The following is a 115,343-nucleotide window of genomic DNA, read 5'->3' as shown; positions in this document are numbered from 1 at the left end:
TGCCCGAGCTGATTGGCTTCCGGGTGCTGCAAGGCCTGGTGGCCGGTCCGTTGTACCCGATGACCCAGACGTTGCTGATCGCGGTCTATCCGCCAGCGAGGCGCGGCATGGCCCTGGCGTTGCTGGCGATGGTCACGGTGGTCGCGCCGATTGCAGGTCCCATCCTCGGCGGCTGGATTACCGACAGTTACAGCTGGCCGTGGATCTTCTTCATCAACGTGCCAATCGGCATCTTCGCGGTGATGGTGGTGCGCCAGCAACTCAAGGCGCGTCCGGTGGAAACCAGCCGTCAGCCGATGGATTACGTGGGCTTGATCACGCTGATCATCGGTGTCGGCGCGTTGCAGGTCATCCTCGACAAGGGCAACGACCTCGACTGGTTCGAATCGAACTTCATCCTCATCGGCGCAGCCATTTCAGTTGTCGCGCTGGCGGTGTTCGTGATCTGGGAAATGACCGACAAGCACCCGGTGGTCAACCTGCGGTTGTTCGCTTACCGAAACTTCCGCATCGGCACGATTGTGTTGGTGTTGGGTTATGCCGGGTTCTTCGGCATCAACCTGATCCTGCCGCAATGGCTGCAAACCCAGATGGGTTACACGGCGACGTGGGCGGGGCTGGCGGTGGCGCCGATCGGGATTCTGCCGGTGCTGATGTCACCGTTTGTCGGCAAGTACGCGCACAAATTCGACCTGCGGTTGCTGGCCGGCCTGGCGTTCCTGGCGATTGGCCTGAGCTGCTTCATGCGCGCCGGGTTCACCAATGAAGTGGACTTCCAGCACATCGCGTTGGTGCAGCTGTTTATGGGCATTGGCGTGGCGCTGTTCTTCATGCCGACTTTGAGCATCTTGATGTCGGACTTGCCGCCGAGCCAGATCGCCGACGGCGCGGGCCTGGCGACGTTTCTGCGGACCTTGGGCGGTAGTTTTGCGGCGTCGCTGACCACGTGGATCTGGATCCGCCGGGCGGATCAGCATCACGCCTACATGAGCGAAAGCATCAGCACGTATGAGCCTGCGACCCGCGAGGCACTGAATGCGCTGGGCGGTGCGAGCAACCCGGCGTATGCGCAGCTGGATCATGTGCTGACCAGCCAGGCGTACATGCTCTCTACCGTGGATTACTTCACGCTGCTGGGGTGGGCATTCATGGGCTTGATCGTGATTGTGTGGCTGGCGAAACCGCCGTTTGCGGCGAAGGCGGGGCCTGCCGCCTCCGGCCATTAAGCCAACCACAGTCCCTGTGGGAGCGGGCTTGCTCGCGAAAGCGGTGTGTCAGTTGATATAGATGCTGACTGACAGGTCGCCTTCGCGAGCAAGCCCGCTCCCACATGGGGTTTTGTGTTTGGCAGTTAGCTTGCAGGGGCTGCGAGTTGTGGCGGCGGGGTGAAGTCGAAGGGCGCAAGCGCAAACCCTTGCTCATCCACCTGCAACGCCCAGCCCTGACGATCCCAATCCCCCAACACAATGCGCTTGGCGGCCTGTTCGCCAATCTGCAACTTGTGAATGGCCGGGCGATGGGTGTGCCCATGGATCAAGGTTTTCACACCATAGGCCTGCATGATCCGCGGCACTTCGTCCGGCGTGACATCGACAATGTCATTGGCCTTCATCCGCGTCTGCGCACGGCTTTCGCTGCGCAGCTTGCGCGCCAGTTTATGGCGCGTGCGCAAGGGCAGATGCCGCAGGATGAACAGGGTGATCGGGTTTCGCAGGTAGCGACGCAGCTTCATATAAGCCTCGTCGCGGGTGCAGAGGCTGTCGCCGTGCATCAATAGCACCGGCTCGCCGTTGAACTGCACGACACTCGGATCCTTCAACAACGTGCAGTCGGCCTGTTTGCAAAAGGCCTGGCCGAGCATGAAGTCGCGATTGCCGTGCATCAGAAAAATTGCCGTGCCGCTGTCGCTAAGGGTGCGCAGGGCCTGGCAGATGGAACGCTGGAACGGCGTCATGGCATCGTCGCCAATCCACGCCTCGAAAAAGTCGCCCAGGATGTACAGCGCACTCGCCGAGCGGGCGCGTCCGGCGAGCAAATCCAGAAACGCCCGGGTAATGTCCGGGCGCTCCTCTTCCAGATGCAAGTCTGAAATCAGCAGTATCACGCTTCGATGATCTCGGCTTTCTCGATGATCACGTCTTCTGCTGGCACGTCCTGGTGGCCGGATTTCATGGTGGTGGAAACACCTTTGATCTTGTCGACAACGTCGGTGCCTGCAACGACTTTGGCGAACACGGCGTAGCCCCAGCCCTGAGTGGTCTTGGCGCTGTGGTTCAGGAAGCTGTTGTCAGCCACGTTGATGAAGAACTGGGCGGAAGCCGAATGCGGCTCCATGGTGCGAGCCATGGCCACGGTGTACTTCTCGTTCGGCAGGCCGTTGTCGGCTTCGTTCTGGATGCTTGGGCGCTTGTCTTTCTTTTCTTTCATGCCTGGCTCGAAACCGCCGCCCTGGATCATGAAGTTACCGATGACACGGTGGAAAACAGTGTTTTCGTAGTGACCGGCATTAACGTACTCGATGAAGTTGGCAACGGTCAGCGGTGCCTTTTCAGCGTTCAGTTCCAGGACGATGTCGCCATGGTTGGTGGTCAGTTTGACTTGGGTCATGATCGTGGACTCTTTTAGGAGATGCGTTTTATATGAATTCGTGGGTTTCGGGGCGTTGAAGCCCTCAACCGGTCCGGCCAAACTCGGCCAAGGTGCGCAGTTTAGCGTGCCGGGCGCGAATTTCGAGGCTGTTTTTCATTTGCATCCGATTAAATGCAGCCGTTTTCGGGCCTGTACTGTCAGCGACTTGACGGCATCGGCTATGATAAGCCCCTTTGTTTTAACAGCCGCTTTGATTTGGCCAACTGGCCGCGCACTTGTACGTTCAAGGATCCTATGAGCAAGCCCACTGTCGACCCTACCTCGAATTCCAAGACCGGCCCTGCCGTGCCGGTCAATTTCCTGCGCCCGATCATCCAGGCGGACCTGGACTCGGGTAAGCACACGCAGATCGTCACCCGTTTCCCGCCTGAGCCCAACGGCTACCTGCACATCGGTCACGCCAAGTCGATTTGTGTGAACTTCGGTCTGGCCCAGGAATTTGGTGGCGTCACGCACCTGCGTTTCGACGACACCAACCCGGCCAAGGAAGACCAGGAATACATCGACGCGATCGAAAGCGACGTCAAATGGCTGGGCTTCGAATGGTCCGGCGAAGTGCGCTATGCCTCGCAGTATTTCGACCAGTTGCACGACTGGGCCGTCGAACTGATCAAGGCCGGCAAGGCCTACGTTGACGACCTGAGCCCTGAACAGGCCAAGGAATACCGCGGCACCCTGACCGAGCCGGGCAAGAACAGCCCGTTCCGTGATCGTTCCGTGGAAGAAAACCTCGACTGGTTCGCCCGCATGCGTGCCGGTGAATTCCCGGACGGCGCACGCGTGCTGCGGGCCAAGATCGACATGGCCTCGCCGAACATGAACCTGCGCGACCCGATCATGTACCGCATCCGTCACGCGCATCACCACCAGACCGGCGACAAGTGGTGCATCTACCCGAACTATGACTTCACCCACGGTCAGTCCGACGCCATCGAAGGCATCACCCACTCGATCTGCACCCTGGAGTTCGAAAGCCACCGTCCGCTGTACGAGTGGTTCCTGGAGAACCTGCCGGTTCCGGCGAACCCGCGTCAGTACGAGTTCAGCCGCCTGAACCTGAACTACACCATCACCAGCAAGCGCAAGCTCAAGCAACTGGTCGATGAAAAGCACGTTTTCGGCTGGGACGATCCGCGCATGTCCACGCTGTCGGGCTTCCGCCGCCGTGGCTACACCCCGGCGTCAATCCGCAATTTCTGCGACATGGTCGGCACCAACCGTTCCGACGGCGTTGTTGACTTCGGCATGCTCGAATTCAGCATCCGTCAGGACCTCGACGCGAACGCCCCGCGCGCCATGTGCGTGCTGCGTCCGTTGAAAGTCGTGATCACCAACTACCCGGAAGACAAGGTCGACAACCTCGAGTTGCCGCGTCATCCGCAGAAAGAAGAACTCGGCGTGCGCAAGCTGCCGTTCGCCCGTGAAATCTACATCGACCGCGATGACTTCATGGAAGAGCCACCAAAAGGCTACAAGCGCCTGGAGCCGAACGGCGAAGTACGTCTGCGCGGCAGCTACGTGATCCGCGCCGACGAAGCGATCAAGGACGCCGATGGCAACATCGTCGAACTGCGTTGCTCCTACGACCCGGAAACCCTGGGCAAGAACCCTGAAGGCCGCAAGGTCAAAGGCGTGGTGCACTGGGTGCCGGCCGCGGCCAGCATCGAGTGCGAAGTGCGTTTGTACGATCGCCTGTTCCGCTCGCCGAACCCTGAGAAGGCCGAAGACAGCGCCAGTTTCCTGGACAACATCAACCCTGACTCGCTGCAAGTTCTCACTGGTTGTCGTGCCGAGCCTTCGCTGGCCAATGCACAGCCGGAAGACCGTTTCCAGTTCGAGCGCGAAGGTTACTTCTGCGCGGATATCAAGGACTCGAAACCCGGTGCTCCGGTATTCAACCGTACCGTGACCTTGCGTGATTCGTGGGGCCAGTGATTCAAGGAACCTCAAAAGTGCTTTCGATCTACAACACGCTCACCAAGAGCAAAGAAGTCTTCAAACCGCTGGATGGCAACAAGGTGCGCATGTACGTCTGCGGGATGACCGTGTACGACTACTGCCACCTGGGCCATGGCCGCAGCATGGTCGCGTTCGACCTGGTGACCCGCTGGTTGCGGTTCAGCGGCTACGACCTGACTTATGTGCGCAACATCACCGACATTGACGACAAGATCATCAATCGGGCCAAGGAGAACGGCGAATCGTTCGAAGCGTTGACCGAGCGCATGATCGCGGCGATGCACGAAGACGAAGCGCGCCTGAACATCCAGAAGCCGGACATGGAACCGCGCGCCACCGGGCATATCCCCGGCATGCACGCGATGATCCAGACCCTGATCGACAAGGGTTACGCCTACGCCCCGGGCAATGGCGACGTGTACTACCGCGTCGCCAAGTTCATGGGCTACGGCAAGCTGTCGCGCAAGAAGATTGAAGACCTGCGCATCGGGGCGCGGATCGAAGTCGACGAGTCGAAACAGGACCCGCTGGACTTCGTCCTGTGGAAAGGCGCCAAGCCGGGCGAGCCGAGCTGGGCTTCGCCATGGGGCGACGGTCGTCCGGGCTGGCACATCGAATGCTCGGTGATGTCGACCTGCTGCCTGGGCGAGACCTTCGATATTCATGGCGGCGGCAGCGACCTCGAGTTCCCGCACCATGAAAACGAAATCGCCCAGAGCGAAGCGGCCACCGGCAAGACCTACGCCAACGCGTGGATGCATTGCGGCATGATTCGCATCAATGGCGAGAAGATGTCCAAGTCCTTGAATAACTTCTTCACCATTCGCGACGTGCTGGAAAAGTACCACCCGGAAGTCGTGCGTTACCTGCTGGTGTCGAGCCACTACCGCAGCGCGATCAACTACTCGGAAGACAACCTCAAGGACGCCAAAGGCGCACTCGAGCGTTTCTACCACGCGTTGAAAGGCCTGCCGACCTTGGCGCCGGCGGGCGGCGAAGCCTTTGTCGAGCGGTTCACTCAGGTGATGAACGACGACTTCGGCACGCCGGAAGCCTGCGCGGTGCTGTTCGAGATGGTGCGCGAGATCAACCGTCTGCGTGAGAGCGATATCGATGCGGCGGCGGGACTGGCGGCGCGCTTGAAAGAACTGGCCAGCGTGCTGGGCGTGTTGCAGCTTGAGGCTGATGACTTCCTGCAGGCCGGTGCTGAAGGGCGGGTGGATGCGGCTGAGGTTGATGCGCTGATTGCTGCGCGTCTGGCGGCTCGTGCTGGTAAAGACTGGGCTGAGTCTGACCGTATCCGCGACCAGTTGACCGCGATGGGCGTGGTGCTGGAAGACGGGAAGGGCGGCACGACCTGGCGTTTGGCTGACTGATGCAGCGTTTGCTTTAAAACAAAACCCGCCTTGTGCGGGTTTTTGTTTTTGGACATGGCTTGAATGAAGCGGTGCCTCGGCTGATGCCTTCGCGAGCAAGCCCGCTCCCACATTTGATTTGTGTCGTACTCAAAGCTCAAGCACATCGCAGATCAAATGTGGGAGCGGGCTTGCTCGCGAAAGTCCCAAGCCGAACACCGCCGCTACGGCTCACGGGTCATTCGGACTGGCGCAGTCGCTTGTAGAGGGTATTGCGACTAACCCCGAGCCTGCGGGCCAAATGGGAGATATTCCCCCCAGCCGCCTGCAACTGCCGATTCAAATCCTCCACATCATTCAAATCCACTGCCAGCGGCTCCGGCGAATCCATCGGCTCTATCTCCAGATCGACAAAAAAATCATCCGGCAAGTGCTCCGGCCGCACCGGTTGTTCCTCGGCCATGGCCAGTGCCACCTGCATCACGCTGCTGACTTGCCTTAAATTCCCCGGCCAAGGATGGCGGTCGAACAACTCCATTACTTCCCGACTTAACCCGGCCCACTGCGATGGCTCGCGATGCTGTTCCCACAAGCGCTTGAACAGCGCCTGTTTGTCGCTGCGCTCCCTGAGCGGCGGCAATTCCAGGGTCAAACCGCCGATCCGGTAGTAAAGATCCTCGCGAAACCGACCGAGCTGGACTTGCTCGCGCAACGAGCGGTTGGTCGCCGAGATAATCCGGATGTCCACCGGAAACAACTCGCTACTGCCCACCGGTTGCACGCAACGTTCCTGCAAAACCCTTAACAGCCGAGCCTGAGTCGGCAACGGCATGTCACCGATTTCATCCAGGAACAGCGTGCCTTTGTCCGCCTTGCGGATCAGCCCGATGCTGCCTTTCTGGTTGGCGCCGGTGAATGCGCCTTTCTCATAGCCAAACAGCTCGGATTCCACCAGTTCGGCGGGGATCGCTGCACAGTTGACGGCGATGAACGGCTGTTTGCTGCGGGAGCTGGCCTGGTGCAGGGCTTTGACGAAGACTTCCTTGCCGACCCCGGTTTCCCCGTGGATTAACAGCGGTATGTCTTTTTCCAGCAAGCGTTCGGCCTGGCGCACGGCTTTTTCCACGCGACTGTCGCCGAAATGCAGGGTGTTGAGGCTGATCGCAGCGGGCGCGGCCACGGCCGGTTCCGCGCTTTTGGTTTCAGAAAACAGTCTAGCTTGAATCGGCACCTGTTTCGGCCGTTTCAACAGGCATTGAAAGCGGTTGCGCCCGGAGGCTTGCAGCGCGAAGGGCAGGCCCTCGGGCTGGTTCAGCAGTTCCAGCAACGACACCTTGAACAGGCTCTCGACACTGACCCGCGACAGGCTGATGCCCAGCAGATTGTCGGCCCGACGGTTAGCCGACAGCACCTGACCGGTCTCATCGAAGATCAGCAGGCCGGCCCATTGGCTGTCGAGGTTGTTCAGCCCGGTGTTGAAGGTCAGTTGGAAATGCTGGCCGTGAAACAGGTTGAGGATCAGCCGGTTTTCCACGGTCTGGCTCATCATCTTGACCATGCCGAGGGTGTGGGACGGCGGCAGGTAGCTGTCGCTGGACACGTCCAGCACCGCGATCACTTTGCGCTCGGCATCGAAAATCGGTGCGGCAGAACCGGTCATGAAACGGTTGGCCTTGAGGAAATGCTCATCGTGCTCGATGTGCACCGCTTGCTCGCAGGCCAGCGCGGTGCCGATCGCATTGGTGCCGCTGCAACGCTCCATCCAGCTGGCGCCGGCACTGAAACCGCGGGTCAGGCTCGGCTCGATAAAACGCTGGGTGCCCCAGGACGTCAGCACCTGGCCCTGATTGTCGGCGAGCATGATCAGGCAGTTGGAGTTGCTGAGGATGTTTTCGTAGTACGGCAGGACTTCCTGATGCGTGGTTTGCACCAGGGAATGCTGGCTTTCCAGCAACTGGGCGATACCTTCGGCCGGCAATTGGTCGAAGGCCGGGGCGCTTTGATGATTGAGGCCGAACGCACGGCAGCGGGACCAGGAGTCCTGGATGATGGCGTCGTGGGAGAGCGGCGAGGCAGGTACGGCCATGGCAGTCAATCTCTGAGCATTATTATTTTTGTTATGAGTAAACGCGTTGTTTGTTTTTACCTGACGCCAGTGTCTGACGCGATCTTTGTAGCAGCTGGCGAAGCCTGCGTTCGGCGACGCAGTCGTCGTGAAATCAGGCTCCGCGGTGTATCAGGATCACCGCGTGTACAGGTTTTACGACGACTGCGTCGCCGAACGCAGGCTGCGCCAGCTGCTACACGACCGCGGGGGATCAGAATAATCGTGTCGCAAAACCCTCCGTAGAGTGTTGTTCACTATTGTTCATTGTCAACGGCTGGATTGTTCAGTTGTTCAGTCGCGGTTGTTCATTTCTGTTCAGCAACGAACGCGGTTTTTCTTTCCTTTGAAGGATTTCCAAACCAGATCAACAGCTTGCAATTTCTGGCATGAAACTCGCTCTACTGCTCCGGTCGCTTGACTCCAAATAATAAAAAAGGCCGAGCCATGTCATTAACCCTGGAGCACGTCAGCCGCACCGTCGAGGGCCAGACCTGGATCGACGATGCGTGCCTGAGTTTCGAACCCGGATCCTTCAACGTTTTGCTCGGGCGCACGCTGTCCGGCAAAACCAGCCTCATGCGCCTGATGGCCGGCCTGGACAAGCCCGACAGCGGCCGCATCCTGATGAACGGTGTCGACGTCACGCAGCGCCCGGTGCGTTTGCGCAACGTGTCGATGGTCTATCAGCAGTTCATCAACTACCCGACCATGACGGTCTTCGACAACATCGCCTCGCCTCTGCGCCAGGGCGGTGTCTCCAATGAGCTGATCCAGAGCAAAGTGCTGGAAACCGCCAAAATGCTGCGCATCGAGAAATTCCTCCAGCGCTATCCGCTGGAGCTTTCGGGTGGCCAGCAACAGCGCACTGCGATGGCCCGCGCGCTGGTCAAGGATGCCGAGCTGATCCTGTTCGACGAGCCGCTGGTGAACCTCGACTACAAGTTGCGCGAAGAGCTGCGTCAGGAAATGCGCGAGCTGTTCAAGGCGCGGCACACCATCGCCATCTACGCCACCACCGAGCCCAACGAAGCGCTGGCTCTGGGCGGCACCACCACCATTCTTCACGAAGGCCGGGTGATACAGAGCGGCAAGTCCTCGGAGGTCTATCACCAGCCACAAACCGTGCTGGCCGCCGAATTGTTTTCCGAACCGCCGATCAACCTGATGCCGGGCCGCATCGCCGGTAACGAAGTGAGCTTCGCCAATTTCGTGCACTTTCCGTTGAACGTTGATTTGCGCCCGGTCGGCGAGGGCGAGTTCCGCTTTGGTGTGCGCCCGAGCCATATCTCGCTGGTGCCGAGCAACGACGATGACCTCGAACTCGCGGTGACCGTCGAGGTGGCCGAGATCAGCGGTTCGGAAACCTTCCTGCACGTGCGCAACGAGCATTTTCTGCTGGTGCTGCACTTGCCCGGCGTCCATGAATACGACGTCGATGCGCCGATCCGCATTTACATCCCGACCCATAAACTGTTTGTGTTCGATGCGCAGGGGCGGCTGGTCCAGGCGCCCGGTCGCCGCATCGCGAGGGTTGCCTGATGGCCGAAATCCGTTTGCAGAACCTCGCCCACAGCTACACCAGCACGCCGACCGGCCCCGAGGATTACGCGATCCGCGAGATGGACCACGTCTGGGAGCAGGGCGGTGCTTATGCCTTGCTCGGGCCTTCGGGCTGCGGCAAGTCGACGTTGCTCAACATCATTTCCGGGTTGCTCAGCCCGTCTCAGGGCCATGTCCTGTTCGATGGCAAAGCGGTCAACGACCTGACGCCGGAGAAGCGCAACATTGCCCAGGTTTTCCAGTTCCCGGTGGTCTACGACACCATGACGGTGTTCGACAACCTGGCCTTCCCTCTGCGCAATCAGGGTATGGCCGAGGCGAAAATTCACAGCAAGGTGCAGGAAATCGCCGAAGTCCTCGACCTTCAGGCGTTGCTGAGCAAAAAGGCGCGCAACCTCACCGCCGATGAAAAACAGAAAGTTTCCATGGGTCGTGGGCTGGTACGCGACGACGTCTCGGCGATCCTGTTTGATGAACCTTTGACCGTGATCGACCCACACCTGAAGTGGAAACTGCGCCGCAAGCTCAAGCAGATCCACGAGCAGTTCAACATCACCATGGTCTACGTCACCCACGATCAGCTGGAGGCTTCGACTTTCGCCGACAAGATTGCGGTGATGTACGGCGGGCAGATCGTGCAATTCGGCACCCCGCGCGAGTTGTTCGAGCGGCCTAGCCACACGTTTGTCGGCTATTTTATCGGCAGTCCGGGGATGAACCTGATCGAGGTGCAGCCGCAACCGGGCGGCGTCGGGTTTGCGTCGACGCACCTGCCTTTGTCCGACGCGCAACAGCAACGCATCGCCGAGTCGGAATGGAAAACCCTGAAGGTCGGCATCCGTCCCGAGTTCGTCCATGTGTGGGACGAGCCATTCGATGACGCGATGCAGGCAAAGGTCATACACGTCGAAGACCTCGGCACCTACAAGATCATGACCCTGAACCTCGACGGCGCCCCGTTGAAAGTTCGCCTGGCTGAAGACAAGCCGGTGCCTGAAGGAACTGCCTACATCAGCTTCCCGGCACAGTGGTTGATGGTCTATGCCGACGATTATCTGCTGGAAGCGCAAGCCAATAATGGGGTGCAGCCATGAACAAGGTGCAGAACAACAAGGCCTGGTGGCTGGTCCTGCCGGTGTTTCTGCTGGTGGCGTTCAGCGCGGTGATCCCGATGATGACCGTGGTTAACTACTCGGTGCAGGACATCTTCGACCAGTCCAGCCGCTATTTCGTCGGCGCCGACTGGTACAAGCAGGTGCTGCTCGATCCACGCCTGCACGACTCGCTGCTGCGGCAATTCATCTATTCCGCCTGTGTATTGCTGATCGAAATCCCGCTGGGTATCGCCATTGCGCTGACCATGCCGACCAAGGGTCGCTGGTCGTCGCTGGTGTTGATCATTCTGGCGATTCCGTTGCTGATCCCGTGGAACGTGGTCGGGACGATCTGGCAGATTTTCGGTCGGGCCGACATCGGCCTGCTCGGTGCCAGCCTCAAAGCCATGGGCATTAACTACAACTATGCGGCGAACACCATGGACGCCTGGGTCACCGTGCTGGTGATGGACGTCTGGCACTGGACGTCGCTGGTGGCGCTGTTGTGCTTCTCTGGATTACGGGCGATTCCAGACGTGTACTACCAGGCGGCGCGGATTGATCGGGCATCGGCCTGGGCGGTTTTCCGACATATCCAGCTGCCCAAGCTCAAGAGCGTGCTGCTGATCGCGGTGATGCTGCGGTTCATGGACAGTTTCATGATCTACACCGAGCCGTTCGTGCTCACGGGTGGGGGGCCGGGGAATGCCACGACTTTCCTCAGCCAGACCCTGACGCAAATGGCCATCGGGCAGTTCGACCTCGGCCCCGCGGCGGCTTTCTCGCTGGTGTACTTCCTGATCATCCTGTTGGTGTCCTGGCTGTTCTATACCGCCATGACTCACTCTGACGCCAACCGCTGAGGTCTGCCATGAGTAAAAGAAAGCTGATCCCGTTGCTGATCTACATCCTGTTCCTGCTGGTGCCGATCTACTGGCTGCTGAACATGTCCTTCAAAAGCAACACCGAAATCCTCAGCGGCCTGACGTTGTTCCCGCAAGATTTCACCTTCGCCAATTACAAAGTGATCTTCACCGATCCGGCCTGGTACACCGGTTACCTCAACTCGCTGTACTACGTGAGCCTGAACACGATCATTTCCCTGAGCGTGGCATTGCCGGCGGCGTACGCCTTCTCGCGCTACCGCTTTCTCGGTGACAAGCACCTGTTTTTCTGGCTGCTGACTAACCGCATGGCACCGCCGGCAGTGTTCCTGTTGCCGTTCTTCCAGCTGTATTCCTCGATTGGATTGTTCGACACGCACATCGCGGTGGCGCTGGCTCACTGTCTGTTTAACGTGCCGTTGGCGGTGTGGATTCTCGAAGGCTTCATGTCTGGCGTTCCAAAAGAAATCGACGAAACCGCCTACATTGACGGCTACAGTTTTCCCAAGTTCTTCGTGAAGATTTTTGTCCCGCTGATCGGCTCCGGGATCGGCGTCACGGCGTTCTTCTGCTTCATGTTTTCCTGGGTCGAACTGCTGCTGGCACGGACGCTGACATCGGTGAACGCCAAACCGATTGCGGCGGTAATGACCCGAACGGTCTCGGCGTCCGGCATCGACTGGGGCGTGCTGGCGGCGGCGGGGGTGTTGACCATCCTGCCAGGCATGCTGGTGATCTGGTTTGTTCGTAACCATGTGGCCAAGGGCTTTGCCCTGGGCCGGGTCTGAGGAGCTGATGATGGAATGGATGAGCTGGACTGTCCCCACGGCGGCGTTCTTCATCGCCATTGGCCTGATTCTGGCGGGCATGACGACCTGGGAATTACGTTCGCCGAGTGTCCCTCGGCGTGGTTTCTTGCCGATTGCCACCACCCGTGGCGATCGGCTGTTTATCGGTCTTCTCGGCAGCGCCTACCTGCATTTGCTGGTAATCGGCGTCACCGACTGGAGCATCTGGGTTGCGTTCGCGTTGTCCCTGGTGTGGCTGTTGGCTGTGATGCGTTGGGGCTAGTCGAAATCGATCGGCAATGTTGCTCCGAAAACCAAACAGGAGGTCTCTATGTTCGACAAAAACAATAAGCTGCGACATAGCATTTCATTGGCAGCCATGCTGGCACTCAGCGGTTTGAGCGCTTCGGCCTGGGCCGATGCCTATGAGGACGCCGCCAAGAAATGGATTGGCAGCGAGTTCAAACCATCCACCCTCACACCAGAGCAGCAGCTCGAAGAGCTGAAGTGGTTCATCAAGGCCGCCGAGCCGTTTCGCGGGATGAGCATCAAGGTGGTTTCGGAAACTATCGCGACCCACGAATATGAATCCAAAACGCTGGCCAAAGCCTTCACCGAAATCACCGGGATCAAGCTGACCCACGACTTGCTGCAGGAAGGCGACGTGGTGGAAAAGCTGCAAACCCAGATGCAATCGGACAAGAACATCTATGACGGCTGGGTCAACGACTCGGACCTGATCGGTACGCACTTTCGCTACGGCAAGACCGAATCGATCACCGACCTGATGGCCAACGAAGGCAAGAACTTCACCTCGCCGACCCTGGACCTCAAGGACTTCATCGGCATCTCGTTCACCACCGCGCCGGACGGCAAGATCTACCAATTGCCTGACCAGCAGTTCGCCAACTTGTACTGGTTCCGCGCCGACTGGTTCGAACGGCCTGAGCTCAAAGCCAAGTTCAAGGAAAAGTACGGCTACGAATTGGGCGTGCCGGTGAACTGGTCGGCCTATGAAGACATCGCCAAGTTCTTCAGTGAAGACGTCAAGGAGATCGACGGCAAGCGTGTCTACGGGCACATGGACTACGGCAAAAAAGACCCGTCCCTCGGCTGGCGCTTTACCGATGCCTGGTTCTCCATGGCCGGTGCCGGCGACAAAGGCATTCCCAACGGTTTGCCGGTGGACGAGTGGGGCATCCGTGTCGAGGATTGCCACCCGGTCGGTTCCAGCGTGACCCGTGGCGGCGACACCAACGGCCCGGCGGCGGTCTTCGCGACGCAGAAATACGTCGACTGGCTCAAGGCCTACGCGCCACCGGAAGCAGCGGGCATGACGTTCTCTGAATCGGGCCCGGTGCCGTCCCAGGGCAACATCGCCCAGCAGATCTTCTGGTACACCGCGTTCACCGCCGACATGACCAAACCGGGCCTGCCGGTAATGAATGCCGACGGCACGCCGAAATGGCGCATGGCGCCATCACCCCGCGGCCCGTATTGGGAGGAGGGCATGAAGCTGGGCTATCAGGACGTGGGTTCCTGGACGTTCATGAAGTCCACGCCTGAGAAGCAGAAACTGGCGGCCTGGCTCTATGCGCAATTCGTGACATCGAAAACCGTCTCGCTGAAGAAAACCATCGTCGGCCTGACGCCGATTCGTGAGTCGGACATCAACTCGCAAGCCATGACCGACCTGGCACCGAAACTCGGTGGCCTGGTCGAGTTCTATCGCAGCCCGGCCCGCGTGCAATGGACCCCGACCGGGACCAACGTGCCGGACTATCCACGGTTGGCACAACTGTGGTGGAGCCACATCGCGGAAGCGGCCAGCGGCGAGAAGACTCCGCAACAGGCGCTGGATGGCCTGGCCAAGGATCAGGACGCGATCATGGCGCGTCTGGAACGCTCGAAGGCGCAAGCCACCTGCGCACCGAAAATGAATCCGGAGCGGGATGCTCAGTACTGGTTTGATCAGCCGGGTGCACCGAAGCCAAAACTGGCGAACGAGAAGCCCAAGGGTGAAACCGTGAACTACAACGAGCTGTTGAAGTCGTGGGCGGACGCACGCAAGTAAGCTTCTGTACCGAGAAAGGCGAACGGCACCGAAAGGTGCCGTTTTTGTTTGTGCCTGATCCACTGCTATCGCGAGCAGGCTCACTCCCACAGGTTTCAGGGGTGCTTACACATTAATCGCTGGAAACCCCAACCGGAACACCGTCACCGCCCCTGGCAAGCTCTTGACCTCCGCTACCCCCTGATGCAGGCACATGATCGAGCGCACAATCGCCAGGCCCAGCCCGGTGCTGCCCTGCGAGCGCGAGCGGCTGCTGTCGACGCGATAGAAACGGTCGAACAGATACGGCAAGTGTTGCGCTTCAATCCCCGCGCCGGGATTGCTCACCAGCAGCGAAGCCTGATGTGCGCCTTGCTCAATCAACAACGTCACCGTTTTCCCGCTCGGGCAGTGGCGCAGTGCGTTGGACAGCAAATTCGAAATCGCCCGTTGAATCATCAACCGGTCGCCCAATACCTGCGCGTTCCCCAGCACCGTCAAATGGATCTGCTTGTCCTGTGCCGACAGTGAAAACAAATCCACGACTTTCAGCGCTTCCTCCTCCAGCGCAATCGACTCGAACGGCGCCAGGGCCGAAGGGTGGCTGACCTGGGCGAGAAACAGCATGTCCGAGACAATCCGTGCCACACGCTCCAGCTCTTCGGTGCACGACACCAGAACCTCTTTGTACTCCTCGGTCGTACGTTCGCGGGATAACGTCACCTGTGCCTTGCCCATGAGGTTATTGATCGGCGTGCGCAGCTCATGCGCCAGGTCATCGGAGAACTGCGACAACTGCTGCACCCCGGCATCAAGCCGATGCAGCATGAAGTTGATGCCGTGCGCCAGTTCGCTCAGTTCCTGCGGCATATTCACCACCGACAGCCGATGGTCGAGATCCTGGGTCGAGACCATCGCCGCCACTTTGCGAAACTCGCGCATCGGCGCCAGCCCGCGCTGCACCGCGCCCCAGGCACTGAGACCGATGAAGATCAGCAGCAACGGCAAGGCAATCAGCGTCGAGCGCAGGTAAGCGCTGAGCAGCGCCTGATCGTGGGCGTTATCCATCGATAGCAACACCGGCACGCTACTGCCGTCCTTGAGACGAATCGACTTCGAGGCCGTGAGGAATTTCTTGCCTTCAGCGTCGGTGTTGTCGGAGTAGCTCAACTGATCGTTGGTGGCTCGCACGGCTTTCAGTTCAACCCGTGTATCAGTCAGGCCCAAGCCGGATTTAAGCAGTGGCGAGCGCAGGTTCGAGCGGTCATAAATCGTCAGCGTCAGGTTGTCATGACCCATGACCTGATCGAGCAGGATGTGCGGCTTGCCACTGACTTCATTGGCATCGACGTACAGCGACAGGCTGTGCTCGACCTGGGCCATCTTCTTTTCCAGGCTGTCCCGGGACAGCGCATTCAGCTCATGGGTCAGGGCGAAATACGCAAGGATCGCCAGAAACACCACCAACAGTGCGCCGAGAATACTCACCGTCAGACCCAGGCGCATCGACAGGCTGGCCGGCTTCATTCCCGTGCCTCCAGCACATAGCCGACACCGCGCAGGGTGTGGATCAACTTGCTGTCGAACGGGTCGTCGATCTTCGCCCGCAATCGACGGATCGACACTTCGACCACGTTGGTGTCGCAGTCGAAATTCATGTCCCACACCAGCGAAATGATCTGCGTGCGGGTCAGCACCTCGCCGGACTGGCGCATCAGCAGATGCAGCAGGGCGAATTCCTTGGTGGTCAGGTCGATGCGCTGCTCGCCCCGAAAGGCGCGATGACGGCCGGGATCGAGTTCCAGGTCGGCGACTTTGAGTACCTGCGGCACCGGGATGTTTTCGCTGCGCCGCATCAACGTGCGCACTCGTGCCAACAACTCCGGGAACTCGAACGGCTTCACCAGATAGTCATCGGCACCCAGATCCAGGCCGCGAATCTTGTCGGCCAGACGCCCGCGTGCGGTGAGCATCATCACCCGTGTCGAGTGGGTGCGCCGCAGCTGTTCCAGCACGCCCCAGCCATCCAGTTCCGGCAGGTTGACGTCCAGAATCACCACGTCATACGCCTGCTGTTGCGCCAGATGCAAACCATCGGCACCGGTTGCCGCGTGGTCGACGATATAACCACTTTCCGTCAGACCCTGATGCAAGTATTCGGCAGTTTTAAGCTCGTCCTCGACGACAAGGATTCGCATGATTTATCACCACTTTTATTTAATGGATATTTAATTAAGGTGGTCGGGAAAGTTGTTGTTTTTGTAAGGGCTTCCGGACTGGATTCAATAACTGAGTGGCATGCACGGTAAAGGCTGAAGTAACTACAGAGTCAATGGATGAGGCCTTTAAATAGGCTGTCCGCGACAGCCTGTCGCAGCAGAAAGCTGAAATTCCCATGACTTTGATTCAGGCAAGTGCTGTTCAGCGGATAACTACCGTGTATTTGTTTCCATGTGTTGCGGTAATGCCATTTGCACTTGGCATCCTAGAGCAAAACAACTTCCGTCACCGTGGATAACGGATTTGTAATGTTCCAGTCACCTTGTCGATAAGTTCAAAACCCTACCGTGGCGGCATTATTTAAAAAGGAACTCCTCCCTTGCCCGGTTTAATAGAACTGACGGCGCGATCACGCCTGAAAAAGCGGTTTTTAATCGCCAGCAGCATGGCGTTGCTGGCCGGTGCGGGTCTTGCGCAAGCCTCGACCCTGACCCTCGACCAAGCCTTGCAAACAGCCTTCTCCGGCAACCCGGATCTGGCTGCCGCGCAGTGGGAAATCGGAATCGCCGAGGGTGATCGCAAACAGGCTGGTCTGATGCCAAACCCCGAAGTGTCGTGGGAGGCCGAAGACACCCGGCGCAACTCACGCACCACCACGGTGATGCTCAGCCAGCCGATAGAACTGGGCGGCAAACGCGGGGCGCGGATCGACGTCGCCAGCCGTGCGCAGGATGCCGCCGGGATCGAGCTGGAGCGCAAGCGCAATGCCTTGCGCGCCGATGTGATTCAGGCGTTCAACAGTGCCCAGACGGCGCAGCAACGCTTGCAGTTGTCCCGCCAATCTATAGCGCTGGCCGAACACGGTTTGCGGGTGGCGAAGGGGCGTATCGACGCCGGCAAATCGTCGCCGGTCGAAGGCACGCGAGCGCAGGTGCAACTTTCCGAAGTGCGCCTTGAACTGAGCCGTGCCGAGCGCGATCAGGCCAACGCCTACCAGCAATTGGCGCAGGTCATGGGCGCGCCGCTGCCAACCTCGACCACGGTGCAGACGGCCGCGCAAAACATGCCTGCCGTGCCGCCGCCCACGCGCTTGCTTGAACGCCTGAATGAGACCGCCGAGTTGCGTCTGGCCACGTTGCAGATCGACCAGCGCGAGGCATCTTTAGGGCTGGAAAAGTCCCAGCGTATTCCCGATCTCACCGTCAGCATCGGCAGCCAATACAGCGAAACCGAGCGCGAGCGGGTCAACGTGGTCGGCCTGTCGATGCCGATTCCGCTGTTCAACCGCAATCAGGGCAACGTGCTGGCGGCAGCGCGACGCAGCGATCAGGCGCGGGATCTGCGCAACGCCACCGAGCTGCGTTTGCGCACGGAAATCCAGACCACTGTGGCGCAGTGGCAGACCGCCAACGGCGAAGTCCAGGCGTTCGATCAGACCATTCTGCCCGCCGCGCAAAGCGCTGTGGACAGCGCCACGCGCGGCTTCGAAATGGGCAAGTTCGGTTTCCTCGACGTGCTCGACGCCCAGCGCACCCTCATCAGCGCCCGCAGCCAGTACATCCAGGCCGTCAGCGAAGCAACGGACGCCCGTGTACGCATCGAACGCATTTTCGGCGACCTCGCCGTCATCCCCTGAATTTCATCTTTTTGATCACTGCGCGATGGCCTGACGCAGAGGAGTTTCCATGGAAAAAAAACTGATCGTTGTTGCTGCGGCGACGTTGGCGCTGGGCATTGGAATTGGCTCGATGTGGCCGGGCAGTGCGTCCATCGACGCTCATGCCAATGAAGCGGCGGAACACGCCGATCACGCTGAAGAAGGCGCAGCAGCCGACGGTGAACATACAGAAGAAGGGCACTTGGAACTGAGCGCCGAACAGATCACCGCGGCGGGCATTCAACTGGCTGAAGCGCGGGCGCAGAACATAAGCCTCGGATTGCCGTTCCCCGGCGAAGTGCGCTTTGACGAAGACCGCACCGCGCACGTGGTGCCGCGCGTCCCCGGCGTGGTCGAGTCGGTGCCGGTCAATCTCGGGCAGTCGGTGAAGAAGGGCCAGTTGCTGGCGGTGATCGCCAGTCAGCAGATCTCCGATCAGCGCAGCGAACAGGCTGCCGCACAGCGTCGCCTGACCTTGGCGCGCACCACCTACGAACGCGAGAAGAAACTGTGGCAGGACAAAATCTCCGCCGAACAGGATTTCCTCCAGGCGCGTCAGGCACTGGAAGAGGCTGAAATCGCCCTGAACAATGCGCGACAGAAAATCAGCGTGCTCAGCGGCAGCATGGTTGCCACTGGCGGCAATCGTTATGAGTTGCGTGCACCGTTCGACGGCGTGGTGGTGGAAAAACACCTGACGCCGGGGGAGGTGGTCGACGAAACCAGCAACGCGTTTACGCTCTCGGATTTGTCCCGGGTGTGGGTGACATTCGGCGTTTCGCCCAAGGACCTGAACAAGGTGCAGGTGGGCAAACCGGTCACCGTCAGCGCGGCGGAACTGAACGCCGAAGTCGCCGGCACTGTGGCTTACGTCGGCAGTTTGCTCGGTGAACAAACGCGCACGGCAACCGTTCGCGTCACCCTGGAAAACCCGCAAGGTTCGTGGCGTCCGGGATTGTTCGTCACTGCGCTGGTCGCCACAGACAGCCGTGAGGCCAGCGTCGCCGTCCCGGAAACCGCAATCCAGACCGTCGAGGACAAACCCACGGTATTCGTGCGCACCGACGACGGCTTCAAGGCGCAAGCGGTGGAGCTGGGCAGTCGTGCCTCAGGCCAGGTGGAAATCACACAAGGGCTCGAACCTGGCGTGCAAGTCGCTGCGGCCGGCAGCTTCGTTCTCAAATCGGAACTGGGCAAGGCCTCAGCCGAGCACTCTCATTGATCCCGGAAGGTCCCCATGTTCGAACGCCTGATCCAGTTTGCCATCGAGCAGCGCATCATCGTGCTGCTCGCCGTTCTGCTCATGGCCGGCCTCGGCATCGCCAGTTATCAAAAGCTGCCGATCGACGCCGTGCCCGACATCACCAACGTCCAGGTACAAATCAACACCGGGGCTGCCGGGTTCTCGCCGCTGGAAACCGAGCAACGCATCACCTTCCCGATTGAAACCGCCATGGCCGGTTTACCGGCGCTGGAGCAGACCCGCTCTCTGTCGCGTTCGGGGCTGTCGCAGGTTACGGTGATCTTCAAGGACGGCACCGATCTGTTCTTCGCCCGGCAATTGGTCAACGAACGCTTGCAGATCGCCAAGGAGCAATTGCCCGAAGGCGCCGAAGCGGTCATGGGGCCGATTTCTACCGGGCTCGGGGAGATTTTCCTGTGGACGGTAGAGGCGAAGGAGGGCGCGCTGAAGGACGATGGCACGCCCTACACGCCGACCGATCTGCGAGTGATCCAGGACTGGATCATCAAGGCGCAATTGCGCAACGTGCCAGGTGTCGCCGAGATCAACACCATCGGTGGTTTTGCCAAGGAATATCAGATTGCGCCAGACCTGAAACGGCTGGCGGCGTACAAGCTGACCCTCACTGATCTGATCACTGCGCTGGAGCGCAACAACGCCAATGTCGGTGCCGGTTACATCGAGCGCAGCGGCGAGCAATTGCTGATCCGTGCGCCGGGTCAAGTGGCGAGCACCGACGACATAGCCAACATCGTCATGGCCAATGTCGATGGCACGCCGATCCGTATCAAGAACGTCGCTACCGTGGACATCGGCCGTGAACTGCGCAGCGGCGCGGCCACCGAAAACGGTCGCGAAGTGGTTCTTGGCACGGTGTTCATGCTGATCGGCGAGAACAGCCGCACCGTGTCCCAGGCCGTCGCCAGCAAACTTGAGCAGATCAACAAATCCTTGCCCGAGGGCGTGATTGCCGTGCCGGTTTACGACCGCACGCACCTGGTCGATAAAGCCATCGCCACGGTGAAGAAAAACCTCGTGGAAGGTGCGATTCTGGTGATCGCGATTTTGTTCCTGTTCCTCGGCAACATCCGTGCGGCGCTGATTACCGCGATGGTGATTCCGCTGTCGATGCTGTTCACTTTCACCGGCATGTTCAGCAACAAGGTCAGCGCCAACCTGATGAGCCTCGGCGCGCTCGACTTCGGCATCATCGTCGATGGCGCGGTGGTGATCGTCGAAAACACCCTGCGCCGATTGGCCCACGCGCAGCAGCATCACGGGCGCTTGCTGACCCGCTCCGAGCGCTTCCATGAAGTGTTTGCGGCGGCGAAAGAGGCGCGGCGGCCACTGATTTTCGGCCAGTTGATCATCATGGTCGTGTACCTGCCGATCTTCGCCCTGAGCGGTGTCGAAGGGAAAATGTTCCACCCGATGGCATTCACCGTGGTTATCGCATTGCTCGGTGCCATGCTGTTGTCGGTGACTTTTGTGCCCGCGGCGATTGCGCTGTTCGTCACCGGCAAGGTCAAGGAAGAAGAGGGCGTGGTCATGCGCGGTGCTCGCAAGGTCTACGCACCGGCGCTGACCTGGGTGATGTCCCATCGGGCGGTAGCCGTGGGCGCTGCGTTGGGCGTGATCGTGCTCAGTGGCGTGGTCACCAGCCGCTTGGGCCGCGAGTTTGTACCCAGCCTCAGTGAGGGTGATTTCGCCCTGCAAGCCTTGCGCGTGCCGGGTACCAGCCTCACGCAATCGGTGGACATGCAGCAGCGACTGGAAACCCTGATCCTCGCCAAAGTGCCGGAAGTCGAGCGTGTCTTCGCCCGCACCGGCACCGCCGAAATCGCTTCCGATCCGATGCCGCCAAACATCTCCGACAGCTACGTGATGCTTAAGCCCAAGGAGCAGTGGCCGGACCCGGGCAAGTCTCGTGAAACCCTGATGGCCGAACTGCAAGCCGCCGCCGCGACGCTGCCGGGCAGCAACTATGAACTCTCGCAGCCGATCCAGTTGCGCTTCAACGAACTGATCTCCGGCGTGCGCAGCGATGTGGCGGTCAAGGTGTTCGGCGATGACATGGACGTGCTAAACGCCACGGCGGCGAAGATTGCCGCCGCCATGCAGAAGGTCACCGGCGCCTCCGAAGTGAAGGTCGAGCAAACCACCGGGCTGCCGGTGCTGACCATCAACATCGATCGCGACAAGGCTGCGCGTTACGGGCTCAACGTCGGCGATGTGCAGGACACCATTGCCGTGGCGGTGGGCGGGCGTCAGGCCGGGACGTTGTATGAGGGTGACCGGCGTTTCGACATGGTCGTGCGTCTGTCCGATGCCATGCGCAAGGACATCGAAGGCTTGTCTGCGCTGTTGATTCCGGTGCCGGCGCCGCTGAATGGCGCTGCCGATCAGATTGGCTTCATTGCCCTCAAGGAGGTCGCCAGCCTTGATCTGGTACTCGGGCCGAATCAGGTCAGCCGTGAAAACGGCAAACGGCTGGTGATCGTCAGCGCCAACGTGCGTGGGCGGGATATTGGCTCTTTCGTTAAAGAGGCCGGTGAGGTGATCGAGCGCGATGTTCAGGTTCCGGCGGGTTACTGGACCAACTGGGGCGGGCAGTTCGAGCAATTGCAGTCGGCGGCCAAACGCTTGCAGATTGTGGTGCCGGTGGCTTTGTTGCTGGTGTTCGGGCTGCTGTTCATGATGTTCAACAACCTGAAGGACGGCTTGCTGGTATTCACCGGGATTCCGTTTGCGTTGACTGGCGGCGTCATGGCGTTGTGGTTGCGGGATATTCCGCTGTCGATTTCGGCGGGTGTCGGTTTTATCGCGCTGTCGGGGGTAGCGGTGCTCAACGGGTTGGTGATGATCGCGTTCATCCGCAATTTGCGGGAGGAGGGGCGTTCACTCAGTGATGCGATCAACGAAGGAGCGCTAACGCGATTGCGCCCGGTGTTGATGACGGCGCTGGTAGCATCGCTGGGCTTCATTCCCATGGCTTTGGCGACCGGCACGGGGGCGGAAGTGCAGCGGCCGTTGGCGACGGTGGTGATTGGCGGGATTCTGTCCTCGACGATTCTGACGCTGCTGATATTGCCTGCGCTGTATCAGTTGGCGCATCGCCGTGAAGAGGATGTAATACCCGCTACATAGTTCTCCAACAGGTTTTGTGCCACATAACGGATATGTAATTTCCCCGCCACCGTGGCGATAGGTTCGGATTGTTAACCTGATTCCGTTAGTTAATTAACCGAGGAATCAACAATGAAATTTGCACAATTGAGCATGTTTACAGCGGCGTTGCTGATGTCATCTCTGACCATGGCAGAAGGTGGCGGTGACAGAACCTTCAAAAAAATGATGGCGTCCAATGACCGTTCGGTGGAGCTGTTTGTCGCCAAGGAGCAGGCGCGTGATCCCGTCGTCGTGAATGAAAAAAAGGACGACAAAACCCAAGACTTGTAAGCGTGCCGCAGTTGAACAAGCCCGTCATCGAGTGCTGATGATGGGCTTTTTTATGAGTCTGTTTTGAGGGTAAAGGCTATGAAGTTGATCAAGTCGATGGTGTTCTGCGCAGTGATAACCCTGTCCCTGAACGTGCTTGCTGAAGGAGGCGGTGACAAGACGTTCGAGAGGATGCTGAGTGCCAACACCACAGCCATGGAGCAATACGCCGCCGACCGGGGCAAGCGCGCGCCAGTGGTTAAAGACTATGAATACGGGATGAAACTTGATGTGGTGAAGGTGGTGAGCGTTGTGCGCCCGGCAGTGGCATGTGCTGTGGTGCCCACCGCCATGACTTATGAGGATTCACAGGGGCAACTGAACACGATCAAGTACAGCGTGGCGGGGGATTGCCGTCAGCGCGGTGGTTGAGCAATGTGAGAGTCCATTAGCCCGGTTCATGTTGAATGAGTCGGGTTTTTTATTGGGGTTGTTTGGCGGGGTCATAAAAAAGGCGCCCCGAAGGACGCCAAAGGATTCACCTTTTACCAAAGGAGCAAGGAGCTTCTAAAGGTGAATGTGCATCAACAGCAAAGTCAGAGAATGGCCAGCGGGTATTCGACAATCACTCGCACTTCATCCAGGTCCGACTCGAACGCTGTGGCGCGGGTATTGGCCTGACGCAGGCGCAATGACAGATCTTTCAGAGAGCCGGTCTGGACCACGTATTTGACTTCGATGTCGCGCTCCCAGCGTTTCTGGTCGGTTAGCGGGTTGCCCTCGGCATCGCGGCGCATGTACACGGCGTTGGCGTTGGAATAGTCGGCGTCGGTGCCACGGGCGTAACGGGTCATGAACGATAATCCCGGCACGCCATAGGTCGTCATGTCGAGGTCGTAACGCACCATCCATGAACGTTCCTTGGGCGAGTTGAAGTCGCTGTACTGGATGGAGTTGTCGAGGAAGATCGAATCCGATTGGCGCAGATAATCGAAGTCGTCATTGCCGTTGTTGCGCTGGTGCGAGAGGGCCACGGAGTGCGCGCCGAGTTTCACCCCGACGCGGCCGCTCCAGATATTGTTGTCGAATTTGCCAAGCAACTGTTTGCCTTCGTCGACAGCCTTGTAGTAGTTCAGGCCCCCAAACAATGACAGGTCATCCGACAGCGGGTACGTCCACGCGCTGCCTGCGTAGTATTGATTCCAGGCATCCTTGAGGCGGCTGGAATACAGACTGAAGCTGAGGTTGTTGTTGAGTGCGTAGTCGCCACCGAAGTAGCCAATCCACGGCGAATTGACCGGGCCCGCGTAGAATGTCGCGAAGTTTTCGCGCATGTCGCTGGAAACCGGTTGGCTCATCGCATGCAGGCGACCGCCCTGTAGTGACAGACCTTCGACACTGGTATTGGTGGCCGTGACACCCCTGAAGCTTTCCGGCAGCAGCCTGGAGTCACCCGCCGCGACGACCGGATTGGAGGGAAAGACATCACCCACTTTAACTACCGTATCAAAGGCCCGCACTTTCGCGGCGCCCCCGACCTTGGTGTATTCGTCCCGTGCCTGACCTTCACTGTTGACCGGCAGTACGTCGAACGAACTGCGGCCTCCGTTGCGGCCGTCACCGGTATCAAGCTTCAACCCGATCATCGCAAACGCATCGACACCCACCCCGACTGTGCCTTGCGTAAACCCGGATTCAAACCTGCTGATGATGGCGTGCGCCCAGGCTTCGGAATAACCGTTGCCGGTGGGACTGGACTGACCGTCACGGTGATCACGATTGAAGTAGTAGTTGCGGTTGAGCAGCGTCAGGCTGCTGCCCTCGATAAACCCCTCGGCTTTTTCTTCCGCAAACACCAGGGTCGGCCCCGAACCGACCACCACGGCTAAAGCCGCCATCGACATTTTTGTATTGTTAACCATCAAACACTCCTTGGGATCGGCAGAACTGGAACGTTCTTCGGCGTGGGTTTTATTGTTCGGCGGGAGGGCAGAGCCCACCCGCGTGGTCGCCGGGTGACATCGTTGCAATCTGCGGATAACGCCAAGGTGATGGGGCTATTACAATTTCGTCATTTGTGGGGGTACAGCGCGCGGCGACTCAAGTCAGCGCCGCGAGCTGTTCGATGGTCTGCGGAAAACGCTCGACCAGACGGATCAGTGTCGTGGCCTGGGCATTGGGTATTGCCCGTCCCTGTTCCCAGTTCTCAAGGGTTCGGGTGTTGGTGCGCAGATACATGGCGAACACGGACCGGGAGAGGTTGAGTTGTTGGCGGATGGCTACCACTTCCTCGGCAGTGATGGGCACCAGTTTTGGCAACTGAACCTTATGGGTTCGCAAAGTGATTTTGCCTTGGCGCTCATCCGCCAGGGCTTCGAGGCCATCCATCAGTTCGGAAAAAATGTCACGTTTCATACGGCAATCTCGTATCGGTTGCTCTATTGGGTGCTGTCCGCGCGCTTCTTCGCGTTTCATTGTTCGCTCTTGCCTCGATTTTTCCATCCTGCGGATCATTCAAGACTAAACCCAATGACCGAATTCTGGCTGTAGGACGCACCTGACAATCCCGCGAGAGCTTTCGGGAATTACAGAAGGAGGGGGGAGGGCGGCAGTAACAAATCCCACAAACGCAAAAACGGCACCCGAAGGTGCCGTTTCTGTTTTCTACCGGATTTCGCTTCAGGCGATCAACCCGCCAACCCTGCCTGCTGAACCAGAACCAGTAACGGTTGTGGGTAGACGCCAAGGAAGAATGCCACCATTGCGATGGCCAGCAGCATCACGCCGCCTGCCTTCTGTTCCCAATGCAGTTGCGCATCGTGGCGACGCAGGTTCGGCTCGATCAGGTACAGGGTGACCATCACGCGCAGGTAGTAGAAGACGCCGATGGCGCTGCCCAGTACCAGGGAACCGACCAGCCACCATTGGTGCGACTCGACACCGGTAGCGATGATGTAGAACTTGCCGATGAAGCCCGCGGTCAGCGGGATACCGGCCAGGGACAGCATCATTACGGTCAGTACGGCGGTCAGGTACGGACGGCGCCAGAACAGGCCGCGGTATTCGTACAGGGCATCTGCGTCACGGCCGTTGTACGGCGAGGACATCAGGGTGATCACACCGAACGCGCCGAGGCTGGTGATCACGTAGGTGACCAGGTACACGCCGATGGCTTCCACGGCCAGACCCTTGCTCGCCACCAGGGCGATCAGCAGGTAACCGAAGTGAGCGATGGACGAGTAACCCAGCAGACGCTTGAGGTTGCTCTGGGTCAGGGCCAGCAGGTTACCGAACAGGATCGACGCAATGGCGATGATGGTCAGTACGTCGCTCAGGACACCGCTGCTTGCCGCCGGCGAAATCTGGAACAGACGCACCATCACTGCAAACACAGCCACTTTCGACGCGGTGGCCAGGAACGCCGCCACCGGTGCCGGAGCACCTTCGTAAACGTCCGGGGTCCAGAGGTGGAACGGTACCAGCGACAGCTTGAATGCCAGGCCGATCAGCATCATGCCCAGGCCCAGTTGCGCCAGGGAGCTTGGCAGACCCGTAGCCGCCAGTGCCTGGCCGATACCGACGAAGCTCAGGCTGCCGGAGTCGGCGTAGAGCAGGGCCATACCGAACAGCAGGAACGCGGAACCGGCGGCCGACAGCACCATGTACTTGATACCGGCTTCCAGCGAGCGCTTGTTGAAGAAGGCATAAGCCACCAGACCGTAGACCGGTACCGAGAGCAGTTCCAGACCGATGAACAACCCGGCCAGGTGCTGCGCGCTGACCAGTACCAGGCCACCGGCGGCGGCCATCAGGATCAGCAGGTAAAGTTCTTCACGGTTGCCCGGGTAACCCGAACCGCCATCGCCGAGGTAGGCGTGGGCGAGGGTGACACAGGCGAGGGTGGCGACCAGGATCAGCGCCATGTACAGACAGGCGAAGGTGTCGATCTGCAGCAACGGAGTCACGGCCAGAGGCGCGACTTTCAGGGCTGGCAGGATCGACAGCAACGCCAGGTTCAGACCCGCCACGGAAATCAGGAAGGTCTGCGAGTGGTTGCGGCGCCAGGCAATCGCCAGCATCACCACGATGATCGTGGCGCTGGTGATCAACAACGGCGCAAGCGCGATAAAGTGTTGAGTCGTGAATTCCATAGCGCTCTTACCGGGCCGAAGCGAGTTGAGTGAAGGCGGTACCGAGCCACTGCTGCACGCCATGCATCGTCGCGGCAGAGGTGTCGAGGAACGGTTGCGGGTACACGCCGATGTAAATCAGCAGTGCCGCCAGACCGACCACCATGATCAGTTCGCGACCATCCATGCCATGCAACACCGCGTCCGACTTGGACGGGCCGAAGTAGGCGCGGTGGATCATGATCAGCGAGTAGACCGAACCGAACACCAGGCCGGACGTCGCGATGATGGTGATCCATGGAGCGCTCGGGAACGAGCCGATCAGGATCAGGAACTCACCGACGAAGTTACCGGTGCCCGGCAAGCCCAGGGACGCGGCGGCAAAGAACAGGCTGATGGCCGGCAGGTAAGCGATCTTCGACCACAGGCCACCCATTTCACGCATGTCGCGGGTGTGGGTGCGCTCGTACAGCTGACCGCTGAGGATAAAGAGTGCCGCGGCCGACAGACCGTGCGCCAGCATTTGCATTACTGCACCCTGCAGCGCCAGCTGGCTGCCGGAGTAGATGCCGATCAACACGAAGCCCATGTGGGAAACGGAAGAGTAGGCAATCAGACGCTTGATGTCGGTTTGAGCAAAGGCCAGGAACGCACCGTAGAAGATCCCGATCAGACCCAGGGTCATGGCGATCGGCGCAAACTCGGCCGAGGCATTCGGGAACAGCGGCAGGGCGAAACGCAGCAGACCGTAAGCAGCAGTCTTCAACAAGATACCGGCCAGGTCGACCGAACCTGCTGTTGGCGCCTGGGCGTGAGCGTCAGGCAACCAGGAGTGGAACGGCACGACCGGCAGCTTCACCGCGAAAGCGATGAAGAAGCCGAGCATCAGGATGTACTCGGTAGTGAGCGACATCTTGGTTTTCAGCAGGTCGGCGTAGTTGAACGTGATCACGCCGGTGCTGTTGAAGTTGACCAGTACCAGGCCCAGGATCGCCACCAACATGATCAGGCCGGACGCCTGAGTGAAGATGAAGAACTTGGTCGCCGCGTAGATCCGGGTTTTCTTGCCGTCCGAAGAACTGTGACCCCAGAGCGCGATGAGGAAGTACATCGGCACCAGCATCATTTCCCAGAAGAAGAAGAACATGAACAGGTCGAGGGCGAGGAACACGCCGACGACACCGCCCAGGATCCACATCAGGTTCAAGTGGAAGAAGCCAACGTGACGCTGGATCTCTTTCCACGAGCAGAGTACCGAGAGGATACCCAGCAGACCGGTCAGCAGGATCATCAACAGCGACAGGCCGTCGAGGGCCAGGTGCACGCTGATGCCGAAGCGCTCGATCCAGATGTGCTTGAACTCAAGCGCCCAGGTCGGATCGGCGCCGGGCGCCGGAGCAAATGAATAATTACCGTGGGCCCACAGCCAGAGGCCGAGCGCGAGTTCCAGGGTCATGGTCAACAGCGCAATCCAGCGGGGGAGGGTGGCGCCGAAGCGCTCGCCCATCCAGCACAGCAGGCCGCCGATGAAGGGGATCAGGATTAGCCAAGGCAGAATCATGACGGGCTCAATTCCTTTCGCAAGTTCGCAAGGTTCATATTCAGACCGCTACCAGCACGATGGCGCCGATGACCAGCACGGAGCCGGCTGCCATCGAGGCCGCGTACCAACGCAGTTGACCGGTTTCGGTACGGCTCAGGGCGGTGTGGCCGCCTTTGGCCATACGCGGGATCAGACCGATGGTCTGGTCGAGCGGGTCTCTGCGCAGTGCGTGGCTGATCGCAAGGTATGGCTTGACGAACAGTTTGTCGTAGATCCAGTCGAAGCCCCAGGCAGCGAACCACCAGGCCGAAAGGAAGCGGCCGATGCCGCTGTTGGCGATTGCAGTGACGAAACGACGCTTGCCGAGGAACAGCAGCGCGGCCAGCAGGATACCGGCCAGGGCGATGGCGCCCGACGCGATTTCCAGACTGTGCTTGGCTTCGCCGCCGGCATGGCCGACGCTTTGTGGCAGTACACCGTGCAGCGGCGGAACGATCATCGCGCCGACGAAGGTCGACAGGACGATCAGCACCGACAGTGGCAGCCAGTGAGCGATACCGTGACCGGCGTGTGCTTCAGTCTTCGCTTCACCGTGGAACGCGATGAAGATCAGGCGGAAGGTGTACAGCGAAGTCATGAACGCGCCGACCAGACCTGCGTACAGCAGACCATGGTTGCCGCTGGCGAACGCTTCCCAGAGGATTTCGTCCTTGGAGTAGAAGCCTGCGGTCACCAGTGGCAGGGCAGACAAGGCCGCGCCGCCGACGATGAAGCTGGCGTAGGCCAGTGGCAGTTTCTTCCACAGGCCACCCATCTTGAAGATGTTCTGCTCGTGGTGGCAGGCAACGATCACCGCACCGGATGCAAGGAACAGCAGCGCCTTGAAGAAGGCGTGGGTCATCAGGTGGAAAATCGCGCCATTCCATGCACCAACGCCCAGCGCCAGGAACATGTAGCCGATCTGGCTCATGGTCGAGTAGGCGAGGATACGTTTGATGTCGGTCTGTACCAGTGCGGCAAAACCGGCCAGCACCAGGGTCACACCGCCAACAACGCCAACGAGGTGCAGGATGTCCGGCGCCAACGCAAACAGGCCGTGGGTACGGGCGATCAGGTAGACACCGGCGGTTACCATGGTCGCGGCGTGGATCAGTGCCGAAACCGGAGTAGGACCGGCCATCGCATCCGCCAGCCAGGTTTGCAGCGGCAGTTGCGCGGATTTACCGACAGCGCCGCCCAGCAGCATCAGGGTGGCCATGACCATCCAGAAGTCGCCAGCCTGGAATTTCTGTGGGGCCAGCACCAGCAGTTCCTGGATATTCAGGGTGCCCAGTTGAGCGAACAGGATGAACAGGCCGATGGCCATGAACACGTCACCGATACGGGTCACGACAAAGGCTTTGAGTGCCGCGTTACCGTTGTTGCGGTTGCTGTAGTAGAAACCGATCAACAGGTACGAGCACAGGCCCACGCCTTCCCAACCGAAGTACAGGAACAACAGGTTATCGCCCAGGACCAGGAACAGCATGCTGGCGATAAACAGGTTGGTGTAGGCGAAGAAGCGCGAGTAACCGGCTTCACCGCGCATGTACCAGGACGCGAACAGGTGGATCAGGAAACCGACGCCGACGACCACACCGAGCATGGTCAGGGACAGACCATCCAGGTACAGCGCGAAGTTCGGCGTGAAGCCTTCCACCGCCATCCACTGCCACAACACCAGGGTGTAATGGCCGCCTTCAGGTGGCGCGACGTTGAATTGCCAGATCACGTAAGCCGTGACGATGGCAGACAGGCCGATGGAACCGACGCCAATCAGCGCCGACAGGTTTTCCGAAAAGCGGCCGCGTGAGAACGACAGCAGCAGGAAACCTATGAGAGGGAATACGAAAGTCAGATAGAGAAGATTCATCCGCGCATCTCGCTGGCAGCGTCGATATCGAGAGTGTGGAAGCGGCGATACAGCTGCAACAGAATCGCCAGGCCAATACTGGCCTCGGCGGCTGCCAGGCTGATCACCAGGATGAACATGATCTGTCCATCCGGCTGACCCCAGCGGCTACCGGCGACGATGAAGGCCAAGGCGGAGGCATTCATCATGATCTCCAGGCTCATCAGCACGAAGAGAATGTTGCGGCGGACCATCAGGCCAACCAGACCGAGGCAGAACAGGATGCCGGCGACCGCCAGACCATGCTCCAGAGGGATAGCAGGCATCGTCATTGCTCCTTGGCTTCGTTGCGGCCCAGGTGGAACGCCGTGACGGCTGCGGCAAGCAGCAGCATCGAGGCGAGTTCGACCACCAGCAGATAAGGGCCGAACAGGCTGATGCCCACGGCCTTGGCGTCTACGGTGGTGTGGCCGATGGCCTGACCGCTGGAGTGGCTGAACAGCACGTACAGCAGTTCAACCAGCAGCAGGGCGCCGAGGGCGACCGGGCCGAGCCAGATGCCGGGCTTGAGCCAGACGCGCTCTTGCTGAACCGAGGCCGGGCCCAGGTTCAGCATCATCACCACGAACACGAACAGCACCATGATGGCGCCAGCGTAGGCGATCACTTCCAGAACACCGGCAAACGGTGCGCCGAGGGCGAAGAACGTCATGGCCACGGCGATCAGCGAAATGATCAGGTAGAGCAGGGCGTGCACAGGGTTGGTGTTGGTGATCACGCGAAGCGTGGACACAACAGCAATACCCGATGCGAAATAGAAAGCGAATTCCATCTTTCTTCCTTAAGGCAGCAAGCTCTTCACGTTGATCGGCTGGGCTTCATTCTGCGCGGAGCCTTTGGGCTTCCCGGCAATCGCCATACCTGCAACACGATAGAAGTTGTAATCAGGGTTTTTGCCGGGGCCGGAGATCAGCAGATCTTCTTTCTCGTAAACCAGGTCCTGACGTTTGAACTCGGCCATCTCGAAATCCGGTGTCAGCTGGATCGCGGTGGTCGGGCAGGCTTCCTCGCAGAGGCCGCAGAAAATGCAGCGCGAGAAGTTGATGCGGAAGAAGTCCGGGTACCAGCGACCGTCTTCGGTTTCAGCTTTCTGCAGCGAGATGCAGCCGACCGGGCACGCCACGGCGCACAGGTTGCAGGCTACACAGCGCTCTTCACCATCAGGGTCGCGGGTCAGGACGATACGCCCACGAAAACGCGGCGGCAGGTACACGGCTTCTTCCGGGTACTGCAGCGTGTCGCGCTTGCGGAAGGCATGGCCGAAGATCATCACCAGGCTGCGAAGCTGGGTGAAGAAGCCATGCACGATGTCAAAAATGTACTTCATGATTCTCTATCCTCACTGAGCCGCGACGGCGGGCGTGTTGAGCAACACGATCGCAGCGGTCACCAGCATGTTGATGAGGGTCAGCGGCAGGCAGAACTTCCAGCTGAAATCCATCACTTGGTCATACCGTGGGCGCGGAATCGAGGCGCGCAGCAGGATGAAGAACATGATGAAGAACGCGGTTTTCAGCGCAAACCAGATGAACGGGATCTGCGGCAGAATGCCGAACGGACCGTGCCAGCCACCGAAGAACAAGGTCACCAGCAGCGCCGAAATCAACACGATGCCGATGTACTCGCCGACGAAGAACATGCCCCATTTCATGCCGGCGTATTCAATGTGGTAACCGTCGGCCAGTTCCTGCTCCGCTTCCGGCTGGTCGAACGGGTGACGGTGAGTCACGGCGACGCCGGCAATGAAGAAGGTCAGGAAACCGAAGATTTGCGGAATCACAAACCACAGGTTCTGCGCTTGGTATTCAACGATGTCGCGCATGTTGAACGAGCCGACCTGGATCACGATGCCCATCAGCGACAGGCCCATGAACACTTCGTACGACACGGTTTGCGCCGAGGCCCGCAAGCTGCCCAACAGGGCGAACTTGTTGTTGCTCGACCAGCCAGCGAACAGCACCGCGTAGACCGACAGGCCCGCCATGGCGAAGAAGAACAGGATGCCGATGTTGATGTCCGCCACACCCCAGGTCGGGGTGATCGGGATGATCGCGAAGGCAATCAGCAAGGCGCTCATGGCCACGACCGGTGCGAGGGTGAAGATCACCTTGTCGGCAAACGGCGGGGTCCAGTCTTCCTTGAAGAACATCTTGATCATGTCGGCCGCGATCTGGAACGCGCCGAACGGGCCGACGCGGTTCGGACCATAACGGTCCTGCCAGAGGGCGAGCAGACGACGCTCGACCCAGCTCAGCAGCGCGCCGCACACCACCACGGCGAGCAGAATCACGATGGCCTTGAGGACCGCGATGATCACGTCAATCACTTCAGGCGTGAACCAGGTCATTGAGCTGCCTCCTGCAGACCGTCAACGGATTTGCCAAAGATCGCTGGCGGAATGCCGGCGATACCGGCCGGCAAGGCGACCAGGCCGGCACCCAGCTCTTCGTTGATGCGCAGCGGCAGACGCAGGGTCTGGCCGGCCACGTTCAAGCTGAGCATGGCGCCGTCATTGACACCCAGGCGATCGGCTTCGGATTTGGCCAAAGCGACGTAAGCGGCCGGGATGCGTTCCTGAACCGGTGCGGCTTTGGAAGAGTTCTCTTCGCTGCCGAACAGGTGGAAGAACGGCACAACCTGCCAGGTGCCCGGAGCCGGGTTGAACGCACGTGGAACAGCAGCGAACCAGTTCAGCGAGTCACCGGTGCTTTCGATCAGGCGGGTGCCCGGGTCGCCAGCGCGGATGTGACCACCGACTTCGTCCTGGAACTTGTTCCAGGCTTGCGGCGAGTTCCAGCCCGGGGACCAGGCGAATGGTACCTGCTGACGCGGTTCGACCGAGCCCGAGTAACCTTCCATGGAGAACGAGAACGCGGTGTCGTTATCCTGGGAAGTACGCGGTTCGTGCACGCTGATGTCGGCGCGCATGGCGGTACGACCGGAGTAACGCAGCGGTTCGCGCGCCAGTTTCAGGCCTTTGATGCGGAACGCGGCGGACGGCGCAGCGTCGACAATACGCGCCAGTTGCGGCGTGCTTGCGGCTACGGCTGCGGTGACGTGGTCCAGTTGGGTCCAGTCGATTGGCTGGTTCAACAGGGTTGCGCGCAGGGCATGCAGCCAGCGCCAGCCTTCATGAACCAGGATGCTCGCGTCGAGGTAAGTCGGGTCGAAGACCTGGAAGAAGCGCTGGGCGCGGCCTTCCTGGCTGACCAAAGTACCGTCGCCTTCAGCGAAGCTGGCGGCTGGCAGAACCAGGTGCGCACGATCGCTGGTAGCGGTTTTCTGATGGTCCGCCACGATCACCACTTTCGCGGCGTTCAGGGCAGCATCGACACGGGCTTTGTCGGTACGGGTGTACAGATCGTTTTCCAGCACGACGATGGCGTCGGCCTTGCCGTCGATCACGGCTTGCAGCGCGGCGTCGACCGAGTCACCACCGAGCATGGCCAGGCCAAGGCTGTTCGCCTCAGGCACGATCAGGCTGATGGAACCGTTCTTCTCGCGCAGCTTCAAGGCTTTGGCGATGTTGGCGGCGGCTTCGATCAGCGCCTTGGAACCCAACGAGGTGCCGGCGATGATCAGCGGACGCTTGGCCGCGAGCAGGGCGTCGGCAATGCGCTTGGCCAGTTCAAGAGCTTCAGCGTCCAGGCCTTCAACGGCCGGTGCGCTGGCGTCGAGGGCGTGAGCCACGGCGAAACCGATGCGGGCCAGATCGTCTGGAGCGGCGTGAACGCATTCTTCAGCGATGTCGTCGAGCTTGGTTTCAGCCAGGCTGGCGATGAACAGTGGGTTCAGCGCGTTTTGACCGATGTTCTTCACCGCAGCGTCGAGCCAGGGCTGAACGCGCATGGCGTCGGCCATGTCTTCGGCTTTGCCCTTGACCGATTGACGCAGGGACAGGGCCATGCGCGCAGCAGTCTGGGTCAGGTCTTCACCGAGGACGAAGATCGCATCGTGATCTTCGATGTCGCGCATGTTCGGGATCGGCAGCGGGCTGTCTTTCAACACCTGCATGACCAGACGAATGCGTTCCAGCTCAGCGGCTTCGATGCCAGAGTAGAAGTGCTCGGCGCCGACCAGTTCGCGCAACGCGTAGTTGCTTTCGAGGCTGGCACGGGGCGAACCGATACCGACGATGTTGCGACCGCGCAGCAGGTCGGCGGCTTTATCCAGTGCTTCGTCGAGTGTCAGCTTGGCGCCGTTGGCCAGCTTTGGCTGACGCGGGCGGTCTTCGCGGTTGACGTAGCCGTAGCCGAAACGGCCACGGTCGCACAGGAAGTACTGGTTTACCGAACCGTTGAAACGGTTTTCGATACGACGCAGTTCACCGTAGCGCTCGCCCGGGGAGATGTTGCAACCGCTGGAGCAGCCATGGCAGATGCTCGGCGAGAACTGCATGTCCCACTTGCGGTTGTAGCGCTCGGAGTGAGTCTTGTCGGTGAACACACCGGTCGGGCAGACCTCGGTGAGGTTGCCGGAGAACTCGCTTTCCAGGGTGCCGTCTTCAACGCGACCGAAGTACACGTTGTCGTGGGCGCCGAACACACCGAGGTCGGTGCCGCCGGCGTAGTCCTTATAGAAACGCACGCAGCGGTAGCAAGCGATGCAGCGGTTCATTTCGTGTGAAATGAACGGGCCCAGTTGCTGGTTCTGGTGAGTGCGCTTGGTGAAGCGATAACGGCGCTCGTTGTGGCCGGTCATCACCGTCATGTCTTGCAGGTGACAGTGACCGCCTTCTTCACAGACCGGGCAGTCGTGAGGGTGGTTGGTCATCAGCCATTCGACGACGCTGGCGCGAAACACTTTCGCTTCTTCGTCGTCGATGGAGATCCAGCTGCCGTCGGTGGCGGGGGTCATGCAGGACATGACGATCCGACCACGCTTGTCGTTTTCGTCGGTGTACTGCTTGACCGCGCACTGGCGGCAAGCGCCAACGCTGCCTAGGGCTGGGTGCCAGCAGAAATAAGGGATATCGAGGCCTAGCGACAGACATGCCTGTAACAGGTTGTCTGCCCCATCGACTTCGAGCTCTTTGCCGTCTACGTGGATAGTGGCCATGGTTCAAAGTTCTTCGTTGGCCCGGTGTCAGCGGGCGTGGCTAATGGAATCTTGTTATTCGCGTGAATCAACACAGCCGCTTGCGGCGTCATCACACGAAAAGCTGCGGGCACGGACCCTTCGCTTTTTTAAGCGTTTACGCGCCGACTACGATCGGCCTTGCCAGAGGCGGGACGACGGCGCTGGTAGGCGCGATGCCGGCTTCGAACTCATGGCGGAAGTATTTGATTGCGCTGCCCAACGGCTCCACGGCGCCCGGTGCGTGAGCACAGAAGGTCTTGCCCGGGCCGAGGAAACCGACCAGACCCAGCAGGGTCTCGATATCGCCGGCTTGCCCTTCACCGTTCTCGATGGCGCGCAGAAGCTTGACGCTCCATGGCAAACCGTCACGGCACGGGGTGCAGAAACCGCACGACTCACGGGAGAAGAACTCTTCCATGTTGCGCAGCAGGGAAACCATATTGACGCTGTCGTCCACCGCCATGGCCAGGCCGGTACCCATACGGGTGCCCACTTTGGCGATGCCGCCGGCGTACATTTGTGCGTCGAGGTGTTCTGGCAACAGGAAACCGGTACCGGCGCCGCCTGGCTGCCAGCACTTGAGTTTGTAACCGTCGCGCATGCCGCCGGCGTAGTCTTCGAACAACTCGCGACCGGTGACGCCAAACGGCAATTCCCACAGCCCCGGGTTCTTGACCTTGCCGGAGAAGCCCATGAGCTTGGTGCCCATGTCTTCACTGCCTTCGCGGGCCAACGATTTGTACCAGTCCACGCCGTCGGCAATGATCGCCGGCACGTTGCACAGGGTTTCCACGTTGTTCACGCATGTCGGCTTGCCCCACACACCAACGGCGGCAGGGAAGGGCGGCTTGGAGCGCGGGTTGGCGCGGCGGCCTTCGAGGGAGTTGATCAGTGCGGTTTCTTCACCGCAGATGTAACGCCCGGCGCCGGTGTGGACGAACAGCTCGAAATCGAAGCCGCTGCCCAGAATGTTTTTACCCAGCAGGCCTGCTGCCTTGGCTTCTTCCACGGCACGGTTCAGGTGCTTGGCGGCGGTGGTGTATTCGCCACGCAGGAAGATGTAGCCACGGTAGGTTTTCAGCGCGCGGGCACTGATCAGCATGCCTTCGATCAGCAGATGGGGCAGTTGCTCCATCAGCATGCGGTCTTTCCAGGTGTTCGGCTCCATTTCATCCGCGTTGCACAGCAGGTAGCGGATGTTGATGGATTCGTCTTTCGGCATCAGGCCCCACTTCACACCCGTGGGGAAGCCTGCACCGCCACGGCCTTTAAGGCCGGAGTCTTTCACGGTCTGGACGATGTCGTCCTGAGCCATGTCGGCGAAGGCTTTACGCGCTGCCGCGTAACCGTTCTTGGCCTGGTACTCGTCGAGCCACACGGCTTCGCCGTCGTCACGCAGACGCCAGGTCAGCGGGTGAGTCTCTGCGACACGCTTGATGCGGTTGGCAGGACCGAAGGAAGTCAGGGTCATACGTAGCCCTCGAGCAATTTGGCAACGCCGGCAGGCTGCACATCACCGAATGTGTCGTCGTCGATCATCAACGCCGGCGCCTTGTCGCAGTTGCCGAGGCAGCAGACCGGCAGCAGGGTGAAACGACCGTCGGCGGTGGTCTGACCCAGGCCGATGCCCAGATTGCTCTGGATTTCGCTGACGACCGATTCATGGCCGCCGATGTAGCAGACCATGCTGTCGCAGACGCGAATGATGTGGCGACCGACTGGCTGACGGAAGATCTGGCTGTAGAACGTCGCCACGCCTTCAACGTCGCTGGCCGGGATGCCGAGGATCTCGCCGATGGCGTAGAGCGCGCCGTCAGGCACCCAGCCACGTTCCTTCTGGACGATCTTCAGGGCTTCGATCGACGCCGCGCGCGGGTCTTCGTAGTGATGCAGCTCGTGCTCGATGGCCGAGCGCTCGGTTTCACTCAAGGTGAAACGGTCTGTCTGGATAAGCGTGCTGTTCATGCTTAGCGGTCCACGTCGGCCATAACGAAATCGATACTACCCAGGTACGCGATCAAGTCCGCGACCATGCTGCCTTTGATCACCGAAGGGATCTGCTGCAGGTGCGGGAAGCTTGGGGTGCGAATCCGGGTGCGGTAGCTCATGGTGCCGCCATCGCTCGTCAGGTAATAACTGTTGATGCCCTTGGTCGCTTCGATCATCTGGAAGGATTCGTTGGCCGGCATGACCGGGCCCCACGAAACTTGCAGGAAGTGCGTGATCAGGGTCTCGATGTGTTGCAGCGTGCGCTCTTTCGGCGGCGGCGTGGTCAGCGGGTGATCCGCCTTGTACGGGCCTGCCGGCATGTTGCGCATGCACTGTTCGATGATCTTGATGCTCTGGCGCATTTCTTCGACGCGTACGATGCAACGATCGTAGGCATCGCCATTGACAGCCAGTGGCACTTCGAATTCGAAATTCTCGTAACCGGAGTACGGGCGGGCTTTACGCAGGTCGAAGTCGCAACCGGTCGAACGCAGGCCTGCACCAGTGACGCCCCATTCGAAGGCCTCTTTGGTGTTGTAGGCAGCGACGCCGATGGTCCGGCCTTTGAGGATGCTGTTGTCCAAGGCAGCTTTCTGGTATTCGTCCAGACGCTTTGGCATCCACTCGACGAAGTCTTTCACCAGTTTTTCCCAGCCGCGCGGCAGGTCGTGGGCGACGCCACCGATGCGGTACCAGGCCGGGTGCAGACGGAAACCGGTAATGGCTTCGATCACCGTGTACGCCTTCTGACGGTCGGTGAACGTGAAGAACACCGGGGTCATGGCGCCGACGTCCTGGATGTAAGTCCCCAGGAACAGCAGGTGGCTGGTGATCCGAAAGAACTCGGCCATCATGATGCGGATGACGTCGACCTTCTCGGGCACCTTGATGCCGGCCAGTTTCTCGACCGAGAGCACGTACGGCAGGTTGTTCATCACGCCGCCGAGGTAGTCGATACGGTCGGTGTACGGGATGAAACTGTGCCAGGACTGACGCTCGGCCATCTTCTCGGCACCACGGTGGTGGTAACCGACGTCCGGTACGCAATCGACGATTTCTTCACCGTCCAGCTGCAGGATGATGCGGAACGCACCGTGTGCGGAAGGGTGGTTAGGGCCGAGGTTGAGGAACATGTAGTCCTCGTTCGCACCGGAACGCTTCATGCCCCAGTCTTCAGGCTTGAAGCGCGCGGCTTCTTCCTCAAGCTGCTGCTTGGCCAGCGTGAGGCTGAACGGATCGAACTCGGTGGCACGGGCCGGGAAGTCCTTGCGCAGCGGGTGACCTTCCCAGGTCGGCGGCATCATGATGCGGGTCAGGTGCGGGTGGCCGGCAAAGTTGATGCCGTACATGTCCCACACTTCACGCTCGTACCAGTTGGCGTTCGGCCAGATGCCGGTCACGGTCGGCACGTTCAGGTCGCTCTCGGACAAGGCGACCTTGATCATTACGTCACTATTACGTTCGATCGACATCAAGTGATAGAACACAGTGAAGTCGGCGCCGCTTGGCAGCCCTTGACGCTTGGTGCGCAGACGCTCGTCCACGCCGTGCAGGTCATAGAGCATGACGTACGGCTTGGGCAGGTTGCGCAGGAAGGTCAGGACTTCGACGAGTTTGGCACGGGCAACCCAAAGCACCGGCATGCCGGTGCGGGTAGGCTGGGCGGTGAACGCCTCGGGGCCAAAACGGTTATTCAGTTCGACGACCACATCCTGGTCGTCTGCCTTATAAGGCGGGATGTACAGAGCACTGCCTGTAGTCATGGTTATTTATCGCTTTCGGTCAACGTAAAGAATGAAGCCAGTTTCTCGTTCTATAAAAGAAGCAGATCTGGATCAGACTTCGTCGGGGCTGCGCAGGTTGGTGACTGCGATTCGCTGTTCGCGGCGCTGTTCCTTTTGCGAAGGCATCTCGGCGCGGTACACGCCTTGATCACCGACGACCCAGGAAAGCGGACGACGCTCCTGTCCAATCGACTCTTGCAAGAGCATCAAGCCTTGCAGAAAAGCTTCAGGACGGGGCGGGCAGCCAGGCACGTAGACGTCCACGGGCAGGAACTTGTCCACCCCTTGAACGACGGAGTAGATGTCGTACATGCCACCGGAGTTGGCGCACGAACCCATGGAGATAACCCATTTAGGTTCGAGCATTTGCTCGTAGAGACGCTGAATGATCGGCGCCATCTTGATGAAGCAGGTACCGGCGATAACCATGAAATCCGCCTGGCGCGGCGATGCCCGGATAACCTCGGCGCCAAAGCGCGCGATGTCGTGGGGCGCCGTGAAGGCGGTGGTCATTTCCACGTAGCAGCACGAAAGACCGAAGTTATACGGCCACAGGGAGTTCTTGCGCCCCCAGTTGACGGTGCCGTTAAGCACGTCTTCGAGCTTGCCCATGAAAATGTTTTTGTGGACTTGATCTTCTAACGGATCGGAAACGGTTTCCCGCTCGCCAATCGGATACTGCTCGTTAGGAGCATCGGGGTCGATCCTGGTGAGATTGTATTGCATTGCCAAAGCCTCATTGTTTCAGCTTCGCCTGCCGCTTGCGACGAGCTTCCGGAGCCCAGTCAAGGGCGCCCACTCGGAACAGGTAGACAAGACCTGCCAACAGAATTGCTATGAAAACGAGAGCTTCGACGAATCCGGTCCAGCCGCTTTCGCGGACGGACACAGACCAGGCAAAGAGAAAGAGGGCTTCGATATCGAAGATCACGAAGAGCATCGCGACCAGATAGAATTTGGCTGAGAGCCGCAAGCGGGCGCCACCTGTAGGTAGCATGCCGGACTCGAACGGTTCGTTTTTGCTGCGGCCCCAGGCTTTTGACCCGAGGAGGCTTGAGACACCAAGCATGAAGGCGCAAAGGCCGACGACGCCCAGAAGGAAAATGGCAAAGCCCCAGTTGTGGGCCATGAGTCCTGTCGCTTCGGGCATGCTGGAAATCCTTAACAGAGAGCAAAGGTCTCTGAGCTTGAAAAAGAAACAACGCAGTGACGATATGTCGCAGCAATCAATCCCGCTGATTTTATGGCACAACACGGTGCAAGTAAAATTCAGATAGCGAAATTATTTAATGGAATAAGGACATAGCGCACCTCCGAAGCCCCGAAGCCCATGCGTTGCGGGCATTAGCCGGGTTTTCATCAATATTGTTTTGTAGGGAATGTAACGAACATAGTTACGGCTAAATGATAATCAATATTGTTTGGGTCGGTTTTTAAACTGATTAACGAGGGAGTGGCTGGAAAGTTGTCTTATATGCGCGTTACTGCAAGTAGCGGGCGGGGTCGTTTTACCCTGTTTTCCTGATCAAAAAACTGCTCTGGATCAATGATTTTTCCTGAATCACCACCGTCCCCTTGTGGGAGCGGGCTTGCTCGCGAATGCGGTTCAGCGTTCAACATTGATGTCGACTGATCCACCGCATTCGCGAGCAAGCCCGCTCCCACAGGGATTTTTGGGGGAGCGTTAAATCGCGGGCAAAAAAAACGCCCCGAACCAGTCGGGGCGTCAGATGTGCGGCGTTGCGGTTAGCTTTCTATTCGGTCCGCAACGGCCGTTAGCTCAGGCGAAGCAGATCAGTGGAACTGTTCTTCTTCAGTCGAACCGGTCAGCGCGGTCACCGAAGACGAGCCACCTTGAATCACGGTGGTCATGTCGTCGAAGTAGCCGGTGCCCACTTCCTGCTGGTGAGCCACGAAGGTGTAACCCTTGGCAGCGTCAGCAAATTCCTGCTCTTGCAGCTTCACGTAGGCAGTCATGTCGTTGCGGGCGTAGTCGTGCGCCAGGTTGAACATGCTGTGCCACATGTTGTGAATGCCGGCCAGGGTGATGAACTGGTGCTTGTAACCCATGGCGGACAGTTCGCGCTGGAACTTGGCGATGGTCGCGTCGTCCAGGTTTTTCTTCCAGTTGAAGGAAGGCGAGCAGTTGTACGACAGCAGTTGGTCCGGGTATTCCTTTTTGATCGCTTCAGCGAAGCGACGAGCCTCGTCCAGATCCGGCTTGGCGGTTTCGCACCAGATCAGGTCGGCGTACGGCGCGTAGGCCAGGCCGCGGGAGATGGCCTGGTCGAGACCAGCGCGCACTTTGTAGAAACCTTCCTGAGTGCGTTCGCCAGTCACGAACTCTTTGTCGTACGGGTCGCAATCGGAAGTCAGCAGGTCAGCCGCGTTAGCATCGGTACGGGCCAGAATGATGGTCGGTGTACCGGCAACGTCAGCCGCCAGGCGAGCAGCGGTCAGCTTCTGTACAGCTTCCTGGGTAGGAACCAGTACCTTGCCGCCCATGTGGCCGCATTTTTTCACGGAAGCCAGTTGGTCTTCGAAGTGAACGCCGGCGGCGCCTGCTTCGATCATGCTTTTCATCAGTTCGTAAGCGTTCAGAACGCCGCCGAAACCGGCTTCAGCGTCAGCCACGATTGGCGCGAAGTAGTCGATGTAACCTTCGTCGCCCGGGCCTTTGCCGGCTTTCCACTGGATCTGGTCAGCACGACGGAACGAGTTGTTGATGCGCTTGACCACGGTTGGAACCGAGTCCACCGGGTACAGCGACTGGTCCGGGTACATCGATTCGGCGGAGTTGTTGTCCGCAGCAACCTGCCAGCCCGACAGGTAGATCGCCTGGATACCGGCTTTGACTTGTTGCACAGCCTGGCCGCCGGTCAGGGCGCCCATGCAGTTGACGAAATCTTTATCAGGACGGAAGGATGGCTTGGCGCCCTGGGTGACCAGGTTCCACAGCTTCTCGGCGCCCAGTTTTGCAAAGGTGTGCTCAGGTTGAACCGAGCCACGCAGGCGGACGACGTCAGCAGCGGAGTAAGCGCGTGTCACGCCTTTCCAGCGTGGGTTTTCAGCCCAATCTTTTTCGAGGGCTGCAATTTGCTGTTCGCGTGTCAGTGCCATGGAGATAAACCTCGTCGCATAGGTCTGGGGTGGAAAATTCCTGCTCCTGCCAACTACGCATTATGAGAGAGGCGTAAGAGGCTGCTCGCTGACCAGAAGCTTAGGTGGTCAAGTCGGATTCGGCGGGGTTGGCGACGGGATGAACGATGGGCTCGAGGGGAAGTGAGCAGGTAAGGGCGAACTGGCGAGCGGATTCGGGCGTCGTGGGCCTTTATACGAACTTCAGTGTGGAGCCGGGTTACCTAATTACGCTTCCGTCCCTCGGGACAACTTCGTTCCAGTCGGCAACCTCGTCAAACACACCTTGTGGGCGGTACAGACACGAAGCGGCTCGCGGGGTAGATGCGAGCGGCGCCTCGAAGGCCCTTGCCAGGGCCCCTGATTAGCGGGAGCGAGGCCATCATGCCTTTGCTTTTTTCGATCGTCAAACGTTTTGTAGTGCTTTTTTTCAGGCACTACATCTTTGGTCTAATACGACTAATCAGTCAGTTTTCGGTGGTTTAGTCCAAAGTATCGACTTTCACCCGAAGGGTCATGTCATCCCGGCCCTGAGTCGAGTAGCTGCGGGTCAGGCCCTGTTTGTCGGCCTGAGTCTGGCGGTTCACGCCGGCCAGAGTGATCCACTCGCCCAGGCGTCCCGTGACAGTTGTGTCGGTACTTTGCACATTCACTACATCGGGACGTTCCTGGCTCATCCGGTCACGGTTAGTACTGATCGATAGGTGAACGATGTCGCCGGTGACACTGGCGGTGACATAGAAACCCTGGGTGACGTTGCGGTACTCGGTCTGGCTGCGCAAATCGCCGTAGGAATCTGTCTGGCTGCTGGTGAGTGGCACGCTCTGGCCGACCTGAATCAGTGCAGGTGCGCCTTCGCTGGCCTGAATCTGCTGGATGCCGCCATCGCGGCTGTCGGTGCTGCGATTGATGATGCGCGTCTGGCTCGGCTTGGCGCCGTTCACCGAGTATCCCTGGTCGCCCTGGAAGTTGTTTTCGTTGGTGTCGACGGTGATGAGCAGGCGTTTGGCGGCCACGTCGAGTTGCGTAACAAGGGCCTTAAGTTCGTCGATCTTGCGCTGATCGGCATTGACGATCAGCTGATTGCCGTACGCGCTGACTTGGCCGTCCTTGCCGATGAAATCCTGTGCCATGGGCAGCATATCGGCGCTGGTGCGGTAGTTCAGGGGCACGATCTCGGTGGCTGCCATGGCTGAAAAACTGCACGTCAGCAGCAGCGTGGTGAGCAGGGTGCGTAGGGACATATCCGTTATCTCCGACATCTTGAAGTGTTGATATTGCCAGTTTGTCGGCCCGGCGTGGGGCAAGTTGAATCGCAGACGGCAAAACGCCCCGGCATCCGAAGACGGCAGGGCGTTTTGTGGTGTTCTTTCGGGCCTCTTCGCGAGCAAGCCCGCTCCCACAGGGAAATGCATTCCAATTGTGGGAGCGGGCTTGCTCGCGAAGGGGGCGACTCGGTATTAAGCCGAGTGTCGCACCATGTCCACATGCGGAATCCCGGCTTCCAGGAACTCCTCACTGACCAGGCTGAAGCCCAGGCGCTCATAGAACGCCGTGGCCTGGACCTGTGCGCTCAGCATCTGCTGCTTCAGCCCGCGCTCCTCGGCCTCACCGATCACCGCTTGCATCAGCGCATCGCCCACCTTCAAACCGCGCCAGTCTTTAAGCACCGACACCCGGCCGACGTGACCATCAGGCAGCAGGCGGGCGGTGCCAATCGGAAAGTCGCCCTCGAACGCCAGGAAATGCACTGCCGTAGCGTCATCGGCATCCCATTCAAGCTCGGGTGGAACGGATTGCTCGGCAATAAACACCGTCTCACGAATGCGCCGGATCTCGGCGTTGTCCTTTTGCCAGTCTGCGACACGTACGTGAATTTTATTCATCAGCGAACCCCAGGCTTCCTTGCTTGATCAGCTCGCACAGCAGGCCGCGGCCATCTTCGTCGTTCAGCCAGTCACCGAGGTTGTCGGTGTGCAGGGCGTCAGCGGCGCAGATCAATTTCAACAACTCGCGCAGCTTGCCCGGCAGGTAACGGCTCTGGCCGCTGGCGAACAGCAGCAGGTCGTCATCGACTTCGGACCAGGCCAGGCGCGCGCTCGGGTTGCGGATCAACACAGCGCCTTGTTCGAGGCTGGCGAGGAAGTCTTCTTCTTCGATTTCTTCCGGGCCGGCAACCAGTTCCGGGTAGCGCGGCTCGGTCATGTACTGGCCGAACCACGTCAGCAGCAGGCGCTCGTCGCTCATGTGTTCGGCCAGCAAGGCTTTCAGGCGATCAAGGGCGTCGTGCTGAATCTGGTGCGGGTCGACCGCCGGCAGGGCGTCGGCGTCGGTGTAACGCTCTTCGTCGGTCAGGAACTGGCTGAGGAAGTCGGTGAAGTGTGTCAGCACTTCCGAGGCGCTCGGCGCGCGGAAACCGACCGAGTACGTCAGGCAGTCATCGACGGCCACGCCGCAATGGGCCAGGCGCGGCGGCAGGTAAAGCATGTCGCCCGGTTCCAGTACCCATTCATCGGTAGCTTCGAAATCAGCGAGGATGCGCAGGTCCGCGTGTTGCAGCAGCGGGCTCTCGGAATCGCACATCTGGCCGATTTTCCAGTTGCGCTTGCCATGGCCCTGCAGCAGGAACACGTCGTAGTTGTCGAAGTGCGGACCGACGCTGCCACCCGGGGCGGCAAAGCTGATCATCACGTCGTCGACGCGCCAGCTCGGCAGGAAGCGGAAGTTTTCCAGCAGCTCGGCGACTTCCGGGACGAACTGGTCAACCGCTTGAACCAGCAGGGTCCAGTCACGTTCCGGCAGTTTGCTGAATTCGTCTTCGGCGAACGGACCACGGCGCAATTCCCAAGGGCGCTCGCCGTTCTCGATCACCAGGCGCGACTCGACTTCTTCTTCCAGCGCCAGACCGGCCAGTTCGTCGGCGTCGATCGGGCTTTCGAATTCAGGAATCGCCTGACGGATCAGCAGGGGTTTTTTCTGCCAGTAGTCGCGCAGGAACTCGCGCGCCGTGATGCCGCCCAGAAGTTGAAGAGGAATGTCAGGATTCATGTGTAACCTATTGAAAAAATGAACTTTTCAGACGGGAATAAAAACGCCCGGCGCTGCCGGGCGTCTCAAACGGGTAAAGCGGTCGATCAGATGCGTTTGGCTTGTGCTACAGCGTTACCGATGTAGTTCGCCGGGGTGAGCAATTTCAGCTCGGCCTTGGCGGCGGCGGGCATGTCCAGACCGTCGATGAAAGTTTGCAGTGCTTCAGGGCTGATGCCCTTGCCACGGGTCAACTCTTTCAGCTTTTCATACGGGTTTTCGATGTTGTAGCGACGCATCACGGTCTGGATCGGCTCGGCCAATACTTCCCAGCAAGCGTCCAGGTCAGCAGCGATCTTCTGAGCGTTGAGCTCCAGTTTGCTGATGCCCTTGAGGCTGGCTTCGTACGCGATCACGCTGTGGGCGAAGCCGACACCGAGGTTGCGCAGCACGGTGGAGTCGGTCAGGTCGCGCTGCCAGCGGGAGATCGGCAGTTTGCTTGCCAGGTGTTGGAACAATGCGTTGGCGATACCCAGGTTGCCTTCGGAGTTTTCGAAGTCGATCGGGTTGACCTTGTGCGGCATGGTCGACGAACCGATTTCGCCAGCGATGGTGCGCTGCTTGAAATAACCCAGGGAGATGTAGCCCCAGATGTCGCGGTCGAAGTCGATCAGGATGGTGTTGAAACGCGCGATCGCGTCGAACAGCTCGGCAATGTAGTCGTGCGGTTCGATCTGCGTGGTGTACGGGTTGAAACCCAGGCCCAGCTCGTCTTCGATGAAGGCGCGGGCGTTTTCTTCCCAGTCGATCTCAGGGTAGGCCGACAGGTGAGCGTTGTAGTTGCCGACAGCGCCATTGATCTTGCCCAGCAGCGGAACGGCAGCGACCTGAGCGATCTGACGCTCCAGGCGGTAAACCACGTTCGCTAGCTCTTTGCCCAAGGTGGTCGGCGAGGCCGGTTGACCGTGGGTGCGCGACAGCATTGGCACGTCAGCGAAACGGATGGCCAATTCGCGGATGGCTTCAGCGGTCTGGCGCATCAGCGGCAACATCACGTCATCACGGCCTTCGCGCAGCATCAGGGCGTGGGACAGGTTGTTGATGTCCTCGCTGGTGCAGGCGAAGTGGATGAACTCGCTGACCTTGGCCAGTTCCGGCAGCTTGGCCGCTTGTTCCTTGAGCAGGTACTCAATGGCTTTGACGTCGTGGTTGGTGGTGCGCTCGATCTCTTTGACACGCTCGGCGTGTTCCAGAGCGAAGTTGTCCGCCAGAGTGTTCAGCACCGCGTTGGCTTCGGCGGAGAACGCCGGCACTTCGCTGATGCCAGGGTGAGCGGCCAGGCGCTGGAGCCAGCGCACTTCAACCAGAACGCGGGCACGGATCAGGCCGTACTCGCTGAAAATTGGGCGCAGGGCCTGGGTTTTGCCGGCGTAGCGGCCGTCAACAGGGGAAACCGCAGTGAGCGAAGAAAGCTGCATGGGGTGTTCTCGGACAGTCGGGCAACGAAATGGGGCGCGTATCATACATGAAAAAATCCGCCGGTCCGTTGCCAACTGACCGGCGTATTACGCGTTACAGATCTAAATCAGTGTTGCGGGCGCGGTTCAGCTGCTGCGCATCAGCGGGTAAAGCTCTTTGAGCAACTTGCGACGGCTGATCACCAGCTGCCAGCGATGACCGCCCAGCTGCCGCCACAGACGCGCCGAACGAATCCCGGCCAGCAACAGCGCGCGGATCTTCGAGGCATTGCTCGGTTGCTGCAGGTTGCGCATGTCGCCGTGGACCTGAATCCGTTGGCGCAACGTGCTCAAAGTGTCCTGGTACAGCGCGCCGCAAGCCGCAATCACATTTTCGTGCGCCGGGCCGAAGTGTTCGACCTGGGATTGAATCTGCGGCAGACGCTTGCCGATCACATCGAGCATGTCGTCGCGCTTGGCCAGTTGACGCTCCAGGCCCAGCATGGCCAAGGCGTAGCGCAGCGGTTCGCGCTGCAGGGTGCTTGGGTCGCGCTCCAGGGCGCCGATCAATGCGCGATAGCCTTCGCGCAGATTGATGTCATCGCCGCCGTACACTTCCAGGGTGTCCTTGGGATCGCGAATCAGCAGGCTGCCGAGCATGCAGGTCAGGCCGGCTTCGGTGGTCTGGCCGGTCTTGGCAATCTTGTCAACGAGGACGGCGGCGAGAAACACGCCGCCCAGTGCCGTCAGTTGCTCCTGAGTGGGGTTCATGCCTTGCTGCTCCATGGCTCTGCGACTTCTATCACGCCGCCGCCTAGGCAGATTTCACCGTCATAGAACACCACGGACTGACCCGGGGTGACCGCGCGTTGCGGGTCATCGAAGGTCGCGCGGTAGCCGCTGGCGGTTTTTTCCAGCGTGCAGGGCTGATCGCTTTGGCGATAACGGACCTTGGCGGTCAACTTGCGCGGCTCGCTGAGATCAATCGGGTTGACCCAATAAATGTCCGAGGCGAGCAGGGCGCGGGAGAACAGGTAAGGGTGATCATTGCCCTGGCCAACGATCAGCTCGTTGTGCTCCAGGTCCTTGATCAGGACGTACCACGGCTCGTCGCTGGCGTCTTTCAAGCCGCCGATGCCCAGGCCCTGGCGCTGGCCGATGGTGTGGTACATCAGGCCGTGGTGGCGGCCGATGACTTCGCCTTCTGTGGTCTTGATCTCGCCCGGCTGGGCCGGCAGGTACTGCTTGAGGAAGTCGCTGAAGCGACGTTCACCAATAAAGCAGATCCCGGTGGAGTCCTTTTTCTTCGCGGTGGCCAGATCATGTTTCTCGGCAATCGCGCGCACTTCGGGTTTTTCCAGCTCGCCGACCGGGAACAGAGTCTTGGCGATTTGTTCACCGCCGACGGCGTGCAGGAAGTAGCTCTGGTCCTTGTTCGGGTCCAGGCCCTTGAGCAGTTCGGTGCGGCCATCGATGTCGCGGCGGCGCACGTAGTGACCGGTGGCGATCAGGTCGGCGCCGAGCATCATGGCGTAGTCGAGGAACGCCTTGAACTTGATCTCACGATTACAGAGGATGTCCGGGTTCGGTGTGCGACCGGCCTTGTATTCGGCCAGGAAATGCTCGAACACGTTGTCCCAGTACTCGGCGGCGAAGTTGGCGGTGTGCAGCTTGATGCCAATCTTGTCGCACACGGCCTGGGCGTCCGCGAGGTCGTCCATGGCGGTGCAGTATTCCGTTCCATCGTCTTCTTCCCAGTTCTTCATGAACAGGCCTTCCACCTCATAACCCTGCTCGATCAGCAGGAGAGCGGAAACGGAAGAGTCCACGCCGCCGGACATGCCGACAATGACGCGCTTCTTTTGTGTGTCAGAAGGGGCTGGATCACGCATAGGGATTCAATGAGTGTCTTGAAAAAGGACGCGATTCTAACAGGCCCAAGCCCGCAAGGCTAAAGAGAAGGGCGGATCAGTTCGAGACCGAAGTGTTTGCCGTCCAGATAATCATCGATACAACGGATGATCAGCTCACTGCGCCAGTTTGCGCGCTGTGCCAGCAGTTCGTCACGGGTTAGCCATTTAGCGCCGACAATGCCGTCGTCCAGTTGATAATCCGGGTGATGCTTGATGGCTTTGGCGATGAAGCAAACCCTTTGATAGGTCACGCCATTGCTCGGGGCGGTATAGAGATAAATGCCCACTACGCCGGTCGCCTCGACGTCCCAGCCGGTTTCTTCCAGAGTTTCGCGCACCGCGGCTTCGATCAGGGTTTCGTCCGGGTCGAGATGGCCCGCGGGCTGGTTAAGCACCGTTCGTCCGTGCTTGGTTTCTTCGACCATCAGGAAGCGGCCATTGTCTTCGACGATGGTGGCGACGGTGATGTGGGGTAGCCAATCCATGAAAATACCTCGGTCTTGTGTGGTGTGTAGCAGCTGCCGAGCACCGCGAGGCTGCGTTCGGCTGCGAAGCAGTCGTAATACCAGACACTTTGGTCTTACTGATAAATCGCAGTGACTGGATTGGCGACTGCTTCGCAGCCGAACGCAGCCTCGCGGTGCTCGGCAGCTGCTACAAAGGTTGCGTGTGCCACAAGCACAAACCCCGGCACATGGCCGGGGTTTGTGATGTTCCCTTACAACCTTAAACCAGCGCTGCGATCGCGGCGTTGAAGGTGTTGCTCGGGCGCATGGCCTTGCTGATCAGTTCGGCATTGGCGTGGTAGTAACCGCCGATGTCCACTGGCTTGCCCTGAACGGCGTTGAGTTCGGCAACGATGGTTGCTTCGTTCTCGGTCAGGGTCTTGGCCAGCTCGCCGAACTGCGCTTGCAGTGCAGTGTCTTCGGTCTGGGCAGCCAGGGCTTGAGCCCAGTACAGCGCCAGGTAGAAGTGGCTGCCGCGGTTGTCGATGTTGCCGACTTTGCGCGATGGCGACTTGTTGTTGTCCAGGAACTGGCCGGTGGCCTGATCCAGAGTCTTGGCCAGCACCAGCGCTTTAGGGTTGTTGTAGGTAACACCCAGGTGCTCAAGGGAGGCGGCCAAGGCCAGGAATTCACCCAGGGAATCCCAGCGCAGGAAGTTCTCTTCCAGCAGTTGCTGAACGTGCTTCGGTGCCGAACCGCCGGCGCCGGTTTCGAACAGGCCACCGCCGTTCATCAGCGGAACGATCGACAGCATCTTGGCGCTGGTGCCCAGTTCCATGATCGGGAACAGGTCGGTCAGGTAGTCGCGCAGTACGTTGCCGGTCACCGAGATGGTGTCCTTGCCTTCGCGGGTACGGCCTAGAGTGAAGGCCATCGCGTCGACTGGCGACATGATGCGGATGTCCAGGCCGGAAGTGTCGTGATCCTTCAGGTAAGCCTGAACTTTCTCGATCACAACGCCGTCGTGGGCACGCATTGGGTCCAGCCAGAAAATCGCCGGAGTTGCGCTTGCGCGAGCACGGTTGACGGCCAGTTTGACCCAGTCCTGGATCGGCGCGTCTTTGGTCTGGCACATGCGGAAGATGTCGCCGGCTTCAACCGACTGTTCCAGCAGGGTGCGGCCAGCGCCATCGGAAACCCGAACGACGCCGTTGGCCTTGATCTGGAACGTCTTGTCGTGCGAGCCGTACTCTTCGGCTTTTTTCGCCATCAGGCCAACGTTCGGCACGCTGCCCATGGTGGTCGGATCGAAAGCGCCGTGCAGCTTGCAGTCTTCGATCACCGCCTGGTAGATGGTGGCGTAGCAGCGATCCGGGATCACAGCCTTGGTGTCGTGCAGCTGACCGTCAGTGCCCCACATTTTGCCGGAGTCACGGATCATCGCTGGCATCGATGCGTCGACGATCACGTCGCTCGGCACGTGCAGGTTGGTGATGCCTTTGTCTGAGTTGACCATGGCCAACGACGGACGAACGGCGTAGACCGCCTGGATGTCCGCTTCGATCTGCGCTTGCTGCTCGGCAGGCAAAGCCTTGATGCGAGCGTACAGGTCGCCGATGCCGTTGTTCAGGTTAAAGCCGATCTGTGCCAGCACGTCAGCGTGCTTGGCCAGTGCGTCTTTATAGAACTCGGCAACGATCTGGCCGAACATGATCGGGTCGGAGACCTTCATCATGGTGGCTTTCAAGTGAACCGACAGCAGCACGCCTTTTTGCTTGGCGTCTTCGATTTCGGCAGCGATGAAGCTGCGCAGAGCGTTTTTGCTCATGACCGCGCAATCGAGGATCTCACCGGCTTGCACGGTGGTTTTTTCTTTCAGGACGGTGGTGGTGCCGTCTTGAGCGATCAGTTCGATTTTGACGGCATCAGCGGCGTCGATCAGGGCGGCTTTTTCACTGCCGTAGAAATCGCCGGTGCTCATGTGCGCGACGTGGGACTTGGAGTCCGCAGCCCAGGCGCCCATTTTGTGCGGGTGTTTGCGCGCGTAGTTCTTGACCGACAGCGGTGCACGACGATCGGAGTTGCCTTCGCGCAGAACCGGGTTCACGGCGCTGCCCTTGATCTTGTCGTAACGCGACTTGGCGAGCTTGTCGGCGTCGCTGGTCACGGTTTCCGGGTAGTCCGGCAGTGCGAAGCCCTGGGCTTGCAGCTCTTTGATTGCGGCTTGCAGTTGCGGAACGGAGGCGCTGATGTTCGGCAGCTTGATGATGTTGGCTTCAGGCGTAACGGCCAGGTCGCCCAGTTCGGCGAGGTGGTCGGCTACGGCTTTGTCACCCAATTGCTCGGGGAAGCTGGCCAGGATGCGCCCTGCAAGAGAGATATCGCGGGTTTCCACGGCGATATCAGCGGAGGCGGTGAAGGCCTCTACGATAGGCAACAGTGAATAGGTGGCGAGGGCGGGAGCTTCGTCGGTGAAGGTATAGATGATCTTCGAGCGGGTGGGCATATTCGGATTAACTCTCTCTTCTTTGCTAAAGCGTGCGCAGAAACTCGAGGGGCGCCGGGTAAGCGCGTTCGTTCAAAGTCATCCATGAACCGAATGTCGAGGTTTCTTTGCTGTGATGTTGGGTGCATCGGTCGAGCGTCAAGCGGGTGGGTTGCTGTACAACCCTGCTTTTTCAGGCCCCAAGCCTCGTAGTAGAAAGGTCGGCCGTCGTGACTCTGTGGTCAGCGGGCGGCATTATACATAGGTAGCTGGCAATCTGCCGATGGTTCATATGCAACGATTCTCGTCCATTGGTCTAAAGGTCGCAGGGGCGAGTGGGGCGTAGAGTCTTGCACCGTGCTTGAGTTTGGCGCTTTTCCCTTTGCTTTCAGGCTTGTACGTCGCGAACTGTGCAGCTTTGCGGCAGATGGTTGGAACATAGGGTTTGCGTGCCGATTTAACTGGGGTACGCTCGAACGAAGCCAGATGTTCAATCCAAACAATGGAGTTCAGCATGGGATACAAGAAGATTCAGGTTCCAGCAGTCGGCGACAAAATCACCGTCAACGCGGACCATTCTCTCAATGTTCCTAACAACCCGATCATCCCCTTCATCGAAGGTGATGGTATTGGCGTTGATATCAGCCCGGTCATGATCAAGGTTGTCGATGCTGCTGTTAAGAAGGCTTACGGCGGCGAGCGCAAAATTTCCTGGATGGAAGTCTACGCCGGGGAGAAAGCGACTCAGGTTTACGATCAGGACACCTGGCTACCCCAGGAAACCCTGGACGCAGTTAAAGATTACGTGGTTTCCATCAAGGGCCCTCTGACCACCCCGGTCGGTGGCGGCATCCGTTCCCTGAACGTGGCCCTGCGTCAGCAGCTCGACCTGTATGTGTGCCTGCGCCCGGTACGCTGGTTCGAAGGCGTGCCTAGCCCGGTCAAGAAACCAGGCGACGTCGACATGACGATCTTCCGTGAGAACTCGGAAGACATCTACGCCGGTATCGAATGGAAAGCCGGTTCGCCGGAAGCGACCAAGGTCATCAAGTTCCTCAAAGAAGAAATGGGCGTTACCAAGATCCGTTTCGACGAAAACTGCGGTATCGGCATCAAGCCGGTGTCCTTGCAAGGCACCAAGCGCCTGGCACGCAAGGCGTTGCAGTATGTGGTCGACAACGACCGCGATTCGCTGACCATCGTGCACAAAGGCAACATCATGAAGTTCACCGAAGGTGCCTTCAAGGAATGGGCCTATGAAGTGGCCGCTGAGGAATTCGGCGCGACCCTGCTCGACGGTGGTCCGTGGATGCAGTTCAAGAACCCGAAAACCGGCAAGAACGTCATCGTCAAGGACGCCATCGCCGACGCCATGCTCCAGCAGATCCTGCTGCGCCCGGCCGAATACGATGTGATCGCGACCCTGAACCTGAACGGCGACTATCTCTCCGACGCCCTGGCGGCGGAAGTGGGTGGTATCGGTATCGCGCCGGGTGCCAACCTGTCTGACACCATTGCCATGTTCGAAGCGACCCACGGTACTGCACCGAAGTACGCCGGCAAGGACCAGGTCAACCCGGGTTCCCTGATTCTGTCCGCAGAGATGATGCTGCGCCACATGGGTTGGACCGAAGCGGCAGATCTGATCATCAAAGGCACCAATGGCGCGATTTCGGCCAAGACCGTGACCTATGACTTCCACCGTTTGATGGAGGGCGCGAAACTGCTGTCGTCTTCTGCGTTCGGTGATGCGCTCATCTCGCACATGTAAGCAAGTTCACGCACGACAAAAACCGCCCGATTCTGTGATTGAGTCGGGCGGTTTTTTTATGACTGGTTGATCGGTCGTGTCAGCTCGACACTGTTTCCTGTTTTGTAACAGGCGCAGTCTGTTCGCTGACGGACGAAACGGAGCCGATCTTGACTGCGTGCAACCCTTTGGGGCCCTGAAGGATATCGAAGCTTACGATTTGCCCGGCCTTGAGGGTCTTGTACCCGTCCATCTCAATGGCTGAATAGTGGGCAAAGAAATCAATAAGATGGCCGTCTTCGTCGCGACCTTCCCTGGCGTCGGTGTTAATGAAACCGAATCCCTTGGCATTGTTGAACCATTTCACCTTGCCGACTGACATACCCATATCCCTCTGCAACAGACTCCATCACTGGAGTATCATCCAGTACATCCGCAGTCAGATCTTTAAATAAGATTGACTCCGCGGACCTTTTTTACCCACTGTGGGCTCTATTGGTTGTAACACCGTTTTCCCGATAGTCAAGGTGACCGGGCGGTCGGAGTTGAAATCGTCCATAGCCGCCCCCACCACTGTATTTGCACAACTGACGAACCTTTCTTTCCATGCATGCAATCAGCCAGATTCGACTAACATTCAATCAGGATCGCCCGGCTCTCCAAAAAGATCACCCGGAGCCTCACGACGACGATTCCGCAGGCATTGCTGTTCAGGAGGCAAAGCCTGCACTACAGGCGCCGCCGATGTACAAGGTGGTTTTGTTCAACGATGACTACACACCGATGGATTTCGTCGTCGAAGTGCTCGAGGTGTTTTTTAACCTGAATCGGGAGCTGGCGACCAAGGTCATGCTGGCCGTCCACACAGAAGGACGGGCAGTATGTGGAGTGTTTACCCGCGACATCGCCGAGACTAAGGCCATGCAGGTCAACCAGTACGCCAGGGAAAGCCAGCATCCGCTACTCTGTGAAATCGAGAAGGACGGTTAATCGCCGACCACTTGGGTATGAGGTGAAGCTATGTTAAACCGCGAGCTCGAAGTCACCCTCAATCTTGCCTTCAAGGAGGCTAGATCGAAGCGTCATGAATTCATGACCGTCGAACACCTCCTGCTGGCCCTATTGGACAATGAGGCTGCCGCCACCGTTTTGCGTGCCTGCGGCGCAAACCTCGACAAACTCAAGCACGATCTGCAGGAGTTCATTGACTCCACCACGCCATTGATCCCCGTCCATGACGAGGATCGCGAAACCCAGCCAACCCTGGGCTTCCAGCGTGTCCTGCAACGTGCTGTTTTCCACGTACAGAGCTCGGGCAAACGCGAAGTGACTGGCGCTAACGTGCTGGTCGCCATCTTCAGTGAGCAAGAGAGTCAGGCAGTGTTCCTGCTGAAACAGCAGAGCGTTGCGCGCATTGATGTCGTCAACTACATCGCCCATGGCATTTCCAAAGTGCCGGGGCATGGCGATCACTCTGAAGGTGAGCAAGATATGCAGGACGACGAGGGCGGTGAGTCTTCTTCTTCAGGCAATCCTCTGGATGCTTATGCCAGCAACCTCAACGAACTCGCGCGCCAGGGTCGTATCGATCCGTTGGTAGGCCGTGAGCTGGAAGTCGAACGTGTCGCGCAGATCCTGGCGCGTCGTCGCAAAAACAATCCGCTGCTGGTGGGCGAGGCGGGCGTGGGTAAAACCGCGATTGCCGAAGGCCTGGCCAAACGTATTGTCGACAACCAGGTGCCGGACTTGCTGGCCAACAGCGTGGTGTATTCCCTCGATCTGGGCGCCTTGCTGGCCGGGACCAAATACCGCGGCGATTTCGAGAAGCGCTTCAAGGCGTTGCTCAATGAACTGAAAAAACGTCCGCAGGCGATCCTGTTCATCGACGAAATCCACACCATTATTGGTGCGGGTGCCGCGTCCGGTGGCGTCATGGATGCCTCGAACCTGCTCAAGCCGCTGCTGTCGTCGGGCGATATCCGTTGCATCGGTTCGACCACGTTCCAGGAGTTCCGCGGGATCTTCGAGAAGGACCGTGCCTTGGCCCGGCGCTTCCAGAAGGTCGATGTGTCGGAGCCTTCGGTGGAAGACACCATCGGTATCCTGCGCGGCCTGAAAGGGCGTTTCGAAGCGCACCACAACATCGAATACAGCGATGAAGCGTTGCGTGCGGCTGCCGAACTGGCTTCACGCTACATCAATGACCGGCACATGCCGGACAAAGCCATCGACGTCATCGACGAGGCTGGCGCCTATCAGCGTCTGCAACCGATCGAGAAACGCGTGAAACGCATCGAAGTGCCTCAGGTCGAGGACATCGTCGCGAAAATTGCGCGGATTCCGCCTAAGCACGTCACCAGCTCCGACAAAGAGCTGCTGCGTAACCTTGAGCGTGACCTGAAGCTGACCGTATTTGGCCAGGATGCCGCGATCGACTCGCTGTCGACCGCGATCAAACTGTCCCGTGCCGGCCTCAAGTCACCTGACAAGCCTGTCGGTTCGTTCCTGTTCGCAGGACCGACCGGTGTCGGTAAAACCGAAGCGGCGCGTCAGCTGGCCAAGGCGTTGGGCATCGAGTTGGTTCGTTTCGACATGTCCGAGTACATGGAGCGCCACACCGTATCGCGTCTGATCGGTGCGCCTCCAGGCTACGTCGGGTTCGACCAGGGCGGTCTGCTGACCGAAGCCATCACCAAGCAGCCTCACTGCGTGCTGTTGCTCGATGAGATCGAGAAGGCGCATCCGGAAGTCTTCAACCTGCTGCTGCAGGTCATGGACCACGGTACGCTGACCGATAACAACGGGCGCAAGGCGGACTTCCGTAACGTGATCGTCATTATGACGACCAACGCCGGTGCCGAAACAGCGGCGCGTGCTTCGATCGGTTTCACCCATCAGGACCACTCGTCCGATGCGATGGAAGTGATCAAGAAGAGCTTCACGCCGGAGTTCCGCAACCGTCTGGACACCATTATCCAGTTTGGTCGCCTCAGCCATGAGGTCATCAAAAGCGTGGTGGACAAGTTCCTTACCGAGCTTCAGGCGCAGCTGGAAGACAAGCGCGTGCAGCTGGAAGTGACCGATGCTGCGCGCAGCTGGCTGGCGGCGGGTGGCTACGACTCGGCGATGGGCGCTCGCCCAATGGCGCGTTTGATCCAGGACAAGATCAAACGTCCGCTGGCGGAAGAGATCCTCTTCGGCGAACTGGCCGACCATGGCGGTGTGGTGCACATCGACCTCAAGGACGGCGAGCTGACCTTCGAGTTCGAAACCACAGCCGAAATGGCCTGACGTTAACCGCGACAAAGCAAAAGGCGCCGAAAGGCGTCTTTTTGCTGTGTGCCGGATGTACACCGATCTCCTTGTGGGAGCGGGCTTGCTCGCGAATGCGGTGGGTCAGCTTTGATCGTTCCCACGCTCCGCGTGGGAATGCAGCCCGGGACGCTCCGCGTCCCTTCAAGAGCCGAACGCAGAGCGTCCGTTGAGGCATTCCCACGCAGAGCGTGGGAACGATCGAAATCGCAGACAAACAAAAACGCCCGGCATAAACCGGGCGTTTTGTATTGACTTGATTAGCGGGCGCGGTAAGTGATGCGCCCTTTGCTCAAGTCATAGGGCGTCAGCTCGACGCGCACTTTGTCACCGGTAAGAATACGAATGTAGTTCTTGCGCATCTTGCCGGAGATATGCGCGGTTACGACGTGCCCATTTTCCAACTCCACACGAAACATGGTGTTGGGCAGGGTGTCGACGACAGTGCCTTCCATTTCGAAGCTGTCTTCTTTCGACATGCAGTAAAGCCCTCGGTGTCCAATGAATGGCCCGGTGCAACTGCGCCAGGCAAAAGCGGCGTGCATTGTGCCCGAAAAATGGGGTTTAAGCCAAGGGGTTCTAGTTCAGGATGACCCAGCGCTGATTAATCAGCAGTTCGATAGGCCGATATTGCGTCTTGTAGCTCATCTTTTTGCAGTTTTTGATCCAGTAGCCGAGGTAGACGGCTTCCAGCCCGAGGCGCTGGGCCTCGGCGATTTGCCAGAGGATCGCGTAGCGACCCAGGCTGCGGCGTTCTTCATCGGGCTCGTAGAAGGTGTAGACCGCCGACAGACCGTTCGGCAGCAAGTCGGTCACGGCCACCGCCAGCAGCCGGCCTTCGAGACGAAATTCGTAAAAACGCGAGAACGGCAGGTCACGCACCAGAAACGTCGAAAACTGGTCGCGACTCGGCGGATACATATCGCCATCGGCGTGACGCTGTTCGATGTAACGCTGGTAAAGGTCGAAATATTCTTCACTGAATTTCGGCCGGGCCGGGCGCACTTGCAGGTCAGCGTTGCGTTTGAAGATGCGTTTTTGCTGGCGGTTGGGTGCAAATTGCGCCACAGGGATGCGCGCCGGGACGCATGCATTGCAATTCTGGCAATGAGGCCGGTAGAGATGATCGCCGCTGCGACGAAAACCCATTTCAGACAGGTCTGCGTAGACATGCACATCCATGGGCTGACTAGGGTCGAGGAACAGCGTCGTGGCCTGCTCCTCGGGCAGATAACTGCAAGAGTGGGGCTGAGTGGCATAGAACTTCAAACGCGCCAACTCGGTCATGATCAACCCTCGGGATAAGCTTTTGCATTAAGTGTAAGCCACGCGCGCGAATGTCGCTCAGCAAACCCAGGTGGCCCGGCTGGGTTGATCCAGATGCTGTGCGAGGTAGCTGGCAAACTCGCGGCGTGGGATCGCCCTCGCGCCCAGACTGTGCAGATGGTCGGTGGGCATCTGGCAGTCGATCAGCACAAAACCTGAGTCTTTCAGATGTCGCACCAATGTGGCAAAGCCATATTTAGAGGCATTGTCAGCGCGGCTGAACATGGATTCGCCGAAAAACAGCTGACCCATCGCCAGGCCGTAGAGCCCGCCGACCAGCACGCCATCATCCCAAACCTCCACGGAATGCGCGTAACCACGCTTGTGCAGTTCGAGGTAAGCCGTCTGCATCGCATCGGTGATCCAGGTCCCGTCGGCGTAATCGCGAGGGGCGGCGCAGGCGCTGATCACCGAGGCAAAATCCTGATCAAAGGTCACTTGGTAGCGTTGCTGGCGCAGCAATTTATTCAGGCTGCGCGATACATGCAGTTCGTCGGGAAAAAGGACGGTACGCGGATCCGGCGACCACCAGAGAATCGGCTGGCCTTCCGAGAACCATGGAAAGCAGCCGTGGCGATAAGCCTGAATCAGACGATCGGCGGACAGATCGCCGCCCGCGGCCAACAGTCCGTTGGGGTCGCGCATGGCTTTTTCCAGCGGCGGGAACGTCAGGGTGTTGCGTTGTAACCAAGTCAGCATGGCATCCGGGCTTGCAGAAGGGGAGGGTGGTGGCGGGCTGGTGGGCCCGCCGTAAAGTGTGCCGTCAAACGACGGGAATGTCGTCGAGGTATTTCTCGGCGTCCAGTGCGGCCATGCAGCCGGCCCCGGCGGAGGTCACGGCCTGGCGGTAAACGTGGTCGGCCACGTCACCGGCGGCGAACACGCCCGGGATCTCGGTGGCCGTGGCGTCGCCTTCGCTGCCGCCTCTGACCAGCAGATAGCCGTCACGCATTTTCAGCTGGCCCTCAAACAGGTCGGTATTGGGCTTGTGGCCGATGGCGATGAACACGCCAGCCAGTTGCAGTTCACTGGTTTGGCCGGTGTGGCTGTCGCGCAGGCGGGCGCCGGTCACGCCGCTGGCATCGCCCAGCACTTCATCGAGATTCTGATTCCAGTGCAGGCGGATATTGCCGTTGGCGGCTTTTTCGAAGAGTTTGTCCTGAAGAATCTTCTCCGAACGCAATTTGTCGCGCCGGTGAATCAGGTGGACTTCCTTGGCGATGTTCGACAAGTACAGGGCTTCTTCAACCGCGGTGTTGCCGCCGCCGACGACGGCGACCACTTGATTGCGATAAAAAAAACCGTCGCAGGTGGCGCAGGCCGAAACTCCGCGGCCGGCAAAGGCTTCTTCCGAAGGCAGCCCCAGGTACTGCGCGGAAGCGCCGGTAGCAATAATCAGCGCGTCGCAGGTGTAAGTGTCGCCATCGCCGATCAGCTCGAACGGCCGTTGCTGCAACTTGGCGGTGTGGATGTGGTCGTAAACGATCTCGGTGGCAAAGCGCTCGGCGTGTTTTTGCATGCGTTCCATCAGCACCGGGCCGGTGAGGCCTTCGACGTCGCCGGGCCAGTTATCGACTTCGACGGTGGTGGTCAGCTGGCCACCTGCCTGTATGCCGGTAATGACAACGGGTTTGAGGTTGGCGCGGGCGGCATAAACGGCTGCGCTGTATCCGGCAGGGCCGGAACCCAGAATGATCAGGCGGGAATGCTTCGGTTCGCTCATAAAAACACCTCATAAGCCTTTGTCACAAAAGAGAATGCATGCTCAAATTGAACCGCGCGTAACCTGCGTTTGGCTATGCTACACCGAAGGGCTTCAAGCATGGCATCGGGCGAACAAACCCGTACAATGCCGTCTGTAACAGTGGTTGAAACAAAATAAGCTGTGTGTGCCGTGTTTATAAAAACCGGGGTGCAGTGTTAAAAGTAGTCCCAGTTGCGCGTGTTAACTTTTTTACCTGCCTGGATTGGGCAGTTTTTTATAGTCATTCAACAGATGGACGCGCCCAGGGCGCAGGAAAAGAAGCGTTTTGAAGAAATCCACCGCAGCACCTAAACCAGCCGTCGTTCCACTTTGGCGCCAGCATTTGCATTACCGGCTCAAGGAAGGTGCATTGATCGCCATCGGCGGCCTGTGCCTGTTCCTGATGATGGCCTTGTTGACCTATGGCAAGGACGATCCGGGCTGGAGCCATAACAGCAAGATCGATGATGTGCAGAACTTCGGCGGACCAGTCGGTTCCTACAGCGCCGACATCCTGTTCATGGTGTTGGGTTACTTCGCCTACATCTTCCCGCTGTTGCTGGCGATCAAGGCCTATCAGATCTTCCGTCAGCGCCACGAGCAGTGGCAGTGGAGCGGCTGGCTGTTCTCCTGGCGCCTGATCGGCCTGGTGTTTCTGGTGCTGTCGGGCGCCGCTTTGGCGCATATCCATTTTCATGCGGCCACCGGTCTGCCGGCCGGTGCTGGCGGTGCCTTGGGCGAAAGCCTTGGCGACCTGGCCCGGAACGCGCTGAACATCCAGGGCAGCACACTACTGTTCATTGCACTGTTCCTGTTCGGCCTGACCGTGTTCACCGACCTGTCGTGGTTCAAGGTGATGGACGTCACCGGCAAGATTACCCTCGACCTGTTCGAACTGTTCCAAGGCGCTGCCAATCGCTGGTGGGCCGCCCGTGTCGAGCGCAAGCAACTGGTTGCGCAGTTGCGTGAAGTCGACGATCGCGTGCATGACGTAGTCGCCCCGACGGTGACCGACAAGCGCGAGCAAGCCAAGGTCAAGGAACGACTGATCGAACGCGAGCAGGCCCTGAGCAAGCACATGTCGGACCGCGAGAAGCAGGTGCCGCCTGTCATCGCACCAGCGCCGCCCAAGCCGGCAGCGCCGAGCAAGCGCGTAGAGAAAGAGAAACAGGCGCCGTTGTTCGTCGACAGCGCCGTCGAAGGCACCTTGCCGCCGATCTCGATCCTCGATCCGGCCGAAAAGAAACAACTCAATTATTCGCCAGAGTCGCTGGCCGCCGTCGGCCACTTGCTGGAAATCAAGCTCAAGGAATTCGGCGTCGAAGTGTCGGTGGATTCGATCCACCCGGGCCCGGTCATTACCCGTTACGAAATCCAGCCAGCCGCCGGCGTCAAAGTCAGCCGCATCTCCAACCTGGCGAAAGACCTTGCGCGTTCCCTGGCCGTGACCAGCGTTCGTGTGGTGGAAGTGATTCCGGGCAAGACCACCGTCGGTATCGAGATTCCTAACGAAGACCGCCAGATCGTGCGTTTCTCCGAAGTGCTGTCGACGCCTGAGTACGACAACTTCAAGTCGCCGGTCACCCTGGCCCTGGGCCACGACATCGGCGGCAAGCCGGTCATCACCGACCTGGCGAAAATGCCGCACTTGCTGGTGGCCGGTACGACCGGTTCCGGTAAGTCGGTCGGTGTGAACGCAATGATCCTGTCGATCCTGTTCAAGTCTGGCCCGGAAGACGCCAAGCTGATCATGATCGACCCGAAAATGCTTGAGCTGTCGATCTACGAAGGCATTCCGCACCTGCTGTGCCCGGTCGTGACCGACATGAAGGACGCGGCCAACGCCCTGCGCTGGAGCGTGGCGGAGATGGAGCGTCGCTACAAATTGATGGCGAAGATGGGCGTACGAAACCTGTCGGGCTTCAACGCCAAGGTCAAGGAAGCCCAGGACGCCGGCACGCCGCTGACCGACCCTTTGTACAAGCGCGAAAGCATTCACGACGAAGCGCCGCTGCTGACCAAGCTGCCAACCATCGTCGTGGTCGTCGACGAATTTGCCGACATGATGATGATCGTCGGCAAGAAGGTTGAAGAGCTGATCGCCCGTATCGCCCAGAAGGCCCGTGCGGCCGGTATCCACTTGATACTCGCGACCCAGCGTCCGTCGGTTGACGTGATCACCGGTCTGATCAAGGCCAACATCCCGACGCGTATGGCGTTCCAGGTGTCGAGCAAGATTGACTCCCGGACGATCATCGACCAGGGCGGCGCCGAGCAACTGCTGGGCCACGGTGACATGCTATACATGCCGCCGGGCACCAGCCTGCCGATCCGTGTCCATGGTGCGTTCGTGTCCGATGACGAGGTTCACCGGGTAGTTGAAGCCTGGAAACTGCGCGGTGCTCCGGAGTACAACGACGAGATCCTGGCAGGTGTTGAAGAGGCCGGTAGCGGTTTCGACGGCGGCAGTGGCGGTGGCGACGAAGACAGCGAATCCGATGCGCTCTACGACGAAGCGGTGCAGTTCGTCCTGGAAAGCCGTCGTGCGTCGATCTCTGCGGTTCAGCGCAAGCTGAAAATCGGCTACAACCGCGCCGCACGCATGATCGAAGCCATGGAAATGGCCGGGGTCGTGACGTCCATGAATACCAACGGTTCGCGTGAAGTCCTGGCCCCTGGCCCGGTACGCGATTGATTGGATTGCTGACCTGAATTGAAAAGCGGTGGCGCAGTGATGTGCCACCGCACCCCCCACGAATGTTATGAGGACTCCCATGCGTCTTATCCGCATGCTGTTGCTGCCGGTACTGGCTTTGACCACGCTTTCGGCCCACGCCGATGACAAGGACGTGGCGCGTCTGACCCAATTGCTGGAAAAATCCCAGACCCTGACCGCACGTTTCTCGCAGCTGACCCTCGACGGCAGTGGCACCCAGTTGCAGGAAACGGCCGGTCAAATGTCCCTGCAGCGTCCTGGCCTGTTCTACTGGCACACCGATGCACCGCAAGAGCAGTTGATGGTTTCCGATGGCAAGAAAGTGTCCCTGTGGGACCCGGACCTGGAGCAGGTCACCATCAAGACCCTCGACCAGCGCCTGACCCAGACCCCGGCGCTGCTGCTGTCCGGTGACGTGTCCAAGATCAGCCAGAGCTTCGACATCAGCGCCAAGGAAGCCGGCGGCGTGATCGACTTCACCTTGAAGCCGAAAACCAAGGACACCCTGTTCGACAGCCTGCGTCTGTCGTTCCGCAATGGCCTGGTCAATGACATGCAACTGATCGACAGCGTCGGCCAGCGCACCAACATCCTGTTCACCGGCGTGAAGGCCAACGAGCCGATCCCGGCGTCCAAGTTCAAGTTCGACATCCCGAAAGGCGCGGACGTGATCCAGGAATAAAACGCAGAACCCCTGTGGGAGCGGGCTTGCTCGCGAAAGCGGTGTGTCAGTCGCCGCATAGGTTGACTGACACACCGCTTTCGCGAGCAAGCCCGCTCCCACAGGGGGATGCGGTGTTCACAATGAGGTTTCATAAGCAGTGATGGACCTGTTTCGCAGCGCCCCGATAGCTCAGCCCTTGGCCGCACGCCTGCGTGCAGCCAATCTGGATGAGTACGTCGGTCAGGAACACCTGCTCGCTCGCGGCAAGCCTTTGCGCGAAGCCCTGGAGCAGGGCGCCCTGCACTCGATGATCTTCTGGGGGCCGCCGGGCGTGGGCAAAACCACCCTGGCGCGGTTGCTGGCGGAAGTCTCGGATGCGCACTTCGAAACGGTTTCGGCGGTGCTGGCCGGCGTGAAGGAAATCCGTCAGGCGGTGGAAATCGCCAAGCAGCAGGCCGGGCAGTACGGCAAACGCACCATTCTGTTCGTCGATGAAGTGCACCGCTTCAACAAGTCGCAGCAGGATGCATTCCTGCCCTACGTTGAAGACGGCACGCTGATTTTCATCGGCGCAACCACGGAAAACCCCTCGTTCGAACTCAACAACGCGTTGCTCTCCCGGGCACGCGTCTACGTGCTCAAAAGCCTCGACGAAGCAGCCCTGCGCAAATTGGTGCATCGGGCGCTGACCGAAGAGCGTGGCCTGGGCAAACGGCAACTGACCCTCAGCGATGAAGGCTTCCAGATGCTGTTGTCCGCCGCCGATGGCGATGGCCGCCGTCTGCTCAACCTGTTGGAAAACGCCTCGGACCTGGCGGAAGACAACAGCGAGATCGGCGTCGATCTGCTGCAAAGCCTGCTCGGCGATACCCGCCGACGGTTCGACAAGGGCGGCGAGGCGTTCTACGACCAGATTTCCGCGCTGCATAAATCGGTGCGCGGCTCCAATCCCGACGGCGCGTTGTACTGGTTCGCGCGGATGATCGACGGCGGTTGCGATCCGCTGTACCTGGCCCGGCGCGTGGTGCGCATGGCCAGCGAGGACATCGGCAATGCTGACCCTCGCGCCCTGAGCCTGTGCCTTGCGGCGTGGGAAGTGCAGGAGCGCCTCGGCAGCCCCGAAGGTGAATTGGCGGTGGCCCAGGCCATCACGTATCTGGCTTGCGCGCCGAAAAGCAACGCGGTGTACATGGGTTTCAAGGCCGCCCTGCGCAGCGCCACCGAACATGGTTCGCTGGAGGTGCCGCTACACCTGCGCAACGCACCGACCAAACTGATGAAGCAATTGGGTTACGGCGATGAATACCGTTACGCCCACGATGAGCCGGACGCTTACGCCGCCGGCGAAGACTACTTCCCGGAAGAGCTCGAGCCGCAACCGTTCTATCAGCCAGTGCCTCGTGGCCTGGAGCTGAAGATCGGCGAAAAGCTCAATCACCTCGCACAACTTGACCGTTTAAGCCCTCGGCAGCGGAGAAAATAGTGATTCCTTTGGTCATTGCGGTCTCCGTCGGCGGTGTCGCCGGAACATTGTTGCGCTTTGCCACCGGTAATTGGGTCAACGCTAATTGGCCGCGGCACTTCTATACCGCGACGCTGGCCGTTAATATCGTCGGCTGTTTGCTGATCGGCGTTCTATACGGTCTGTTTTTGATCCGCCCGGAGGTGCCAATCGAGGTGCGCGCCGGGTTGATGGTCGGCTTCCTCGGGGGGCTGACGACTTTTTCATCCTTTTCACTGGATACGGTGCGCCTGCTTGAAACCGGGCAAATGCCGCTGGCCCTGGGCTATGCTGCCATCAGCGTATTCGGAGGGCTGCTCGCGACCTGGGCTGGCCTGTCCCTGACCAAACTTTGATAACGAGAGACCGACATGCTCGATTCCAAACTGTTACGTAGCAACCTTCAGGACGTAGCGGACCGCCTGGCATCCCGTGGCTACACGCTGGATGTTGCGCGCATCGAAGCGCTGGAAGAACAGCGCAAGACCGTCCAGACCCGCACCGAAGCACTGCAGGCTGAACGTAATGCGCGCTCCAAATCCATCGGCCAGGCCAAGCAGCGTGGCGAAGACATCGCGCCGCTGATGGCCGACGTCGAGCGCATGGCGAACGAGTTGAGCGCCGGTAAAGTCGAGCTTGACGGGATCCAGACCGATCTGGATTCGATCCTGCTCGGCATCCCGAACCTGCCGCACGAGTCCGTGCCACTCGGCGATGACGAAGACGGCAACGTCGAAGTGCGCCGCTGGGGCACCCCGACCGCTTTCGATTTCCCGATTCAGGACCACGTGGCCCTGGGCGAGAAGTTCGGCTGGCTGGACTTCGAAACCGCCGCCAAGCTGTCCGGCGCCCGCTTTGCCCTGTTGCGCGGCCCGATCGCTCGCATGCACCGCGCCCTGGCGCAGTTCATGATCAACCTGCACACCAGCGAACACGGTTACGAAGAGGCTTACACGCCTTATCTGGTTCAGGCGCCTGCTTTGATGGGCACCAGCCAGTTGCCGAAATTCGAAGAAGATCTGTTCAAGATCACTCGCGAAGGCGAAGCCGATCTGTACCTGATCCCGACCGCTGAAGTGTCGCTGACCAACATCGTGGCCGGCGAGATCGTCGATTCGAAACTGCTGCCGATCAAGTTCGTCGCCCACACGCCATGCTTCCGCAGTGAAGCCGGTGCATCGGGTCGTGACACCCGCGGCATGATCCGTCAGCACCAGTTCGACAAGGTCGAGATGGTCCAGATCGTTGAGCCGTCGACCTCGATGGACGCGCTGGAAGGCCTGACCGCCAACGCCGAAAAAGTTCTGCAATTGCTCGAACTGCCATATCGCACGATTGCGCTGTGCACCGGCGACATGGGCTTCAGCGCGGTCAAGACCTACGACCTGGAAGTGTGGATTCCGAGCCAGGACAAGTACCGCGAGATTTCGTCGTGCTCCAACTGCGGCGACTTCCAGGCCCGGCGTATGCAAGCGCGTTTCCGCAACCCAGAAACCGGCAAGCCTGAACTGGTTCACACCCTCAATGGTTCCGGCCTGGCGGTCGGTCGTACGCTGGTGGCGGTGCTGGAAAACTACCAGCAGGCCGACGGTTCGATCCGTGTTCCTGACGTGCTGAAACCGTACATGGGTGGCCTCGAGGTCATCGGCTAAATGGACTATCTGCCGCTGTTTCATAATCTTCGCGGCAGTCGTGTGTTGGTCGTCGGCGGCGGGGAAATTGCCTTGCGCAAATCCCGCCTGCTGGCCGAAGCCGGTGCGCTGCTGCGGGTGGTTGCACCTGAAATCGAACCGCAGCTGCGCGAACTGGTTGTCGGCAGCGGTGGCGAGTGCCTGTTACGGGGCTACGTCGAAGCGGACCTGGACGGTTGCGGGCTGATCATTGCCGCCACCGACGACGAACCGCTGAACGCGCAAGTCTCCGCCGATGCCCATCGGCGTTGCGTACCGGTCAACGTGGTGGATGCGCCAGCCTTGTGCAGCGTGATCTTCCCGGCGATCGTCGACCGTTCTCCCTTGATTATTGCGGTGTCCAGTGGCGGCGACGCGCCGGTGCTGGCGCGGTTGATCCGCGCCAAGCTGGAAACCTGGATTCCTTCCACCTACGGTCAACTGGCCGGTCTGGCGGCGCGCTTTCGCAGTCAGGTCAAAGGCCTGTTCCCGGATGTGCAGCAGCGTCGGGCGTTCTGGGAAGATGTATTCCAGGGCCCGATTGCCGACCGGCAACTGGCCGGGCAGGGCGCCGAAGCCGAACGCTTGATGCTCGCCAAGATCAATGGCGAAGCGCCGGTCGCTACCGGTGAAGTGTATTTGGTGGGCGCAGGTCCTGGTGATCCAGACTTGCTGACCTTCCGTGCCTTGCGCCTGATGCAGCAAGCCGATGTGGTGCTGTACGACCGTCTGGTCGCCCCGGCCATTCTCGATTTGTGCCGTCGCGATGCCGAGCGGGTCTACGTCGGCAAGCGTCGCGCCGATCACGCCGTGCCTCAGGACAAGATCAATCAGCAACTGGTGGATCTGGCCAAGCAAGGCAAGCGGGTCGTGCGATTGAAGGGCGGTGATCCGTTCATCTTCGGACGTGGCGGTGAAGAGATTGAAGAACTGGCAGCCCAGGGCATCCCTTTCCAGGTGGTGCCGGGTATCACGGCCGCCAGCGGTTGCGCGGCGTACGCCGGGATTCCGCTGACTCACCGTGATTACGCGCAGTCGGTGCGATTTGTCACCGGGCACTTGAAGGACGGCTCCACCGATTTGCCGTGGGCCGACCTGGTCGCGCCGGCGCAAACCCTGGTGTTTTACATGGGACTGGTGGGCTTGCCGATCATTTGCGAACAGTTGATCAAGCACGGTCGCGGGGCTGACACCCCGGCAGCGTTGATCCAGCAGGGCACCACGGTCAATCAGCGGGTGTTTACTGGCACCTTGGCCGATCTTCCACAGCTGGTGGCGGAGCATGAAGTGCATGCGCCAACGCTGGTGATTGTTGGGGAAGTGGTGCAACTGCGCGAGAAACTGGCGTGGTTCGAGGGCGCTCAGGCGCAGGTCTGAATACCCCGGAACTGATCGTTCCCACGCTCCGCGTGGGAATGCATCCCGTGACGCTCTGCGTCACAGTGTCGGAAGCGGACGCGGAGCGTCCATGGCGGCATTCCCACGCAGAGCGTGGGAACGATCGTCTGTCAGGCCCGGCGCCAAACCCCTTTCCCACTCAACCGCGCCCGATCATGGGTTGCCGTGAAATCCTGCGCCGGCCCCTTTGGCACAACCCCCGTCGGGTTAATGGTCTTGTGGCTGCCGTAGTAGTGATTTTTGATGTGCTGGAAATCCACCGTCTCGGCAATCCCCGGCCATTGATAAATCTCCCGCAGCCAGTTCGACAGGTTCGGATAATCGGCGATCCGCCGCAGGTTGCACTTGAAGTGACCGTGATACACCGCATCAAAGCGAATCAGCGTGGTGAACAGCCGAATATCGGCTTCGGTCAGGTACTCGCCGACCAGGTAACGGTTGGCGCCTAACAGCTCTTCCAATCGATCCAGTTCCGCAAACAATCCATCGAACGCTTCTTCATAAGCTGCCTGCGAGGTGGCGAACCCGGCGCGATAAACACCGTTGTTCACCGCCGGATAAATCCGTTCATTCAGCGCATCGATCTCACCGCGCAACGGCGCCGGATAGAAATCCAGGTCATTGCCGGTCAGGTCATCGAAGGCGCCATTGAACATGCGGATGATCTCCGCCGATTCATTGTTGACGATGCGATTCTGCTGTTTGTCCCAGAGCACTGGCACGGTGACGCGGCCGGTGTAGTCGGCGGTATCGGCGGTGTAGCGCTGGTGCATGAAATTGAAATGATCGAGTTTGTCGCCGGTCGAGCCCAGGTTCTGGTCGAAGGTCCAGCCGTTTTCCAGCATCAACCAGCTGACCACCGAGACGTCGATCAGGCTTTCGAGGCCTTTGAGTTTGCGCAGGATCAGCGTGCGATGCGCCCACGGACAGGCGAGGGACACGTAGAGATGATAACGGCCGGCCTCGGCTGCAAAGCCACCGACACCCGTCGGGCCGGGCTTGCCGTCGGCAGTCAGCCAGTTGCGACGTTGCGCCTGTTCACGCTGGAACGCGCCGTCCTTGCTGCTTTCGTACCACTGGTCCTGCCAGCGACCTTCAACTAACAAACCCATGTTCAAGACTCCTCAACCGATAAGCGTTGGAGAGGAGTCTATTCGCATAGGTTCGATAAAATAGCGCAAAGGTTGGAGGGTTATGATCGGTTAAATCGATCTGTCCCGAGCGTCCCAATACTGCTGGGCGGTTTCGAAGGCGTGTTCGCGGGTGTGACCGAGGCCGCGCAACGCGAGGGCCATGGTCGAGATCAGGGCCATTTGCGGGTAACTATCGACGACATCACCACGCCAGACGGCTTTCAAATGCTCAGGATCGAGCGAGGCCGGTTTGACGTGGCGTTGGCTCGACAACTGCGGCCATTCCTCGTCCCAGCTTTCGCCGCCGGTGGTGCCATACAGGTGACTGTCGGCGTCCGGGTTGATCTCGATTTCGCCGCCATCGCCCTTGACCACAATCGCGGTGTCGCCAAGCAAGCCGCTGGCATCGCGATGCACCGCCTGATAGCCGGGGTGGAAAATGCTTTGCAGGCCACAGCGAGCGCCCAGCGGATTGAGGATCCGGGTGAGGGAATGGATCGGCGAACGCAGGCCCAAGGTGTTACGCAGGTCGATCATCCGTTGCAGTTGCGGCGCCCAGTCCACCAGCGGCATGAACGCCAGGCCACCGTTATCGAGTGCCGTGCCCACCTGCTGCCAGTCGCGGCACAGCGGAATGTTCAACCCTTCCAGCAATTGCTCGCTGTACAGCCGACCGGCCGTGTGGGCGCCAGCGCCATGCATGAAGATGCGCACACCGTTCTGCGCCAGGCATTTGGCCGCCAGCAGGTACCACGGCAGATGACGCTTCTTGCCGGCATACGTCGGCCAGTCCAGATCCACCGCCAAGGCTGGCGAGTTCAACCGTTCACGCAGGGCTTCGGTGAAGCCGGCCATTTCCTCGGCACTTTCTTCCTTGTGCCGCAACAGCATCAGGAACGCGCCGAGCTGGGTGTCCTCGACCTTGTCGTCGAGCACCATGCCCATGGCTTCACGCGCTTCGGCCCGGGTCAGATCGCGGGCGCCACGTTTGCCTTTGCCGAGAATCCGCACGAACTGGGCGAACGGGTGTTCGGCGGGCGTTTCGAGGGTCAGCGCTGGAAAATCAGTCATAAGCAATTCGTCGGTTTGGGCAGACCCGCCAGTTTCGCGGCGAGTTTGGCAGGTGTGCCTTTGAACAGTTTATTCAGGTGCAGGCTGTTGCCTTTTTCCGGGCCAAGTTTCAGCGCGGTGTACTTGATCAGCGGGCGGGTGGCCGGTGACAGCTGGAATTCGGCATAGAAGCTGCGCAGCAATTGGAGGACTTCCCAGTGATCGGGACTCAGTTCGATGTCTTCAGCGGCGGCGAGGGCGGTGGCCACCTCGTTCGACCAGTCACTGAGTTCGACCAGGAAACCGTCCTTGTCCAATTCGATGGCGCGAGCGCCGACGGTCAGGGAATTCATAGCCAGCTGTTGACCTTGTCGTAGTGAATCGACAGCTCGACGAAAGCTGGGTAATCAATGTCTTTGGCCGTGTCAGGAATCTCCAGCGCACGAGCCTCGGCATCTTCGGCCAGTACGAACAGTTTTAACGGGCGAGCGTTCAGCGCGTTGAACGGCGCAGTGCCCGGCTGCAGCGCATACACCGCGTCACCGGTCAGCAACAATGCGTCGTTGGCGCCGATCACACGCAGGCAACTGGTCAGGCGATCGTCGCCGAACGGGGAATGAGACAACACATGCAAAGTCGACATCAGAGGGTGATCACCTGGTCGTAACGGTCAATAAGTGCAGTAATTTCCTGAGCGGCCAGCACCTGGGCTTCTTCAAGCGAGCGACCGTTGAGGTCCAGACCCCGTTCGGCAGCGCTGTCGCCACACACAAACAGGTCTTCAACACCGAACATCGGCAACGCTTGCAGGTTGGCGCTCAGGTCTTTCTGTTGCAACGCCTTGGCGTCCTGTTTCGCGGCGAGCTGGAACACCCCGTCATCGAGAAACAGCAAGCCAATCGGCAGGTCGAACGCGCCGCCGGCCAGCACGATGTCCAGCGCTTCCCGCGCGCTCGGCCCGGACCACGGGGCCTGACGGCTGATGATCAGCAAGGATTTAGCCATCTCAAGCGCCTCCGAAACAGATCAGACGGTCAGCGTCTTGCACCGCATCATGCAACTGGCCGAGGCCGGACAATTCCCACGGCGCGGCCACGGCAACGGCGTCACGCTGATAGCGCCCGGCTTCCTCTTCGTTCAACACGCCACGGCGCAGGGCGGCGGCGATGCACACGACGCCGTCCAGTTGATGCTCGGTGACAAAGGCCCGCCATTGCTTGGGCAGGTCCAGCTCGTCCTGTGGCGTCACCACGCTACCGGAAGCGTTATAGACGCCGTCCTGATAGAAAAACAGCCGGACAATCTCATGCCCGCCGGCCAGCGCAGCCTGGGCAAACAGCAAGGCACGGCGCGAGGAGGGCGCATGGGCGGCGGAAAACAGCGCGATGGCGAACTTCATGACGGACTCGATCAGCAAAACTGTGGCCATGATAAAGCTTTATCGCGGGTGCGGCGAAGGGCGTTTTCCCTGACACCGAGTCGCCCCCTTCGCGAGCAAGCCCGCTCCCACACTCGATTTGTGTCCGACCATGAATCTCTGGCTGAACGCGGTCAAATGTGGGAGCGGGCTTGCTCGCGAAAGCGGACTACCGGGCAGCTGAAATGTTGGATCTAACGAGGCATGTAACCCAACTGCCACCGCCGCGGAATCTTCAGCGACAGCAACCCGATCGCCCCCGCCAGCAACCCGCTGACAAACAATGCCTTGAGCCCAAGGTGATGTTCCAGCACCGCGCCCAGCACGGCACCGGCAAACATCCCGGTCCAGGGAACCAACTGAACCCGCCAGCCATTACGCCGCTCTCCAAGCATCCATCGCCCCAGCCCACGGCCAAACCGCGACAGGGCGCCGGTGACGTAAGTGAGGCCGACCGGCAGGCCGTTCACTTCTTCCACCGCCGCATTGAGCATGCCCATGGCGATGATGGCTGCCAGCAGCGCCGGCAATTGTTGGTCATAAGGCCAGGCTGCGGCGCCGCAGAGCAGCATCGCGATGCACAGCAGCAAGGGCAGCGCCCGGCGGCCACCGAGGCGGCTGACGACAATGCCCAGGGCGTTGCCGACGATGAAGGTGGTCACGAGGATCAACAGGCGTAAGGTCAAGCCCAGATCGCCGTCGCTGATGGCCACGGCGAGGCGGGTGGTGTTGCCGCTCATGAAGGAGACAAAATCGCCGCTGGCCATGAATCCGATGGCATCGGTCATGCCGGCGAGCACCGAGAGGGCAGCCACCAGCGCCATGCCGATGCGTCCGCGCCATTTCTGGATATGCAGATGGCCCGGACTGGCGCGAGAAGTCGAAAGGGATGGCAACATCGGCGGAAGTCGTCCTCAGGCAGCGACCGTCATGGTCACTTGGTCAATCCATATAACTCGCAATACTCCAGCCAGTCCATACCGGCCATCTCGGCCACTTCCTTGTGCACTTCCATGCGTTGGGACTGATAGTCCTCCGCCGTCGCGGCGGTCAGTTGCAAGGTCAGCTCCCAGGCAAACAGACCCAGGCGCTCGGCCTCGGCTTCGAAGGCTTCATGCAAACGCTCGTCGCGGTACTGCTCGCCAGTCTCGCCCTTGGCCTGAGCCAACAGCGGGTTGAGGTTGTCGAGTTCGTGGCGCAACTCGGGGCGCTCATCAAGAAACTTCTTCAGCGCCTGCTCGTGTTGCTGTTCGGTTGCCGCCATGGTCGCTCCTTGAGGCTGGGTTTACGAAGATTGCTTCTTGCTGGCCTTAGCCGCTGCGGCCAGGCACTCGAGGGCAAACTGCTCGGGGTAGGTCATCTGGATCGGCGTGGTTTCGCCTTTGACGGTGCGTTCGCCGTCGAGGATGTAACGGATTCGTTTGTCGGTGACGCCGATTCGCTTGGCAATCCAGGACGGCGTCTGACCGATCTGGCTGATCAGCTTGTCAGCGTATTCGGCGGTTGGTTTGTAATACTCGGCGTTGGGTGTCATGACCTTTCCAGAAAAATAAGCCCGAAAAAATGGGCGATGCAACGTTAATGGCGCGACAGGGTGCGCGAATCGTCACTCGGTGTCGCGGTATAAATGAAGTAAAGCAGAACGATACGCCGTGCCACGGTGATACAGTCCGCTTTTTCTTGATGAGCGAACACAATGCGAATTCTGATGGTGGCGCTGGCCGCAACGTTGCTGGCGGGATGCGCCGGCTCGGTGATGAACGATGCCCGCACCAAAGCCCCTTACAAAACCCTGAACTCGGACAAACCGGAAAAAGTCGTCGCCCAGTGTGTGCAGTTTTCCTGGCAGGACGAGGCGGTGTTCGGTGTCGACGCCGGCGCTTATTTGCAGCCGGGCAAGAAGGGTGGGGCCACCGTCTACACGCGTTCAGCGGAGTCTTTTGTGGACGTGACCACCGATGCTTCCGGTACCGTGTTGAGTTACTACGCGCAGCAGGATGACTTTGTGGCCAAGCGCCGCCTGGCGGCGCTCGCGACCTGCCTCTGATCCGAAGCGTTGACCCGCACCGTCCAACTGTGGGAGCTAGCCTGCTAGCGATAGCGGTTCATCATTCAACAGAGATGTCGACTGACCAACGCTATCGCCAGCAGGCTAGCTCCCACAGTTGGAGGGTGTGGATCCTATGAGCGGGTTATACGTCGTTGATCAGGCGCTTCTGGAAAAAGAAGCGCTTATGCCCCGGCGGGTAGTCGACAATCTGGCCAACCTCGCTATAGCCCAGCTTCTTGTAGAACCCCGGTGCCTGGAAGTCGAAGGTATCGAGCCAGACCCCGACGCATTGCTTCTCCCGTGCCAGGTCCTCAGCCATTCGCATCAGCCGGGTGCCTATGCCCTGTCCTCGGCCCTGTTCCGGCACAGACAGCAACTCGATGTATAACCACTTGTAGAAAACCCGGCCATACAAACCGCCGAGAATCTCGTCTTTTTCGTCGCGGACCAGCAACGCAATAGGCTCCTGCTTCGAGACGCCGGCCTTTGAGGCGTTATAGGCGCGCAACGGCAGCAGAATCGCCTGCTCTTCGGCTTCGGTGGGGTTTTGCGACTGTTCGATTCGCAGTTCCATCAGCTAAATCCTTATGGCCATGAGGGGACAACATCCACCAGCCTAACGTGTGCCCCGGCGGTTGATCCAGCGCTTCAAGTGGAACCCTCGCTCGCGCCCGGATGTCTAGCCTAAACAGCGTCATTCCAGAACGCGGCCAATGAGGATCACCCGTGAATATTTTTGAAGCCCTGCGTGAAAGTCACGACCGCCAGCGCACCTATGCCAAAGCACTCATCAAGACCAGCGGCGACACCCCGGAGCGGGTCGAGGCTTACAAACAGCTCAAGTCCGAACTCCAGGCCCACGAAACCGCCGAGGAACGCCATTTCTACATCCCGCTGATGGAGTTCGACAACGGTGTCGATCTCAGTCGTCACGCGATCTCCGAGCATCACGAGATGGACGAAATGATGGAAGAGCTGGATGAGACGGAAATGTCCAGCCCGGCCTGGCTCGCGACCGCCAAGAAGCTGTCCGAGAAGGTCCATCACCACTTGGAAGAGGAAGAGCAGAAGTTCTTCCAGATGGCCGGCAAACTGCTCGACGACAAGCAGAAAGAGTCCCTGGCCGGCCAGTACGAGAAAGAATACAAGGCACAGCTTTCCTGAGCGGCACCATGGCCTCATTGCTGCCTTGCGTTGTAATCCATCTGCTACATCGGGCGTAGGACTTGGATCAGAGTACTGGTTTTATATCCAGTATTTGCGAGTGGTTTGCCACGCCAGGCTGATCCGGGCCAAAAATGGGTCGGTGGACAAAAAAAGCAGCTCCGTTAGGTTGAAGGCCTCTCCTCAGGAAGGAGAGTTCTTAAATCAACGGAGTGAAAAACATGAACCAGCCACAGACTCAAACCCAACTTCGACACGGTCGTGTCACTTCGCCCTCCAGCCGCGGTGCGGTCGCCGTCGAGCTGGGGCTGCTGGGTAACTGGCAAGTCAACGAAATGGAAGGTGGCAAGAACTTCCCGTCGCTGACGGCGGGGCCATTTGCGGCGCCGTATCAAACGGACAGTGACAGTGTTACGCCACCCGCTGATGGCAATATCCTCAGCGGTGGCAAGACGGACGCCCGTGACTGCATCAACTTCACCAACGAAGAAATGAGCCTCAAGCTCGGCCGCCCATTTACCTGGCCTTTGCTGAACGTCGATCCGGGCCAGACCTTCAAGGTCACCTGGGAATACACCGCGCCCCACGTCACCCGCGGTTACAGCTGGTTCATCACCAAGGATGGCTGGAACCCGAAACAGCGCATCAGCCGTGCGCAACTGGAGCCGAAATCGTTCTATGACGATTTCTACACCCAAGTCCCGTACTACAGCCATTCCGCCGAGATGAAGGCCAAGGTCAACCACGAAGTGAAATTGCCGGGCAACAAGAAGGGCCATCATGTCATCGTGCTGATGTGGATCGTGGCCAACACCGGCAACGCCTTCTACCAAGCGTTCGACGTGGACTTCAAGTAAGCCCGCGGTGTTCAAACCCCACACGTTCAAGGAATAGAACATGTCAACTTTCGACTTTACGTTATTGAAATCGCCACTGGCCGATGCAGCGTCGTTGATGCCGAGTATTGCCGGCAAAAAGATCCTCATGGGCTTCTGGCACAACTGGCCCGCCGGCTCGAGCGACGGTTACCAGCGCGGCCAGTTCGGCAACATTGCGCTGCAGGATGTGCCCAAGGATTACAACGTGGTGGCCGTGGCTTTCATGAAGGGCAACGGCATCCCGACCTTCAAACCTTACAACCTGTCTGACGCCGAGTTCCGTCGCCAGGTCGGCGTGCTGAACAGCCAGGGCAGGGCGGTGCTGATTTCCCTCGGTGGTGCCGACGCGCACATCGAGTTGCACAAAGGCAACGAACAGCCACTGGCCAATGAAATCATCCGTCTGGTGGAAACCTACGGCTTCGATGGGCTGGACATCGATCTTGAACAGAGTGCGATTGATTTCGCGGACAACAAGACCGTCCTGCCTGCCGCGCTGAAGCGGGTCAAAGACCATTACGCCGGTGAAGGCAAACACTTCATCATCAGCATGGCCCCGGAGTTTCCGTACCTGACCACTGCCGGCAAATACGTCGGCTACCTCCAGGCCCTGGAAGGCTATTACGACTTCATCGCCCCGCAGTATTACAACCAGGGCGGTGACGGGATCTGGGTGCCGGAAACCAACAACGGCAATGGCGCGTGGATTGCCCAGAACAACGACGCGCTGAAAGAGGACTTCCTGTATTACCTGACAGAAAGCCTGGTGAGCGGTACTCGCGGGTTTACGAAGATCCCGGCGGACAAGTTCGTGATCGGCCTTCCCGCCAACGTCGACGCGGCGGCTACCGGTTACGTGATCAACCCGTCGGCCGTGGTGAACGCCTTCAAACGTCTCGACGCCAAGGGTCTTTCGATCAAGGGGCTGATGACCTGGTCGGTGAATTGGGACAACGGGGTCAATAAGGACCATGTGCCTTATAACTGGGAGTTCAGCCGTCGTTATGGGCCGTTGATCAATGGCAAGCAGTTCTCTTCCCATGAAGGCAGTACGCTGCCTGACGTCGCGAGCCACCCGTAAAAAGAAGCCCGGCAGAGATGCCGGGCTTTTTGGTTTTCGCCTACCATGGGGATCTTCTGACGAAAAAAGGATGCGTTGTGATGGCGAACACAGCCGAGCGGGTCAACATCATCGAGTCCCAGGTGTTGTCCCACGACTGGTACCTGCTGAAGAAAATCACCTTCGACTATCTGCGTAACAACGGCGACTGGCAGCGTCAGACCCGCGAGGTGTATGACCGTGGCAATGGCGTGGCGATTCTGTTGTTCAACCGCGAGAAAAGAACCGTCGTCCTGACGCGCCAGTTTCGACTGCCGGTGTTCGTCAACGGCCACGATGGTTTGCTGATTGAAGTGGCGGCGGGGCTGCTCGAAGGCGCGGCACCTGAAGAACGCATCCGCGCCGAAGCCGAAGAAGAAACCGGCTATCGCGTTCACCACGTGCAAAAGGTCTTCGAGGCCTACATGAGTCCAGGCTCGGTCACCGAAAAATTGCACTTCTTCATCGCCGAATATGACGCTGCGTCGAAAGTCAGCGAGGGCGGCGGGCTGGAAGAAGAGACCGAAGAACTGGAAGTGCTGGAGTGGACATTCGACGAGGCGCTCGAGGCGTTTTATCGCGGGGAGATCTGCGATGCGAAGACCATCATGTTGCTGCAGTATGCGGCGATGAAAAACATCTTCGACTGAACGACGCTTTCCCCTGTAGCAGCTGTCGAGCACCGCGAGGCAGCGTTCGGTGCGGGCCGCGTTCGGACGCAGCCGTCGTAAAACCTGAGCACGAGATATCCCTGAACACCGCGTTACCGGATCTCACGACGGCTTCGTCCGAACGCGGCCCGCACCGAACGCTGCCTCGCGGTGCTCGACAGCTGCTACAGGTGTTTTGGTCAGTCAGAACAATTCGCCTGTCCGGCTAACCCCAGACCACTCGCACCCCTCCAGCGTCAACAACCGTTCCTTCGCCTCAAGCCCCCCGGCAAACCCGGTGAGTTTCCCGGACGCCCCAATCACCCGATGGCACGGCGCGATAATCGAGATCGGGTTCTTGCCGTTCGCCGCGCCCACCGCCCGGACCGCACTCGGATTGCCAATCTGCTCGGCAATCTCGCTGTAACTGCGCGTCTCGCCAAACGGAATAGTCAGCAGCGCCTGCCACACCTTCTTCTGAAACTCCGTCCCGGCAAAATCCAGTTCCAGCTCGAAGCGATTTCGCGTGCCGGCAAAGTACTCCTGCAGCTGTTGAACGGCGCGCACCAGGATCGGGTTGTCCGACGCTTCACTCATCGGCCCGAGCCGTACGCGATTCGTCTTGTCGTTTTCCCAGAGGATGGCTGCCAGTCTTGAATCTTTCGCAACCAGCTTCAGCTCGCCGACCGGAGACGCCATGGTGGTGAAGGTGTAAGTCATGCTGGCGAACTCCGCAGAAGGGCTGAACAGAGGCCAAGCATACTGCCTCGACGGGGAGGCGCAATACGTAATCCCAGCCATACTGCCTACTGCTCTTGAAGCGCTTTCCTACTTAAAAAAAGAAGAGACCGACTCATGAAGTTCGAACCTTTTGCCAAATCGCTGATGGCGACCTCCTTGGCGCTCAGCTGCCTCAGTGCTTATGCGGCCTCCGTGGCCCCGGTTGCGGCCGAAAACGGTATGGTCGTCACGGCCCAGCATCTGGCCTCCCATGTGGGCGTCGATGTGCTCAAGAATGGTGGCAACGCCGTCGATGCCGCCGTCGCGGTGGGTTATGCGCTGGCGGTGGTCTATCCCGCAGCGGGTAACCTGGGTGGCGGTGGTTTCATGACCGTTCAGCTGGCGGACGGGCGTAAGACCTTCCTCGATTTCCGTGAAAAAGCTCCCCTTGCCGCCACCGCCAACATGTACCTCGATAAAGAGGGCAATGTCGTACCGGATCTGAGTACCCGAGGCCACTTGGCCGTTGGCGTGCCCGGCACGGTGTCCGGCATGGAACTGGCCCTGAAGAAATACGGCACCAAACCCCGCAAGGAAGTGATCGCCCCGGCGATCAAGCTCGCCGAAGACGGATTCGTGCTTGAGCAGGGCGATGTCGAATTGCTGGAATACGCCACTGACGTGTTCAAGAAGGACATCAAGGATTCCGGCGCGATCTTCCTGAGCAATGGCGAGCCAATGCAGGTCGGGCAAAAACTGGTGCAGAAGGACCTGGCGAAAACCCTGCGGGAAATTTCCGAGAAGGGCGAAGACGGTTTCTACAAAGGGTGGGTGGCCGACGCCATCGTCACCTCCAGCCAGGCCAACAAGGGCATCATCACCCAGGCCGACCTCGACAAATACAAGACCCGTGAGCTGGCGCCGATCGAGTGCGACTACCGTGGCTATCATGTGGTTTCGGCACCGCCGCCAAGCTCCGGTGGTGTGGTGATCTGCGAGATCATGAACATCCTCGACGGCTACCCGATGAAAGACCTGGGTTACCGTTCGGCCCAAGGCATGCATTACCAGATCGAAGCGATGCGCCACGCGTATGTGGACCGCAACAGCTACCTCGGCGACCCGGACTTCGTGAAAAACCCGATCGCCCACCTGCTCGACAAGAACTACGCGACCAAAATCCGCGCCGCGATTGATCCGAAAAAGGCCGCCATATCCAGCGAACTGAAGCCCGGCGTAGCCCCCCATGAAGGCAGCAACACCACGCATTACTCCATCGTCGACAAATGGGGCAACGCGGTGTCGGTGACCTACACCCTCAACGACTGGTTCGGCGCCGGGGTCATGGCCAGCAAAACCGGGGTCATCCTCAACGACGAAATGGACGACTTCACCTCGAAAATCGGCGTGCCCAACATGTACGGCCTGGTGCAAGGCGAAGCCAACGCCATCGCGCCCGGCAAGGCACCGCTGTCGTCCATGAGCCCGACCATCGTCACCAAAGACGGCAAAGTGGTCATGGTCGTCGGCACCCCCGGCGGCAGTCGCATCATCACCGCGACCTTGCTGACCATCCTCAACGTGATCGACTACGGCATGAACATCCAGGAAGCGGTCGATGCACCGCGTTTCCACCAGCAATGGCTGCCGGAAGAGACCAACCTGGAAACCTTCACCACCAGTCCGGACACAGTGAAGATGCTCGAAAGCTGGGGCCACAAATTTGCCGGGCCGCAGGATGCCAACCATGTAGCGGCGATTCTGGTGGGTGCGCCTTCGCTGGAAGGCAAACCGGTGGGCAAGAATCGCTTCTACGGGGCCAATGACCCGCGCAGGAATACCGGGTTGTCCCTCGGCTACTGAGTCGTAACACCATGGCCACCCTCGATCTCCGAGGGTGGCCCGACCGACCTGTAGCAGCTGCCGAGCAGCGCGAGGCTGCGTACGGCGGCGAAGCCGTCGTGGGGTGTGTCAGGTGAACTTCGCTCACCGAACGCAGCCTCGCGCTGCTCGACAGCTGCTACAACGATTGAGGGTCATTCGTCGGACTTGGTGACGATGTTATCCGCCTCATCCACCTGATACGGCACATGCGCCTCTACGCCATCCTTGCCGGTATGCGCCACGACATTCTTGTAACGCTTGCCGTTCCAGCATCGGAAAATCAACGTCGCATTCTCGCCTCCGGTCAGCGTCGAACCCAGGCTGCCGATGAGCTTGCTGCGGGCGCCACCCACCAGGATGCTGTTCTTGCCTGCCGTCAAAATGCTTTTATCGCCGCCCATCAACGTACAGTCGTCGCCCGCCGTCAGCTTACTGCGATCACCCGCCGTGAGGTGGCTATTGCTGCCCGCCAGCAGTTTGCTGCGGTCCCCGGCGATTTGCGTGCTGTCTTTGCCAGCGATCAATTTGCTGCGATCGCCCGCGGTCTGGACGCTACCGGCGCCCGCGATGAGGGTGCTGCGATAACCCGCGGTCTGTGAGCTGTCCTTGCCGGCAATCAACATGCTTTTGTGCCCGGCAATCTGCGTACTGTCGGGGCCGGCGATGAGTGAGCTTTGATGACTGGCGATCTGGTTGCTGCCGTATCCGGCGGTCAGCGTGCTGTGCATGCCGGAGGTCAGGCTGCTGCCATAACCGGCGGTCAAGACACTGCGCAATCCGCTGATCAGCGTGCTGCCGTATCCGGCCGTGAGGAAGCTGCGGATGCCGCTGGTCAGGCTACTGCCGTAGCCAGCGATCAACGAACTGTCCTGCCCCGCGGTTTCGGTGCTGCCGTAACCGGCCGTGAGGATGCTGTTGTCCTGAGCGGTGAGGGTGCTGCCGTATCCCGCCGTCAGCGTGCTGTCATAACCGGCGGTTTGCGTGCTGCCGTAACCGGCGATCAACGAACTTTCGTGGCCGCCGGTTTCGGTACTGCCATAGCCGGCGGTGAGGGAACTGTTGTCCTGAGCGGTGAGGGTGCTGCCGTAACCCGCCGTCAGCGTGCTCTCGTAGCCGGCGGTTTGCGTGCTGCCGTAGCCAGCGATCAGCGAACTGTTGCTGCCGGCGGTTTCGGTACTGCCGTAGCCGGCGGTGAGGACACTGCTTTCCCGTGCGGTTTGCGTGCTGCCATAGCCAGCGGTCAGAGTGCTGTTGTAACCCGCCGTCTGGGTGCTGCCGTAGCCCGCGGTCAGTGAGCTGTTTTCCCGGGCGGTGAGGGTGCTGCCGTAACCTGCCGTCAGCGTGCTGTCCTGGCCGGCGGTTTGCGTGCTGCCGTAGCCGGCGATCAATGAGCTGTCGCCACCCGCCGTCGCGGTGCTGCCATAGCCGGCGGTGAGGGAACTGTTGTCCTGAGCGGTGAGGGTGCTGCCGTAACCCGCCGTCAGCGTGCTCTCGTAGCCGGCGGTTTGCGTGCTGCCGTAGCCAGCGATCAGCGAACTGTTGCTGCCGGCGGTTTCGGTACTGCCGTAGCCGGCGGTGAGGGAGCTGCTTTCCTGGGCCGTGAGGGTGCTGCCATATCCCGCCGTCAGGCTGCTTTCATAGCCCGCAGTCTGGGTCGTGCCGTAACCGGCGATCAGAGAACTGGCGTGCCCGGCGGTTCCAGTGCTGCCGTAGCCTGCCGTCAGAGAGCTGCTCTCTTGGGCGGTCTGAGTGCTGCCATAGCCGGCCGTTAACGTGCTCTCATGGCCGGCTGTCTGCGTACTGCCGTAACCGGCGATCAAGGAACTTTCCGGTCCCGCCGTGCCGGTGCTGCCATAGCCGGCGGTGAGGGCGCTGCTGTTCTGGGCGGTTTGGGTGGTGCCATAACCCGCCGTCAACGTGCTGTCCTGTCCCGCCGTTTGCGTGCTGCCGTAACCGGCAATCAAGGCGCTTTCTGATCCAGCAGTTTCGGTGCTGCCGTAGCCAGCGGTAAGGGCGCTGCCATCCTGGGCGGTTTGCGTACTGCCATAGCCGGCTGTCAACGTGCTGTCGCTTCCCGCTGTTTCGGTACTGCCGTAACCGGCAATGAGCGTGCTGTCATCCTGAGCGGTCTGGGTACTGCCGTAGTCGGCGGTCAACGTGCTTTTCTGCCCGGCAATCTGCGTGCTGCCATACCCGGCGATAAGCGAACTTTCATCGCCGGCCATTTCCGTGCTGCCATAGCCGGCGGTCAGTGAGCTGCTGTCGGCGGCCGTCAGGGTGCTGCCGTAGCCGGCAATCAATGAGCTCTGGCCGCCGGCCGTTTCCGTACTGCCGTAACCCGCCAGCAGATAACTTTGATGCCCTCCAGTGAGCGTACTGCCGTAAATCGCCGTTTCGAATGTTTGCGAGGCGTCGGTTTTAGCGCCGATGCCAGGAGGACTGTAACCCTGTGTTCGCCGACTTTCGAATTCGCGGCTGGATGTTTTGTTGGGTGAGTCAAGTGAGTTGTCGATCAAACTAACGTTTGATGCTCGATAGTTTTCAATGTGCGTTGCAATATAATTGATCGAACTGTCCTGAGTGCCCGTATGAACAACTTCCGCTTCCGGGAACTTGATCATGCCGTCTTCTTCAAGTTTTATAATGTGATCAATGTGAACTTCGCACACGATCCATTTGGCATCGACTCGCAAACTCAGTTGGGTAGAGGAGCCTTCTCCCCACAACAAACCGACCAGGCCGTTCTCGAGTTTTTTGCTGGGCTTCCAGTGCTTGCAGACCACCAGGCCTGCGTCCGGCCAGACCTGGCCGGCATGGTCCGACATGTCGTTGGCGCAAGTGCGCAAGACAAGGACTTTGTTGTCACTCATATCATGTGTTCTCAATGGATATAACGGCATCAGCGGGAATCAGGATTGTGAGCGTCCATAACGTTCGCGAAAGAACGATTGGGTATTCACAAGTCACTGGCTGAAATCCATTAAGAGCCAGCGGCAAAGCCGCAGTCCTGTTGTTAAACAGGTCGCAGTCCCTGGCGAAACTTCTCGATATCGAAGATTCACCCTAAAGCAACGGGTCAGGTATGACCACACTTATTGTTGTTCGTAAGTGTTTAATATTGTTCGTTACAATAGATAAAGTAATAGCGTAATAGTTGACGTGGTTTAATGAATTTTCAATTCAGCTTAGCGGCGTTGGGGCGGTCTCTGGCCGAGTGGATAAATTCGCTGACAGGAAACGATTTCAAGCTATTCCATCGTGGGTGTTTTGCGGCATTATCGACGGTAGGCGCTCTTCGCTCGGCCCCAGGGAGCAGGTGGCGTACCCCTTAATCTGAAGGACTACTTTAAGGCTTGAGCCCATGACCACTGCACTGCTGATCATCGATGTCCAGCACGCCTTGTGCGCTGGCGAATACGAATGTTTTGAGGTCAAACGCGTCATCGAGAACATCAACGGCCTCAGTGCCAAGGCCCGCGATGCTGAAATTCCTGTCATCTTCATCCAGCACGAAGAGGGTGATTTGCTGAAACACGGTTCTGAAGGCTGGCAACTGGCTCATGGTCTGGAAACGTCACCGCACGACCTGCACGTACGCAAGACCAGTCCGGATTCTTTCTACCAGACCAGCCTGCGCCAATTGCTGCAAAAGCGGGAAGTTGATCGCCTGATCATATGCGGCCTGCAAACCGACTATTGCGTCAACGCCACCGTTCGCCAGGCACACTCGTTGGGCTACGACGTGGTGCTTGCTGCCGACGCTCATTCCACCGTCGACAACGGCAACATGGCTGCCGATGACATCATCGCCGAACACAACAAGGATCTGGCGCACCTGACCGGTTCTGTGGCACGGATCGACGTCATCCCGGCCAGCGAAATAGCGATTAAGAACTGAAAATATCGATCAGCTCGCTCAGGAACGCACTCACCAGATCACGCTGACGCGCCGAATGCCGAACCGCCGCATGAAAGCCGACCTCATAACGCAGCAGCTCGGGATTCAGCGGATGCAACTGCCCCAGCTGTTCATGCTTCGCCGCATAGTGCTGCGGCAAAAAGCCCAAATGCTGTCCTGACAGAATTAGCAGGGCCGCGCCATCCATGCTGTCAGTGAGCACAGTCAGGCGTTCGATCGAGGTAGGCGCGGGCATTTCCGGCAGCGGGTGGCTGGGCCATACCCAGTCGTAATCGCGGACGTCATCCCGGGTCAGCTTGCCCACGTGCTCGAACAACGGGTGAGCCGGGGCGCAGTAGGCGATCTGGGTTTCCTGGAACAAGGGGAAGTAATCGATGTTGGGCAAGCGGTGCCAGAAGTAACCGATGGCCAGATCGATATGGCTGTTGATGATTTTCTCTTCCAGCAGCGACGACGACAGTTCCGTGAAGTGGAAATACAGGCCTTCATGCCGGGCCCTTAAACGCGCGATAGCCAGGGCGATTTTCTTGTTGGCAACGGGGTCGATCTGACCGAGCAAACCGATGTTGATGTTGCCTGACACCTTGCGATTGATGTGCTGGACTTCAACCCGAAAACCTTCAGCCGCCGCCAGCAATCGGCGGGCCGCCTCGACAAACTGGCCGCCCTTGGGCGTCACCGAAAATCCGCTGCGCCCTCGTTCGCACAGGCGAAATCCCACCCGCGCTTCCAGCGTCGCCAGTTGCGCACTGATGGTGGGCTGGGTGGTGTTGAGCGCGGTTTGCGCGGCCGAGATGCCGCCCGCTTCAACGACGGTCAGAAAGACCCGGATCAAACGCAGATCCAGCTCCGATACAGTGCCCAGCATGGAAGCCCCTCAATGTTCGCTCACATAGACGCAGACCTATGTAAACAGTGTGCCCGCGATATTTTACAGCCCTGCCTCAGGCCCTACATTGCAATGAAACCAGCGCTTTGCCCATAAAAACAACAATCAACTGCATAGGAACAATCGTATGTCAGGGTCTCCTCATTCTGCGCACGCCCTCGAGGCGAGTGGCGGGCTGGCCATCGAAGGCCACTCGATCGATTACATTCCGGAAAACGAACGTCACGCCAAACTCAGCAGCCAGGGACCTTTCTGGTTTTTGGGCAACTTCCACTTCTTCACCATCTCCATCGGATTTGTCGGCCCAAGCCTCGGACTGTCGGCGCTGTGGACCATGATCGCCGGTGCGCTCGGCATCATGTTCGGCACGATCTTTATGGCTTTCCACGGTTCGCAAGGCCCCGAAATGGGCCTCCCGCAAATGATCCAGTCCCGCGCCCAGTTCGGCTATCGCGGCGTGATCCTGGCCTTGATGGCGACCATGTTCGTGTTCGTCGGCTTCAACGTGGTGAACATCTCGCTGATCATGAACGGCCTGGAACACGTCTTCGGCATCGACCCGACCATCGTCGCCATCGCCGTGGTACTGATCGGCGCGCTGCTGTCGATCTACGGTCACGACCTGATGCACAAAGCCTTCAAGTGGGCGTTGCTGGCGACCTTACCGCTGTATGCGTTAGTCACCATCGCCTTGATGTTCGGTGCCGGCCAGGAAGGCGTCACACCGGCGACCGATCTGGGCTTCAGCTGGGTGGCGTTCGCCACGCTGTTTGCCATCGGCGCGAGCTACAACATTTCCTATGCACCGTACGTCTCCGACTATTCCCGTTACCTGCCGAAAAACACCAGCCGACCAAAACTGATCGCCGCCATCTTCATCGGTGCATCGTTGTCGGGCGGCTGGATGATCGGCCTCGGCGCCTGGCTCGCACAGCAGTTGAAAGCGGCGGATGCGCTGGTGGCGCTGAACCAGGTCGGTTCTTCGATGATTCCAGGCCTGGGCAATGTGCTGGTCATCGTCTCGGTGGCAGGCTTCCTGCCGATCATCGCGCTCAACACTTACAGCGCCATGCTGACGTTGTTGACCGGCGTCGACTCGATCAAAAAGCTCACGCCGACACCCCGCGCCCGAGTGATGTCCATCTCCGCGATCAGCCTCATCCTGTTGACCTGCGTCCTGTCGATCAAAGGCGACGGCATCGCCCTGTTGAACACCTTCCTCGTGCTGCTGTTGTACTTCCTCGTGCCCTGGACCGCCGTCAATCTGGTCGACTACTTCTTCGTGCGCAAAGGTCGCTACGCCATCCCGCATTTCTTCACGCCAAAGGGCATCTATGGCGCCTGGCAATTTCGCGGGATCGTCTCGTACCTGATTGGTTTCGCCGCGATGGTGCCGTTCTTCTACATCTTCGATGCCGCTGCCGGCAAAGAGGTATTCGTCGGGCCGCTGGCGCGCATGCTCGAAGGCGTGGACATCGCCTGGCTGGTGGGCCTGGTGGTTTCCGGCCTGACGTATTACCTGCTCAGCCGTTCGATCGACCTTGAATACGAACGCCGAATCATCGACTCAATCACCGAGGGCGACATTGTTTCGATGGCTCATCAGCCTGTGGAGGAGGGGCGTTGAATAGCGCAAAAAATACCGTGGTCGCCTGCTGCCAGGTGGCACCGAAAATTGGCGACCTCGCTTACAACCGGACGCTGACCGAGCGAGCGATTCGCTCGGCGGCGTTGCAGGGGGCGCAAGTGGTGGTGCTGCCCGAACTGGTGCAGAGCGGTTATGTGTTCAACGATCACAGCGAAGCATTGTCCTTGTCAGAAACGGTCGAAGGACCGACCTTGAACCTGTGGGCGGCACTCGCCCGCGAGCTGAAGATTGTTGTGGTCGGCGGGTTTTGCGAACGGCTGGAGGGCGATGAACTGGCCAACAGCGCGGCAATGATCGATGCCCAAGGCCTGCGCGCCGTGTACCGCAAAGCTCACCTCTGGGACGCCGAAAGCGAAATCTTCAGCGCCGGTAACGCCGCGCCGCCAGTGGTTGAAACGACTCATGGACGGATAGGTATGCTGATTTGCTACGACCTGGAGTTTCCGGAGTGGGTGCGACTCCCGGCACTGGCCGGCGCTGACCTTCTTTGCGCGCCGGTCAACTGGCCCGATGGACCACGACCACCGACAGAACGTCCGGCGGAAGTGGTGCGCGTTCAGGCCAATGCGTCGGTCAACCGGATGTTCATTGCCGCGTGTGATCGGCATGGGCATGAACGCGGTGTTGGTTGGGTGCAAGGTTCGGTGATTGTTGATGCGGATGGTTACCCGCTGGCCGGGCCGGCGGAGCAGGGGGGTGAGCAGATTTTGCTGGCGACACTTAACCTTGCTGAGGCGCGGAATAAGCGGATTAGTGCGCGTAATGATTTGCTTCGGGATCGGCGGCAGGGGTTGTATGGATGTGTCGTGGAGTGAAGCGGTAGGCTGAGTCTGATTTGGCCATCAGATGGCGTGGTAGGGAGGGGGCGACTTCTATTTTTTTGCAAACCGCCCATGACGTTTGTAGACAAATCGGCTGTCCGTTCAGGGGTGGGAGGTGCCGTACCCTGACAGATCGTTTTTGGCCGATTATTGTCTGTTATGAAGACAGCAGTCGGCTGTGGATTCAACCGGCCGTTGTGACCGCACTGGCACTGCATGGCCCGATCATCAACTTCCGGAAGTTGGGTTTAGATAGCTATCTACGGGCAAATTGCCATTGCCTGAGCTATACACATCCTTCATGGACATCACCCTCCGGAGGAATGTATAGATGGATAACGCCGCGCCAATACATCAGCTACCCAACATCGGCGGATTTCGTCCTGAGTCGTCACGTCTTTCATACTTTATAGTTGCGCTGTCGCTAGCGGCGTCATGCGGGCCAGCCAGTGCTTATGACATGAACCCTGTCGATGTTGATTGCTGGGGCTTGGAAACGCTCTGCCCTGCGACCAAATTGACGTCCAACATGAAGCAGCCCGTTCACGAGACCCTGACGCTGCTGGCCTACGACTATTACACGCATCCGGAATTGGCAGCAGGGGGGCGGGCAAAAACGTCAGCGGACAATCTGCGCAAAAGCGGAGTTTTCAGAGATCTGGTTTTGGGCAGTGAGTGGAATGACGATCCCGACTCGCTACTCAGACAAAATATCGTGAAGGCCGTGCAGTGGAATGCACTCTTCAAAAACGCTCAGGAACAGGCGCTGTGCAAGAAGGATAGCCGCCAGACTTTTTGCAAGAACGTTGTTATTACCGACACCCCCATGATGTTGTACCGAAGCCACTTCGGCGACTTCCAATTCCTCCACGCCATGGCCTCCCAATCATCTGAGTCTGCCCAGCAAACCAAAGACAAGATCATGGCGTGGGCGAAATTCACCTACACCCTTTCGATCTCCTCCAATGACTTCAGTACTGAGACCATCGACGGCCCCGTAATCTCGTCGTTTTCCACAATTTCGGCCACGCTGCAGAGGCAAGGCTGGACGGTGGGCGCATTGTTTGATCCGGTTCCGGGAGGGGAGTGGGAGCGGTCGTATAATCCGCTGAAGCTGGGTAGGTTTAGACCGTCCGGTGTTCCGAGGGCGCAGGTTAAATATGCAGCACAGGTACAAGGGGCAAGCGTTAAACATATCGCCTTAGGCTCGTTGTTACATATGGTTCAGGACTCCTATTCGGATGCGCATGTAGAACGAGAGGGAGGCTGTAATCCGCTAAGTAAACAGCGCTATGGAATTATCTCATTCAGGGATTATGTGGCTCAATCGAGTACTGATCATGGGTTCGCCGACGCTCGTCCTGATTGGTTGGACGCCGGGGATTTGGAGAAAAACAATCCGGTTTGGGCTTCGGCGCAACTTATCCAATACTCATTCAAGAAAGTGGCGTGGGACAAGGGCGTAGAGCAGTTTCTCGACAAAGAGGTTTTCCCGCTGACGAACCCGAGCAATCCTTCCTCGACGGGTGATCGCAAATGCTATTTGGGCACCAGCTAGTGGTAGTACCTCATGCCAGACGGGGAAATTGCTCACCTGGAAAAGGCGGAAAAGGAGGACGGACTATTTCTCTATGCTGTCCCGTCCTGAATAAGTTTTACCTTTTTCTTTCAGGACTAGACACCATGTTACTGGCTGCCAACCCGACTTACGATTGGCTAGGTACCCGCCGTGCCAACGGTCATTGCAGGCAGAATTCGGACTGGGCAAGTTTGTAGATCGGGCCTTCGAGCCGCTGAAACTTGCAATAGTAAATGTGCGCGCGCTTGCGGCCGTTCATGCTCGTGCGCTGGCCGGATTGCAGGTAGGTGAATTCGGATTTCGGGAATTGCGATTGTAGTTCGGAAAGAAATACATTACAGAACTCCGGGCTGCTGGATTTCTTCGTCTGCCACTCGCCCAGTTTTTCGACAGTCACATCCTGGTCATAACGCTCGATGCCGTGAATCTTGATTCGGCATGCAGGGAAGGTAGCGCAACTGCCGTATGTGACGGATTGGGCATTAGCCTGGTCAAGGAACGGCTTGGCATAGTAGATCGGGATAACGTACGAGACCAACTGGCTAGACCTTTTGTAGGCCACCGAGATGCCGATGACCGTGCCATTGCTTCCAAACACGGGGCCGCCACTGTTGCCCTCGTTCAGTGCCAGGTTGGTTTGCCACCACGGCTTGTAGACGCCGTCGACCTCGGCCAATTCCGCCGTTTTCATGCCGGCGGGTATCATCGCCAGCTCCCACCCGGCATACCCCAGAGCCATCAAGGGGGCCGCCACCGGCGTCGGCACGGCCGTGCCGATCGCAACGCTCTGCCAGCTCTCTCCATTGTCGCGCGGGGGTAATTGCAGCAAGGCGATATCGTTGGCCTTGTCACGCGCGACCACCGTGGCCCTCACGCTGCTGGCCGCCCTGCTGCCAACCTTGACATCAATTGTTTCGGATTCGACCGTGACATTTCCCACCGGGCGGATGACGTGGTCGTTGGTGATGACCAGCCCCGATTCGGAGACGATGAAGCCTGAGCCGCTGCTTTCACAATTGCCATCGCCATTGGCCAGGACGCAGGAGTACTGAATGCGCGTCGTGGCATCCCTATTGTTCTCAAACAGGCAGCTGTCTTCCATGGCGTACGCGGTACCCAGGGGCACGGCCGCCAATAGCAGCGTGGTCGCGAGTTGATTCATGCCAGTCATGCGTCGTTTCCTTCAGGGAGTGAGGTCCAGTCGCGAGAGAGGCTTGTAGCCCGCCCGCATCAACTCAGCTTCGCTGTACGACCGGCGACAGACGCCGCCACAGGACGCGTTGGCCGCTGATTCGATCACGGTATGGAAGCGTCCTTTCGGGCCGTTTGCGGTGCTTTCGAGAAGTCGAACATGTGACCCGGACTTGTTGACGATGTCGCCGGGCTGCAGGTCCTCCCAGCGCACCGCGGCGCTTACTCTGGCATCTGGCAGGCTGCGTGTTGTGTAGTAGGCCCCTGTTTGCCAGGCGTAGGAGACGAAACCCGAACAGTCCAGCCCCGTCGCGCCGGGATAGACGCAATTGGCGCTGCGGCATGTGCAGTCCGAGCCCGCCAGTCTGCCGTCATTGAGATGCTTCTTGAAGGTATCGAGTGAACTGGCGTAACCGCCCCAGCGGTAGGGAATGGCCGTGACTTCCTTCTCTAGCAGCGCATCCAGCCGGCGGGGGCGGTGCCAGATATTGGCCGTGGGGTTACAGAGGTTGGGAACCCCGGCGCGGCTGTAATTATTGGCATGCATGACCCACTTCAGCTCCAGCGCCTCGCGCGCTTTTTTCAAGATGCTCTGGCGGTTCACCTGCTGCAGGGCCACCAGGCCGACGGCGCTGGTTCCGTTCAACTGCTCCAACTGCTTGAGCGTATCCTGTTCCGAGGCGATCAGCGCCACATCAGAGGGCCGGGCAATGGCCACCGGCTTAGCGGTGCCGACCTTGGAAAACACCACGGGTTCAACGGTGACCTTCCCATCCTTGGCGAATGAAAGGCTGACGATCACGCCGTTGGTCAATCGCGCGAAGGGGCGGCGAATATTGCACGCGTAGGCATCGGGCGGCAGGAACGCCTCGGTGGTGGGCGTGCCTTGCGCATCGGTGGTAATCAGGCGCACGAAGCTCAGTTCTTCGGGCGCTTTCACGGTTTCCTGCGTCGCGATCAGGGCGCCGTCGTTGGCGCTCGCCCAGAGCATGCGTACATCGACCAGGCGTCGCTGCGAGGAAACGCTCGTCTGCTTGAACCCTGTGGTGGACAGCGCGTTGCTGCCCACTGCGAGCGTGGGCTTTTCCAGTTTGAAATCAAAGGACGCAGCGGCCACCTGGCCTGGGTCGGTTAGCGAGCCCAACAGCTTGCTGTCGATATCGATGGGCACCTGTTTGCCGGCGAGGTTCTCGAGTGTGAGTTGGCTGTCCGGCAGCACCACGAAGCGTGGCGTGCCCGACTCGGGGTCGTAGGCGGTGGACGCGCGGGCGCTGACCTTGCCCAGCGCTGAAACCAGGACGACGTCGCCCAGCGCGCCGGCCACCACGTAGCCTGACGTCGTCGCGATCAGGTCGACGGTGTCGACCAGGTCGGAGGGCAGCTTTATTTCCGTGATTGCCTTATTACCGGCGAGCAAGATCTTCTGGTTGACGCTGTCCAGGATGGCCAGCTGGCCATCGGGGCCAGGGGCGACGGTGACCGGGCCCCTGCATTCTTCGTTGGGGTTGCGTTCGACACCGACCTGGCCGACGCCACTGCCTATTGGCAAGTCAAACGGGCGGGTGATTTGAGCTTGAGCGGCGGTGAATGGAAGTACGGTGATTAGCAGTACAACCCCGTAGCAGAACCTGGTGAGCATAGAGCCTCCCACTGGTGATAGCGTAAGTGCCGTTTTACTGCTGGCGTGTAGTGTCAGGAGGCTAGCACTGCTTCGGATTTACTCAAGGTGCGATAGCAAAAAATGCTCATGGACCGAGTCTAAACATTCTCTAGCTGTGAAACGTGTTCATGGAAATCCCGAGGTTGGTTATTTTTAACCCTGGTCGATTGATCAAATGCGCGCAGGTTTCGTCGTGGCTTATTAGAATCAACGTAATTAATTATTTTCCGGTGCAGGCTTTAAGTCGAGTTACACCGCCCCAGGTTTCAAAAATATCTTTGCCATACTCGTCAATACCATCCTGGGTTGTGCCGCCTTTATTTCTGTAAAATTTTTCAACATCGTTAGCAGGAAAAATCAGGTAATCAACATCATTGACTGCAAGTCTTTTAATCTCGCTATAACTTGCATTTGGCGACAATTTCTTCCCAGACAACGCGGATGTTAGCGCTATTGATCCCTCACCTATCTTATCCTTAGGTCCAGAATCTCCGTGCAATGCGAACGCAATTACCCCTGTGGCACGATTTCTAGTAACAACAAGGTCGCCTTTATCTGTAAAGACACCTCGTGAACTCCAGCGAATACCCCCAGGATAGACAACAGCATTTATCGCCATGCTATCAACATAGGTATTTTGATCACAGATTGGGCCGCCTTTTAACCAAAGGGAAGTTTGCGAGACAAAATATCCTTTATCGGGCCCCTCTTGTATTTGGCAGGGCACCTTCCAGCCAAACTGATTATCAATTGCCCATGGTATGATTGATCCGGTTTCCACTTTTGGAAATTTTTCAGGATTATAGTTGTTAGCCCGTGCGCCTTCAAACGCGAAAATGAACTCTTCAAAACATATTCCCCTACGTTTTCTTGCGTCGCCACCATCGCAGGTAATCGGGTGCCCAGATTTATCCCACGCTTTGGTAATGGCATTACCCATGTTGTTATATGCAATGGTTTTAGCGCGGGGATCGTCTGGATGGTACGACCTGGCCGCACCATCCGTATTTACATCCATGTTTGATCGATAATAAAGTGAAGGAATTCCGGATTTCGCACTAAAAATAGATGTTTTGGAATTGGGTCCCTTATGAATGTACGCAGGGTCCATGTCACATGATATAGCTTCACTCCTCGTAGGAGCAGTCAAAAATACAGCCAAAGTGGATGCGAGTAAGATCGTGGAATTGTAAGAGTTACTCATGGCTTTTCCTTGTTCTTTAGAGTTCCCTAGCTAACTCTTTCGCTCACCAATAAATGAATTTATTTGCACTTCAGCCAATTGTAGACCAGGAAACGTGAGCTACCATCGGGTGCAGGCCTCAGCGCAGAACATTTTTTGAGCGCCCGAGAAGTGAGCGTGGATCAGTCGGTATAAGTCAATTCACAGCAATCATGTCGCTGCGCCGGGAGCGAACCGAAAGGGGACAGATTTATTTTTAAGTTAATAATTCTGTCTCCTTTTCTCTGCCGGCTTTCAGGCCCCCTGGCGTAGTGGTGAGCTACACCGATGATGCCGACATCAAGAGCGGCAAGAAATTTGCCAACCACGGCCTGCAGATCGCCGCCGGAGTGCCGTTGCAATGCGACGAGCCGGCCGACTTCCAGACCTTCCGTATCGGTCTGTTCGGGCTCGAAAAGCTGCACAATATCGAGCGCACAGTCAGCACCCTCGAACAGGCACTGGACGAGGTGATGGGTAAATAAGCGCTCATCTTGGCGTCATCACTGTCGCATTTAAACGCGACAGTGGTGTCGCCAGAAAGTCGTCAGGCGTATCAGTTGGAGGACTTGCAATGACAACAATCGATGTGAAATCCCGATTCGAAGCAAAGCTTCTTCGTCCGGCAAAGCCCGGTAATGACACGTCGTGGGCGTTCGCGGTATTGCCAAGAGATGCGAGTGAACCGCTGCCGAGGCGAGGAAGGACGACAGTTGAAGGCACAATCAATGGGCACCAGTTCCAGGCAACCCTTGAGCCCGATGGTCAGCTGAGCCATTGGCTGAAGGTCAGTAGCGAGTTACTCGACGCCGCAGGTGTGGCCGTTGGAGATGTCGTTACACTCGAGCTAACCCCTGTGAAGAAGGAACCCGAGCCAGACATCCCCGCAGATTTTGAGGAAGCACTGGCAGCCAATCCTGAGGCTCGTAAAGTTTGGAAAAATACAACGACCCTCGCACGAGTGGACTGGATCCACTGGATTACTTCAGCCAAGCAACTCAAGACGCGCGAAAAGCGAATTGGTGATGCCTGCGATATGCTTGCAACCGGCAAGAAGCAGGTGTGCTGTTTCGACCAGTCCGGCTATTACAGCAAGGCCTTCCGTGCGCCCGAGGCAGAAGATTTTTAACGAAAAAAGGGGGCGGATTTATTGTTCCTAAGCCTTCTCATTAAAGACCGCGAAAAGCGCTAACGATGAAAGTCATGCGCGACGGTTCGAATATGGACTTTAATGTCCGTGCTTGCATGCCGCCACATTAGCTTCAACTCCCTACGAAGATGGATGCGCCTGACGGCGGATTCAGGCTGCCATGCACTTGTCTAATCAAGGAAGAAACGACATTGAAAATAGCTTTCTGCGCCCTGTTGTTGAGCTGCCTGACTTCCCTCGCACTCGCTGACGAGAACCCTGTCGGCTTCCAATCTTCCACACTGCCTGACTCGCAGAATGACCGCTCACTGGAGATGGTCGTCTGGTACCCCAGCGCAACGACCGCCGCCACGCAAATGATTGGCGATGATGCGGTGTTCGTCGGGGCTTCTGCCGTTCGTGACGCACCGCCCGCTGCTGGCAAGCATCCATTGTTGGTGCTCTCACACGGGTACAGAGGTAACTGGAGCAACCAGATCTGGCTTGCCAGTGCTCTGGCTCAAAGGGGTTACATCGTCGCTGCAATCAACCACCCTGGCACCACCACTCATGACCGTAGCCCTCAAGCTGCGGCGCAGTTATGGCAGCGGCCCGTTGATGTGCGCCGAGCCATTGATAGCGTCACGGCTCAACCTGAAAAATTCGGCTTGGTCGCCAATGACCGAATTGCCGTGGCAGGCCATTCACTCGGCGGCTGGACCGCCCTGGAAATCGCCGGTGCTCGCTTCGATCCAGACCGCTTCGCAGAGGACTGCAAAGCCCACCCGCCGTTAGCAAGTTGCAGTGTCTACGGAAAGATAAACCGCGCAAGCACCTCAGAATCAGAGGCCGCGTTGACCGCCGATTGGCGCGATAAACGCGTCACCGCGGTGGTTGCATTGGACTTGGGCCTTTCACGGGGCATGACCGATGAAAGTTTGGCTGCGCTTACTGTACCGACGTTGGTGATCGCTGCCGGGGTACCGTCGCGCGAGCTTCCTGCTGAGTTGGAGTCTGCCAACTTGGCCAAGCGCTTGCCTGCGGCGACAAGTCGTTACGTCGAAATCAGCGATGCGAGCCATTTCAGCTTTTTGTCGGTGTGTAAACCTGGCGCGGAGGCGTTGCTCGAAGAAGATGTGCCGGGCGATGGGATCATTTGCCGGGATGGCGACGGTGGCCGCTCGCGTGGGGGGATTCAGCAGCAGGTTGTAGCGCGGATAGCGGAGTTTCTTCAGTCGTCTGTCTATGAAGAAGGTCGTTTGTAGAATTGTAGTAGGAGAAGGGCGGCAGCTCAGCAAAAAAAACGCTGGAGCAGTTTCAGCGCCTGCGCAAACTGTCAGAACGGTTGGCCGGGGATGAGCGCTCTGGGTTAAGTCCACAACCCTTTGCGGTCGTTCGAATGTGGCTACAAGATCAGGGGTGATTCAGGATCTAGCATTCGATATAGCTAGCTAAACGCATTACGTCGCTCACATTTTCAAGCCTGACAGTAAATTCTCCGGCTTTAGTTTCTTTTGCACCGGGAATTCGACCAAAGATTTCCTCGCGCGAATATTTTGGGAGGCGGAGGCATGGCTTCCTGAAATAGAACAACATCCATCTCTGGTTCGGAATGAATGCAAAATCCCAGTCGTTGCCACGCAAGAAACGAAAATCCTTGATGTGTCCGTGCGAGCTTGGGAAGAAGTCATAGCCTTTCAGCGTTGATGCCCATCCAACCATATACAAGAACGCATGTTTGGCCACTGGGGTGCTCAGGATCTCGTAGTATTCCCGGAAAAGCTCACTGTTCTCAGCTCCGCGCAGCATCTCGCCATCTCCCAGTACTTAGTGAAAGATCACAAGTATGATGTATGCGCCCAAGTTTCAGGAGCGCGATCCGTCGGAACCATCCATCGGCGCCATTCCGAGTAATCTGGTCCGTCACGGCCATCAGTTCCTTGCTGCTGTTGCGTGACGCTGTTGCGAAGAGGTTGGTCTGGGCCCGCCCTGGCTCCACCAGGCTCATGAGAGTGACGCCAGTTTCTGGTCGCAGTAGCCCGGCAGGCACAAACGGGACGGATTTATTTTCCCGGAAATAAATCCGCCCCCTTTTTTATGTCTTTTGATGCTGTCGTAAACCAGATGCCAAACTGTTACTTCTTCTGCCTGCTAGCTCGAATTGCACTTGGATTGATTTCCTTGGGCTCCCAAGGCTTAAACTCCAATATGATCGTCTCGTCTAGTTTATTTAGTTTGTCTACCGCCGCAACTTCCGCGGCTCGCTTCTTTTCAACAACTATCCAAATCATTTTATCAATCAGCGTTAGCAGTGCTACTCCATTACGGTTATTCAGTATTACGCGGCTAGACCCCGGCAGCAGCCCTTCTATCTGCTGAAGCAAACTGTCCTTAAAGTGAAGATCGACGTTTACGTAGCAATCCTCATAATGATTGACTGAATGAGCTAGATGTTTATCGCGAAAGTCCTTCAGGAAACTATGGACTTCGACAAATTCCGGGCCCAGCTTTTTTACGTCCTCTGAACTGAGAGAGTTGCGTACCCCAGAGGAAAAACATCGCATGTATCTGAACAACGCAGCGCTCAATAGCCCATCGACCGCGATCCCCTGATTGGCATCGTCATTACCCAAGGCTGCGGCGATTTTGCACAACCGCCGAGCCATTTCTAGGTCTCTAGAAACTCCATGAAGGTCCTCTAGCTCGCTAACGATGGTCGAGGGAACCTGCACCTTTTTCACTTGAATTGACATCGGATACCTCCATCCACTTACGACGTCATCCTAATTGGGGGCGTCTACCAGAATCTCAAGGGCCATCCAGTAAAAGTTCTTTTAGGCCCTTTTCGGGTGACCAGTCTTGATTCATCCCGACGGAGTGTGCCACTCAGCCGCAAAGGGGCGGTCATCGATCAAGCGAGCACTCCTGAATGTCAGCTTTCGGCTGTGGATTCAACCGGTCGATGCAACAATAAAGGCGTGTAAGGAACATTGCATCGTCACTTGCGGGGCTGTCGACATGGTTTTTTCTCTGCCTACAGCATCGGAGGATGAACTACGCTGAGTAAAACCCTTCTAGGTCTCCGAAAATGCCGTCTATACCAATCCCCAAGATTGAGGTTGCAACAGAGCTTCTGCAGTCGTCACTGCACCACTTCTATTCTGACCCTCCACACTACTTTTCAGCCATTTGTCTGGCCGGCGCTGCCGAGGAGCTTTTTGGTAAGCATGTTGAAGCCCATGGCGGTGTCACTGCATTCGCTAGTTTGCGTGAAGGTGCTGTACGGATTTTCTCATTGATGTTTAAAACTGACATGCGCCCCGAAGCCGCGGCTAAGAAGGAAATCGGGGACTTGATGAACAAGGCTAAAAACTCGACCAAGCATATGGGAGCGCTTGGAGATGATCTTATCCATTTCAATCCCCGTGAAGAAGCTCACAGCTTGATTCAAAGAGCGACAAGTAACTTCTATCAAGCTTCAGCGTATTTTGAGTTAACTGAAACGGACCTTATGCGTCGCTTCAGTAGTGAGCAGATCAGTGGTGTGAACGCAATATAGACGTCAGGGAAAGGGAACAAAATTTATTTTGCTTTGCTTTTGTCTGCTGCTGGGGATTAATCCGTCCCCTGTTGGCTTTTAAAGCAGGGGTTTGGTCTGGTCGACAGCTTTGTAAGTAATTTCTTAAGATGAAATCTCAATGGGATACAGTCTTTATGTAGTTCTTTTTAATTACCGGGATGAATCTTATAATTACATCATTAAACTTGCATGTGTTTCTCAGGTGTTCGTGCATTAACTTTAATTCATACTGGGCCATCAATGGTATTTCGGTTTTGAGTGGGGTTGCTGTACGCTGGTCGTATAGTAACCACAAGCAAACGCAGTAGTCTTTGCCATGTAAGTCCGCTATGTTTGACTTTATATATTCCAGGTATTCGGTTTTTTTAGTGCTCGATGATAAGGCTATATGGTTTTTGATTTCGCCAAGGAAGGACTGGTCGTTAATGAATGCATGGCAATAGAATTGCGCCTGGGAAAACAAGTAATTCGTAGATGACGAGTTCTTGTATGGTTTGCAATGTATTATTCTAACTTTATTTTCATCGGTAAGATCCAGGATGTCGCAGAACTCTTTATCTTTACGGCCAGAGCCGATTTTAAGCTTTGCCTGATCAAATAGAACACATGATGGTCGAATTTCGCAAACTTTCTTATTGAAAATGCTTTCTCTGTTTTGCATTTTTTCATCATCGCTTATATCTATGTCGCTATAAATCGCTTCGCAGGACTCTTCGTGAAGAGTGTTTTCAGTGAAGTTTATTATTTCGTTGTAGAAGTCGCCATCTACTTGGAGCCATCTTCCATCGCTTAGTACGAAATATTTATCTCCGAGTATTTGTTCAAAAGATAGGCAGTTGTACAGAGGCCATTTCTTAGAGCCAAGTATCCGATTTTCCTCGTACGAGTAATAAAAAATATTTTTGGATTTTAGTTTTTCAATAGTTATTTTTTCGGCGTTTATATGCTCGAATATTTGGCAGGTGTCTAAATATGCATAAGTTTTGTCATCGAACGTTTTGTAGTTTGAGTAAGCAAAGCCACAATCCGAGTCAATTAGCACTTCTGGTATTCCAAGACTTATATTGTTCGTATTTTTGACGCGTAGTTGGTTTATTAATATTTCGTCCAGTGCGTTTTTATCTAGCTCTGTCGCTTCATCAAAATGCTTATAGTTCGGAAATAGTTTGGTGTACTCCTTGCTTGCATATGCCACTAAGAAGCTTTCACAGTATTCGATCAATATTTGCCAGGATAGCTTTTCTTTGCCAATAATTTTTATTGTTAAATTATTGCGTCCTTGTAGGGTTATATTTTTGTGGTCCTTCATGTGAGCGGAAATGTATCGTAAATCCTCGGCTTCGCTTAGGCCGAAAGCAAAAGAGTCAGCCGGTTTGTTGACCTGCCTATCAATATGTGTCGGAGTTATCGCGTGACTCTCACTTTTGGTTTGGCGTACTTCTTCGTTCCCGCACATATTCATCGCTGTTTTTATTCCGAAGTCAGGCTCAAAAGCATCACGCTCTAAATAACTTGCGGCACTTCTTCCAAAGGTTGCGGCGAATACTCTACTGTTGACGCTTAAAAGCAAAATTCCATTTGGGTTTTTACTTTTTGAACTGAAGATTATTTTTTCGTCGAAAGTGAGTTTTTCATTTATAAAGTTTAGCCATGGAGGGTTGTTTTTGGGTGTGGTAGTTTCGAAATATATAAATTCACAATCTGTGTTGTTGAACGAGAATCTGAACTTTTTTGCAGATAAAATTTTAAGAATGTCTTTTTTTTGATCAAATATGGTTTCAGTTGTTTTGGTCTCTCGCGCAAGGAAAAATGAGATTTGTGCGATTTCAACTCCCATTTCGTTCATGGCTTTCCCTCGCATTAGTAACCCATCACTTAACAGCTAAGCAGCATTAGCGCTTATGTCAATGAACCTTTGTCGTCTACGCAGGGACAAACTGGAAACTGCGTAAGGCCGAAAGAGAGCGTAATCCGTCAACTTTTGGCCGATCGCTGATTGATTCAATAGACCACATTGCGGTGTCGGTCAGCCTTACAAATACGGCAAGGGCTTCTCGGATGTTTTCGAAGCTTCACTGCCAGTAGGAGGTGCATGCAGCTTTTTCAACAACTCTTGAAGACGCATGTTTAAACGCCCTCAAGGTTACGTCCTGAAAGCTACAAAACCTTGTGCCGTTGCCTACGACTGCACCAGAATCCGCCGGCTTGTGCGCTTTTGGGCTGCTCGGTAACTTGATTCCCGTCACTGCCCTTCAGTGATCGGGTTTAGCAGCCCGGGGTTACAAGCAAGCTGCACGAGCTCTTGTCAGTCAGGTATTCCCACGCCTGCACTTGATGGTGGTTGTGCGCAGGGCGCCTTCGGGCGCGCCGGCTTTGCTAGCTTCCCCGGTCTGCTAACCTGCGTACAGCTGCCTCCCTCTCGTTTAGCAGCAAGAAGGTTGGCACTCAATTTGAGAAGCGAGCTTATGTTCAAAATTACGCCCAACCCACCCGACACCGATCCAGTTTCCCCCTACGAACCCGATTCAAAAAAACTCCACGAAGCCGCCGAACGCGCCCTCGATTTCCACTTCCCCTCAAACGCCGACATCAAAGCCACCCCGCGAACATCCAGCAAGCTGTTTTCCGTAGACCCAGAAGCCACTGCCGAAACCCTGGCGGTATTTTTGGTCGAGACGCTGGCGTCGGTGGATGTGATGGTCCATCAGTTGGTGGATCATTTGGAGGGTGAGTCGCGTTATGCGTTGTTGGGCATTTCGAACAGCATCATGGTGGCGGAGGTTGCGGCGAACCGGGTGTTGGATAAAGTTGAGCCACCCGTGTAACCGCTGAGCTGTGGCGAGGGGGGGGGCTTCCACCGGGCTGCGAAGCGGGTTCAACAGATGGGCCTGCTGCGCAGGCCAGCGGGAGCAAGCTCCCTCGCCACAGGTTATTTATCGTTTGGTCTATCTGTTTTCATAACAGTAGGGTGGTTGGCGCCTAATGCCGATCAGTAAGCAATTTCTGCGGTGACGCAATTTTGTAGCAGCTGGCGAAGCCTGCGTTCGGCTGCGTAGCAGTCGTGAAACCTGAGTTTGCGGTCTTCCTGAGACACCGCATTGTCTGATTTTACGACTGCTGCGCAGCCGAACGCAGGCTTCGCCAGCTGCTACATAGAGCCGCGTTACGGTAGAAGTTGCTCGGTGGTATCAGCCTCCCGCGCGTTTGTTTAGCGCCTCTTCCGCCGCAGCAATTTCCGCCTGGCGTTTGACGATCAAATCCCCCATCGGCGGGCCCTGGAAGCGGCGGGCTTCAAAGCCAAACCACACGATGGCCGTCAGCACCAGGAAGCCGATGGTAATGTACAGCGCCCAATCGTTCGGTGGCTGGATGCCGATGATGAAGATGATCACCATCGAGAGGATCGAGAGGAGGGCGAACACGGTGTACCAGAAGCGTCCCATGTTCCACGGTCCCATGGTCGGCCACTTCGACGTGCCGTAGGCAAACAGGCCGAGCACGATGGGGATGACGAAGGAGAAGAACAGGAAGATCACCGTGCAGGACACGACGATGGTGTAGACCGGCGTTTCGCCGATCGAGATCACCGACGAGCCCCACACGAACAACACCGCGAGGGTGGCGCCGGTCCAGATCGCGGCCACCGGACTGCGCAGGGTTGGCGAGACCGAGGATAGCGCTTTAGAGAAGGGCAGGCCGCCGTCGCGGGAGAACGCGAAGATCATGCGTGACACCGAGGTCACAGTCGCCAGTCCGCAGAGGAATTGCGAGATGAAAATGGCCACGTACAACGCGGTTTTTACCGTCGGGTTCACTTGCGTGTCCATCGCCCAGAAGAACACGGTCCAGCCGTGGCTCGCGGCCTCGTCCATGCTTGGCAGCATCAGCACGAAGGAGCTGAGCATGACCCAGCCGAACAGCAGCGACCAGACCACCGACATGACCATGCCGCGGGGCACTGACATGGCGGCATTGCGGGTCTCTTCCGAGGTGTGCGCGGAGGCGTCGTAGCCGGTGATGGTGTAGATCGGCAGGAGCAGGCCGAGCATGAAGATCCAGCCGTTCGAGACTTGTGGCCAGACGCTGCCGCCCGCTTCGCCGGAGTAGTTGCCGAAGGTCCATAACCGGGCGAATTCATAGCTGGGCGCCGAGATCAGGCAGACGATGGTCAGCGCCAGTGCCGTGGCAAAGATCAGGTATCCCGAGAAGTCGGTGAGCTTCGCGGTCAGGCCAATCCCCAGGTGGTTACACAAGGCTTGTAGGCCCGTGAGGATCGCCAGGAAAATCATCCGTGTCGTGATGGTGTCTTCCATTCCCAGGCCCGGTCCGAAGGCGCCGAAAAAGAAGTAGTAAGTGCCGACGTTGATCGCGCCGAGCACGGTCACCAGCCCCAACAGGTTGAACCAGGCCGTCAGCCAGCCGGTGAAGCGGTTACCGAGAATCGAGCCCCAGTGATAGAGGCCGCCAGCGGTGGGGTAGGCGGAAGAGATCTGCGCCATGGCCATCGCGAAGACCCCGGAGATCAGGCACCCGATTGGCCAGCCGATGCCGATGGCCGCGCCGCCTGCGCCGGAAGTGCCTTGGGCGAGTGAGTTGATGCCACCCGAGAGGATGCAAATGATCGAAAAGGAAATGGCAAAGTTGGAAAAAACGCCCATGCGTCGCGAGAGCTGCTGGGCGTAGCCCATGCTGTGCAACACCTTGACGTCATCGTCTTGCGGCGCGCTCGTGCCGGGCTGACTTGCTGGATTCATGTTGTGTGCCCCTTCAGGTTTTGATACGCACCCACCCGGGTCCCGGATGGTCTGGCCTTCAACCCCTTGTCGTACTGCTCCTTTTCCAACCGGTACAACCTGTCCATGCATGGACAGACAACAGCTCTAAATACGGCCGTGATACGCCGCGTCGAAAATGCTTGCCACGCCGGCCCGGGTCAATGGCAGCGGATTGCCGCCGGCAGAGGGATCGACAATGGCCATGTCCGCGATCAGATCCGCTTGCTGATCATCCACGCCCAGCTCCACCAGCGTATGCGGCACACCAATGTCTTTGCGTAGCTTCAGAATGAAAGCCAGAAAACTGTCGAACCCCGGCGAGGGCAGGCGTAAATAAGCCGCCAGCCGTGTGATGCGCTCTTCAATGGCCGGGCGATTGAACTGCAAGACGTAGGGCATGAAGGTGGCGTTGGTCATGCCGTGATGGGTGTCGTACAGCGCGCCGACCGGATGCGAGAGGGCGTGCATCCCGCCCAGGCCTTTCTGGAAGGCAGTGGCGCCCATCGCGGCGGCGGCGAGCATTTGCGCGCGAGCATCGAGATCGGAAGGCGTATGAACCGCCCGTACGAGGGCGCTGGCCACCAGGCGTATACCTTCCACCGCGATGCCGTCGGCCAGCGGGTGAAAACCAGGCGCGCAGTAGGCTTCCAGGCAATGTGCCAACGCATCCATGCCCGTGCCGGCAGTGATTTTTGCCGGCATGCCGACGGTCAGGGCCGGGTCGCTGATGACCACGCGGGGCATCATTTTCGGGTGGAAGATGATGCGTTTGGTGTGGGTGCGCTCGTCGATGATCACGGCGGCGCGGCCCACTTCGGAACCGGTGCCCGCGGTTGTCGGCACCGCGATGACCGGGGCGATTTGGCTTTCGTCGGCGCGTGTCCAGTAGTCGCCGATGTCTTCGAAATCCCAGACCGGTCGGGTCTGGCCGCTCATGAAGGCGATGAGTTTGCCCATGTCCAGGCCGCTGCCACCGCCGAAGGCGACCACGCCATCGTGTTTGCCGGCGCGCCAGGCATCGAGCCCGCCCGCGAGGTTGGCTTCGACCGGGTTGGGCTTGAGGTCGCAAAACAGTGCGACGCCGAGGCCGGCGGCGCGCAAGGCGTCAATCGCTGCCGTGGTGATCGGGGCGCGGGCCAGGCCGCTGTCGGTGACCAGCAACGGTCGCTGGATACCCTGGCTGCGACAGACTTCGGCCAGCTCGCTGATGCGGCCGACACCGAAGCGAATGCTCGTGGGGTAGTTCCAGTTTCCGGTCAGGCTCATGGCTCAGATCTCGTGGCGCAAATGGAAGGATTTGGCTCGGGTCAGGTGTTCGTAACCCAGGCGCGACAGGGTCACGCCGCGTCCGCTGTTTTTCACGCCGGTCCAGGCCAGGGCCGGGTCGAGGTAATCGCAGCGGTTCATGAACACGGTGCCGGTGTCGATCTCGTTGCCCAGGCGTTCGGCGGCGGCGAGGTCCTGGGTCCAGATGGAAGCGCTGAGCCCGAATTCGCTGTCGTTCATCAAGGCAATGGCTTCGTCATCACCGGCCACCGGCATGATGCCGACCACCGGGCCAAAACTTTCCTCGCGCATCACCGACATGTGATGAGTGACATCGACCAGCACCTGCGGCGCGAGGTAGGCGCTGCCCGGCGCGTCGAAGGGAAAGGCCTTCGGATCGATCAATGCCTTGGCGCCCTTGGACAGCGCATCGGCAATCTGTCCACGGACGAATTCAGCCGCGCCCGGGTTCACCAGCGGACCGAGTGTGGTGGCTTCATCCAGTGGATTGCCCAGCACGTATTGATTCGTGAGTGCGACGAAACGCTCGACAAAGGCCGGGTAGATGTTTGCATCGACATAGATCCGTTCGATGGCGCAGCAGCTTTGCCCGGAGTTGAAGAAGCTGCCGTCCACCAGGTTTTCCACCGCGTGGTCGAGGTTGGCGTCTGCGCGGACGTAGGCCGGGTCTTTGCCGCCGAGTTCCAGGCCCAGGCCGAGGAAGCGGCCCGTGGCGGCGGTTTCCATGGCCTTGCCGGCGTCGACCGAGCCGGTGAAGTTCACTTGGTGCACGCGGCCGGAGGCAATGATCTCCCCGGTTTGGCGATGATCGAGCAGCAGGTTCTGGAACAAACCTTCCGGCAGATTGGCGCGGCGAAACGCTTCGGCGAACCGTTCACCCACCAGCAGCGTTTGCGAGGCGTGTTTGAGGATGACGCTGTTGCCGGCCATCAACGCCGGAATGATCGTATTCACTGCCGTCAGATAGGGATAATTCCACGGCGCGACGACCAGCACCGTACCGAGCGGCTCACGTTTGATATGCCGTCGAAAACCGGCGACAGGCGTCGGTTCAACTGCTGCCAACGCTTCAGGCGCAATGGCGATCATATGCCGGGCACGCTCTTCGAAACCGCGCAGTTCGCCCGCGCCAAAGTGCACGGGTCGGCCCATCTGCCAGGCCAGTTCCGGGACGATCTCGTCCTTCATGGCCAGCATCGCGTCCACCGCAGCGCTGCAAAAAGCGGCGCGTTCGTTCAGTGGTCGGAGCTTCCATTGCACCTGGGCGGCAGCGGCAGCCGCCAGCGCCTGCTCGACTTGCGTGGCATCGGCACAGCGACGTTCGACATAGACCCGGCCATCGACCGGTGAAATGAGTTGAATCGTTGCAGTCATGATGGCGGTCTCAATAGCGCTCGAAACCGCGCTGCAGTTCCCAGTCGGTGATGCGCCGGTCGTACTCTTTCTGCTCCCATTCGGCGGTGTGCACGTAGTGGTCGATCACTTCATCACCGAACGCTTCACGCAGCATCGTTGAGTTCTGAAGTGCGGCGCTGGCTTCGCGCAGGGTTTTCGATACTTCCGGCAAGTGTTCGTCGACGTAGGCATCGCCTTCAAAAGGCGGCACGAGGTTGAGTTTCTCGTCGATACCGGCCAGCCCCGCAGCGATCAAGGCCGCGAAGGCCAGATAAGGGTTGAGGTCGGCGCCGCCGATGCGGCATTCGATGCGGATGGATTTGCTGCTTTCTGCGCACAGACGAAAGCCTGCGGTGCGATTGTCGCGGCTCCAGACTGCCCGGGTCGGCGCAAACGTACCGGCCTGAAAACGCTTGTAGGAATTGATATAGGGCGCGAGAAAGCAGGTGATGTCGTTGGCATATTTGAGCTGCCCGGCCACCCAGGCGCGCATCAGTTTCGACATGCCGAACTCAGCCTTGGCGTCGAAGAACAGCGGCTTCTTGCCGTTTTTGTCCCACAGCGAATTGTGGATGTGGCTGCTGGAGCCGGCGGCGTCATACCGCCACTTGGCCATGAACGTGATCGCCTTGCCCTGCAGCTGCGCGATCTCTTTGCAGGCGTGCTTGATGATGACGTGGTGGTCGGCCATGGTCAGCGCGTCGGCGTAGCGAATGTTGATCTCTTCCTGCCCTGGCCCCCATTCACCCTTGGAGTTTTCCACGGGAATGCCGGACGCCTGCAGATGCTTGCGAATCGCCCGCAGCACCGGCTCCTCGCGGGTGGTCTGGAGGATGTTGTAATCCTCGATGTAGTGGCCGGCGGTTTTTGGCTTGTGGTAGTTGCGCTCGTGGATGGCTTCGTAGCTTTCGTCGAACAGATAGAACTCAAGTTCCGAGGCAAACATGCCGGTGTAGCCGCGTTCGCGCAGGCGCTCGATCTGCTTTTTCAGGATCGCCCGCGGGCTGTGCGGCAGGTCGCGCCGATGGTGATGATCGAGCACGTCACACAGCACCAGCGCCGTACACTCGAGCCAGGGCACTCGCCGCAACGTCGACATGTCAGGCTTGAGGACAAAGTCGCCATAGCCTTTGCTCCAACTGGCAGCGGCGTAACCCGGCACGGGTTCCATGTCGATGTCGTCGGCCAGCAGGTAGTTGCAGCAGTGGGTTTCTTCATGGCCGCTGTCGATGAAAAACTCGACCTGGAAGCGCTTGCCGACCAGTCGGCCTTGCATGTCGACCATGCACACCAGAACGGTATCGATCTCGCCGGAGGCGGCAGCACGCTTGAGTTGATCAAAACTGAGGAGGGGCTCGGTCATCACGTAGTCCTGCGTGAATGGGTTGGGCCAGTCTGAAATAGCTGTTGCAGACGCTCTCCAGAAAAACCCAAAACCTGCAGACGCGAGCATCGTGTGCAATAAGCTGCTCTTAGCTTAGCCTACGGTTGCTGAACGCAAGTTTTCTCGCGAGGAGACAAAAAATACCCAGAAAAAAAAGCACACCACCTACCCACGTCTCGAACAGCAACGCCCGGATTACCTGGCTGCCGTAAATTTTTTACGCTTTCTTTACGATCGGTGCTTTTGCCCGCAACGATACTGGGCGCGATTTTTTTGATCGTCCATGCGCCTTGCCTTTCCAATGGCCCTGGCAAACTGTATTGCCCAAGGATGGGATGCACTTCTTCCCCGTAATTCGAGAGAAGCGACCCTTGAGTGAGACAGCGACCGTTGCACACGAAGACTCCCCATCCAAAACGTCAGGAGTGGGCTTGCTCGTCGCCGCTGTCGGAGTGGTTTACGGGGACATTGGCACCAGCCCCCTCTACACGCTGAAAGAAGTATTTTCCGGCCACTACGGTGTCCAGGTAAACCATGACGGCGTGCTCGGTATTCTGTCGCTGATCTTTTGGTCACTGATCTGGGTCGTCTCGATCAAATACGTACTGTTCATCCTGCGTGCCAACAACCAGGGTGAAGGCGGCATCATGGCGTTGACAGCGTTAGCCCGCCGCGCGGCTGCGCCTTATCCGTACATGAGCAAGGTCCTGGTGTTGCTCGGCCTGTTTGGTGCGGCACTTTTTTACGGGGACAGCATGATCACCCCCGCTATTTCAGTGCTCTCTGCAGTTGAAGGCCTTCAGCTGGCGTTTGACGGGATAGAGCACTGGGTCGTGCCCTTGTCAGTGGTCGTGTTGGTGGCGCTGTTCTTGATACAGAAACATGGCACGGCTCGAATCGGTATCCTGTTCGGCCCTGTCATGGTGCTGTGGTTTGTGGTGTTGGGTGCACTCGGTGTCTACGGTATTTTGCAGCGCCCCGAAGTCCTGCAAGCGCTTAACCCCGCCTGGGCCGTGCAATTTTTCGTGGTTCATCCGGGAATGGGTGTAGCGATTTTGGGCGCTGTCGTGTTGGCACTGACCGGTGCTGAGGCGCTGTATGCCGACATGGGCCACTTTGGTCGTAAACCGATTTCTCGTGCCTGGTTCATTCTGGTGTTGCCAGGGTTGGTACTCAATTATTTTGGCCAGGGAGCCTTGATCCTGGGCAACCCGGAGGCGGTGCGCAATCCGTTCTACCTTCTGGCTCCCGAGTGGGCACTGCTGCCGATGGTCGCGCTCTCCACGCTGGCTACCATCATCGCGTCTCAAGCCGTGATCTCTGGTGCTTTTTCCCTGACGCGCCAGGCCATCCAGTTAGGGTACGTCCCCCGCATGTTCATCCAGCACACTTCGAGCAAGGAGCAGGGGCAAATTTACATCGGCACGGTTAACTGGGCGTTGATGGTCGGTGTTGTGTTGCTGGTGATCGGCTTCGAGTCGTCCAGTGCCTTGGCCGCTGCTTATGGGGTCGCTGTGACGGGCACCATGTTGATCACCACCATTCTGTCTTCGGCGGTCGTCCTGCTTCTTTGGAAAACGCCGCGCTGGCTGGCCATCCCGATGCTGCTCGGATTTTTGCTGGTAGACGGTCTGTACTTCGCCGCCAATGCGCCGAAGATTTTTCAGGGAGGTGCGTTTCCGGTGATCGCCGGCATTGGCCTGTTCATCTTGATGACCACCTGGAAGCGAGGGCGAAAAATCATCGTCGAGCGGTTGGACGAGACCGCGCTGCCTCTGCCGTTGTTCATCAGCAGCATTCGTTCGCAGCCGCCGCATCGGGTGCAGGGTACGGCGGTTTTTCTGACGGCCAGGGCCGATGCGGTTCCGCATGCGCTACTGCACAATCTGCTGCATAACCAGGTTTTGCACGAGCAGGTGGTATTGCTGACCGTGGTGTCCGAAGACAGTCCTCGGGTGACTGCCGATCGACGGTTTGAGGTTGAAGCCTATGGCGAAGGGTTCTTCCGAGTCAGTCTGCACTTCGGTTTCATGGAGGAGCCCGATGTACCGGCGGCCTTGAATCTTTGTCACTTGAATGAGCTGGATTTCAGCCCGATGCGCACGACCTATTTCCTCAGCCGGGAGACGGTGATCCCCACCAAGCGCATGGGTATGGCGCGCTGGCGAGAAAGTCTGTTCGCGTTCCTGCTGAAAAACGCCAACAGCAACCTGAAATACTTCAGATTGCCGCTAAACAGGGTGATTGAACTGGGGACTCAGGTGGAGATGTAAGGACAAACAAGGAAGCGAACGTGGTCAGCTCACTCACAGAGTTTCTTTGAGTGTCTTGAGGTGCTGATTGAGCTGACCATTGGCAAGCAACTGTACAACCTGAGCAGCTCGCTGGACGCTATTACCCGGCCTATGGCATCGTCGAAAAAATACGTCGCACAGCGAACAGGATCAAAAACGATGGAGGAGGGTGATGAGGTCGTTGCCAATCCGGCAATGGCAACGCTAAAGGCGTTTAATCTTTGCGTGCTGCACCTGGGTAGGCTTGCTCGGGAGCGTGGCTCATCCCAGTTCATCGCCGAAGGCCTGCAAGCGTTCCGCCAACTGGTGCCCTTTGCGTCGGCGTGGTGGGGCGAGATGTCGGCATCAGCCGTCAACGCACCGCCTAAAAGCTGGATGCACGGGCGCATCAACCTGCCCGAATCGTTTGCCGCCGAATGGCACAAGAGCGCGGGCCGCGACAAATTCTCCCATGACACCCTGAGTCAACCTGGTGAGGTCGTGCGCGAAAGCGGCTTCACTGACCCCGATGAAGCGGTGGAGGCGTTTGCTCGGCGCCACGATCTCTTTCACCCGATGTGCATCACCTTCGAGTTGCCCGAAAGTGGCTTGATGTTTTTTGTCTGCCTCTATCGTGGCATGGACGCTCCGGCGTTCAGCGACAGCGAGGCCGCGTTGTTTTCGGCGTTCTGCGATCACCTGTTGCAACTGTGGCGGTTCCAGGTGCAAGACATGATCCGCAGCGACACCGGCAACGGCGCCACCGACTTCGGCGTGGCGCGCCTGGACGGCAGTCTGCTGTACGTGGGCGCCAGCCTGTGCGCCGCCATTCAGCGCGAGTTGCCCGGGTGGAGCGGTTCGATGCTGCCGGCTGAGGTGATCGAGCAACTGCCAAAGGCCCCGTGTGTGATGCGCCTTGGCCGGTGTGCGTTGACGCTGAGTCCGAACGCGGAGCATGTGATTCTGTCGCTCGAAGCGCAGTCGCGCGCGGCGGTGCTCCCGCCACGGGAGCGCACGGCGGCGATGCTGTTTGCGGCCGGTCATTCCTATAAAGAGATTGCGAAAATCCTGACCTTGAGCCCGGCGACCGTGCGCACCTATCTGCGCAACTGCTACTTGCAGCTTGGCGTGAAAAGCAAGGTGGAGCTGGGTTCTGTCCTGCGGGACGCATCGCGCCGCGATTAACTCCTCCCATCTCCCCCACTCAAATGCAGTCCCATGTGGGAGCGGGCTTGCTCGCGAAAGCGGTGTATCAATCAACATCAATGTTGAATGTGATGGCCCCTTCGCGAGCAAGCCCGCTCCCACAGGGGGAAATTGTTGCTGGGCTATTTGTGTTGCCCCTCCTCATTTGTGGAGGTCCCCCCTACGGCGGCGTTCTATAGGGTATGCCCTGCATATCAGGGGCTTGCGCGGCAGTCTGTCCGGGCCACTTCCAAAACTATAAGAACAGAGGTGAGGCAGTTGAAATTTTCCAGGCTGTTTATCGCGGTTGCTTCCACTACGGCACTTGCTTCCATGACGCTCGTGGGGTGTCAGACCCAAGGTACGAAGCCCGCCGACAGGGTGATGCGCAACGGCTACGTCTACACCGTCGATGGCCAGAATTCCGTGCAGCAGGCGATTGCCGTGACGGGCGGGAAGATCGTCTATGTCGGCAGCGATGAAGGGGTTGCCAAGTACATCGGCAAACAGACCCAGCTGATCGATCTGGCCGGACGCATGCTGATGCCGGGCTTCATTGATGCGCACATGCACCCGGGGGACGGCGGCCGTGCCATGACCTTGTGCGACCTGAAGTACCAGACGATGACGCGCAAGGTGTTCCAGGAAGCCATTCAAGCGTGCCTGGATGCCGACAAGGACAAAGGCCCCGATGTCTGGCTCGAAGTGGGCAGTTGGGATCGCATGGGCATGGACGGGCTCGATGGCGATCCGGATAAATCGACGCTGGACGCGCTCAAGACCCAGCGCCCGATCCAGGTTCGTTCCACTGACTTCCATACCGTGCTGGTCAACTCCCGCGGCCTGGCCGTGGCCGGCATCAACAAAAACACCGCCAATCCGAGCGACGGCAAATACGTGCGTGACAGCGCCGGCAACCCGAACGGCATCTGCGAGGACGGCGCTGCCGATGCCATGGCCGCCGTGGTGCCGCCCGCCACCGACGCCGAAAAACTCAACCAGACCCGCGCCGCGCTCGACGCGATGCGCGAACAAGGCATCACCAGTTTCTTTGACGCAATGTCGAGCCCCGAGATTGGCAAAGCCTTGACCAGCCTGCAGCAGTCGGGCGAGCTGACGGCGCGGGCCTTGCTGGCAATCAAACTGGACCCGGCCGCCGCCGCGGCAGACCCGACAAAAACCATCGCGGATGCCAAGGCATTGGCCAGCACCTACGATCAGGGCGACGCCAAACCCGCGCCGGGTGTGAGCATGCGCCACGTCAAATTGTTCATGGACGGCATCATCAATGCGCCGGCGGACACCGGGGCAATGCTCACGCCGTACTTGCACAATGCCGGAACCGATAAGGCACCGAAATGGACAGCGGGCAAGAACGTCGGTGAGCTGTATTTCCCGCCGCAAGTACTTAAACCGTTGCTGTTGCAAGCCGTGCAGGCCGGCCTCGATCCGCACCTTCACGCCACCGGAGACCGCGCGGTGCGCGACTCGTTGAACGGCATTGAATACGTGCGTCAGCAGTTGCCCGGCAATGGTTTTCGCCCGGCCATTACGCACAATGAGTCCGTGGACCCGGCCGACTATCCACGCTTCAAGGCACTCGACGTGACCGCCAACATGTCCTTCCAATGGGCTCAGCAGGCACCGTCTACGGTCGATGGAACCAACGAGCACCTGGGTGCCCAGCGTTTTGCTCGCATGGAGCCGTCGGGCAGCATCGCCCTTGCCGGCGGCCGCGTGGCGTATGGCAGCGATTGGCCTGTCGACCCGCTCGACGAATTCCTCGCGTTGAAGATCGGCGTCACCCGCTCTGGTGACCCGCAGAACCCCCACAGCTACGGCCCCAAGTACGCTGGCCGGCTGAATGCCGACCCGGCGCTGTCGCGCACGGAGGTGCTGCGTACCATCACCATCAACGCCGCCGAGCAGCTGAAACTGGACGCGGTGGTCGGCTCGGTGGAAGTGGGCAAGTTTGCTGACCTGATCGTGCTGGACAAGAACTTCATGCAAGTGCCCGAGGATGAGTTGGCGCGCAATAACGTGTTGCTGACCATGGTGGGTGGCAAGGTTGTGTGGGCGAAGGCGCCATTCGTGGGGCTTCAACAGCGGCCGGCTCAAGTTGCTGCGCTGAATACCGAACTACAAAAATAAAAACACCGTCAGCCCCAATGCCAACCAGCTAAGCCGTAACGCAACCTGTAGCAGCTGGCGAAGCCTGCGTTCGGCTGCGAAGCAGTCGTAAATCCTGAATACGCGGTTTTCCTGATACACCGCGTCGTCTGATTTCACGGCTGCTGCGCAGCCGAACGCAGGCTGCGCCAGCTGCTACAAAGAGTGTGTCGTTGCACAAATGCCCAGCGAGTTGACATTGCCGTCTACCAATAACAAGAGAACACCGCAATGACCCAACAACGAAGTCCCCTGATCGAGACCCGTTCGATCGATTACATCCCCGAGGCCGAGCGTCATGGCAGCCTCTACAGCCAGTTCACCCTGTGGCTCGGCGCCAACCTGCAAATCACCGCCATCGTCACCGGCGCACTGGCGGTGGTGCTGGGTGGAGACGTGTTCTGGTCACTCATCGGCTTGCTGATCGGCCAAGTGCTCGGCGGCGCGGTCGTGGCCTTGCACGCCGCCCAAGGGCCCAAACTCGGGCTGCCGCAGATGATCTCCAGCCGTGTTCAGTTCGGGGTCTATGGGGCGGCGATTCCGATTGTGCTGGTGTGCCTGATGTACCTCGGTTTCAGCGCAACCGGCGCGGTCCTGTCGGGGCAGGCGATTGCCCAGTTGATCCATGTCAGCGACAGCGCCGGCATCCTGATCTTCGCCGCGTGCATCGCGTTCCTGACGATCTTCGGCTATCGGGTCATCCACCTGGTCGGACGGGTGGCCAGCGTGCTGGGCATCATTGCCTTTGCCTACCTGTTTACCCGGCTGATGACGCTCAACGATATCGGCCTGTTGCTGGAAAATCGTCACTTCGGCTGGAGCACCTTCCTGCTGGCCGTGTCGCTGTCCGCGTCCTGGCAAATCGCTTTTGGCCCTTATGTGGCTGACTACTCACGCTACTTGCCGAGCAAAACCTCGTCCTGGAAGACCTTTGCTGCCGTTGGCCTGGGGACCGTGCTCGGCGCCCAGGCGTCCATGGTGCTGGGCGTGTTTGCCGCAGCGTTGGCCGGCGTGAATTTCCGCGGTCATGAAGTGGCAACCATCGTCGGCCTGGGCAGCACCGGGGTGATGGCTTCGCTGCTGTACCTGAGCGTGGTGTTCGGCAAAGTCACGGTGTCGACGCTCAACGCGTATGGCAGCTTCATGTGCGTGGCCACGATCATCAGTGGCTTTCGCAGCCGTCTCGACATCACCGCCCGCCAGCGCATGGTGTTTGTGCTGTTGATTGTCGCGGCGTCCACCACGCTGGCGCTGCTCGGTCAGTACTCGTTCCTCAACTCGTTCAAGTACTTCATCCTGTTTCTGCTGACCTTCTTCACGCCGTGGAGCGCGATCAACCTGGTGGATTACTACTTCATCAACAAGGAGCGCTATGACATTGCGGCCTTGTCGGACCCGGCAGGCTGTTATGGTCGCTGGAACGTGCGCGGGATCAGCGTGTATGTCATCGGCGTATTGATTCAGTTGCCTTTCGTCGACACCCATTTCTACTCCGGACCGATGGTTGCACAGCTCGGCGGTGTCGATATTTCCTGGATCGTCGGGCTGGTGGTGCCGGGCATTCTCTACTACCTGCTGGCGAGAACATCAGCGGTGGCGGTGTTGCCTGAGCAGCCCTCAAAGGCCTGAATCAAGGACTTACAAAGTGAATGCGCCGGTCACCGGCATGTCTTGAAGCGTCTCCTATACTGATCCGCGTTGACAGGTTCAACACAGATCTTGAACGCCGTTGGAACCGCGACTCGCGTTCCGACGGCTTCCCTAAGCACTCATAGTCAGGAGAACGATCATGACCATCCGCATTGGCGACGAAGCACCGGACTTTACCGTCGAAAGCACCGAAGGCACGCTGCATTTCCATGAGTGGATCGGCGACAAGTGGGCGATTCTGTTCTCGCACCCCAAGGATTTCACCCCGGTGTGCACCACTGAACTCGGTTACATGGCAGGGCTCAAGCCGGAGTTCGACAAACGTAACACCAAGGTTGTCGGGCTCAGCGTCGACCCCGTCAGCAATCATGCAAGCTGGGCCAAGGACATCGAGGAAACCCAGGGGCATGCGGTCAACTACCCCATGATCGGCGACGAGAACCTGGTGGTGGCCAAGCTCTACGACATGATCCATCCGAATGCCAGCGGCGGCGCACGCACTGCCGTGGACAACGCCACGGTGCGTTCGGTGTTCATCATCGGGCCGGACAAAAAGGTCAAGGCGATGCTGATCTATCCGATGAGTGCCGGGCGCAACTTCGATGAAGTGCTGCGTTTGCTCGATGCGCTGCAATTGAACGCCAAACACACCGTTGCCACACCGGTTAACTGGCGCCCGGGTGAAGATGTGATCATTCCGACTTCCGTCTCTGACGAGGACGCGAAGAAGAAATACCCCGATGGTTTCAAGACGGTGAAACCTTATTTGCGCACGGTGGCGCAACCGAAGTAACCCATACGGAGACCCAAGCATGGCCGTCAAAGTCTTGCGCGTCGACGCAACGCACATCGATAAAATCGCCAGCCTTTTCGACGCTTATCGAGGCTTCTACGGCCAGCCTTCGAACTTGCCGCAGTCCCGGGATTTCATCGCCGAACGCATCGCCCGGGATGAATCCGTGATCTTTTTCGCATCGGACTCCACCGGTGATGCGCTGGGATTCGTCCAGTTGTACCCGACGTTTTCCTCCATCGATGCCCACCGTACCTGGCTCCTCAGCGACCTGTTCACCGCCCCCGAGGCCCGGGGGCAGGGCGTGGGGAGGTTACTGATGGACGCTGCCCGGGACTTTGCACTATCGACCGGCGCCAAGGGCATGGTGCTGGAAACCGCCACGGATAATTTCACGGCGCAACGGTTGTATGAGTCGCTGGGTTACGTGCGCGACCCGGGTTATTACACCTACTGCCTCGATCTGAAGCAGGGCTGACCAAGTCCCGGCGAACAGCACCATCCGCAACACCAACATTCCTGTAGCAGCTGCCGAGCAGCGCGAGGCTGCGTTCGGCGACGCAGTCGTCGTAAAACCTGAGCACGACTTCATCCTGATGCACCACGCGTCCTGATTTCACGACACTGCGTCGCCGAACGCAGCCTCGCGCTGCTCGACAGCTGCTACAGAAGCTCCGAGCTAACCAGCTGGACCGTAGTGATCCATCAACGCTGCGGCA

General features: G+C 58.7%; 100 protein-coding genes and 2 pseudogenes (2 of these 102 cut by a window edge). 44 read left to right on the top strand and 58 right to left on the bottom strand.

All coding sequences use genetic code 11. The features are described 5' to 3' along the window. Positions 1-1,226 carry the 3' portion of a DHA2 family efflux MFS transporter permease subunit gene (locus ACA072_RS18395; RefSeq protein WP_497619645.1) on the top strand. 304 nt of this gene lie to the left of the window's left edge, so only the last 1,226 of its 1,530 coding nucleotides appear in the window; the start codon falls outside the window, past its left edge; the stop codon is at positions 1,224-1,226. A 125-nt stretch (positions 1,227-1,351) separates the two neighbouring features. Here the strand turns inward: ACA072_RS18395 and lpxH are convergent, their stop codons facing one another. Beyond that, positions 1,352-2,104 carry a UDP-2,3-diacylglucosamine diphosphatase gene (lpxH, locus tag ACA072_RS18390; RefSeq protein WP_497619644.1) on the bottom strand — a complete coding sequence of 251 codons (753 nt, stop codon included), beginning with the start codon at positions 2,102-2,104 and terminating at the stop codon, positions 1,352-1,354. After that, positions 2,101-2,607 carry a peptidylprolyl isomerase gene (locus ACA072_RS18385; protein ID WP_347806254.1) on the bottom strand — a complete coding sequence of 169 codons (507 nt, stop codon included), beginning with the start codon at positions 2,605-2,607 and terminating at the stop codon, positions 2,101-2,103. Before ACA072_RS18385 ends, lpxH begins: the two co-directional genes overlap by 4 nt. A 276-nt stretch (positions 2,608-2,883) precedes the next feature. Here ACA072_RS18385 and ACA072_RS18380 point away from each other — a divergent pair, with 276 nt between their 5' ends. Next, positions 2,884-4,584 (top strand): glutamine--tRNA ligase/YqeY domain fusion protein, encoded by a 1,701-nt coding sequence (locus tag ACA072_RS18380; RefSeq protein WP_497619643.1) that lies wholly within the window; start codon positions 2,884-2,886, stop codon positions 4,582-4,584. A gap of 17 nt (positions 4,585-4,601) precedes the next feature. Continuing rightward, positions 4,602-5,984: a cysteine--tRNA ligase gene (gene cysS, locus ACA072_RS18375; RefSeq protein WP_497619642.1), complete on the top strand. Its 1,383-nt coding sequence runs from the start codon at positions 4,602-4,604 to the stop codon at positions 5,982-5,984. 217 nt (positions 5,985-6,201) lie between these two features. On the opposite strand, the gene ACA072_RS18370 is transcribed toward cysS, so the two are convergent. Continuing rightward, positions 6,202-8,049: a sigma-54-dependent Fis family transcriptional regulator gene (locus ACA072_RS18370; protein WP_497619641.1), complete on the bottom strand. Its 1,848-nt coding sequence runs from the start codon at positions 8,047-8,049 to the stop codon at positions 6,202-6,204. Between the two features lie 465 nt (positions 8,050-8,514). Here ACA072_RS18370 and ACA072_RS18365 point away from each other — a divergent pair, with 465 nt between their 5' ends. From ACA072_RS18365 to ACA072_RS18340, 6 genes are read left to right on the top strand one after another with little or no spacing between them, the layout of a single operon-like run. After that, on the top strand, positions 8,515-9,609 hold the full coding sequence (locus ACA072_RS18365) for an ABC transporter ATP-binding protein (protein WP_497619640.1): 1,095 nt from the start codon (positions 8,515-8,517) through the stop codon (positions 9,607-9,609). Continuing rightward, the gene (locus tag ACA072_RS18360) at positions 9,609-10,724 is read left to right on the top strand and encodes an ABC transporter ATP-binding protein (protein ID WP_497619639.1); all 1,116 of its coding nucleotides are present in this window, start codon (positions 9,609-9,611) and stop codon (positions 10,722-10,724) included. The genes ACA072_RS18365 and ACA072_RS18360 overlap by 1 nt, the downstream gene beginning before the upstream one ends. Then, positions 10,721-11,587, top strand: a complete 867-nt coding sequence (locus ACA072_RS18355; RefSeq protein ID WP_403107760.1) for a carbohydrate ABC transporter permease — start codon at positions 10,721-10,723, stop codon at positions 11,585-11,587. Before ACA072_RS18360 ends, ACA072_RS18355 begins: the two co-directional genes overlap by 4 nt. A gap of 8 nt (positions 11,588-11,595) precedes the next feature. Continuing rightward, on the top strand, positions 11,596-12,396 hold the full coding sequence (locus ACA072_RS18350) for a carbohydrate ABC transporter permease (protein WP_131062347.1): 801 nt from the start codon (positions 11,596-11,598) through the stop codon (positions 12,394-12,396). Between the two features lie 10 nt (positions 12,397-12,406). Then, positions 12,407-12,679: a DUF2160 domain-containing protein gene (locus ACA072_RS18345; RefSeq protein WP_109629387.1), complete on the top strand. Its 273-nt coding sequence runs from the start codon at positions 12,407-12,409 to the stop codon at positions 12,677-12,679. Between the two features lie 48 nt (positions 12,680-12,727). Then, positions 12,728-14,470 carry an ABC transporter substrate-binding protein gene (locus ACA072_RS18340; protein WP_497619638.1) on the top strand — a complete coding sequence of 581 codons (1,743 nt, stop codon included), beginning with the start codon at positions 12,728-12,730 and terminating at the stop codon, positions 14,468-14,470. 105 nt (positions 14,471-14,575) lie between these two features. Here ACA072_RS18340 and ACA072_RS18335 read toward each other — a convergent pair whose 3' ends face one another. Next, positions 14,576-15,976: a heavy metal sensor histidine kinase gene (locus tag ACA072_RS18335; protein ID WP_497619637.1), complete on the bottom strand. Its 1,401-nt coding sequence runs from the start codon at positions 15,974-15,976 to the stop codon at positions 14,576-14,578. Then, positions 15,973-16,647, bottom strand: a complete 675-nt coding sequence (locus ACA072_RS18330) for a heavy metal response regulator transcription factor (protein ID WP_461974914.1) — start codon at positions 16,645-16,647, stop codon at positions 15,973-15,975. Before ACA072_RS18330 ends, ACA072_RS18335 begins: the two co-directional genes overlap by 4 nt. Positions 16,648-17,048: 401 nt before the next feature. On the opposite strand from ACA072_RS18330, the gene ACA072_RS18325 reads away from it, so the two are divergent. The 5 genes from ACA072_RS18325 to ACA072_RS18305 all read left to right on the top strand — a co-directional run bounded on the left by ACA072_RS18325 (position 17,049) and on the right by ACA072_RS18305 (position 23,439). Continuing rightward, positions 17,049-18,305: a TolC family protein gene (locus ACA072_RS18325; protein WP_497619635.1), complete on the top strand. Its 1,257-nt coding sequence runs from the start codon at positions 17,049-17,051 to the stop codon at positions 18,303-18,305. A 49-nt stretch (positions 18,306-18,354) separates the two neighbouring features. Beyond that, on the top strand, positions 18,355-19,548 hold the full coding sequence (locus ACA072_RS18320) for an efflux RND transporter periplasmic adaptor subunit (protein ID WP_497619633.1): 1,194 nt from the start codon (positions 18,355-18,357) through the stop codon (positions 19,546-19,548). 15 nt (positions 19,549-19,563) lie between these two features. Then, entirely contained in the window at positions 19,564-22,716 is a 3,153-nt protein-coding gene (locus ACA072_RS18315) for a CusA/CzcA family heavy metal efflux RND transporter (protein WP_497619631.1), read from the top strand. Between the two features lie 111 nt (positions 22,717-22,827). Continuing rightward, positions 22,828-23,028, top strand: coding sequence for a co-regulatory protein PtrA N-terminal domain-containing protein (locus ACA072_RS18310; RefSeq protein WP_461974906.1), 201 nt, complete (start codon positions 22,828-22,830; stop codon positions 23,026-23,028). Positions 23,029-23,106: 78 nt separating this feature from the next. Then, positions 23,107-23,439 carry a DUF2790 domain-containing protein gene (locus ACA072_RS18305; protein ID WP_497619629.1) on the top strand — a complete coding sequence of 111 codons (333 nt, stop codon included), beginning with the start codon at positions 23,107-23,109 and terminating at the stop codon, positions 23,437-23,439. A gap of 164 nt (positions 23,440-23,603) precedes the next feature. Here ACA072_RS18305 and ACA072_RS18300 read toward each other — a convergent pair whose 3' ends face one another. The 24 genes from ACA072_RS18300 to ACA072_RS18185 form a co-directional block, all read right to left on the bottom strand. Continuing rightward, positions 23,604-24,929, bottom strand: coding sequence for an OprD family porin (locus ACA072_RS18300; RefSeq protein WP_497619628.1), 1,326 nt, complete (start codon positions 24,927-24,929; stop codon positions 23,604-23,606). Positions 24,930-25,107: 178 nt separating this feature from the next. After that, a complete protein-coding gene (locus ACA072_RS18295) occupies positions 25,108-25,422 on the bottom strand; it encodes a helix-turn-helix domain-containing protein (protein ID WP_094468064.1) in 315 nt (104 codons plus the stop codon). Positions 25,423-25,694: 272 nt separating this feature from the next. Further along, the gene (gene nuoN / locus ACA072_RS18290; protein WP_497619626.1) at positions 25,695-27,158 is read right to left on the bottom strand and encodes an NADH-quinone oxidoreductase subunit NuoN; all 1,464 of its coding nucleotides are present in this window, start codon (positions 27,156-27,158) and stop codon (positions 25,695-25,697) included. 7 nt (positions 27,159-27,165) lie between these two features. Further along, a complete protein-coding gene (gene nuoM / locus ACA072_RS18285; protein WP_497619624.1) occupies positions 27,166-28,698 on the bottom strand; it encodes an NADH-quinone oxidoreductase subunit M in 1,533 nt (510 codons plus the stop codon). 40 nt (positions 28,699-28,738) lie between these two features. Next, complete coding sequence (gene nuoL / locus ACA072_RS18280; protein WP_497619622.1) at positions 28,739-30,592, bottom strand: NADH-quinone oxidoreductase subunit L; 1,854 nt, start codon at positions 30,590-30,592, stop codon at positions 28,739-28,741. After that, positions 30,589-30,897, bottom strand: a complete 309-nt coding sequence (gene nuoK, locus ACA072_RS18275; protein WP_010458852.1) for an NADH-quinone oxidoreductase subunit NuoK — start codon at positions 30,895-30,897, stop codon at positions 30,589-30,591. The genes nuoL and nuoK overlap by 4 nt, the downstream gene beginning before the upstream one ends. A gap of 2 nt (positions 30,898-30,899) precedes the next feature. Next, positions 30,900-31,403 (bottom strand): NADH-quinone oxidoreductase subunit J, encoded by a 504-nt coding sequence (gene nuoJ, locus ACA072_RS18270; RefSeq protein WP_348058466.1) that lies wholly within the window; start codon positions 31,401-31,403, stop codon positions 30,900-30,902. A 9-nt stretch (positions 31,404-31,412) separates the two neighbouring features. Then, positions 31,413-31,958, bottom strand: coding sequence for an NADH-quinone oxidoreductase subunit NuoI (gene nuoI / locus ACA072_RS18265; protein WP_007905075.1), 546 nt, complete (start codon positions 31,956-31,958; stop codon positions 31,413-31,415). A gap of 12 nt (positions 31,959-31,970) precedes the next feature. Continuing rightward, positions 31,971-32,978 (bottom strand): NADH-quinone oxidoreductase subunit NuoH, encoded by a 1,008-nt coding sequence (nuoH, locus tag ACA072_RS18260; protein WP_436274337.1) that lies wholly within the window; start codon positions 32,976-32,978, stop codon positions 31,971-31,973. Beyond that, positions 32,975-35,689, bottom strand: a complete 2,715-nt coding sequence (gene nuoG, locus ACA072_RS18255) for an NADH-quinone oxidoreductase subunit NuoG (protein WP_497619619.1) — start codon at positions 35,687-35,689, stop codon at positions 32,975-32,977. The genes nuoH and nuoG overlap by 4 nt, the downstream gene beginning before the upstream one ends. Before the next feature lie 136 nt (positions 35,690-35,825). Further along, entirely contained in the window at positions 35,826-37,181 is a 1,356-nt protein-coding gene (gene nuoF / locus ACA072_RS18250) for an NADH-quinone oxidoreductase subunit NuoF (protein ID WP_283188478.1), read from the bottom strand. Beyond that, positions 37,178-37,675: an NADH-quinone oxidoreductase subunit NuoE gene (nuoE, locus tag ACA072_RS18245; protein ID WP_007946422.1), complete on the bottom strand. Its 498-nt coding sequence runs from the start codon at positions 37,673-37,675 to the stop codon at positions 37,178-37,180. Before nuoE ends, nuoF begins: the two co-directional genes overlap by 4 nt. Before the next feature lie 2 nt (positions 37,676-37,677). Next, the gene (gene nuoC, locus ACA072_RS18240; protein ID WP_497619616.1) at positions 37,678-39,462 is read right to left on the bottom strand and encodes an NADH-quinone oxidoreductase subunit C/D; all 1,785 of its coding nucleotides are present in this window, start codon (positions 39,460-39,462) and stop codon (positions 37,678-37,680) included. A 72-nt stretch (positions 39,463-39,534) separates the two neighbouring features. Continuing rightward, positions 39,535-40,209 carry a NuoB/complex I 20 kDa subunit family protein gene (locus tag ACA072_RS18235; RefSeq protein WP_010458867.1) on the bottom strand — a complete coding sequence of 225 codons (675 nt, stop codon included), beginning with the start codon at positions 40,207-40,209 and terminating at the stop codon, positions 39,535-39,537. 10 nt (positions 40,210-40,219) lie between these two features. Further along, the gene (locus tag ACA072_RS18230) at positions 40,220-40,633 is read right to left on the bottom strand and encodes an NADH-quinone oxidoreductase subunit A (RefSeq protein ID WP_003223812.1); all 414 of its coding nucleotides are present in this window, start codon (positions 40,631-40,633) and stop codon (positions 40,220-40,222) included. 644 nt (positions 40,634-41,277) lie between these two features. After that, positions 41,278-42,603, bottom strand: a complete 1,326-nt coding sequence (aceA, locus tag ACA072_RS18225) for an isocitrate lyase (protein WP_131062363.1) — start codon at positions 42,601-42,603, stop codon at positions 41,278-41,280. 500 nt (positions 42,604-43,103) lie between these two features. Further along, positions 43,104-43,865, bottom strand: coding sequence for a secretin N-terminal domain-containing protein (locus tag ACA072_RS18220; protein ID WP_109629424.1), 762 nt, complete (start codon positions 43,863-43,865; stop codon positions 43,104-43,106). A 216-nt stretch (positions 43,866-44,081) separates the two neighbouring features. Next, on the bottom strand, positions 44,082-44,507 hold the full coding sequence (locus tag ACA072_RS18215; protein ID WP_497619615.1) for a GNAT family N-acetyltransferase: 426 nt from the start codon (positions 44,505-44,507) through the stop codon (positions 44,082-44,084). After that, complete coding sequence (locus ACA072_RS18210; RefSeq protein WP_497619614.1) at positions 44,500-45,669, bottom strand: ribosomal protein uL16 3-hydroxylase; 1,170 nt, start codon at positions 45,667-45,669, stop codon at positions 44,500-44,502. Before ACA072_RS18210 ends, ACA072_RS18215 begins: the two co-directional genes overlap by 8 nt. Positions 45,670-45,755: 86 nt before the next feature. Further along, positions 45,756-47,126 carry an adenylosuccinate lyase gene (gene purB / locus ACA072_RS18205; RefSeq protein WP_461974884.1) on the bottom strand — a complete coding sequence of 457 codons (1,371 nt, stop codon included), beginning with the start codon at positions 47,124-47,126 and terminating at the stop codon, positions 45,756-45,758. Between the two features lie 126 nt (positions 47,127-47,252). Continuing rightward, entirely contained in the window at positions 47,253-47,876 is a 624-nt protein-coding gene (gene hflD / locus ACA072_RS18200) for a high frequency lysogenization protein HflD (RefSeq protein ID WP_109629433.1), read from the bottom strand. Next, positions 47,873-48,997 (bottom strand): tRNA 2-thiouridine(34) synthase MnmA, encoded by a 1,125-nt coding sequence (gene mnmA / locus ACA072_RS18195; RefSeq protein ID WP_497619612.1) that lies wholly within the window; start codon positions 48,995-48,997, stop codon positions 47,873-47,875. Before mnmA ends, hflD begins: the two co-directional genes overlap by 4 nt. A gap of 59 nt (positions 48,998-49,056) precedes the next feature. After that, a complete protein-coding gene (locus tag ACA072_RS18190; protein WP_497619610.1) occupies positions 49,057-49,503 on the bottom strand; it encodes an NUDIX hydrolase in 447 nt (148 codons plus the stop codon). A gap of 241 nt (positions 49,504-49,744) precedes the next feature. Beyond that, positions 49,745-51,970 (bottom strand): NADP-dependent isocitrate dehydrogenase, encoded by a 2,226-nt coding sequence (locus tag ACA072_RS18185; RefSeq protein ID WP_497619608.1) that lies wholly within the window; start codon positions 51,968-51,970, stop codon positions 49,745-49,747. A gap of 493 nt (positions 51,971-52,463) precedes the next feature. Here ACA072_RS18185 and icd point away from each other — a divergent pair, with 493 nt between their 5' ends. Then, on the top strand, positions 52,464-53,720 hold the full coding sequence (icd, locus tag ACA072_RS18180) for an NADP-dependent isocitrate dehydrogenase (protein WP_497619606.1): 1,257 nt from the start codon (positions 52,464-52,466) through the stop codon (positions 53,718-53,720). 79 nt (positions 53,721-53,799) lie between these two features. On the opposite strand, the gene ACA072_RS18175 is transcribed toward icd, so the two are convergent. Continuing rightward, positions 53,800-54,081, bottom strand: a complete 282-nt coding sequence (locus ACA072_RS18175) for a cold shock domain-containing protein (RefSeq protein WP_497619604.1) — start codon at positions 54,079-54,081, stop codon at positions 53,800-53,802. A 224-nt stretch (positions 54,082-54,305) separates the two neighbouring features. Here ACA072_RS18175 and clpS point away from each other — a divergent pair, with 224 nt between their 5' ends. Then, on the top strand, positions 54,306-54,689 hold the full coding sequence (gene clpS, locus ACA072_RS18170; protein ID WP_010458899.1) for an ATP-dependent Clp protease adapter ClpS: 384 nt from the start codon (positions 54,306-54,308) through the stop codon (positions 54,687-54,689). Positions 54,690-54,719: 30 nt separating this feature from the next. After that, positions 54,720-56,990 carry an ATP-dependent Clp protease ATP-binding subunit ClpA gene (clpA, locus tag ACA072_RS18165; RefSeq protein ID WP_007946437.1) on the top strand — a complete coding sequence of 757 codons (2,271 nt, stop codon included), beginning with the start codon at positions 54,720-54,722 and terminating at the stop codon, positions 56,988-56,990. 281 nt (positions 56,991-57,271) lie between these two features. Here clpA and infA read toward each other — a convergent pair whose 3' ends face one another. From infA to trxB, 4 genes are all read right to left on the bottom strand, one after another. Beyond that, positions 57,272-57,490, bottom strand: coding sequence for a translation initiation factor IF-1 (gene infA / locus ACA072_RS18160; protein WP_002553999.1), 219 nt, complete (start codon positions 57,488-57,490; stop codon positions 57,272-57,274). Between the two features lie 100 nt (positions 57,491-57,590). Continuing rightward, the gene (locus ACA072_RS18155; protein ID WP_497619602.1) at positions 57,591-58,298 is read right to left on the bottom strand and encodes an arginyltransferase; all 708 of its coding nucleotides are present in this window, start codon (positions 58,296-58,298) and stop codon (positions 57,591-57,593) included. 57 nt (positions 58,299-58,355) lie between these two features. Continuing rightward, complete coding sequence (gene aat, locus ACA072_RS18150) at positions 58,356-59,036, bottom strand: leucyl/phenylalanyl-tRNA--protein transferase (protein ID WP_497619600.1); 681 nt, start codon at positions 59,034-59,036, stop codon at positions 58,356-58,358. Between the two features lie 64 nt (positions 59,037-59,100). Continuing rightward, the gene (trxB, locus tag ACA072_RS18145; RefSeq protein ID WP_497619599.1) at positions 59,101-60,060 is read right to left on the bottom strand and encodes a thioredoxin-disulfide reductase; all 960 of its coding nucleotides are present in this window, start codon (positions 60,058-60,060) and stop codon (positions 59,101-59,103) included. Between the two features lie 307 nt (positions 60,061-60,367). Between trxB and ACA072_RS18140 the strand changes: the two genes are divergently transcribed. The 6 genes from ACA072_RS18140 to cysG all read left to right on the top strand — a co-directional run bounded on the left by ACA072_RS18140 (position 60,368) and on the right by cysG (position 68,009). After that, on the top strand, positions 60,368-62,776 hold the full coding sequence (locus ACA072_RS18140) for a DNA translocase FtsK (RefSeq protein ID WP_109629455.1): 2,409 nt from the start codon (positions 60,368-60,370) through the stop codon (positions 62,774-62,776). 79 nt (positions 62,777-62,855) lie between these two features. Further along, positions 62,856-63,479 carry an outer membrane lipoprotein periplasmic chaperone LolA gene (gene lolA / locus ACA072_RS18135; RefSeq protein ID WP_007904916.1) on the top strand — a complete coding sequence of 208 codons (624 nt, stop codon included), beginning with the start codon at positions 62,856-62,858 and terminating at the stop codon, positions 63,477-63,479. A 142-nt stretch (positions 63,480-63,621) separates the two neighbouring features. Next, entirely contained in the window at positions 63,622-64,944 is a 1,323-nt protein-coding gene (locus tag ACA072_RS18130; RefSeq protein WP_123366312.1) for a replication-associated recombination protein A, read from the top strand. Continuing rightward, positions 64,944-65,318: a fluoride efflux transporter CrcB gene (gene crcB, locus ACA072_RS18125; RefSeq protein WP_461954768.1), complete on the top strand. Its 375-nt coding sequence runs from the start codon at positions 64,944-64,946 to the stop codon at positions 65,316-65,318. The genes ACA072_RS18130 and crcB overlap by 1 nt, the downstream gene beginning before the upstream one ends. Positions 65,319-65,333: 15 nt before the next feature. Further along, a complete protein-coding gene (gene serS / locus ACA072_RS18120; protein ID WP_497619595.1) occupies positions 65,334-66,614 on the top strand; it encodes a serine--tRNA ligase in 1,281 nt (426 codons plus the stop codon). Continuing rightward, positions 66,615-68,009 carry a siroheme synthase CysG gene (gene cysG / locus ACA072_RS18115; protein ID WP_497619593.1) on the top strand — a complete coding sequence of 465 codons (1,395 nt, stop codon included), beginning with the start codon at positions 66,615-66,617 and terminating at the stop codon, positions 68,007-68,009. It begins immediately after the preceding gene. Positions 68,010-68,140: 131 nt separating this feature from the next. Here the strand turns inward: cysG and ACA072_RS18110 are convergent, their stop codons facing one another. The 9 genes from ACA072_RS18110 to ACA072_RS18070 all read right to left on the bottom strand — a co-directional run bounded on the left by ACA072_RS18110 (position 68,141) and on the right by ACA072_RS18070 (position 73,164). Further along, the gene (locus tag ACA072_RS18110; protein ID WP_497619591.1) at positions 68,141-69,142 is read right to left on the bottom strand and encodes a glutathione S-transferase family protein; all 1,002 of its coding nucleotides are present in this window, start codon (positions 69,140-69,142) and stop codon (positions 68,141-68,143) included. A 90-nt stretch (positions 69,143-69,232) separates the two neighbouring features. Beyond that, the gene (locus tag ACA072_RS18105; protein WP_497619589.1) at positions 69,233-70,234 is read right to left on the bottom strand and encodes a glycosyl transferase family protein; all 1,002 of its coding nucleotides are present in this window, start codon (positions 70,232-70,234) and stop codon (positions 69,233-69,235) included. Beyond that, positions 70,231-70,566: a TusE/DsrC/DsvC family sulfur relay protein gene (locus ACA072_RS18100; protein ID WP_497619587.1), complete on the bottom strand. Its 336-nt coding sequence runs from the start codon at positions 70,564-70,566 to the stop codon at positions 70,231-70,233. The genes ACA072_RS18105 and ACA072_RS18100 overlap by 4 nt, the downstream gene beginning before the upstream one ends. Beyond that, positions 70,563-70,856, bottom strand: a complete 294-nt coding sequence (tusB, locus tag ACA072_RS18095) for a sulfurtransferase complex subunit TusB (RefSeq protein WP_497619585.1) — start codon at positions 70,854-70,856, stop codon at positions 70,563-70,565. The genes ACA072_RS18100 and tusB overlap by 4 nt, the downstream gene beginning before the upstream one ends. Further along, the gene (tusC, locus tag ACA072_RS18090) at positions 70,856-71,218 is read right to left on the bottom strand and encodes a sulfurtransferase complex subunit TusC (RefSeq protein WP_438658404.1); all 363 of its coding nucleotides are present in this window, start codon (positions 71,216-71,218) and stop codon (positions 70,856-70,858) included. The genes tusB and tusC overlap by 1 nt, the downstream gene beginning before the upstream one ends. Position 71,219: 1 nt before the next feature. Further along, on the bottom strand, positions 71,220-71,612 hold the full coding sequence (tusD, locus tag ACA072_RS18085; RefSeq protein ID WP_497625010.1) for a sulfurtransferase complex subunit TusD: 393 nt from the start codon (positions 71,610-71,612) through the stop codon (positions 71,220-71,222). 212 nt (positions 71,613-71,824) lie between these two features. Next, on the bottom strand, positions 71,825-72,529 hold the full coding sequence (locus ACA072_RS18080; protein WP_497619582.1) for a YoaK family protein: 705 nt from the start codon (positions 72,527-72,529) through the stop codon (positions 71,825-71,827). Between the two features lie 35 nt (positions 72,530-72,564). Next, positions 72,565-72,894, bottom strand: coding sequence for a DUF6388 family protein (locus ACA072_RS18075; protein WP_497619580.1), 330 nt, complete (start codon positions 72,892-72,894; stop codon positions 72,565-72,567). 21 nt (positions 72,895-72,915) lie between these two features. Continuing rightward, entirely contained in the window at positions 72,916-73,164 is a 249-nt protein-coding gene (locus tag ACA072_RS18070) for a hypothetical protein (RefSeq protein ID WP_008154823.1), read from the bottom strand. 162 nt (positions 73,165-73,326) lie between these two features. Here ACA072_RS18070 and ACA072_RS18065 point away from each other — a divergent pair, with 162 nt between their 5' ends. Continuing rightward, positions 73,327-73,677 carry a hypothetical protein gene (locus ACA072_RS18065; RefSeq protein WP_497619578.1) on the top strand — a complete coding sequence of 117 codons (351 nt, stop codon included), beginning with the start codon at positions 73,327-73,329 and terminating at the stop codon, positions 73,675-73,677. A gap of 145 nt (positions 73,678-73,822) precedes the next feature. Here ACA072_RS18065 and ACA072_RS18060 read toward each other — a convergent pair whose 3' ends face one another. Further along, positions 73,823-74,254, bottom strand: a complete 432-nt coding sequence (locus ACA072_RS18060) for a GNAT family N-acetyltransferase (protein WP_497619576.1) — start codon at positions 74,252-74,254, stop codon at positions 73,823-73,825. A 152-nt stretch (positions 74,255-74,406) separates the two neighbouring features. On the opposite strand from ACA072_RS18060, the gene ACA072_RS18055 reads away from it, so the two are divergent. The 4 genes and pseudogenes from ACA072_RS18055 (at position 74,407) to ACA072_RS18040 (ending at position 77,471) form a co-directional block, all read left to right on the top strand. After that, positions 74,407-74,844 carry a hemerythrin domain-containing protein gene (locus ACA072_RS18055; protein ID WP_497619574.1) on the top strand — a complete coding sequence of 146 codons (438 nt, stop codon included), beginning with the start codon at positions 74,407-74,409 and terminating at the stop codon, positions 74,842-74,844. Positions 74,845-75,065: 221 nt separating this feature from the next. Further along, positions 75,066-75,701 carry a lytic polysaccharide monooxygenase auxiliary activity family 9 protein gene (locus ACA072_RS18050; protein ID WP_497619572.1) on the top strand — a complete coding sequence of 212 codons (636 nt, stop codon included), beginning with the start codon at positions 75,066-75,068 and terminating at the stop codon, positions 75,699-75,701. A gap of 40 nt (positions 75,702-75,741) precedes the next feature. Continuing rightward, positions 75,742-76,743, top strand: a pseudogene (locus tag ACA072_RS18045) (chitinase); the annotation flags it as partial. Positions 76,744-76,883: 140 nt separating this feature from the next. After that, on the top strand, positions 76,884-77,471 hold the full coding sequence (locus ACA072_RS18040) for an NUDIX domain-containing protein (RefSeq protein ID WP_497619570.1): 588 nt from the start codon (positions 76,884-76,886) through the stop codon (positions 77,469-77,471). A 204-nt stretch (positions 77,472-77,675) separates the two neighbouring features. On the opposite strand, the gene ACA072_RS18035 is transcribed toward ACA072_RS18040, so the two are convergent. Then, positions 77,676-78,191 (bottom strand): methylated-DNA--[protein]-cysteine S-methyltransferase, encoded by a 516-nt coding sequence (locus ACA072_RS18035; protein WP_497619568.1) that lies wholly within the window; start codon positions 78,189-78,191, stop codon positions 77,676-77,678. 135 nt (positions 78,192-78,326) lie between these two features. Here ACA072_RS18035 and ggt point away from each other — a divergent pair, with 135 nt between their 5' ends. Next, positions 78,327-80,054 (top strand): gamma-glutamyltransferase, encoded by a 1,728-nt coding sequence (gene ggt, locus ACA072_RS18030; protein WP_497619567.1) that lies wholly within the window; start codon positions 78,327-78,329, stop codon positions 80,052-80,054. 173 nt (positions 80,055-80,227) lie between these two features. On the opposite strand, the gene ACA072_RS18025 is transcribed toward ggt, so the two are convergent. Then, the gene (locus tag ACA072_RS18025; RefSeq protein ID WP_497619565.1) at positions 80,228-82,945 is read right to left on the bottom strand and encodes a beta strand repeat-containing protein; all 2,718 of its coding nucleotides are present in this window, start codon (positions 82,943-82,945) and stop codon (positions 80,228-80,230) included. 491 nt (positions 82,946-83,436) lie between these two features. Between ACA072_RS18025 and ACA072_RS18020 the strand changes: the two genes are divergently transcribed. After that, positions 83,437-83,973 (top strand): cysteine hydrolase family protein, encoded by a 537-nt coding sequence (locus tag ACA072_RS18020; protein ID WP_497619563.1) that lies wholly within the window; start codon positions 83,437-83,439, stop codon positions 83,971-83,973. On the opposite strand, the gene ACA072_RS18015 is transcribed toward ACA072_RS18020, so the two are convergent. Next, positions 83,963-84,862 (bottom strand): LysR family transcriptional regulator, encoded by a 900-nt coding sequence (locus ACA072_RS18015; RefSeq protein ID WP_497619561.1) that lies wholly within the window; start codon positions 84,860-84,862, stop codon positions 83,963-83,965. The two genes, ACA072_RS18020 and ACA072_RS18015, sit on opposite strands and share 11 nt — an antisense overlap. Before the next feature lie 148 nt (positions 84,863-85,010). On the opposite strand from ACA072_RS18015, the gene ACA072_RS18010 reads away from it, so the two are divergent. The 3 genes from ACA072_RS18010 to ACA072_RS18000 all read left to right on the top strand — a co-directional run bounded on the left by ACA072_RS18010 (position 85,011) and on the right by ACA072_RS18000 (position 88,910). Beyond that, positions 85,011-86,510 carry a purine-cytosine permease family protein gene (locus ACA072_RS18010; RefSeq protein ID WP_497619559.1) on the top strand — a complete coding sequence of 500 codons (1,500 nt, stop codon included), beginning with the start codon at positions 85,011-85,013 and terminating at the stop codon, positions 86,508-86,510. Continuing rightward, positions 86,507-87,346: a nitrilase family protein gene (locus ACA072_RS18005; protein WP_497619557.1), complete on the top strand. Its 840-nt coding sequence runs from the start codon at positions 86,507-86,509 to the stop codon at positions 87,344-87,346. Before ACA072_RS18010 ends, ACA072_RS18005 begins: the two co-directional genes overlap by 4 nt. Before the next feature lie 337 nt (positions 87,347-87,683). After that, complete coding sequence (locus ACA072_RS18000) at positions 87,684-88,910, top strand: hypothetical protein (RefSeq protein ID WP_497619555.1); 1,227 nt, start codon at positions 87,684-87,686, stop codon at positions 88,908-88,910. 181 nt (positions 88,911-89,091) lie between these two features. Here ACA072_RS18000 and ACA072_RS17995 read toward each other — a convergent pair whose 3' ends face one another. The 3 genes from ACA072_RS17995 to ACA072_RS17985 form a co-directional block, all read right to left on the bottom strand. After that, positions 89,092-90,102: a S1C family serine protease gene (locus ACA072_RS17995; RefSeq protein WP_497619553.1), complete on the bottom strand. Its 1,011-nt coding sequence runs from the start codon at positions 90,100-90,102 to the stop codon at positions 89,092-89,094. A gap of 12 nt (positions 90,103-90,114) precedes the next feature. After that, positions 90,115-91,761 carry a hypothetical protein gene (locus ACA072_RS17990; RefSeq protein ID WP_497619551.1) on the bottom strand — a complete coding sequence of 549 codons (1,647 nt, stop codon included), beginning with the start codon at positions 91,759-91,761 and terminating at the stop codon, positions 90,115-90,117. Between the two features lie 241 nt (positions 91,762-92,002). Continuing rightward, positions 92,003-92,986: a hypothetical protein gene (locus ACA072_RS17985; protein WP_497619549.1), complete on the bottom strand. Its 984-nt coding sequence runs from the start codon at positions 92,984-92,986 to the stop codon at positions 92,003-92,005. Positions 92,987-93,258: 272 nt separating this feature from the next. Here ACA072_RS17985 and ACA072_RS17980 point away from each other — a divergent pair. The 3 genes and pseudogenes from ACA072_RS17980 to ACA072_RS17970 all read left to right on the top strand — a co-directional run. Then, positions 93,259-93,489 (top strand): annotated as a pseudogene (locus ACA072_RS17980) (alanine--glyoxylate aminotransferase family protein); the annotation flags it as partial. A gap of 89 nt (positions 93,490-93,578) precedes the next feature. Next, the gene (locus ACA072_RS17975; protein ID WP_497619547.1) at positions 93,579-94,133 is read left to right on the top strand and encodes a YdeI/OmpD-associated family protein; all 555 of its coding nucleotides are present in this window, start codon (positions 93,579-93,581) and stop codon (positions 94,131-94,133) included. 212 nt (positions 94,134-94,345) lie between these two features. Further along, positions 94,346-95,398, top strand: a complete 1,053-nt coding sequence (locus ACA072_RS17970) for an alpha/beta hydrolase family protein (RefSeq protein WP_497619545.1) — start codon at positions 94,346-94,348, stop codon at positions 95,396-95,398. Between the two features lie 166 nt (positions 95,399-95,564). Here ACA072_RS17970 and ACA072_RS17965 read toward each other — a convergent pair whose 3' ends face one another. Both ACA072_RS17965 and ACA072_RS17960 read right to left on the bottom strand, forming a co-directional pair. After that, complete coding sequence (locus ACA072_RS17965) at positions 95,565-95,942, bottom strand: hypothetical protein (RefSeq protein ID WP_497619543.1); 378 nt, start codon at positions 95,940-95,942, stop codon at positions 95,565-95,567. A gap of 326 nt (positions 95,943-96,268) precedes the next feature. Next, positions 96,269-96,886 carry a hypothetical protein gene (locus ACA072_RS17960; protein ID WP_497619541.1) on the bottom strand — a complete coding sequence of 206 codons (618 nt, stop codon included), beginning with the start codon at positions 96,884-96,886 and terminating at the stop codon, positions 96,269-96,271. 335 nt (positions 96,887-97,221) lie between these two features. On the opposite strand from ACA072_RS17960, the gene ACA072_RS17955 reads away from it, so the two are divergent. After that, entirely contained in the window at positions 97,222-97,692 is a 471-nt protein-coding gene (locus ACA072_RS17955; RefSeq protein ID WP_497619539.1) for a hypothetical protein, read from the top strand. A 136-nt stretch (positions 97,693-97,828) separates the two neighbouring features. On the opposite strand, the gene ACA072_RS17950 is transcribed toward ACA072_RS17955, so the two are convergent. Continuing rightward, positions 97,829-99,559, bottom strand: coding sequence for a DUF6119 family protein (locus tag ACA072_RS17950; RefSeq protein ID WP_497619538.1), 1,731 nt, complete (start codon positions 99,557-99,559; stop codon positions 97,829-97,831). A 619-nt stretch (positions 99,560-100,178) separates the two neighbouring features. Here ACA072_RS17950 and ACA072_RS17945 point away from each other — a divergent pair. Then, on the top strand, positions 100,179-100,538 hold the full coding sequence (locus tag ACA072_RS17945) for a DUF6124 family protein (protein ID WP_497619536.1): 360 nt from the start codon (positions 100,179-100,181) through the stop codon (positions 100,536-100,538). 363 nt (positions 100,539-100,901) lie between these two features. Here ACA072_RS17945 and ACA072_RS17940 read toward each other — a convergent pair whose 3' ends face one another. The 4 genes from ACA072_RS17940 to ACA072_RS17925 all read right to left on the bottom strand — a co-directional run bounded on the left by ACA072_RS17940 (position 100,902) and on the right by ACA072_RS17925 (position 106,533). Beyond that, a complete protein-coding gene (locus tag ACA072_RS17940) occupies positions 100,902-102,467 on the bottom strand; it encodes an amino acid permease (RefSeq protein ID WP_497619534.1) in 1,566 nt (521 codons plus the stop codon). A 126-nt stretch (positions 102,468-102,593) separates the two neighbouring features. Then, on the bottom strand, positions 102,594-103,754 hold the full coding sequence (locus ACA072_RS17935) for an iron-containing alcohol dehydrogenase (protein WP_497619532.1): 1,161 nt from the start codon (positions 103,752-103,754) through the stop codon (positions 102,594-102,596). Between the two features lie 3 nt (positions 103,755-103,757). After that, positions 103,758-105,149: an aldehyde dehydrogenase family protein gene (locus ACA072_RS17930; protein ID WP_497619530.1), complete on the bottom strand. Its 1,392-nt coding sequence runs from the start codon at positions 105,147-105,149 to the stop codon at positions 103,758-103,760. A 10-nt stretch (positions 105,150-105,159) separates the two neighbouring features. Then, positions 105,160-106,533: a glutamine synthetase family protein gene (locus tag ACA072_RS17925; protein WP_497619528.1), complete on the bottom strand. Its 1,374-nt coding sequence runs from the start codon at positions 106,531-106,533 to the stop codon at positions 105,160-105,162. 392 nt (positions 106,534-106,925) lie between these two features. Here ACA072_RS17925 and ACA072_RS17920 point away from each other — a divergent pair, with 392 nt between their 5' ends. The 6 genes from ACA072_RS17920 (at position 106,926) to ACA072_RS17895 (ending at position 115,102) form a co-directional block, all read left to right on the top strand. Beyond that, positions 106,926-108,827: a potassium transporter Kup gene (locus tag ACA072_RS17920; RefSeq protein WP_497619526.1), complete on the top strand. Its 1,902-nt coding sequence runs from the start codon at positions 106,926-106,928 to the stop codon at positions 108,825-108,827. 180 nt (positions 108,828-109,007) lie between these two features. Then, positions 109,008-110,012, top strand: coding sequence for a helix-turn-helix transcriptional regulator (locus tag ACA072_RS17915; RefSeq protein ID WP_497619524.1), 1,005 nt, complete (start codon positions 109,008-109,010; stop codon positions 110,010-110,012). A 279-nt stretch (positions 110,013-110,291) separates the two neighbouring features. After that, on the top strand, positions 110,292-112,163 hold the full coding sequence (locus ACA072_RS17910) for an amidohydrolase (protein ID WP_497619522.1): 1,872 nt from the start codon (positions 110,292-110,294) through the stop codon (positions 112,161-112,163). Positions 112,164-112,412: 249 nt separating this feature from the next. Then, the gene (locus ACA072_RS17905; RefSeq protein ID WP_497619520.1) at positions 112,413-113,810 is read left to right on the top strand and encodes a purine-cytosine permease family protein; all 1,398 of its coding nucleotides are present in this window, start codon (positions 112,413-112,415) and stop codon (positions 113,808-113,810) included. A gap of 160 nt (positions 113,811-113,970) precedes the next feature. After that, the gene (locus ACA072_RS17900) at positions 113,971-114,624 is read left to right on the top strand and encodes a peroxiredoxin (protein WP_403104202.1); all 654 of its coding nucleotides are present in this window, start codon (positions 113,971-113,973) and stop codon (positions 114,622-114,624) included. A 19-nt stretch (positions 114,625-114,643) separates the two neighbouring features. Next, positions 114,644-115,102 carry a GNAT family N-acetyltransferase gene (locus tag ACA072_RS17895; protein WP_497619518.1) on the top strand — a complete coding sequence of 153 codons (459 nt, stop codon included), beginning with the start codon at positions 114,644-114,646 and terminating at the stop codon, positions 115,100-115,102. Between the two features lie 227 nt (positions 115,103-115,329). Here the strand turns inward: ACA072_RS17895 and ACA072_RS17890 are convergent, their stop codons facing one another. Next, a protein-coding gene (locus ACA072_RS17890) for a M15 family metallopeptidase (RefSeq protein ID WP_497619516.1) crosses the window boundary here: on the bottom strand, positions 115,330-115,343 show its final stretch. 1,462 nt of this gene lie beyond the right edge of the window; the window shows 14 of its 1,476 coding nt (coding positions 1,463-1,476); its start codon lies off the right edge, out of view — the gene reads right to left on this strand; the stop codon is at positions 115,330-115,332.

It is taken from the genome of Pseudomonas sp. LBUM1656 (assembly GCF_059716065.1).
This window is presented reverse-complemented; position numbering and strand designations above follow the sequence as displayed.

Coding starts and splice junctions, on each gene's coding strand:
- ACA072_RS18385 (WP_347806254.1), bottom strand. CDS start 2,607: ATGACCCAAGTCAAACTGACCACCAACCATGGCGACATCGTCCTGGAA.
- ACA072_RS18380 (WP_497619643.1), top strand. CDS start 2,884: ATGAGCAAGCCCACTGTCGACCCTACCTCGAATTCCAAGACCGGCCCT.
- ACA072_RS18370 (WP_497619641.1), bottom strand. CDS start 8,049: ATGGCCGTACCTGCCTCGCCGCTCTCCCACGACGCCATCATCCAGGAC.
- ACA072_RS18365 (WP_497619640.1), top strand. CDS start 8,515: ATGTCATTAACCCTGGAGCACGTCAGCCGCACCGTCGAGGGCCAGACC.
- ACA072_RS18360 (WP_497619639.1), top strand. CDS start 9,609: ATGGCCGAAATCCGTTTGCAGAACCTCGCCCACAGCTACACCAGCACG.
- ACA072_RS18355 (WP_403107760.1), top strand. CDS start 10,721: ATGAACAAGGTGCAGAACAACAAGGCCTGGTGGCTGGTCCTGCCGGTG.
- ACA072_RS18350 (WP_131062347.1), top strand. CDS start 11,596: ATGAGTAAAAGAAAGCTGATCCCGTTGCTGATCTACATCCTGTTCCTG.
- ACA072_RS18345 (WP_109629387.1), top strand. CDS start 12,407: ATGGAATGGATGAGCTGGACTGTCCCCACGGCGGCGTTCTTCATCGCC.
- ACA072_RS18340 (WP_497619638.1), top strand. CDS start 12,728: ATGTTCGACAAAAACAATAAGCTGCGACATAGCATTTCATTGGCAGCC.
- ACA072_RS18335 (WP_497619637.1), bottom strand. CDS start 15,976: ATGAAGCCGGCCAGCCTGTCGATGCGCCTGGGTCTGACGGTGAGTATT.
- ACA072_RS18330 (WP_461974914.1), bottom strand. CDS start 16,647: ATGCGAATCCTTGTCGTCGAGGACGAGCTTAAAACTGCCGAATACTTG.
- ACA072_RS18320 (WP_497619633.1), top strand. CDS start 18,355: ATGGAAAAAAAACTGATCGTTGTTGCTGCGGCGACGTTGGCGCTGGGC.
- ACA072_RS18315 (WP_497619631.1), top strand. CDS start 19,564: ATGTTCGAACGCCTGATCCAGTTTGCCATCGAGCAGCGCATCATCGTG.
- ACA072_RS18310 (WP_461974906.1), top strand. CDS start 22,828: ATGAAATTTGCACAATTGAGCATGTTTACAGCGGCGTTGCTGATGTCA.
- ACA072_RS18305 (WP_497619629.1), top strand. CDS start 23,107: ATGAAGTTGATCAAGTCGATGGTGTTCTGCGCAGTGATAACCCTGTCC.
- ACA072_RS18300 (WP_497619628.1), bottom strand. CDS start 24,929: ATGGTTAACAATACAAAAATGTCGATGGCGGCTTTAGCCGTGGTGGTC.
- ACA072_RS18295 (WP_094468064.1), bottom strand. CDS start 25,422: ATGAAACGTGACATTTTTTCCGAACTGATGGATGGCCTCGAAGCCCTG.
- nuoN (WP_497619626.1), bottom strand. CDS start 27,158: ATGGAATTCACGACTCAACACTTTATCGCGCTTGCGCCGTTGTTGATC.
- nuoM (WP_497619624.1), bottom strand. CDS start 28,698: ATGATTCTGCCTTGGCTAATCCTGATCCCCTTCATCGGCGGCCTGCTG.
- nuoL (WP_497619622.1), bottom strand. CDS start 30,592: ATGAATCTTCTCTATCTGACTTTCGTATTCCCTCTCATAGGTTTCCTG.
- nuoK (WP_010458852.1), bottom strand. CDS start 30,897: ATGCCTGCTATCCCTCTGGAGCATGGTCTGGCGGTCGCCGGCATCCTG.
- nuoJ (WP_348058466.1), bottom strand. CDS start 31,403: ATGGAATTCGCTTTCTATTTCGCATCGGGTATTGCTGTTGTGTCCACG.
- nuoI (WP_007905075.1), bottom strand. CDS start 31,958: ATGAAGTACATTTTTGACATCGTGCATGGCTTCTTCACCCAGCTTCGC.
- nuoH (WP_436274337.1), bottom strand. CDS start 32,978: ATGACCTGGTTCACGCCTGAAGTGATTGACGTGATCATCGCGGTCCTC.
- nuoG (WP_497619619.1), bottom strand. CDS start 35,689: ATGGCCACTATCCACGTAGACGGCAAAGAGCTCGAAGTCGATGGGGCA.
- nuoF (WP_283188478.1), bottom strand. CDS start 37,181: ATGACCCTGACTTCCTTCGGTCCTGCCAACCGCATCAAGCGTGTCGCA.
- nuoE (WP_007946422.1), bottom strand. CDS start 37,675: ATGAACAGCACGCTTATCCAGACAGACCGTTTCACCTTGAGTGAAACC.
- nuoC (WP_497619616.1), bottom strand. CDS start 39,462: ATGACTACAGGCAGTGCTCTGTACATCCCGCCTTATAAGGCAGACGAC.
- ACA072_RS18235 (WP_010458867.1), bottom strand. CDS start 40,209: ATGCAATACAATCTCACCAGGATCGACCCCGATGCTCCTAACGAGCAG.
- ACA072_RS18230 (WP_003223812.1), bottom strand. CDS start 40,633: ATGCCCGAAGCGACAGGACTCATGGCCCACAACTGGGGCTTTGCCATT.
- aceA (WP_131062363.1), bottom strand. CDS start 42,603: ATGGCACTGACACGCGAACAGCAAATTGCAGCCCTCGAAAAAGATTGG.
- ACA072_RS18220 (WP_109629424.1), bottom strand. CDS start 43,865: ATGTCCCTACGCACCCTGCTCACCACGCTGCTGCTGACGTGCAGTTTT.
- ACA072_RS18215 (WP_497619615.1), bottom strand. CDS start 44,507: ATGAATAAAATTCACGTACGTGTCGCAGACTGGCAAAAGGACAACGCC.
- ACA072_RS18210 (WP_497619614.1), bottom strand. CDS start 45,669: ATGAATCCTGACATTCCTCTTCAACTTCTGGGCGGCATCACGGCGCGC.
- purB (WP_461974884.1), bottom strand. CDS start 47,126: ATGCAGCTTTCTTCGCTCACTGCGGTTTCCCCTGTTGACGGCCGCTAC.
- hflD (WP_109629433.1), bottom strand. CDS start 47,876: ATGAACCCCACTCAGGAGCAACTGACGGCACTGGGCGGCGTGTTTCTC.
- mnmA (WP_497619612.1), bottom strand. CDS start 48,997: ATGCGTGATCCAGCCCCTTCTGACACACAAAAGAAGCGCGTCATTGTC.
- ACA072_RS18190 (WP_497619610.1), bottom strand. CDS start 49,503: ATGGATTGGCTACCCCACATCACCGTCGCCACCATCGTCGAAGACAAT.
- ACA072_RS18185 (WP_497619608.1), bottom strand. CDS start 51,970: ATGCCCACCCGCTCGAAGATCATCTATACCTTCACCGACGAAGCTCCC.
- icd (WP_497619606.1), top strand. CDS start 52,464: ATGGGATACAAGAAGATTCAGGTTCCAGCAGTCGGCGACAAAATCACC.
- ACA072_RS18175 (WP_497619604.1), bottom strand. CDS start 54,081: ATGTCAGTCGGCAAGGTGAAATGGTTCAACAATGCCAAGGGATTCGGT.
- clpS (WP_010458899.1), top strand. CDS start 54,306: ATGCATGCAATCAGCCAGATTCGACTAACATTCAATCAGGATCGCCCG.
- clpA (WP_007946437.1), top strand. CDS start 54,720: ATGTTAAACCGCGAGCTCGAAGTCACCCTCAATCTTGCCTTCAAGGAG.
- infA (WP_002553999.1), bottom strand. CDS start 57,490: ATGTCGAAAGAAGACAGCTTCGAAATGGAAGGCACTGTCGTCGACACC.
- ACA072_RS18155 (WP_497619602.1), bottom strand. CDS start 58,298: ATGACCGAGTTGGCGCGTTTGAAGTTCTATGCCACTCAGCCCCACTCT.
- aat (WP_497619600.1), bottom strand. CDS start 59,036: ATGCTGACTTGGTTACAACGCAACACCCTGACGTTCCCGCCGCTGGAA.
- trxB (WP_497619599.1), bottom strand. CDS start 60,060: ATGAGCGAACCGAAGCATTCCCGCCTGATCATTCTGGGTTCCGGCCCT.
- lolA (WP_007904916.1), top strand. CDS start 62,856: ATGCGTCTTATCCGCATGCTGTTGCTGCCGGTACTGGCTTTGACCACG.
- ACA072_RS18130 (WP_123366312.1), top strand. CDS start 63,622: ATGGACCTGTTTCGCAGCGCCCCGATAGCTCAGCCCTTGGCCGCACGC.
- serS (WP_497619595.1), top strand. CDS start 65,334: ATGCTCGATTCCAAACTGTTACGTAGCAACCTTCAGGACGTAGCGGAC.
- cysG (WP_497619593.1), top strand. CDS start 66,615: ATGGACTATCTGCCGCTGTTTCATAATCTTCGCGGCAGTCGTGTGTTG.
- ACA072_RS18110 (WP_497619591.1), bottom strand. CDS start 69,142: ATGGGTTTGTTAGTTGAAGGTCGCTGGCAGGACCAGTGGTACGAAAGC.
- ACA072_RS18105 (WP_497619589.1), bottom strand. CDS start 70,234: ATGACTGATTTTCCAGCGCTGACCCTCGAAACGCCCGCCGAACACCCG.
- ACA072_RS18100 (WP_497619587.1), bottom strand. CDS start 70,566: ATGAATTCCCTGACCGTCGGCGCTCGCGCCATCGAATTGGACAAGGAC.
- tusB (WP_497619585.1), bottom strand. CDS start 70,856: ATGTCGACTTTGCATGTGTTGTCTCATTCCCCGTTCGGCGACGATCGC.
- tusC (WP_438658404.1), bottom strand. CDS start 71,218: ATGGCTAAATCCTTGCTGATCATCAGCCGTCAGGCCCCGTGGTCCGGG.
- tusD (WP_497625010.1), bottom strand. CDS start 71,612: ATGAAGTTCGCCATCGCGCTGTTTTCCGCCGCCCATGCGCCCTCCTCG.
- ACA072_RS18080 (WP_497619582.1), bottom strand. CDS start 72,529: ATGTTGCCATCCCTTTCGACTTCTCGCGCCAGTCCGGGCCATCTGCAT.
- ACA072_RS18075 (WP_497619580.1), bottom strand. CDS start 72,894: ATGGCGGCAACCGAACAGCAACACGAGCAGGCGCTGAAGAAGTTTCTT.
- ACA072_RS18070 (WP_008154823.1), bottom strand. CDS start 73,164: ATGACACCCAACGCCGAGTATTACAAACCAACCGCCGAATACGCTGAC.
- ACA072_RS18065 (WP_497619578.1), top strand. CDS start 73,327: ATGCGAATTCTGATGGTGGCGCTGGCCGCAACGTTGCTGGCGGGATGC.
- ACA072_RS18060 (WP_497619576.1), bottom strand. CDS start 74,254: ATGGAACTGCGAATCGAACAGTCGCAAAACCCCACCGAAGCCGAAGAG.
- ACA072_RS18050 (WP_497619572.1), top strand. CDS start 75,066: ATGAACCAGCCACAGACTCAAACCCAACTTCGACACGGTCGTGTCACT.
- ACA072_RS18040 (WP_497619570.1), top strand. CDS start 76,884: ATGGCGAACACAGCCGAGCGGGTCAACATCATCGAGTCCCAGGTGTTG.
- ACA072_RS18035 (WP_497619568.1), bottom strand. CDS start 78,191: ATGACTTACACCTTCACCACCATGGCGTCTCCGGTCGGCGAGCTGAAG.
- ggt (WP_497619567.1), top strand. CDS start 78,327: ATGAAGTTCGAACCTTTTGCCAAATCGCTGATGGCGACCTCCTTGGCG.
- ACA072_RS18025 (WP_497619565.1), bottom strand. CDS start 82,945: ATGAGTGACAACAAAGTCCTTGTCTTGCGCACTTGCGCCAACGACATG.
- ACA072_RS18020 (WP_497619563.1), top strand. CDS start 83,437: ATGACCACTGCACTGCTGATCATCGATGTCCAGCACGCCTTGTGCGCT.
- ACA072_RS18015 (WP_497619561.1), bottom strand. CDS start 84,862: ATGCTGGGCACTGTATCGGAGCTGGATCTGCGTTTGATCCGGGTCTTT.
- ACA072_RS18010 (WP_497619559.1), top strand. CDS start 85,011: ATGTCAGGGTCTCCTCATTCTGCGCACGCCCTCGAGGCGAGTGGCGGG.
- ACA072_RS18000 (WP_497619555.1), top strand. CDS start 87,684: ATGGATAACGCCGCGCCAATACATCAGCTACCCAACATCGGCGGATTT.
- ACA072_RS17995 (WP_497619553.1), bottom strand. CDS start 90,102: ATGACTGGCATGAATCAACTCGCGACCACGCTGCTATTGGCGGCCGTG.
- ACA072_RS17990 (WP_497619551.1), bottom strand. CDS start 91,761: ATGCTCACCAGGTTCTGCTACGGGGTTGTACTGCTAATCACCGTACTT.
- ACA072_RS17985 (WP_497619549.1), bottom strand. CDS start 92,986: ATGAGTAACTCTTACAATTCCACGATCTTACTCGCATCCACTTTGGCT.
- ACA072_RS17975 (WP_497619547.1), top strand. CDS start 93,579: ATGACAACAATCGATGTGAAATCCCGATTCGAAGCAAAGCTTCTTCGT.
- ACA072_RS17965 (WP_497619543.1), bottom strand. CDS start 95,942: ATGCTGCGCGGAGCTGAGAACAGTGAGCTTTTCCGGGAATACTACGAG.
- ACA072_RS17960 (WP_497619541.1), bottom strand. CDS start 96,886: ATGTCAATTCAAGTGAAAAAGGTGCAGGTTCCCTCGACCATCGTTAGC.
- ACA072_RS17955 (WP_497619539.1), top strand. CDS start 97,222: ATGCCGTCTATACCAATCCCCAAGATTGAGGTTGCAACAGAGCTTCTG.
- ACA072_RS17950 (WP_497619538.1), bottom strand. CDS start 99,559: ATGAACGAAATGGGAGTTGAAATCGCACAAATCTCATTTTTCCTTGCG.
- ACA072_RS17945 (WP_497619536.1), top strand. CDS start 100,179: ATGTTCAAAATTACGCCCAACCCACCCGACACCGATCCAGTTTCCCCC.
- ACA072_RS17940 (WP_497619534.1), bottom strand. CDS start 102,467: ATGAATCCAGCAAGTCAGCCCGGCACGAGCGCGCCGCAAGACGATGAC.
- ACA072_RS17935 (WP_497619532.1), bottom strand. CDS start 103,754: ATGAGCCTGACCGGAAACTGGAACTACCCCACGAGCATTCGCTTCGGT.
- ACA072_RS17930 (WP_497619530.1), bottom strand. CDS start 105,149: ATGACTGCAACGATTCAACTCATTTCACCGGTCGATGGCCGGGTCTAT.
- ACA072_RS17925 (WP_497619528.1), bottom strand. CDS start 106,533: ATGACCGAGCCCCTCCTCAGTTTTGATCAACTCAAGCGTGCTGCCGCC.
- ACA072_RS17915 (WP_497619524.1), top strand. CDS start 109,008: ATGGAGGAGGGTGATGAGGTCGTTGCCAATCCGGCAATGGCAACGCTA.
- ACA072_RS17905 (WP_497619520.1), top strand. CDS start 112,413: ATGACCCAACAACGAAGTCCCCTGATCGAGACCCGTTCGATCGATTAC.
- ACA072_RS17900 (WP_403104202.1), top strand. CDS start 113,971: ATGACCATCCGCATTGGCGACGAAGCACCGGACTTTACCGTCGAAAGC.
- ACA072_RS17895 (WP_497619518.1), top strand. CDS start 114,644: ATGGCCGTCAAAGTCTTGCGCGTCGACGCAACGCACATCGATAAAATC.